This window comes from Mesorhizobium sp. WSM4808 (genome assembly GCF_055811675.1).
In genome coordinates, this window is sequence record NZ_JBVVQX010000021.1 from 1 (window position 1) to 105,246 (window position 105,246).

Annotated in this window: 86 protein-coding genes and 1 pseudogene; 33 read left to right on the forward strand and 54 right to left on the reverse strand. The window is 62.7% G+C overall.

Annotation, left to right across the window (positions count from 1 at the left end; genetic code table 11):
* Positions 1–143 precede the first annotated feature (143 nt).
* Positions 144–1,454 carry an urea ABC transporter substrate-binding protein gene (gene urtA / locus AC0L2U_RS28860; protein WP_027036733.1) on the reverse strand — a complete coding sequence of 437 codons (1,311 nt, stop codon included), beginning with the start codon at positions 1,452–1,454 and terminating at the stop codon, positions 144–146.
* Between the two features lie 309 nt (positions 1,455–1,763).
* Here urtA and AC0L2U_RS28865 point away from each other — a divergent pair, with 309 nt between their 5' ends.
* The gene (locus AC0L2U_RS28865; RefSeq protein ID WP_473603029.1) at positions 1,764–2,177 is read left to right on the forward strand and encodes a hypothetical protein; all 414 of its coding nucleotides are present in this window, start codon (positions 1,764–1,766) and stop codon (positions 2,175–2,177) included.
* A gap of 64 nt (positions 2,178–2,241) precedes the next feature.
* On the opposite strand, the gene AC0L2U_RS28870 is transcribed toward AC0L2U_RS28865, so the two are convergent.
* From AC0L2U_RS28870 to AC0L2U_RS28880, 3 genes are all read right to left on the reverse strand, one after another.
* On the reverse strand, positions 2,242–3,813 hold the full coding sequence (locus AC0L2U_RS28870) for a GMC family oxidoreductase (RefSeq protein WP_127268966.1): 1,572 nt from the start codon (positions 3,811–3,813) through the stop codon (positions 2,242–2,244).
* 46 nt (positions 3,814–3,859) lie between these two features.
* Positions 3,860–4,390, reverse strand: a complete 531-nt coding sequence (locus tag AC0L2U_RS28875) for a gluconate 2-dehydrogenase subunit 3 family protein (RefSeq protein WP_127268967.1) — start codon at positions 4,388–4,390, stop codon at positions 3,860–3,862.
* A gap of 87 nt (positions 4,391–4,477) precedes the next feature.
* Entirely contained in the window at positions 4,478–4,873 is a 396-nt protein-coding gene (locus tag AC0L2U_RS28880) for a VOC family protein (RefSeq protein WP_127321936.1), read from the reverse strand.
* Positions 4,874–5,081: 208 nt separating this feature from the next.
* Here AC0L2U_RS28880 and AC0L2U_RS28885 point away from each other — a divergent pair, with 208 nt between their 5' ends.
* Entirely contained in the window at positions 5,082–5,387 is a 306-nt protein-coding gene (locus AC0L2U_RS28885; protein ID WP_013531854.1) for a ribbon-helix-helix domain-containing protein, read from the forward strand.
* Here AC0L2U_RS28885 and AC0L2U_RS28890 read toward each other — a convergent pair.
* Positions 5,384–6,094, reverse strand: coding sequence for a purine-nucleoside phosphorylase (locus AC0L2U_RS28890; protein WP_128289138.1), 711 nt, complete (start codon positions 6,092–6,094; stop codon positions 5,384–5,386). The genes AC0L2U_RS28885 and AC0L2U_RS28890 overlap by 4 nt on opposite strands.
* A gap of 86 nt (positions 6,095–6,180) precedes the next feature.
* Positions 6,181–8,754 carry a cell cycle histidine kinase CckA gene (cckA, locus tag AC0L2U_RS28895; protein ID WP_473603030.1) on the reverse strand — a complete coding sequence of 858 codons (2,574 nt, stop codon included), beginning with the start codon at positions 8,752–8,754 and terminating at the stop codon, positions 6,181–6,183.
* Positions 8,755–8,977: 223 nt separating this feature from the next.
* Here cckA and AC0L2U_RS28900 point away from each other — a divergent pair, with 223 nt between their 5' ends.
* The gene (locus AC0L2U_RS28900) at positions 8,978–9,721 is read left to right on the forward strand and encodes a flagellar biosynthetic protein FliO (protein WP_127397467.1); all 744 of its coding nucleotides are present in this window, start codon (positions 8,978–8,980) and stop codon (positions 9,719–9,721) included.
* Between the two features lie 204 nt (positions 9,722–9,925).
* On the opposite strand, the gene dksA is transcribed toward AC0L2U_RS28900, so the two are convergent.
* On the reverse strand, positions 9,926–10,342 hold the full coding sequence (gene dksA / locus AC0L2U_RS28905; protein ID WP_013531862.1) for an RNA polymerase-binding protein DksA: 417 nt from the start codon (positions 10,340–10,342) through the stop codon (positions 9,926–9,928).
* 329 nt (positions 10,343–10,671) lie between these two features.
* Here dksA and AC0L2U_RS28910 point away from each other — a divergent pair, with 329 nt between their 5' ends.
* The 4 genes from AC0L2U_RS28910 (at position 10,672) to AC0L2U_RS28925 (ending at position 14,494) form a co-directional block, all read left to right on the forward strand.
* Positions 10,672–11,175, forward strand: a complete 504-nt coding sequence (locus AC0L2U_RS28910; protein ID WP_127810508.1) for a SixA phosphatase family protein — start codon at positions 10,672–10,674, stop codon at positions 11,173–11,175.
* Positions 11,176–11,238: 63 nt separating this feature from the next.
* On the forward strand, positions 11,239–12,717 hold the full coding sequence (locus AC0L2U_RS28915; RefSeq protein ID WP_127810509.1) for a YcjX family GTP-binding protein: 1,479 nt from the start codon (positions 11,239–11,241) through the stop codon (positions 12,715–12,717).
* A complete protein-coding gene (locus AC0L2U_RS28920; protein ID WP_127810510.1) occupies positions 12,714–13,805 on the forward strand; it encodes a YcjF family protein in 1,092 nt (363 codons plus the stop codon). The genes AC0L2U_RS28915 and AC0L2U_RS28920 overlap by 4 nt, the downstream gene beginning before the upstream one ends.
* 134 nt (positions 13,806–13,939) lie before the next feature.
* The gene (locus AC0L2U_RS28925) at positions 13,940–14,494 is read left to right on the forward strand and encodes a hypothetical protein (protein ID WP_127398986.1); all 555 of its coding nucleotides are present in this window, start codon (positions 13,940–13,942) and stop codon (positions 14,492–14,494) included.
* 93 nt (positions 14,495–14,587) lie between these two features.
* Here the strand turns inward: AC0L2U_RS28925 and AC0L2U_RS28930 are convergent, their stop codons facing one another.
* The 3 genes from AC0L2U_RS28930 to AC0L2U_RS28940 all read right to left on the reverse strand — a co-directional run bounded on the left by AC0L2U_RS28930 (position 14,588) and on the right by AC0L2U_RS28940 (position 17,295).
* Entirely contained in the window at positions 14,588–14,854 is a 267-nt protein-coding gene (locus AC0L2U_RS28930) for a hypothetical protein (RefSeq protein WP_127271315.1), read from the reverse strand.
* Between the two features lie 182 nt (positions 14,855–15,036).
* Positions 15,037–16,245, reverse strand: coding sequence for an MFS transporter (locus tag AC0L2U_RS28935; protein ID WP_128289815.1), 1,209 nt, complete (start codon positions 16,243–16,245; stop codon positions 15,037–15,039).
* A 60-nt stretch (positions 16,246–16,305) separates the two neighbouring features.
* Positions 16,306–17,295, reverse strand: coding sequence for an AraC family transcriptional regulator (locus AC0L2U_RS28940; protein ID WP_189367526.1), 990 nt, complete (start codon positions 17,293–17,295; stop codon positions 16,306–16,308).
* A 160-nt stretch (positions 17,296–17,455) separates the two neighbouring features.
* Here AC0L2U_RS28940 and AC0L2U_RS28945 point away from each other — a divergent pair, with 160 nt between their 5' ends.
* Positions 17,456–19,291, forward strand: coding sequence for a monovalent cation:proton antiporter-2 (CPA2) family protein (locus tag AC0L2U_RS28945; RefSeq protein ID WP_127810513.1), 1,836 nt, complete (start codon positions 17,456–17,458; stop codon positions 19,289–19,291).
* 13 nt (positions 19,292–19,304) lie between these two features.
* A complete protein-coding gene (locus AC0L2U_RS28950) occupies positions 19,305–19,850 on the forward strand; it encodes a DUF924 family protein (protein WP_127272684.1) in 546 nt (181 codons plus the stop codon).
* A gap of 154 nt (positions 19,851–20,004) precedes the next feature.
* Here AC0L2U_RS28950 and folK read toward each other — a convergent pair whose 3' ends face one another.
* The 3 genes from folK to folP are packed head-to-tail and all read right to left on the reverse strand — an operon-like array spanning position 20,005 to position 21,715.
* The gene (gene folK / locus AC0L2U_RS28955) at positions 20,005–20,517 is read right to left on the reverse strand and encodes a 2-amino-4-hydroxy-6-hydroxymethyldihydropteridine diphosphokinase (RefSeq protein WP_127272685.1); all 513 of its coding nucleotides are present in this window, start codon (positions 20,515–20,517) and stop codon (positions 20,005–20,007) included.
* On the reverse strand, positions 20,501–20,860 hold the full coding sequence (folB, locus tag AC0L2U_RS28960) for a dihydroneopterin aldolase (RefSeq protein ID WP_023813034.1): 360 nt from the start codon (positions 20,858–20,860) through the stop codon (positions 20,501–20,503). The genes folK and folB overlap by 17 nt, the downstream gene beginning before the upstream one ends.
* A gap of 3 nt (positions 20,861–20,863) precedes the next feature.
* A complete protein-coding gene (folP, locus tag AC0L2U_RS28965; RefSeq protein ID WP_127810514.1) occupies positions 20,864–21,715 on the reverse strand; it encodes a dihydropteroate synthase in 852 nt (283 codons plus the stop codon).
* 124 nt (positions 21,716–21,839) lie between these two features.
* Between folP and AC0L2U_RS28970 the strand changes: the two genes are divergently transcribed.
* Positions 21,840–22,478: a DUF922 domain-containing Zn-dependent protease gene (locus tag AC0L2U_RS28970; RefSeq protein WP_245481734.1), complete on the forward strand. Its 639-nt coding sequence runs from the start codon at positions 21,840–21,842 to the stop codon at positions 22,476–22,478.
* A gap of 204 nt (positions 22,479–22,682) precedes the next feature.
* Positions 22,683–24,164, forward strand: a complete 1,482-nt coding sequence (locus AC0L2U_RS28975; RefSeq protein ID WP_127810515.1) for an MDR family MFS transporter — start codon at positions 22,683–22,685, stop codon at positions 24,162–24,164.
* Between the two features lie 3 nt (positions 24,165–24,167).
* Here AC0L2U_RS28975 and AC0L2U_RS28980 read toward each other — a convergent pair whose 3' ends face one another.
* The 3 genes from AC0L2U_RS28980 to AC0L2U_RS28990 all read right to left on the reverse strand — a co-directional run bounded on the left by AC0L2U_RS28980 (position 24,168) and on the right by AC0L2U_RS28990 (position 26,192).
* On the reverse strand, positions 24,168–25,196 hold the full coding sequence (locus AC0L2U_RS28980; protein ID WP_127269545.1) for an NAD(P)/FAD-dependent oxidoreductase: 1,029 nt from the start codon (positions 25,194–25,196) through the stop codon (positions 24,168–24,170).
* 195 nt (positions 25,197–25,391) lie between these two features.
* A complete protein-coding gene (locus tag AC0L2U_RS28985) occupies positions 25,392–25,712 on the reverse strand; it encodes a 2Fe-2S iron-sulfur cluster-binding protein (protein WP_056582251.1) in 321 nt (106 codons plus the stop codon).
* A 111-nt stretch (positions 25,713–25,823) separates the two neighbouring features.
* Entirely contained in the window at positions 25,824–26,192 is a 369-nt protein-coding gene (locus AC0L2U_RS28990) for an Hpt domain-containing protein (protein ID WP_127269546.1), read from the reverse strand.
* Between the two features lie 272 nt (positions 26,193–26,464).
* On the opposite strand from AC0L2U_RS28990, the gene AC0L2U_RS28995 reads away from it, so the two are divergent.
* Both AC0L2U_RS28995 and AC0L2U_RS29000 read left to right on the forward strand, forming a co-directional pair.
* On the forward strand, positions 26,465–32,776 hold the full coding sequence (locus tag AC0L2U_RS28995; RefSeq protein WP_473603033.1) for a coiled-coil domain-containing protein: 6,312 nt from the start codon (positions 26,465–26,467) through the stop codon (positions 32,774–32,776).
* 176 nt (positions 32,777–32,952) lie between these two features.
* A complete protein-coding gene (locus AC0L2U_RS29000) occupies positions 32,953–33,561 on the forward strand; it encodes a 3'-5' exonuclease (protein WP_473603034.1) in 609 nt (202 codons plus the stop codon).
* 46 nt (positions 33,562–33,607) lie between these two features.
* Here AC0L2U_RS29000 and AC0L2U_RS29005 read toward each other — a convergent pair whose 3' ends face one another.
* The 4 genes from AC0L2U_RS29005 to AC0L2U_RS29020 all read right to left on the reverse strand — a co-directional run bounded on the left by AC0L2U_RS29005 (position 33,608) and on the right by AC0L2U_RS29020 (position 37,694).
* On the reverse strand, positions 33,608–34,216 hold the full coding sequence (locus tag AC0L2U_RS29005; RefSeq protein ID WP_412033483.1) for an ABC-type transport auxiliary lipoprotein family protein: 609 nt from the start codon (positions 34,214–34,216) through the stop codon (positions 33,608–33,610).
* Between the two features lie 79 nt (positions 34,217–34,295).
* A complete protein-coding gene (locus AC0L2U_RS29010; RefSeq protein WP_128363751.1) occupies positions 34,296–35,669 on the reverse strand; it encodes an MlaD family protein in 1,374 nt (457 codons plus the stop codon).
* Positions 35,670–35,683: 14 nt separating this feature from the next.
* The gene (locus AC0L2U_RS29015) at positions 35,684–36,505 is read right to left on the reverse strand and encodes an ABC transporter ATP-binding protein (RefSeq protein ID WP_473603035.1); all 822 of its coding nucleotides are present in this window, start codon (positions 36,503–36,505) and stop codon (positions 35,684–35,686) included.
* A 1-nt stretch (position 36,506) separates the two neighbouring features.
* Positions 36,507–37,694, reverse strand: a complete 1,188-nt coding sequence (locus AC0L2U_RS29020) for an MlaE family ABC transporter permease (RefSeq protein ID WP_023810578.1) — start codon at positions 37,692–37,694, stop codon at positions 36,507–36,509.
* A 76-nt stretch (positions 37,695–37,770) separates the two neighbouring features.
* Here AC0L2U_RS29020 and dgcA point away from each other — a divergent pair, with 76 nt between their 5' ends.
* On the forward strand, positions 37,771–38,754 hold the full coding sequence (gene dgcA, locus AC0L2U_RS29025) for an N-acetyl-D-Glu racemase DgcA (protein WP_127382672.1): 984 nt from the start codon (positions 37,771–37,773) through the stop codon (positions 38,752–38,754).
* Here dgcA and AC0L2U_RS29030 read toward each other — a convergent pair.
* Positions 38,725–39,939 carry an MFS transporter gene (locus AC0L2U_RS29030; protein ID WP_127810521.1) on the reverse strand — a complete coding sequence of 405 codons (1,215 nt, stop codon included), beginning with the start codon at positions 39,937–39,939 and terminating at the stop codon, positions 38,725–38,727. The two genes, dgcA and AC0L2U_RS29030, sit on opposite strands and share 30 nt — an antisense overlap.
* Positions 39,940–40,063: 124 nt before the next feature.
* Complete coding sequence (locus AC0L2U_RS29035; protein ID WP_473603036.1) at positions 40,064–40,879, reverse strand: UDP-2,3-diacylglucosamine diphosphatase; 816 nt, start codon at positions 40,877–40,879, stop codon at positions 40,064–40,066.
* Between the two features lie 119 nt (positions 40,880–40,998).
* On the opposite strand from AC0L2U_RS29035, the gene AC0L2U_RS29040 reads away from it, so the two are divergent.
* The 3 genes from AC0L2U_RS29040 to AC0L2U_RS29050 all read left to right on the forward strand — a co-directional run bounded on the left by AC0L2U_RS29040 (position 40,999) and on the right by AC0L2U_RS29050 (position 45,584).
* Positions 40,999–41,778 (forward strand): SDR family oxidoreductase, encoded by a 780-nt coding sequence (locus tag AC0L2U_RS29040; protein WP_473603037.1) that lies wholly within the window; start codon positions 40,999–41,001, stop codon positions 41,776–41,778.
* 177 nt (positions 41,779–41,955) lie between these two features.
* Complete coding sequence (locus tag AC0L2U_RS29045; RefSeq protein WP_473603038.1) at positions 41,956–44,280, forward strand: NADP-dependent malic enzyme; 2,325 nt, start codon at positions 41,956–41,958, stop codon at positions 44,278–44,280.
* Between the two features lie 89 nt (positions 44,281–44,369).
* On the forward strand, positions 44,370–45,584 hold the full coding sequence (locus AC0L2U_RS29050) for a DUF2865 domain-containing protein (protein ID WP_473603039.1): 1,215 nt from the start codon (positions 44,370–44,372) through the stop codon (positions 45,582–45,584).
* On the opposite strand, the gene gltX is transcribed toward AC0L2U_RS29050, so the two are convergent.
* The 6 genes and pseudogenes from gltX to AC0L2U_RS29080 form a co-directional block, all read right to left on the reverse strand.
* Positions 45,502–46,875: a glutamate--tRNA ligase gene (gene gltX / locus AC0L2U_RS29055; protein WP_128289587.1), complete on the reverse strand. Its 1,374-nt coding sequence runs from the start codon at positions 46,873–46,875 to the stop codon at positions 45,502–45,504. The genes AC0L2U_RS29050 and gltX overlap by 83 nt on opposite strands.
* A gap of 334 nt (positions 46,876–47,209) precedes the next feature.
* Positions 47,210–48,385, reverse strand: a complete 1,176-nt coding sequence (locus AC0L2U_RS29060; protein WP_473603040.1) for a hypothetical protein — start codon at positions 48,383–48,385, stop codon at positions 47,210–47,212.
* Between the two features lie 261 nt (positions 48,386–48,646).
* Positions 48,647–50,451, reverse strand: a pseudogene (locus AC0L2U_RS29065) (ABC transporter ATP-binding protein).
* 378 nt (positions 50,452–50,829) lie between these two features.
* Positions 50,830–51,240, reverse strand: coding sequence for a GNAT family N-acetyltransferase (locus tag AC0L2U_RS29070; protein ID WP_127398669.1), 411 nt, complete (start codon positions 51,238–51,240; stop codon positions 50,830–50,832).
* 39 nt (positions 51,241–51,279) lie between these two features.
* A complete protein-coding gene (locus AC0L2U_RS29075; RefSeq protein ID WP_127321218.1) occupies positions 51,280–52,956 on the reverse strand; it encodes an NAD+ synthase in 1,677 nt (558 codons plus the stop codon).
* A gap of 130 nt (positions 52,957–53,086) precedes the next feature.
* Positions 53,087–53,803 carry a DNA-3-methyladenine glycosylase I gene (locus AC0L2U_RS29080; RefSeq protein ID WP_128289585.1) on the reverse strand — a complete coding sequence of 239 codons (717 nt, stop codon included), beginning with the start codon at positions 53,801–53,803 and terminating at the stop codon, positions 53,087–53,089.
* A gap of 92 nt (positions 53,804–53,895) precedes the next feature.
* On the opposite strand from AC0L2U_RS29080, the gene AC0L2U_RS29085 reads away from it, so the two are divergent.
* Together AC0L2U_RS29085 and AC0L2U_RS29090 are read left to right on the forward strand one after the other, a co-directional pair.
* On the forward strand, positions 53,896–54,459 hold the full coding sequence (locus AC0L2U_RS29085; RefSeq protein WP_127399050.1) for a DUF1003 domain-containing protein: 564 nt from the start codon (positions 53,896–53,898) through the stop codon (positions 54,457–54,459).
* The gene (locus AC0L2U_RS29090) at positions 54,456–55,043 is read left to right on the forward strand and encodes a DedA family protein (protein WP_128289584.1); all 588 of its coding nucleotides are present in this window, start codon (positions 54,456–54,458) and stop codon (positions 55,041–55,043) included. Before AC0L2U_RS29085 ends, AC0L2U_RS29090 begins: the two co-directional genes overlap by 4 nt.
* A gap of 3 nt (positions 55,044–55,046) precedes the next feature.
* Here the strand turns inward: AC0L2U_RS29090 and AC0L2U_RS29095 are convergent, their stop codons facing one another.
* From AC0L2U_RS29095 to AC0L2U_RS29105, 3 genes are all read right to left on the reverse strand, one after another.
* On the reverse strand, positions 55,047–55,634 hold the full coding sequence (locus tag AC0L2U_RS29095; protein ID WP_292704082.1) for a hemerythrin domain-containing protein: 588 nt from the start codon (positions 55,632–55,634) through the stop codon (positions 55,047–55,049).
* A 40-nt stretch (positions 55,635–55,674) separates the two neighbouring features.
* Complete coding sequence (locus AC0L2U_RS29100; RefSeq protein ID WP_023810560.1) at positions 55,675–56,034, reverse strand: diacylglycerol kinase; 360 nt, start codon at positions 56,032–56,034, stop codon at positions 55,675–55,677.
* Positions 56,035–56,115: 81 nt separating this feature from the next.
* Positions 56,116–56,532: a GFA family protein gene (locus AC0L2U_RS29105; RefSeq protein WP_027036778.1), complete on the reverse strand. Its 417-nt coding sequence runs from the start codon at positions 56,530–56,532 to the stop codon at positions 56,116–56,118.
* 408 nt (positions 56,533–56,940) lie between these two features.
* Here AC0L2U_RS29105 and AC0L2U_RS29110 point away from each other — a divergent pair, with 408 nt between their 5' ends.
* The gene (locus AC0L2U_RS29110) at positions 56,941–58,011 is read left to right on the forward strand and encodes a diguanylate cyclase (protein WP_473603041.1); all 1,071 of its coding nucleotides are present in this window, start codon (positions 56,941–56,943) and stop codon (positions 58,009–58,011) included.
* A 104-nt stretch (positions 58,012–58,115) separates the two neighbouring features.
* Here AC0L2U_RS29110 and AC0L2U_RS29115 read toward each other — a convergent pair whose 3' ends face one another.
* The 3 genes from AC0L2U_RS29115 to AC0L2U_RS29125 all read right to left on the reverse strand — a co-directional run bounded on the left by AC0L2U_RS29115 (position 58,116) and on the right by AC0L2U_RS29125 (position 63,483).
* Positions 58,116–59,489 (reverse strand): class II 3-deoxy-7-phosphoheptulonate synthase, encoded by a 1,374-nt coding sequence (locus tag AC0L2U_RS29115; protein ID WP_292682540.1) that lies wholly within the window; start codon positions 59,487–59,489, stop codon positions 58,116–58,118.
* A gap of 136 nt (positions 59,490–59,625) precedes the next feature.
* Positions 59,626–63,123 (reverse strand): transcription-repair coupling factor, encoded by a 3,498-nt coding sequence (gene mfd / locus AC0L2U_RS29120; protein WP_473603042.1) that lies wholly within the window; start codon positions 63,121–63,123, stop codon positions 59,626–59,628.
* Between the two features lie 72 nt (positions 63,124–63,195).
* Positions 63,196–63,483 (reverse strand): succinate dehydrogenase assembly factor 2, encoded by a 288-nt coding sequence (locus tag AC0L2U_RS29125; protein WP_027036782.1) that lies wholly within the window; start codon positions 63,481–63,483, stop codon positions 63,196–63,198.
* A gap of 92 nt (positions 63,484–63,575) precedes the next feature.
* Between AC0L2U_RS29125 and recG the strand changes: the two genes are divergently transcribed.
* Positions 63,576–65,684, forward strand: coding sequence for an ATP-dependent DNA helicase RecG (recG, locus tag AC0L2U_RS29130; RefSeq protein ID WP_292635183.1), 2,109 nt, complete (start codon positions 63,576–63,578; stop codon positions 65,682–65,684).
* Here recG and AC0L2U_RS29135 read toward each other — a convergent pair.
* The 5 genes from AC0L2U_RS29135 to AC0L2U_RS29155 all read right to left on the reverse strand — a co-directional run bounded on the left by AC0L2U_RS29135 (position 65,636) and on the right by AC0L2U_RS29155 (position 71,390).
* Complete coding sequence (locus AC0L2U_RS29135; protein ID WP_027036784.1) at positions 65,636–66,391, reverse strand: DUF502 domain-containing protein; 756 nt, start codon at positions 66,389–66,391, stop codon at positions 65,636–65,638. The two genes, recG and AC0L2U_RS29135, sit on opposite strands and share 49 nt — an antisense overlap.
* A gap of 226 nt (positions 66,392–66,617) precedes the next feature.
* Entirely contained in the window at positions 66,618–68,441 is a 1,824-nt protein-coding gene (gene glmS / locus AC0L2U_RS29140) for a glutamine--fructose-6-phosphate transaminase (isomerizing) (protein ID WP_127810539.1), read from the reverse strand.
* Positions 68,442–68,618: 177 nt separating this feature from the next.
* A complete protein-coding gene (glmU, locus tag AC0L2U_RS29145; RefSeq protein ID WP_473603043.1) occupies positions 68,619–69,977 on the reverse strand; it encodes a bifunctional UDP-N-acetylglucosamine diphosphorylase/glucosamine-1-phosphate N-acetyltransferase GlmU in 1,359 nt (452 codons plus the stop codon).
* A 149-nt stretch (positions 69,978–70,126) separates the two neighbouring features.
* On the reverse strand, positions 70,127–70,564 hold the full coding sequence (locus AC0L2U_RS29150; RefSeq protein ID WP_256748189.1) for a nuclear transport factor 2 family protein: 438 nt from the start codon (positions 70,562–70,564) through the stop codon (positions 70,127–70,129).
* Between the two features lie 79 nt (positions 70,565–70,643).
* Entirely contained in the window at positions 70,644–71,390 is a 747-nt protein-coding gene (locus tag AC0L2U_RS29155; protein ID WP_473603053.1) for a cytochrome c biogenesis CcdA family protein, read from the reverse strand.
* 173 nt (positions 71,391–71,563) lie between these two features.
* Here AC0L2U_RS29155 and AC0L2U_RS29160 point away from each other — a divergent pair, with 173 nt between their 5' ends.
* From AC0L2U_RS29160 to rpmG, 8 genes are all read left to right on the forward strand, one after another.
* Positions 71,564–71,941, forward strand: coding sequence for a COG4315 family predicted lipoprotein (locus AC0L2U_RS29160; RefSeq protein ID WP_128303545.1), 378 nt, complete (start codon positions 71,564–71,566; stop codon positions 71,939–71,941).
* 358 nt (positions 71,942–72,299) lie between these two features.
* On the forward strand, positions 72,300–74,936 hold the full coding sequence (gene topA, locus AC0L2U_RS29165) for a type I DNA topoisomerase (RefSeq protein WP_128288536.1): 2,637 nt from the start codon (positions 72,300–72,302) through the stop codon (positions 74,934–74,936).
* A 6-nt stretch (positions 74,937–74,942) separates the two neighbouring features.
* Positions 74,943–77,261: a ribonuclease R gene (rnr, locus tag AC0L2U_RS29170; RefSeq protein ID WP_473603045.1), complete on the forward strand. Its 2,319-nt coding sequence runs from the start codon at positions 74,943–74,945 to the stop codon at positions 77,259–77,261.
* A gap of 11 nt (positions 77,262–77,272) precedes the next feature.
* A complete protein-coding gene (locus tag AC0L2U_RS29175) occupies positions 77,273–77,707 on the forward strand; it encodes a DUF983 domain-containing protein (RefSeq protein ID WP_174800363.1) in 435 nt (144 codons plus the stop codon).
* An 86-nt stretch (positions 77,708–77,793) separates the two neighbouring features.
* Entirely contained in the window at positions 77,794–78,534 is a 741-nt protein-coding gene (locus tag AC0L2U_RS29180) for an NUDIX hydrolase (protein ID WP_473603046.1), read from the forward strand.
* Positions 78,535–78,623: 89 nt separating this feature from the next.
* Positions 78,624–79,802 carry an MFS transporter gene (locus AC0L2U_RS29185; protein ID WP_023810543.1) on the forward strand — a complete coding sequence of 393 codons (1,179 nt, stop codon included), beginning with the start codon at positions 78,624–78,626 and terminating at the stop codon, positions 79,800–79,802.
* Positions 79,803–79,912: 110 nt separating this feature from the next.
* Entirely contained in the window at positions 79,913–80,371 is a 459-nt protein-coding gene (locus AC0L2U_RS29190; protein WP_473603047.1) for a YqfO family protein, read from the forward strand.
* 153 nt (positions 80,372–80,524) lie between these two features.
* Positions 80,525–80,692, forward strand: a complete 168-nt coding sequence (gene rpmG, locus AC0L2U_RS29195; RefSeq protein ID WP_006201775.1) for a 50S ribosomal protein L33 — start codon at positions 80,525–80,527, stop codon at positions 80,690–80,692.
* Positions 80,693–81,800: 1,108 nt separating this feature from the next.
* On the opposite strand, the gene AC0L2U_RS29200 is transcribed toward rpmG, so the two are convergent.
* The 9 genes from AC0L2U_RS29200 to AC0L2U_RS29240 form a co-directional block, all read right to left on the reverse strand.
* On the reverse strand, positions 81,801–82,868 hold the full coding sequence (locus tag AC0L2U_RS29200; RefSeq protein ID WP_473603048.1) for an ABC transporter ATP-binding protein: 1,068 nt from the start codon (positions 82,866–82,868) through the stop codon (positions 81,801–81,803).
* A gap of 4 nt (positions 82,869–82,872) precedes the next feature.
* The gene (locus AC0L2U_RS29205) at positions 82,873–83,721 is read right to left on the reverse strand and encodes a carbohydrate ABC transporter permease (RefSeq protein WP_127320353.1); all 849 of its coding nucleotides are present in this window, start codon (positions 83,719–83,721) and stop codon (positions 82,873–82,875) included.
* A complete protein-coding gene (locus AC0L2U_RS29210; RefSeq protein ID WP_473603049.1) occupies positions 83,721–84,644 on the reverse strand; it encodes a carbohydrate ABC transporter permease in 924 nt (307 codons plus the stop codon). Before AC0L2U_RS29210 ends, AC0L2U_RS29205 begins: the two co-directional genes overlap by 1 nt.
* 182 nt (positions 84,645–84,826) lie before the next feature.
* A complete protein-coding gene (locus AC0L2U_RS29215) occupies positions 84,827–86,104 on the reverse strand; it encodes an ABC transporter substrate-binding protein (protein ID WP_127270754.1) in 1,278 nt (425 codons plus the stop codon).
* Positions 86,105–86,133: 29 nt separating this feature from the next.
* Positions 86,134–87,321, reverse strand: coding sequence for a PLP-dependent transferase (locus AC0L2U_RS29220; RefSeq protein WP_473603050.1), 1,188 nt, complete (start codon positions 87,319–87,321; stop codon positions 86,134–86,136).
* Complete coding sequence (locus AC0L2U_RS29225) at positions 87,318–88,052, reverse strand: FadR/GntR family transcriptional regulator (protein ID WP_027036801.1); 735 nt, start codon at positions 88,050–88,052, stop codon at positions 87,318–87,320. Before AC0L2U_RS29225 ends, AC0L2U_RS29220 begins: the two co-directional genes overlap by 4 nt.
* Before the next feature lie 139 nt (positions 88,053–88,191).
* The gene (locus AC0L2U_RS29230) at positions 88,192–89,664 is read right to left on the reverse strand and encodes an FAD-dependent monooxygenase (RefSeq protein ID WP_473603051.1); all 1,473 of its coding nucleotides are present in this window, start codon (positions 89,662–89,664) and stop codon (positions 88,192–88,194) included.
* Positions 89,665–90,184: 520 nt separating this feature from the next.
* Positions 90,185–91,558, reverse strand: a complete 1,374-nt coding sequence (locus AC0L2U_RS29235) for a PleD family two-component system response regulator (RefSeq protein WP_023810534.1) — start codon at positions 91,556–91,558, stop codon at positions 90,185–90,187.
* A 33-nt stretch (positions 91,559–91,591) separates the two neighbouring features.
* Positions 91,592–91,963 (reverse strand): response regulator, encoded by a 372-nt coding sequence (locus tag AC0L2U_RS29240; RefSeq protein ID WP_013531932.1) that lies wholly within the window; start codon positions 91,961–91,963, stop codon positions 91,592–91,594.
* Positions 91,964–92,209: 246 nt separating this feature from the next.
* Here AC0L2U_RS29240 and AC0L2U_RS29245 point away from each other — a divergent pair, with 246 nt between their 5' ends.
* Positions 92,210–92,509: a DUF3572 domain-containing protein gene (locus AC0L2U_RS29245; RefSeq protein WP_292139213.1), complete on the forward strand. Its 300-nt coding sequence runs from the start codon at positions 92,210–92,212 to the stop codon at positions 92,507–92,509.
* Entirely contained in the window at positions 92,506–93,159 is a 654-nt protein-coding gene (locus AC0L2U_RS29250) for a hypothetical protein (protein WP_292139211.1), read from the forward strand. Before AC0L2U_RS29245 ends, AC0L2U_RS29250 begins: the two co-directional genes overlap by 4 nt.
* An 18-nt stretch (positions 93,160–93,177) precedes the next feature.
* Here the strand turns inward: AC0L2U_RS29250 and AC0L2U_RS29255 are convergent, their stop codons facing one another.
* Positions 93,178–94,701: a hypothetical protein gene (locus tag AC0L2U_RS29255; protein WP_473603052.1), complete on the reverse strand. Its 1,524-nt coding sequence runs from the start codon at positions 94,699–94,701 to the stop codon at positions 93,178–93,180.
* Between the two features lie 171 nt (positions 94,702–94,872).
* Positions 94,873–95,448 carry a GNAT family N-acetyltransferase gene (locus AC0L2U_RS29260; protein ID WP_127396904.1) on the reverse strand — a complete coding sequence of 192 codons (576 nt, stop codon included), beginning with the start codon at positions 95,446–95,448 and terminating at the stop codon, positions 94,873–94,875.
* A 65-nt stretch (positions 95,449–95,513) separates the two neighbouring features.
* On the opposite strand from AC0L2U_RS29260, the gene AC0L2U_RS29265 reads away from it, so the two are divergent.
* Positions 95,514–96,842, forward strand: a complete 1,329-nt coding sequence (locus tag AC0L2U_RS29265) for a DNA polymerase IV (RefSeq protein WP_127396905.1) — start codon at positions 95,514–95,516, stop codon at positions 96,840–96,842.
* Here the strand turns inward: AC0L2U_RS29265 and AC0L2U_RS29270 are convergent.
* Positions 96,839–97,345: a hypothetical protein gene (locus AC0L2U_RS29270; RefSeq protein ID WP_127396906.1), complete on the reverse strand. Its 507-nt coding sequence runs from the start codon at positions 97,343–97,345 to the stop codon at positions 96,839–96,841. The genes AC0L2U_RS29265 and AC0L2U_RS29270 overlap by 4 nt on opposite strands.
* Before the next feature lie 197 nt (positions 97,346–97,542).
* Here AC0L2U_RS29270 and AC0L2U_RS29275 point away from each other — a divergent pair, with 197 nt between their 5' ends.
* Positions 97,543–98,424, forward strand: coding sequence for a DMT family transporter (locus tag AC0L2U_RS29275; protein WP_127269138.1), 882 nt, complete (start codon positions 97,543–97,545; stop codon positions 98,422–98,424).
* A 10-nt stretch (positions 98,425–98,434) separates the two neighbouring features.
* On the opposite strand, the gene AC0L2U_RS29280 is transcribed toward AC0L2U_RS29275, so the two are convergent.
* The 3 genes from AC0L2U_RS29280 to AC0L2U_RS29290 form a co-directional block, all read right to left on the reverse strand.
* On the reverse strand, positions 98,435–99,238 hold the full coding sequence (locus tag AC0L2U_RS29280; protein ID WP_127270750.1) for a potassium channel family protein: 804 nt from the start codon (positions 99,236–99,238) through the stop codon (positions 98,435–98,437).
* A 67-nt stretch (positions 99,239–99,305) separates the two neighbouring features.
* Positions 99,306–102,833, reverse strand: coding sequence for a DNA polymerase III subunit alpha (gene dnaE, locus AC0L2U_RS29285; RefSeq protein ID WP_128363240.1), 3,528 nt, complete (start codon positions 102,831–102,833; stop codon positions 99,306–99,308).
* Positions 102,834–102,940: 107 nt separating this feature from the next.
* Positions 102,941–104,953: an acetyl-CoA carboxylase biotin carboxylase subunit gene (locus AC0L2U_RS29290; protein WP_127396931.1), complete on the reverse strand. Its 2,013-nt coding sequence runs from the start codon at positions 104,951–104,953 to the stop codon at positions 102,941–102,943.
* Positions 104,954–105,246: the final 293 nt, after the last annotated feature.

Consider the following 105,246-nt stretch of genomic DNA (forward strand, 5'->3'; position numbering starts at 1 on the left):
CCCCCCCCCCCCCCCCCCCCCCCCCCCCCCCCCCCCCCCCCCCCCCCCCCCCCCCCCCCCCCCCCCCCCCCCGCCCGGCGCCCCCCCCCCCCCCCCCCCCCCGCGGTCATGGGCATGAACCTGAAGGTCCAGCCCGGGGAGGATCAGTTCGTGCCCTTGCCGCCGCACTTGCCGGTGGCAACATTGAAGTTGCCGCAGGACAGAGGCGCGCGCCAATCGGAGATCAGATCCTTGGAATCAGGCAGATAGTCGGACCACTCGTCACCCATCACCAGGCCCGGCGTGCGCGACACGGTTTCGAACTGGCCGTCGGCCTGGATTTCGCCGATCAGCACCGGCTTGGTGATGTGGTGGTTCGGCATCATCGTCGAATAGCCGCCGGTCAGGTTCGGCACCGACACGCCGATCATGGCGTCGATGACCTTGTCCGGATCGGTGGTGCCGGCCTTCTCGACCGCCTTCACCCACATGTTGAAGCCGATATAATGGGCTTCCATCGGGTCGTTGGTGGTGCGCTTGTCGTTCTTGATGAACTTGTGCCAGTCGGCGATGAACTTCTTGTTCTCGGGCGTGTCGACGCTCTCGAAATAGTTCCAGGCGGCGAGATGGCCGACCAGCGGCGCGGTGTCGAGACCGGCTAGCTCTTCCTCGCCGACCGAGAAGGCCATGACCGGGATGTCCTCGGCCTTGATGCCCTGGTTGCCGAGTTCCTTGTAGAACGGCACGTTGGCGTCGCCGTTGACGGTCGAGACGACGGCGGTCTTCTTGCCGGCCGAACCGAACTTCTTGATCGCCGAAACTTCGGTCTGCCAGTCGGAGAAGCCGAACGGCGTGTAATTGACCATGATGTCTTCAGCCGCCACGCCCTTGGCCTTCAGATAGGCCTCGAGGATCTTGTTGGTGGTGCGCGGGTAGACGTAGTCGGTGCCTTCCAGCACCCAGCGCTTCACCGAACCACCATCCTCGCTCATCAGATAGTCGACAGCCGGGATGGCCTGCTGGTTCGGCGCCGCACCGGTGTAGAACACGTTGCGCTCGCTTTCCTCGCCCTCATACTGGACGGGGTAGAACAGGATATTGTCGAGTTCCGAGAACACCGGCAGCACCGATTTGCGCGACACCGAGGTCCAGCAGCCGAACACCGCCGCGACCTTGTCCTTGGAGATCAGTTCGCGCGCTTTTTCGGCAAACAGCGGCCAGTTGGAAGCCGGATCGACGACGACCGCCTCGAGCTTCTTGCCGAGCAGACCACCCTTGGCGTTCTGCTCGTCGATGAGCATCAGCATGGCGTCCTTCAGCGTCGTCTCCGAAATCGCCATGGTCCCCGACAGCGAATGGAGAATGCCGACCTTGATCGTATCGTCGGCGGCCTTGACCGGAGCGGACGTCAACAGGCCGGCGGCGACCACACCAGCCGAAAACATTTTTGTTATTGTCGAGAAATTACCCCTCATATTACAGACTCCCAAGCTAGTTGATTGCACCGCAACACTACAAAGCAACCCCCATGCCAACCGCTCTGGCAATCCCGAAAGGGCACAAATAAATCATAGATATCAGCACCTTGGAATATAGGGCTTACAAAACAAAGAGAGGTGGCCAGAAATCGATTGAGGGAATTTTGCGCAGCTTGCGCAGCCTCTGCCTATTTTTCGATCATTTACCAAATCTGCCTAGATTTTGAACTCACCAGTGCCTCAGGCGACCGATGTTGCGGCGCGGTGCAAAAATGGGGCAAGCTCTCTCTTCAAGCGAGCGACGTCATGGTTTCAGGTATCTCACGTATTTTCATCGGCATACTGCTTCTGACGGCAGCAACCGGGGCAGCGCGAGCCGATTTCAGCGACGGCAAGATGCCTGACGGCGCCTATCATTGCGAAGTGTACCTGCTTGGCATGTTCCTCAGCCTCGGCGACATCACCATCAAGGGGAACGTCTACAGCGGCCCCGTCTACACCAGCCTCGGTGTCTTCGGCACCGCGCGGCAGGGCTATAACTACCAAATGGACGCAAACGGCGTGATCTCGTGGCTGGGGCCGCTGGGCGGATATACCGCCGGCGGCAATTCACTGTCGCTGACCCAGGCGACGCTGGACGGCGAAACCGTGCCCTCCTTCGACATCATCATGAAGCAGCCCGACGGCGCCTTCACCGCCTCGACCTGCACCAAGCAGTGAGGCGGCAAGAAAAAGGCACGGAACCTTGCGGGTTCCGCGCCAGCAGTCCGTCGGGAGGATGTGACTAGATCGTCTTGGCCGACATTTGCGCCGCGATGTAGTCGGCCTGGCGGATCGCGAGCGACACGATCGTCAGGGTCGGGTTTTCGGCGGCACCGGTGGTGAACTGGCTACCATCGGACACGAACAGGTTCTTGATGTCGTGCGCCTGGCCGTGCTTGTTGACGACGCCGTCTTCCGCTTTCTCGCTCATCCGGTTGGTGCCGAGATTGTGGGTCGACGGATAGGGCGGCGTCGGGAAGGTGCGGGTGGCGCCGACCGCATCATAGAGTGCCGTAGCCTGCTTGTAGGCGTGGTTACGCATCGCGGTGTCGTTCGGATGGTCGTCGAAATGCACGTCGGCGATCGGCATGCCGTGCGCGTCCTTCTCGTCGGCATGCAGCGCGATGCGGTTCTCCGCGCGCGGCATGTCCTCACCGACGATCCAAAGGCCGGCCATGTGGTCGTAGTGATCGAGTGCTGTGGTGAACGAGCGCCCCCATGCGCCCGGATCAAGAAACGCTGCCATGAACGGCAGGCCGAGCGACAGCGTCTCGAACTCGTAGCCACCAACGAAACCGCGCGATGGATCATGCCGCGCCTCGTCGCGGATGATGCCGGCCATGGTCGTGCCGCGATACATGTGCACCGGTCTGTCGAAGATGGCATAGACCGAGCCGGTGGTGTGACGCATGTAGTTCTTGCCGACCTGACCCGACGAGTTGGCAAGCCCATCGGGGAATTTCCCCGACGCCGAATTGAGCAGCAGCCGCGGGCTCTCGATCGAATTGCCGGCAACCGCGACGATGCGCGCCTTCTGCTCCTGCAGCTTGCCGTCTTTGTCGGCGTAGACAACGCCGGTCACCTTTCCGCTGGCGTCATGGTTGATCTTGATCGCCATGGCGTTCGGCCTGACTTCGAGATGGCCTGTCGCCTCGCCCTTGGGTATCTCGGTGTAGAGCGTCGACCATTTGGCGCCCCATTTGCAGCCCTGGAAGCAGAAGCCGGTTTGCTGGCAGGACATGCGGTCGTCGCGATCGACCGAATTGATGGCCATGTTGCCGGTGTGGCATTCCTTGTAGCCGAGCTTGTCGGCGCCGGCCTTCAACACCTTGAAATTGTTGTTGCCCGGCAGCCGCGGCCAGTCATTGGTGCCGGTGACGCCCATCTTGGCTTCAGCCTTGGCATAGTAGGGCTCCATCTCGGCCAGCGTGATCGGCCAATCGAGCAGGTTGGCGCCTTCCAGTTTGCCGTAGGTCGACAGCCCCTTGAACTCATGCTCCTGGAAGCGCAGCGAAGCTCCCGCCCAATGCGTGGTCGAACCGCCGACCGACTTGACGATCCAGGCCGGCAGGTTGGGAAAGTCCTTGGCCACACGCCAGTCGCCCGACGTGGTGCGCTTGTCCGTCCAGGCGAGCTGGCTGAACGAACCCCACTCGTCATTGATGAAGTCTTCGTATTCGTGGCGCGCGCCGGCTTCCAGGATGACGACGTCGACACCCTTCTGGGCGAGTTCGTTGCCGAGCGTGCCGCCGCCGGCGCCCGAGCCGATGATGACGACCACGCCATCGTTGTTCAGATCAAATGAAGCTGCCATGGTTTCCTCCCATGCTTTCTGTTTGCGGGTTCAAGAACGACGGGGCTCAGAGCCACTCGATGTCGTCGAAACCGCGTGCGATGTAGCCGCCCTTGGAATAGGACTCGCCCTCGTAACCGAAGATCGGCCACACCTCTTTCTGGTTGTAGAGGCTGACCACGAGGCCACCCCGAATGGCCTGGAAGAACGGCGTCGCCTCGATTTGCTTCAGCACGGCGACGCGCTGGTCCTCCCAGCCAAGGCCGCGGTAGCCGCCGTCACCGGACTTCTTGTCGAGGTCGGCGATGCCATCTTCGAGCATAGTCTTGTAGGCGGCGTCCTTGCCGGCCTGTTCGTCGTGGCCTTTCACGGCAATGGCGTAATATTTGTCCGGAACCTGATCGTGCGGATAGATGTCACGCGCCATCTGGATCAGCGTCGCCATGGTTTCGGGCTTGAGTGCCGATGTCTCAAGTCCCCAGGCATGCTCGGGGCTGATGACGGCGCTGCCTGAAATGACGAGCAGCGCGCCAATGCCGCCGCGTTTAAGAAGCTCTCGACGGGACAGCCCAGGCTTCGCGTCATAGATCGTGACCATTTTATTCCTCCCTGCTTGCTATGTGCGCTCTCTTCAGAACGCCGTTGCTGGCGCGCTGCCCCCGTCAGGGGACGGCTGCGATGTCTCCTATTGGAAGCGACCTCCGCGTTGCAGAACCTCGATCTTGTAGCCGTCGGGATCCTCGATGAAGAAAAAGCGGGCGATCAGCGATCCGTCGCGGTTGAACTCGACGATTTTCTTCGGGTTGAGCCCTAGCGCGCCGAGACGGTCATGTTCGCCGTCGAGATCGACGACCGAGACCGCCAGATGGCCGTAGCCGTCGCCGAGCCCGTAAGGCTCCTGCCGATCCTTGTTCACGGTCAGTTCGAGCTCGAACCCTGCCTCGGCATTGCTGAGGTAAATGAGCGTGAATGTCTCGAAATCCAGCCTGTCGGCGACATCGAGCCCGAAGGCGTTTCTGTAGAAATCGACCGATCGGGCTTCGTCGAGAACCCGGATCATACTGTGGATCGCCTTGGCCAAATCAGTCTCCGTTCTGGTGTGGAGGCGATTATGCGCGGCACGGACAAAAGGTGGTGGCAGCCGGTTACCACGCCCGCAGCCGCGAACGGGACGAAAGTCCGATTGCCGGACCGGCAATTTTGCCCGAGAATGCATGTGGGGACAGGTCAAGCAGTATCAAACTGCACGCCCGTCCACCCAAGACCAACAATTATGGGAGGTTTGTCGGATGTGCAGGGTGTTTGCGGGCCAGGATCCCGAAGGCTATCGCCAGATCAACCGCTCGATTCGCATCGACGGTCACTCGACCAGCATCCAGCTCGAAGCGACATTCTGGGCGCTGCTCGACGAGATCGCCGAAAACCAGAACCTGACGACGCCGAAATTCATCTCCAAGCTCTATGACGAAGCCATAGAGATCAACGGCGCCATCCCGAACTTTGCGTCGATGCTGCGCACCACCTGCGCGCTCTATCTGCGCGGCCATCGGCCGGGAATGGATGAGCAGATGGTGCCGAAGCGGGAGGCTGCTTAGCCCGCTTCCACAGCGACAGCGAGCGCCAGACGGCTCATGTCGGTGAAAAGCGCCTGGCGCTCGGAATAGTCGGTCTGTTCGCCGGTCTCGATGTTGTCGACCACGACACACATCGACAGCGCACGCGCTCCGAAATGCTCCGATATGCGATAGAGCGCGCTGGTTTCCATATCCACGGCCAGGGCTCCTTCCGCTTGCGCAACGGCAAAACGGGCGCGCCCTTCCGGGTGATAGAAGATGTCGCTGCACACCGTCAGGCCGGCATGATGGTCGATGCCGAATTCTACCGCCTTGGCCAGCGACGATGCGAGGAGCGCCGGGTCGGGGCCAGCGGGTCCATAAAGGCCGAAAACCTGGCCGCTCTGGGCGCTTTCCGCCTGTGCCGATTGTGAGATGACAAGGCTGCGCAGTTTTGCTTTTGCGGTCAGGCTGCCGCAGGTGCCGGTGCGGATCAACGTCCGGGCGCCATAATGGTCCAGCAATTCGTGCGCATAGATCAGAAACGATGAAACGCCGATGCCCGTCGCCTGAATGCTGACGGGTTTGCCGCCAAACAGCCCGGTGAAGCCAAGCGCGCCGCGGCGGCGATTGATGCAGCGCGGCGCTTCCAGGAACGTTTGCGCCATCCACTCGGCGCGCTGCGGGTCACCCGGCAACAAAACCGTGTCGGCGTAGTCGTCCTTGTCCGCTTCGTTGTGCGGCGTCACCAGTTGCTCCCCTAAGCCTTCCTGCCGTTTCACCCGCAATCATGGCGTTGTCACGGCGTTGTGCAAGGTGGAACATGGGAAAGGCTCTAAGACTCCAGCACGTCCTTGACGATCGTCGCCAGTTGCTTGAGCGAAAACGGCTTGGGCAGAAAGCCGAAATGCGCATCTGCCGGGAGGTTTCTGGCGAATGCGTCCTCGGCGTAGCCGGACACGAAGACGAACTTGATGTCCGGCTGGCGCTTGCGCAATTCACCAAGCAGTGTCGGTCCGTCCATTTCCGGCATGACCACATCGGAAACGACGATATCGACCTTGCCGCCCAGCGCCTCGAACACTTCCAGCGCCTCGACGCCCGACGATGCCTCGTGCACGGTGTAGCCACGCGAGGTCAGCGCCCGCATGCCGCCCATGCGCACGGCATCCTCGTCCTCGACGAGCAGCACCGTGGCCGAGCCCGACAGATCCTTGGCCGGATCGGCGACCTTTGCCGGCGCCGCCGGCGCATCGCCGGGCTCGCCTGCTTTTTTCGCTTCGGCGATGTGACGCGGCAGGAAAATGCGGAAAGTCGAGCCTTTGCCGACCTCGGAATCGCAGAAGATGAAGCCGCCGGTCTGCTTGATGATGCCGTAGACCATCGACAGGCCAAGGCCGGTGCCTTTGCCAACCTCCTTGGTGGTGAAGAAGGGCTCGAAGATCTTCTTCAGCACGTCGGGCGCGATACCGCTGCCGGAGTCCTCGACTTCGACCACGACATAGTCGGCCGGGGTGAGTTCGCGATAGGAAAAGGCCTTGCACTCCTCGGCGGTCACATTGCGCGTGCGCACGGTGAGATCGCCACCCGCCGGCATTGCGTCGCGCGCGTTGACCGCAAGGTTGACCACCACCTGTTCGAACTGCCCGATATCGACCTTGACCGGCCACAGGTCGCGGCCATGGTCGACCTTCAGCTTGATGTCGTTGCCGACCAGCCGGGCCAGCAGCATCCTGAGATCAGCGAGCACGTCGGTCAGGTTGAGCACTTCCGGCCGCAATGTCTGCTTGCGCGAGAAGGCGAGCAGTTGCCGTACCAGCGAAGCCGCCCGGTTGGCATTCTGCTTGATGTTCATGATGTCGGGGAAGGACGGGTCCGACGGACGGTGGTTGGTCAACAAAAGGTCGGACGCCATGATGATGGCGGTCAGCACATTGTTGAAATCATGCGCGATGCCGCCGGCAAGCTGGCCGACCGCCTGCATCTTCTGGCTCTGCGCCATCTGCCCTTCGAGCGCCTTCTGCTCCGTCGTCTCGACGGCGTAGACGATGGCCGACTCCTCGGCGCCCTCGCCGCCGGTGCCGTCGACGACGGCGTTGACGTAGAAGCGGATGTGCCGTTCGTCGTTGCCGGGCAAAAGCGTGTCGATCGGCTCGATGTCGGCCTGCCGCTGCTGCGCTTTCTCGAAGGCAGCCGCAAAGGCCGGCCGGTCGCGTTCGTGGATCACCGTGTCGAGCCGTACGCGACGGTCGACGGCGTCGCGATCGACGACAGACGAAAACAGCGACAGGAACGGCGCATTGGTACGCAGGATGCGCCCATTGTGGTCGACGCCGGCGATCGCCATCGGTGTCGAGTTGAAGAAGCGAGTGAAGCGCACTTCCGAAGCCCGCAAATCGGCAGAGGCATCCTCGCCTTGCGTGCGGTTGAGCACGATCGTGCGTGTCGGCCCGTTCAATCCTTCGCGGCTGGCCGAAACACGGTGCATGAAGCGCACCGGCAGCGCTTCGCCCGTCGTGGTCGTCAGGTCGAGATCTATCACCGCGTTGCGTGTGGTGCCGGGGTCGGCCTTGACCGAGCGGACCAGCGCCATGCCGTCGCCGGCCACGATCTCCGACAGAGACACGGCGCCGGGCGTGAAGCTGGTGAGGTCGATGCCCAGCCATTCGGCGAGCGTGGCGTTGATATAGGTGACGCGGCCCTCCTGGTCAGCCGAAAAGAAGCCGGCCGGCGCGTGGTCGAGGTGATCGATCGCCTTCTGCAGGTCGAGGAAGAAGCGCTCCTGCTCGGCCCGCTCCTGCGAGATGTCGGCAAGCTGCCAGGCCAGCATCGGCAGCCGCTGGCCTGGAACGCTGAAGGCGCGGGCGCGGGCCCGGTACCAGCGGGCGCCAGGCTCGGCACCGGGCCGAATGGACTGTGCGAGCCTAAACTCGCCGTCGCCCGACTGGCCGTCGCGCAGGCCGGACGCCAGGCGATAGATCGTCACCGAGGCTTCGGGGACATCCGAGAGCAATCCCTCGACGGTCTTCAGGTCGGCAGCGGACGATGCTCCGGTCATATCCGCATAGGCGCGATTGGCGTAGACGACGCGGCCCTTGGTGTCGGTGACGAGAAGCCCCTGCGACATCGAATCGACGAAGGATTTCGACAGTTCGTCGCCTGTCGAGCGTGGCGTGACCTGCACGAAGCCGATCGCCGTCGCGAACAGGAAGCCGACGCCGATCATCGCCAGCACGCCGAGCATGCCGAGCAGGAAAGGATCGCCGAGGCGCTCGCGGAAAAGCCCGAAGACGATCGCCGCCCCCGTCAGAACGACAATGAAAATGATAAGCCGGGTGACCGCGCCGGGTCGCGTATTCTGGTCGACGATCGGTACCGGATAGAAATCGCCGCGCGCTTCCTTGGCCATGTGCCCCCTGCTCGTGAATTCCGGTGTTCCGACACCCGCCCCTAGCGGGTTGAATCACATTCTCCTAGTCCGGAAAAGGCCTGGGCGGCAAATGTCGGATAAAAATGATGTCTTCCGGGCTTCGGAGTTTTTCTAGCTGTTCACCGGCGTGAAACGCAACTTGCGGTGGCCCGGTGCAACGGTCTAGTGTCTCGTCACTTCCAAGGGCGATCAGGGGAACCCAATGCAATGGCTCGATAGCGTGGCAGGTCCCGGTTATGCCGCAGCATTGTTGTGGACGTTTGCAGCGCTTGTCCTGCTGGTCATCGTTCTCGTCATCATCAAGCTGGTACGCAACCTGACATTCGGAACCTTCGTCGCCGGTGGCCGGAACCGCAAGACGCGACTGGCCGTCATGGATGCCACCGCCGTCGACAGCCATCGCAGGTTGGTGCTGATACGCCGCGACGACATCGAGCACCTGCTTCTGATCGGCGGGCCGACCGACGTCGTCGTCGAGCGCGATATCCGACTTTCGGCGCTACGCCGGCCGGCATTGACTGGAGACGGTGGCTTGCAGCCGGTCCCGGCCACCGCGGCCCCGGCAGCAACAAGGCCACGTCCGCCGCAACCCGCTCCGCCGCCGGCCAGACAGGCACCCGCTCCACAGCCGGTGAACACGACGCCCGCCCGCCCGCGTCCAACAGCGCCGCCGGCACCTGCACCGAAGCCGGCAACGCAAAGCTATCAGCCGACCAATGTCACGCCGTTGCCGGCCTACGGCTCCGCCAATGCCAACACCGCCCGGCACGCCCCGCCACCACCGCAGCCGGTGCAAGACAGCATCGACGACACGCTGATGAGGGAGCTCGAAGTGTCGCTAGACCAGCCCCGTTCGGGCGGCCCCGTGGGCAAGCCGGCGGCGCCGCAGTCGCTCGACGACGAGATGACCAAGCTTCTCGGCGAACTCTCCAGTCAGAAGAGATGAGCGACCGCCGGGTCGCTATCCCGCGAAACATCGCCGCCGGTCCTCTACCGAACCACCTCGTCCAAGCGCAAAATATCAAGGGTTTGCGGCCTTCGCGCGCCTCAGAGCGGTGGATGCCGCACCAATAGAAATGGCCGGAAAACCGGCCATTTTCAGGATCGAGTTCGTTCGGTATAGCCGGCCGTGCGCCGCCGGCCTTGACCTTCAGTCGTCGCGATAGACTTTTTCGCGGCGCTCATGCCGCTCCTGCGCTTCGATCGACAATGTCGCGATCGGACGCGCATCGAGCCGCTTCAGCGCGATCGGCTCGCCGGTCTCTTCGCAATAGCCGTAAGTGCCTTCGTCGATGCGCTGCAGGGCGGAGTCGATCTTTGCAATGAGCTTGCGCTGACGGTCACGGGCCCTGAGTTCGATGGCACGGTCGGTTTCCGAAGAGGCGCGATCGGCCAGATCGGGGTGGTTGGCGTTTTCTTGCTGCAGGATTTCCAGTGTTTCGCGCGCTTCGCGCAATATGTCATTCTTCCAGGTGACGAGCTTTGAGCGGAAGTAGGATTTCTGCCGCTCGTTCATGAACGGCTCGTCTTCGGAGGGTACGTAATCGGCGGTAACGATGTCGTTCATTCGACTCACCCAAACTGCCCCAAATTTGGCGCCTATATATTCGTCGTCCGACGCCTGCACAAGCGCAATCGGCCGCTGTTTCACGCAATTGTTAAAGTACCCCGCCACGGGTCTTTGCAGCCGCGTACGGTCGCTTTGGTACAAACTCCGCCGAGACACTTTGGATCCGGTGGCACATGCTTTCCGAGATCGGCCGTGATCCCGGGGCGAACGCAAGCGCCTTTGCAGCAAGCAGCATTGGGTGATTCGCTGTGTTTGAAGAGCACGGGCATTGTGCGCAACGCCGTTCTCGTGGCTAATCCCGGGAGGCTTCGGCATTCGGAGGTTGGGTGAGCAGGCTTTATCTGTTGCGACATGCAAAGGCTGGCTGGGCACTGCCCGGTATGCGGGATTTCGATCGCCCGCTCGACGCGTCCGGCCGTTCCGATGCCGAAATGATGGGCGCCGCCATGCGCTCCCGCCTCTATGTTCCGGACCGCACGCTCTGCTCCAATGCCAAACGCGCCAAGGAGACGCTGGAAAGCCTGGCCGGCCAGACCGACACCGGCCGGGTCCTGTTCTTCGACGCGCTCTACAGCGCGGACGCGGCCGGTTACCTCCACCTTATCCGCGACAATGGCGGATCGGGCTCATTGCTGGTCATTGGCCACAACCCGATGATGGAAGACCTCACCATGGCAGTTTCGGGCGACGGCGACGAAACCGCGCGGGCCACGCTGAACCACGGGTTTCCGACCGCGGGCCTGGCGGTCGTCCGCTTCGACGGCGATCTTGCCAGCGCCGCCCAAGGCGCCGGCTATCTCGAAGCGTTCCTGACGCCGGCCGATCTCTGAAGCCATTTCAAAGCCTGGTTGTAGAGCCTATATCGGACGGACCGAAGTCCGAGAGAGCATATTTTGGCATCATCGCTGACCACCTTCACCGACGAGGCGAGGATTGCCCTCGACACGCTGTCAGGCCGCGCCACCGGGCTTTTTTCCCCATCGCTGCGCCTCGGCGTGACCGGATTGTCCCGCGCTGGCAAAACGGTGTTCATATCGGCCCTAGTCCACAATTTGATCCATGGCGGCCGCCTGCCGCTGTTCGAGGCGCAGAAATCTGGGCGCATCGCCCGCGCCTTCCTCGAGCAGCAGCCCGACGACGCGGTGCCGCGTTTCCAGTACGAGGACCACATCGCCGCCCTGGTCAACGATCGTGCCTGGCCCGATTCGACGCGCGCCATTTCGGAACTGCGGCTGACCATCGAATATGAATCGGCTTCCGGCTGGAGCCGCATGTTTTCTTCAGGCAGACTGTCGGTCGATATCGTCGATTATCCCGGCGAATGGCTGCTCGATCTGCCCCTGCTCGGCAAATCCTTCGCCGATTTTTCGCACGAAGCCTTTGAAATGGCCGTTCTGCCGGTGCGCGAGGACCTGTCGCAGGCTTGGCGGGCGCTGTCGGCTGGGATCGATCCGGACGCCGATGCCGACGAGATGACGGCGCGCCGCCTGGCCGAAAGCTTCGCCGCCTATCTGAAGGCCTGCAAGCTCGACGAGCGGGCGCTTTCGACTTTGCCGCCCGGCCGTTTCCTGATGCCGGGCGATCTCGAAGGCTCGCCGGCACTGACTTTCGCGCCCCTGGCCGGGATCGGCGACAGGCGTCCGCGCGCAGGGTCGCTGCACGCCATGATGGACCGGCGCTACGAGGCCTACAAGACCCATGTCGTCAAACCCTTCTTCCGCGAACACATCACCCGCCTCGATCGCCAGATCGTGCTGATCGACGCCATGCAGGCGCTGAACGCCGGCCCCGGCGCCATGGCCGACCTGGAACGCGCGGTAACCGAGATCCTTAGCTGTTTCCGACCCGGCCGGGGCAGTTTCCTCACCGACCTGTTCTCGCGGCGGATCGACCGCATCCTGGTTGCCGCGACCAAAGCCGACCATCTGCATCACGAAAGCCATGACCGCCTGCAGTCGATCGTGCGGCGGCTTGCCGACCGCGCCGTGGCACGGGCGAATTTCACCGGCGCCGACGTCGATGTGGTCGCCATGGCGGCGGTGCGCGCGACGCGCGAAGGCACCGTCAAGCAAGGCCGAGAGACGTTGCCAGTCATTATCGGCACGCCGATCGCCGGCGAGAAGATCAACGCCGAAACCTTCGATGGAAAAACTGAAACAGCCATATTTCCTGGTGATTTACCGGAGAAAATTGATGCGGTTTTTGATCTTTCGGGAGCCGATCACAAGCAGGATGCCGCGGACCCTGCAATCCGCTTCGTCCGTTTCCGTCCCCCAAAGCTAGAACGCACGGCCGAAGGTATCACCCTGTCGCTGCCGCATATCAGGCTCGACCGTGCCTTGCAGTTCCTGATCGGAGATCATCTGGCATGACCGCGCCCCGCAAGCCGGCAGCGTTCCGCATCGAGCCGGAAGCCGAACCAAGGCAAGAGGAGCCGCAGGCGCGCCGTGCCCAGGCCGACATCCAGCGTAAACCCCGCGCGATGAAGACCGATGTCGCGATGGTCATCCCGGCGGAAGTCGATGTCTTCGACGAGCCCGACTTCATTGCCGCGGAGCCGCCGCCGGCCATTGCCCCCAGGAAGCGTTCGCTGCTCGGCAGCATCTTCTTCGGCGCCTTTGGCGTGCTTGTTTCGCTGGCGGTCGGCCTATGGACCGACGAACTCATACGCGACCTCTTCGCGCGCGCCGAATGGCTGGGCTGGCTGGCGGCGGGCATGGCCGCCATTGCCGTGCTGGCGCTTGTGGTTATCCTGATTCGCGAATTCCTGGCGATCGCCCGCCTCGCCGAGGTCGAAAAGCTGCAGAAGCGTGCGCTCGACGCGATCGCCCGCGACGATCCCAAGGCGGCACGATCGGTCGTCGACGAATTGTCGGCCTTTGTCGCGGCCAAACCCGAAACCGCGGCCGGCCGGCGCGCGCTGGCCGAACTGCGCGGCGAAATCATCGACGGCGGCAATCTCGTGCGCCTGGCCGAGGCAGAAATTCTGGGCCCCCTCGATGCCAGGGCGAAGGTGATGATTCTCGAAGCCGCCAAACGCGTTTCGCTGGTGACGGCGGTCAGTCCACGCGCACTCGTCGATGTCGCCTATGTCGTGTTCGAGGCGGGGCGGCTCATTCGCCGTCTCTCGGAACTCTATGGCGGGCGGCCCGGAACGCTGGGTTTCTTCCGCCTGGCGCGCAGCGTGCTGGCGCATCTGGCGGTCACCGGCTCGATCGCCGTCGGTGACAGTTTCGTCCAGCAGATCGTCGGCCACGGCCTGGCCGCGCGCCTTTCGGCCAAGCTTGGCGAGGGCGTCGTCAACGGCATGATGACGGCGCGCATCGGCATCGCCGCGATGGAGACGGCGCGACCCCTGCCCTTCAGCGCCGCCAAGCGTCCCGGATTGGGCGACTTCCTCTCGGCGCTGACATCGTTCGCAACCAGGAAAGACGGTGAAACGACCCGATCCGGCAAGTGAGCCGGCTGGAGTGTCTGGATCTTCGGAATTGTTACCGGACTGCTTTGCGGCGGCCTCGCGGTGACGAAGCATTAACCAATCTTGTTCATGGTCAGACGGGTTCCAAACAGCATCTTTGTTGCCGGGTGTCGTCGATGAAAAGCGTAATTCTATCCAGCGTCCTGCCCCTGGCAACGGTGATTGCGGCAGTCGTCGGCCTTGCCGGAGTGGCCTCTGCGGCGGAGCCGGACAAGCAGTTCTTCCAGGCGGCAGAAGGCAAGTGGATCGGACCCGGCGAAATTGTCGCCGGCAAGTACAAAGGCACCAAGTTCAACTGCAGCTTCACCGGCTCGACGCCCGACGGCAAGGTCGGCATGTCGCTCGACGGCGGCTGCCGGGTTGGCATGTTCACCCAGCAGATGTCGGCCAAGATCGAGCGCAAGGGCCGCGAGGGCTACAAGGGCAGCTTTATGGGTGGCGCGGCCGGTTCCGGCCTCGACATCATCGGCGGCAACGTCGTCGATCCCCGCAAAGTGGTCTTCACCATCAACCGCAACCAGCTCCGCGGCGTCATGCAGGCTCGCATCCCTGACGACAATTCGATGACAGTGACTATTGCCGTGCGCGTCGACGACCAATTGGTGCCGGTGATCGGCATGAGCCTGAAGCGCGTCGACGCAGTCGAAGTCGGCTCCATCGCGCCGAACTGAAAAATCCGAAAAAAAGGCGGCGACCCAACGGTCACCGCCCTCTCCCTTGACCAATCGAATCAGGCGCTTAGGCCTTGATCTCAAATCAGGGCGTTAGCCTTTGATTGTGGCCGTCAGTTCGTCATAGGCCTTGCAGGCGTCGGCCAATGTCGTAGCGCCCTGATACTTGGTTGTCACCGCCTGGACCTTGGCCGTCAGATCAGCCGCTTTGGACGGGTCCTTGGTAATCGCTTCCTGCAGCGCGGTAGCCATGTCCTGCGCCTTCTTGGTCGCGATTTCCGCCGTGCACTCGGGCGCCTTCGAGCAAGCCGAACCGGCAAGCACCGCCAGGCCGACGGCAACAAACAAAAACTTCTTCATGTCAGTCATCTCCTCAAAAAGGGCGCGACTTGATCGTCGATCACCCTCCAATGGCCGAAGCCGAGCGTCCTTAGCCTTCGATTGCGGCAAGATGCAACGTGTTCCCGGCCTCAACTTGTGTATCGCGCCTGCAACATCGGCGGCGGCCCGGATTCAGGCTATTTTATCGGCGGCAGCAAAGTTCAGCTGCGTGGCTGCAGCAGCGCCAAGACGGCGGTCGATGCGGCAAGGACAGCAGTCAGAGTCAAAGGCCCGGTCGCGCCATAGGTGTCCACGACATAGCCGCCGACAACCGCGCCGATGGTGATGGCAATTTGGAAAGAGGTGACCATCAGGCTGCCCGCTGCCTCCAGCGCATCAGGCGCCGCGCGCGACATATTGGTCGGCAGCACCACCGGCGCCATGCCAAAGGCGAAACCCCACAGCGTAACGAAGCCGAAGGCAACGCCGATATGCGAGCCCCAAAGCAGCAAAGTAAGTGCCGCAACCGCCATCAACGCTGCGGTGACTGCGAGGGCCATGTGGATGTTGGTGTCGGCCATGCGGCCGCCGGCAACATTACCGATCACGGCAGCGATGCCAAACCCGAGCAGAGCCAGGGCAATCGGTCCGGTTGTAAGGAGTGTCACCTGTTCGAGGAAGGGACGCACATAGACCGAGCCGGCAAAATGCCCCGTCATCAGCAAAACAATGGCCAGCATGCCGAGTTGGATGCCGCGCCGCCGGGTCAGCCGAAATACATCTGCAAGGCTGTTGCTTGCCGTTGCAGGCAAGGTCGGCAGGCTGAGAAGCTGCAGCAGCATGGCAAGCGCGGCCAGCCCCGCCGTCATGGCCATGGCACTGCGCCACCCAATCCAGTCACTGATCAGCGCGCCCATCGACGGTGCGGCAATGGTGGCAAGCGAGACGCCGAGGGTGACGATCGCCATGCCCCGACCTGTCGCATTGGCGCCAACCAGCCTCGCCACGACGGCGACCGAAAGTGCCCAGAAAGCGCTGAGAGCGATGCCCAGCCCGGCCCGGCCCAACAGCAACAGCCAGAAATCGGTCGCCAGCGCCGCCAGGATATTGGAACCGACCGCGAGGGCGCTGAGACCAACCAGCACCGCCTTGCGATTCAAGCGGCCGATGAGAACATTGCTCAACATGGCCGTCACAGCGCCGACGGAAGCGGTGGCGGTGACGACCTGGCCGGCCGTCCCCTCGCTGATGCCGAGATCGCGTGCCATTGGCGTCAGCAGACCTGCGGGCAGGAATTCGGCCGACACCAGGGCAAAGCTGGTGGCCGCCAATGAAATGACCGCGAACCAGGTGGCTGCGCTCCATGCGGCTGGTGCATCGGCATCAAGGCCAATCGCGGCGTCTTCAAGCTGTAATGTTGTGTCAGTCACGGAAAGATCTCCAAAGTTTGGAGGTCTTAAATAGGCGAGTCCGCTCGGATGATATGTATCTTAGAATCCGAAATTCATATCCATTCGTCCGGGAATTGTGCGGCGCACAACGCCCGGCGAGACATTGGTGATACGCTTGAACGCGCGCGCGAAGGATGCCTCGGAATCATATCCCAAACGGGTAGCGACTTCGGCAACCGACAAGCCGTTTTGGCCCAGCAATTCGCGGGCAAGCTGCATGCGCAGGCGGGCGAGATAGTGTGCGGCACCCTCTCCCAATACCGCACTGAAACGTTCGGCGAAAATCGAACGCGATTGGCCTGCCACGCCGGCCAGGCTTCCCAGCGTCCAGTTGTGGCCGGGGTCGCGGTGCATGGCCGCCAAAGCGCGGCCTATATGGGGGTCGCGGATGGCTGCGAGCCAACCGGTGGTCGAGGCTCCGTTGCAATTGACCCAGCAGCGTATGAGCCGGGCCGTCAGCAAGTCGGCCATACGCGACAGAATCGTGGCGCTGCCCATCTGCGGTTGCGAGGCCTCCACCGTCATGGCCGCCAGCAAAGGACCGACGACCGGGTCATTGCCGGCCACGTCGCAACCCTTGATGACAGGCGGCATCAACGTGATCAATGGGTTGAGCGCATAGGAATCCAAGGCCATGGAGCCGCAGAAAAGGGTGCTCGTCGCGCCCGTTCCTTGCCGTACCACTTCGCAGACGTTGCCCCCCAACTTGATCACCTTGCAACCTTCGAGCGAGTCCCCTGCAACGTCCGGCGCGCTCGCCAGCCGATGGGCGATGCCTTGTGGCAACAGCACCAGATCGCCATCGCGTAACTCCTGCCAGCCTTGCGATTCAGTATGAATCCAACACGGGCCCTGGCCGACAAAGTGAAACCGAAGCAGCTGTTGTTGCGGAAAGTCTATGCTCCATGGGTGCCGGAGCTCGCAGCGGCCATAGTTGACACCACTCAAGCGAAAGTCTTGCAGAACTTCGCTGAGCGCATCCATCGGGATATGTGGCGTCGAAGACGGCCGGGACGAATAGTCAGGCATATACCTGATATAGATGCCGAACGTCCGGCAGGCAAGCGGGGACCGTTGTTCCACAAAGTAAATCGTTGCAGCGGCACCCTACCCCTCCCGGCAGATTTCTCGCCTTGCCTCCCACTCCAACTGCATGCAAGGAGTTCTGCTACACACAGGGACAAGAGGCATGGCGGCGGAAGCATCGGGCAGTGATCTGGTTCAGGTGGTGGCACTGCTTGCTGCCGGCGTCGTTGCCGTTCCGATCTTCAAGCGCATGGGCCTTGGCTCGATCCTCGGCTATCTGGCCGCCGGCGTGGTGATCGGTCCGTTCGGCCTCGGCGTCTTTTCCGAATCGGAAGCCATTCTTCATGTCGCCGAGCTCGGTGTGGTGATGTTCCTGTTCATCATTGGGCTGGAAATGCAGCCGTCGCGGCTGTGGGGCCTGCGCCGTGAGATCTTTGGCCTCGGTGCGCTGCAGGTCGGCGTCTGCGCGCTGCTGTTGACCGGTGTCGGCATGGCCGGAGGGTTTCCGATCGCGCAATCCTTCGTCGCCGGCGCCGGCTTCGTGCTGACCTCGACGGCGATCGTCATGCAGCTTCTGGAGGAACGCGGCGAGATCGCTGCACCGAAAGGACAGCGCATCGTATCGGTGCTGCTGCTCGAGGACCTTGCCATCGTGCCGCTGCTGGCGCTGATCGCGTTCCTGGCGCCCGGCGGTGCCGACACCAGCCTGATGGAGCGGCTGACCGAAATCGGCATCGGCCTTGCCGCAATCGTCGGCCTGGTGGTGGCCGGCCGTTATCTGCTCAACCCGTTCTTCCGCATCCTGGCGGATGCCCGTGCCCGTGAAGTGATGACGGCGGCGGCACTTCTGGTCGTCCTTGGGTCCGCCCTCGCCATGCAGCTCAGCGGCCTGTCGATGGCGATGGGTGCCTTCCTGGCCGGCGTGCTCTTGTCCGAATCAACCTTCCGCCACCAACTCGAAGCCGACATCGAACCCTTCCGCGGCATCCTGCTTGGCCTGTTCTTTCTCGCGGTAGGCATGTCGCTCGACCTGCATGTGGTCGCGGCGAACTGGCGGCTGATCGCCATCTATGTCGTCGCCTACATGGTGATGAAGGCATTCGGTATCTACATCGTCGCCCGCATCCTGAAATCAGGCCACCGCGAAGCCCTGGAGCGCGCGGTCTTCATGGCACAAGGCGGCGAATTCGCCTTTGTCCTTTACTCGGCGGCCGCGGCGGTCGGCATCATCGACGGCCAGGCCAACGCGACGCTGACGGCGATCGTCATCATCTCCATGGTACTGACGCCGCTGGCCATCATCGCCTTGCGCTATCTGACGCCGCGTGACGAGCAGTCGCTCGACGGGGTCGATGTCGCCGATGGCCTGACCGGCAGCGTGCTGGTCATTGGTTTCGGCCGCTTCGGCCAGATCGCGAGCCAGCCGCTGCTGCTGCGCGGCATCGACGTCTCGATCATCGACAATGACGTCGAAATGATCCAGGCGGCGGCCGATTTCGGCTTCAAGGTCTATTATGGCGACGGCACGCGACTGGACATCCTGCATGCCGCCGGCGCCGGCCGTGCGCGCGCCGTGCTGATCTGCGTCGACAAGGCCGATGTGGCTGTTCGCATCGCGGAGCTCATCAAGGCTGAGTTTCCTTTGCTCACCGTGCTGGCCCGCGCTTTCGATCGTGGTACCGCGCTGCAGCTCATTCGCGCCGGCGTCGACTACCAGCTGCGCGAAACCTTCGAATCCGCACTTGTTTTCGGCGGCTCGGCCCTGGAATCGCTGGGCGTCGATCCCGAAGACGTGGCTGAAACGATCGAAGACGTCAGGCGCCGCGACACCGATCGCTTCGAAACCCAGCTTGCCGAAGGCATTCGCGCCGGACAGCGCTTCCTGAGAGGCAATATCGGTACGCCGATTCCGACACCGCTCTCCACGCCGCGCCGGCCTGGTCAGGCACTCAATGAAGAAACCGCGGGTGTGCTGCACAAGTCCGAACCCGCCGATTGAGCAAGGAATTAGCATGGAATTGGACAGCAGGGCCCTGTCGGTCACCAAATTCTGGCGCGATGCCGGCGAGGATGCCTGGTTCGAGAAGAACGAGGCATTCGATGCCGAGTTCCGCGACCGCTTTCTCGGCCTGCACTACGCCGCCGCGCGGCGTGAATGCGACGACTGGCTGGAACATGCCGAAGGCGCGCTGGCGCTGATGATCCTGCTCGACCAGTTTCCGCGGAACTGTTTTCGCGGCACCGGCCATATGTACGCGACCGATCCGCTCGCCAGATATTTCGCGGAGAGGGCGATCGCGGCTGGTCATGACCTGGCACTCGAGGAAGAACTCCGCGTTTTCCTCTACCTGCCTTACGAGCATTCGGAACTGCTGGCCGACCAGGACATTTCGGTCGAACTGACGCAGGCCTGGGCCGAGCCATACCTGAAGTACGCTGTCGAACACCGCGATATCATTCAGAATTTCGGCCGTTTTCCGCACCGAAACAAGATGCTTGGCCGCGAAACCACCCCGCAGGAGCAGACGTTCCTGGATGGCGGCGGTTTCTCCGGTTAAAGACCCCGCTCCAAGGTGTGTTGAGATTCAGGTCAGGCCGAGTCGAAAACGGTGGGTTCCGAGAACCGGAGCGGAGCGTACATTTGGGTACGTGAGCACCGGAAGCGCAGGAACTCGCCGTTTGCAGGCCGGCATCACCTGAATATCAACGCACCTAGGCCAACCACCAATCCCGGCCGGAGGACAATCGCTCGATGCCTGAAGTATCGACGGCGACCAGGCGGTCGGTGATGCTGCGACCGCTGACAACCAGGCCGGGCGCGATCTCGGCCAGCGGCGCCAGCACGAAGGCGCGCTCCAGCATGCGCGGATGCGGCACCTCCAGTCCGGTCTCGTGGATGACGCGGTCGCCGAACACCAGAATGTCGATATCGATCAGCCGCGGCCCCCAGCGCTCCTCCCGGACACGCTTCAGCTTGCGCTCCGCATCGAGGCAGAGGTCGAGCAAGGCACGCGGTGCAAGCACGGTGGAAATTTCGGCGGCCGCATTGAGAAAATCCGGCTGATCGAGCTTGCCCCATGGCGGCGTGCGATAAAGCGAGGAGACGCCGGTGACGCGCGTATCCGCGTCGGCATCCAGCATGCGCAGCGCCGCGCCCATGGATTTCGCCGGATCGCCAAGATTGCCGCCAAGGCTGAGATAAACGGTACTATTCGGGCCAGACAACGGTCACCTCGACATAATCGAGCACGCCGGGCACCGGTGCGTTCGGCTTGCGCACCGTGATCTCGGCTTTCTTTATCTGCGGAAAACGCGCCGTCAGCGCACGGGCCACTTCGAGCGCCAGCGACTCGATCAGAAAACGGCGCTGCCCGGTGATGATCTTCTCAATGACGGTGAATGCAATGCCGTAGTGGACTGTATCCTCGATCGAATCCTCGGCAAGTGCGCGGCCTGGATCGACGGTGAGAACAGCATCGACATAGAAGCGCTGGCCGAGCCTTTCCTCCTCGTCCAGCACGCCGTGCCGGGCAAAGAAAGCGCAGTTCTTCATGCGGATGACATACATCGCTCAGTTTCTCGCCTGGTCCGTCCGACGCGCCAGCATAGCATCCGCGAGCGCCAAAGCGTCCACGTTGAATGCGACATCGTGGACGCGAAACAGATCGGCGCCCTGGAGCCTCAATATAACGCTGGTCGCCGCTGTTCCGACCCCTCTGTCGGCGGCATCACGGCCGGTGACCGTGCCGATGAAGCGTTTTCGCGACGTACCGGCCATCAGCGGCAGGCCGAGGGCATGCAATTCCGAAAAGCGTGCCATCAGGTCGAGATTTTCCTCCGCCGTCTCCTTGGCGAATCCGAAACCGGGATCGAGCACGATACGATCGTCGGCGATGCCGTTCTGGCGGGCGATTTCCAGCGACCTTCGCAGGAACGTCAGTTGATCGGCAATCGCATCCGGCAGCTTCTGGCGATCCCGCCCAGTATGCATGATGACAAGCCCCGCGCCGGTGTCGGCGGCGACACGCGCAATCTCGGGCTCGCGCTGCAAACCCCAGACATCGTTGACGATATGCGCGCCGCCGGCTACCGCCAGCCGCGCCGTGTCGGCACGATAGGTGTCGACCGAAATCAGCACCTCGCTCACGCCCGCCAGCGCTTCGATCACCGGCAGGATGCGCTCCTGTTCCTGGCTGGCCGATACCGCGGCAGCACCTGGGCGCGTCGATTCTCCGCCGACATCGACAACCAGTGCCCCTTCCCCGATCATGCGGCGCGCCTGGGCCAGCGCCTTTTCAGGGGCGTCGAACTGGCCGCCGTCGGAAAAGCTATCGGGCGTGACATTGAGGATGCCGACGACCACGGCCTTGCCGCCAAGGTCGAGATGGCGTCCATGCGCCAACTGCCATCGCCGGGCCGTCATTGCTCATCGACCATGGAGTTCATCAATCATGTGTGATCCCTGGCGGATCAATTTCATTGCGCCGGCAACGGCCGTAAAGCAAGGTGATCGAAGAGGCAACATGATGAAGCGAGCCATGCTTGGCATGAAAAGACGGTCCCTGGGCGTGAAACGATCCTTGGCTTGCGCGCTGCTGCTCGCCATGACCCCGCTTCCGGCGGCGACCGCCAATCTCGTCAAGACGTACAGCTATTTCGCCATCGGCGGCAGCACCCTCGACGATATCGAGGCACAACTCTCCAAACGCGGGCCGGAGGTGAAAAGTACCGGCAACCGGCACCCGGGCGCCACGCAAATGGCCTTCACCACCCGTGTCAGCTATGCGCAGACGCCGAATTCCTGCCGGATCGCCGACGCGGCGGTGACCGTCAAAGTGAAGGTGATCCTTCCCGAGTGGCGGCGCCCGCGCAAGGCCGATGCCGATGTCAGGCTGTTCTGGGATACGCTGTCCGCCGACATCAAGCGCCATGAGGAGCGCCATGTCGAAATCGCCAAGAACCATGGCGGCGAACTCGAAGAGGCCTTGAAGGCCACCTACCCGCAAAAGAACTGCGACGCCGCCAAGGCCAAGGCGGCAGCCATCACCGCGGCTGTTCTGGCCAGGCACGACCGCGCCCAGCTTCAGTTCGACCGCGTCGAAAGCGTCAATTTCGAAAGCCGCATCTTGCGGCTGCTGCGCTACCGCATGGAGCGCATCGGGAATGGCCGACTGCCGCCGGCCTGAACGCACCCGAACTGAAAGCCAAAATCGCCGAAGGTAGTGCCAGATTCGAAAAACTTTCGAGCCCCTGTCGAAACCGGCCTATATGGGACGAAATATGTCAGGCTCGCCAGACGCGAGCTTAAAACACCAATGCGATCCAAACGGTCAAGAAACCGGAACGGCTGAACAGGGCCGGTCAAATCGCAAGCTTATGGATGAACGATCATGGACCAGGCTGTCGATAACAAAACGATGGCGGAAACCGGCACGCCGATAACAGATAGCGAAAAGAACGCCATTATTGGCGGCGTGCTGTTGTCGATGCTGTTGGCGGCACTCGACCAGACCATTGTTGCGCCAGCCATGCCGACCATTGGGCATGCGCTCGGAAACGCACACTATCTGCCATGGATCGTCACCGGTTATCTCCTGACCGCTACCGCCGTGGCCCCGCTCTACGGCAAGATTTCCGACGTCTACGGCCGCCGGCCGACTGTCTATGCCGCGATCCTGATCTTTTTGGCGGGATCGCTGGTCAGTGCGATGGCTCCCAACATGTTTGTGCTGGTTGTCGGGCGGGCTATCCAGGGCGCAGGTGGCGGCGGCTTGTTCGCTTTGACGCAGACCGTCGTCGGCGATCTCGTTCCGCCGCGCGAGCGGGCACGCTATGCCGCCTGGTTCTCCGGAACATGGGCTGTCGCCAGCGTTGCCGGTCCGTTGCTCGGCGGCACTTTCGCCGAGCACCTGCACTGGTCACTGATCTTCTGGATCAACATTCCGCTTGGTGTTCTTGCGATGGCGATCATCAACAAGCCGCTCAAGAAACTGCCGGTTGCCGCAAAGCGCCATCGCATCGACGGCCTGGGCGCGTTGCTTCTGATCGTTGCCACGGCGCTGCTGCTGCTCGCATTGAACTGGGGCGGCAGCGCCTATCCCTGGATTTCGCTTGAAGTCATCGGCGTTCTCTGCGGTTCGGCGATTTTCTGGGGCGCTTTTGCCTTGCGGCTTATGCGAGCCGCCGAGCCGCTCATCTCACTCGAAGTGCTTGGCAATCCAATCGTTCTGGCGGGCACGCTTTCGATGTTCCTGCTTCAGGCCGCAAGCGTCGGCATGGCTGTGTACCTGCCCGTCTATCTTCAGGCGGTGCTCGGCCTGTCGGCCGCAGAGTCGGGCATCGCGATGCTCGGGCTTCTGCTGGGGACCGTCGGCGGCGCGGCATTCAGCGGGCGTGTGATACCGCATTTCTCCCACTACAAGCGCATCGCGATGGTGGGCGTCGTCTTCAGCATGCTGTGCCTCTGCCTGCTGGCCGTCGTCGCAGGATATGCAACGCTGCTGGAGGTAGAGGTCTTGACGATCTGCATCGGGTTTGGAACCGGAACGACGTTTCCGGTCACCACCGTGTCGGTCCAGAACGCCGTCGATCGCGTGCATCTCGGCGTCGCGACGGGCGTGCTGACATTCCTGCGTTCGCTTGGCAGTGCGCTTGGTGTCGCGATGCTCGGCGCGGTCGCTCTGGGCTACGGCTTGCCACTTGCCGGTGAAGGCGTGCGGATCGTGGGCCATAGCGCGACGGTCGAGCCGTTCGTGATGATCTTTGCCGTCGCCGCCGTTACATTGCTGCTGGGGCTGATCACGCTGACGCTGATGCCCGAAAAGGAGCTTCGCGGTTACGCCGACAATGCGGCGCCCATCCTCGCCGAGTAAGCTTCAGCCGGAGACGCCGAGCTTCTTCTGCAGGCTGGTCGATGAGGTCGTGTACTGGAAAACGATGCGCTCGCCGGGGCTGATGATGCGCTTGGCGGCCTGCGCCATCAGCGCCACTTCGTGGAAGCCAGACAGGATCAGCTTCAGCTTGCCCGGATACCAGTTGATGTCGCCGACCGCGAAGATACCGGGCACCGATGTCTGGAACTTCTCGGTATCGACCGGAATAAGGTTCTCGTGAAGGTTGAGACCCCACTCCGCGATCGGTCCGAGCTTCATGGTCAGGCCGAAGAACGGCAGCATGCGCGTGCAAGGCACCTCGACATCGCCGTCAGGTCCCTTGATGGTGGCCGATGACAGTTGGCCGTCGGCACCGGTCAATCCGGTCACCTGCCCGACCTGGAACTCCAGCTGCCTCATCTCCTGCATGGCATACATCTTGTTGACGCTGTCGGGGGCGGCACGGAACTCGGGCCGCCGGTGCACAAGCGTCACGCTCTTTGCCACCGGCTGCAGGTTCAGCGTCCAGTCGAGTGCCGAGTCGCCGCCGCCGACAATAACGAGGTCATGGCCGCGAAAATCCTCCATCCGGCGCACCGAATAGAAGACGCTCTTGCCTTCATAGGGCTCTATGCCGGGGATCGGCGGACGCTTGGGCTGGAAGGAGCCGCCGCCGGCGGCAATCACCACCACCTTGGCCTCGAACACCTCGTTTTCGTCGGTGGTGACGCGAAAACTGCCGTCCTCCAGTTTTTCCAGGCTGGAAACCATTCGGTTGTAGCTGAAATCAGGCTTGAACGGCGCGATCTGCTCGAGCAATTTGTCGACCAGCCCCTGCGCCGAGATCGAAGGCCAGCCTGGAATGTCGTAGATCGGCTTTTCCGGATAGAGCTCCGCGCACTGGCCGCCCGGCCGATCGAGAATGTCGATCAGGTGGCATTTCATGTCGAACAGGCCGAGCTCGAACACGGCAAACAGGCCAACCGGTCCTGCCCCGACAATAAGCACGTCTGTCCTGATAATGTCGGTCATGCCTGTGCCTCGCTGCGCATGACCCCGAAAATCGGATCGATTTTCGGAAAGGATCATGCGCAAATAAAAGTGCTACAGCGTCCTTTGCGCGTCCAAGAGGACGCGCGGCGCTGTAGTGAAACAGCAGGACACTGCATGACCATCGCTCCGCTGCCAAGCCGCAGCGGGAAAAATCAGTTGGCAAAGATACTGCGCTTATCCCTGACGGGCAGGCACCCGCACAATGAGACCGTCGAGCGCGTCTCGCACCTTGATCTGGCACGACAGCCGTGAGTTAGGCTGGACGTCGTAAGCGAAGTCCAGCATGTCCTCTTCCATCGCTTCCGGCTCGCCGACTTCAGCCGTCCAGGCTTCGTCGACATAGACGTGACAGGTGGCACAGGCGCAGGCGCCGCCGCATTCGGCTTCGATCCCGGGCACGGCGTTGCGGATCGCGTTCTCCATGACCGTAGAGCCGTTCTCGGCGTCCATGTCGAAATGCGTGCCGTCATGGGCAATGAAAGTCAGCTTGGTCATTTGTCACCTGAAGGGAGTTCCAGCCGAGATAATCACTCCGGCTGACAAGTCAACTGCCGCATGAAAGCGCCGCCCGATGACGTTTTTCCGCAAATCGGGTTCAGCGCGGATTCAGCGGTTGATGGCGGCGATGAAATCGCGCACTTCGTCGATCAGCATGCCAAGCCGTTTGAGCGTCTGGCCGTCTTCCGGCCGGTGCTCGATCTCGGTGGCGCAATCGGCGATGGCAAAGGCGCCGACGCCCCGTGCCGAACCCTTCAATCCATGGGCGAGCAGAAGCCGATCCTTGATGTCGGCGTCGACTATTCTGTCGCGCACGGACAGCGCCTGCTGTACAAACAGCGCCAGCACCTCTTGCTCAAGGCTGCGGTCACCCATCGTCTGGCGGGCAAGGTGTGCCAAATCGACCGGCCGTGACCGCCTTGGTCCGGATACGTCGCCCCCGGGCATTGAGAAGGCAATGCCGCTTTCGCCACGCATGAACTCGAACTCCGTTTCTTCGATTCGCCCAAAAACCTAGGCGAATCCAATGGACAACGGGTTAATGAATGGCCGGGAAAAATGTTGCCAAAGCGGCGCCCAAATCACAGTTCCGTTAACCTTATATTTAAAGTTTTACGTATCCCGCGGAATGCATGTTTTCTTTACCCCCCTGTGTCATTACGATACGAGGGGTCCATTTTCAGCCTCCTGCGCGGGGCAAGACAAACAGAATTATAAGCCCGCGGCAGCTAGTACAGGGTAGCGAAGGCATGGCAAAGAAACCAACGACGACGAGAACTCTCGACAGCGACGTGGCCAGGGAACTGGAAAAGGCGCTCGATCTCGACCTCAGCAACGAGATGGGCAACGGCGACCTCGACATCGCGGCTTCGATGGAGGATCTGGAAGCTCAGATATCCCAGGCGGCCGACGAGTTGGCGCGCGAGGGACGCAATCATAAGCCGGAACAAAACCCGGAGCCCGTAGTCAATCAGAACCACGCCGCGAAACCCGCGCCCAAGGCAAAGCCTGCCGAATTGCGCCCCGTGGAACCGCGCAATGGCGCCCAGCCCGCTGGTTTCGCACCGGCCAATGACGATCGCCAGAAGGACTATAAGACGCTCCTGCACAGCCTCAACAGGCGTGCCTCGAACACCATTTACTGGGTCGTCGCCTTCGTTTCGCTCGCCTGGTTCGCTGGCGCCGGCGGTTTGGCCAATCTGCTTTTCGGACCGAGCATCTGGAGAATCCGTACGCTCGACCAGTTCCTTGCCCGTCCGGAGCTGATCGGCCTTGCGGTCGCGGCCATCGTGCCCGTCATCCTGTTCTGGGCCTTCGCCGCCATGATTCGCCGCGCCCAGGAAATGCGCATCGCCGCACAGTCGATGACCGAAGTGGCCTTCCGCCTGACTGAGCCGGAAAACCTTGCCCAGGATCGCGTCATGATGATCGGCCAGGCCGTTCGTCGCGAGGTCGCGGCCATGGGCGAAGGCATCGAACGCACGCTTGCCCGCGCGGTCGAACTGGAAACGCTGGTCCACAGCGAAGTCAACCAGATCGAACGCTCCTATTCCGAGAATGAATCCCGCATCCGCTCGCTGGTCGACGGGCTCGGCAGCGAGCGCGAAGCCGTCGTCACCCATGCCGAGCGCGTCCGCGCTTCGATCACCGGCGCGCACGAGACGCTGAAGGACGAGATCGGCGCCGCCTCCGACATCATACGCGACTCGATCCTCAATGCGTCGACCAAATTGTCGATGACGATCACCAATTCCGGCGACACGCTGATCGATCGCATCAACGAAAGCTCGATGTCGATCTTCGATTCCGTCGAAGGCCGGCTCGATTCGATCACCGACCGTCTGTCGACCTCGGGCGAGGCCTTCGCCAGCCTTCTCGACACCCGCATTGCCAAGCTGACGGACACCACTGACGGCCTGACACGGTCGTTGACCGATCTGCTCGACGATCGCACCACCGGCATGGTGTCGCTGCTTGGCGGCGCCGCACGCACCCTCAATTCCGAATTCGAGGCCAGCCTCAACGGCATCGAGCGGACGCTCGCCGAACGCGGCCAGGCACTGATCAGCGAGTTCCAGACGCGCGCCGAGGCGCTGGACACCGGAACGCAGAAGCTCAATGCGGCACTCGAGGCCCGCGCCCGCCAGATCAACGAAACGCTGGTCGAGCGCGCCCGCGAAATCGCGCACACCTTCGCCGAGAGCAAGGACACGCTGTCGGCGATGATCGATCAGGGCAAGACCCAGATCGGCGCCGACATGGCCGACATCGTCACCTCGACCTCCTCCATGCTCGAAGCCCGCGCCAGCGACTTCGCCGGGCGCATGGAGGCCGCCCGCCATGTCGTGTCGCGTTCGTTCGACAGCGACATCCAGCGGCTCGCCGACGCCCGCGTCGGCATCGAGGAAGCCGTCGAGAACCACAGCAGGAAACTGTCCGAAAGCCGCGAGCGCATGGCCGCGGCCATGGAGGCCGACCTGGCGAAGTTCGCCGAGGGCCGCGCCGGCATCGATGCGGCGGTAACCAACCAGGTGCAGAAGCTGGCCGAAGGCCGCAGCCTGATCTCGCGCGCTCTCGAAGAGGACCTGCGCAAGGTCAATGAATCGCGGGCGGCCATCGATGCATCGCTCGGCAGCCATCTCGAAAGGCTGGAAGAAGGCCGCAACAGGCTCTCCACTGCCTTGAACGAAGACTCCGGAAAACTGGTGCAAGCCCGTACGATTATTGATGAAATGGTCGCGGGCCATGTCGGTAAGCTCGCCGAGGGCCGCAACATTCTGTCACGCGCCCTGGAGGCCGACCTCGGCAAATTGTCCGACAGCCGCGCCAGCATCGACGGTCTGGTCGCCGGTCAGGTCGAGAAGATCGCCGAGGGCCGCGCCGTGCTCGCCAAGGCGTTGGAAAACGACATCGTCGGCATCAAGAGCCTCATCGAAACCCATTCCGCCAAACTGGCGGAGGACCGCACGCAGCTTTCTCATTCGCTCGACAGCGATCTGTCCGGAATACGCGGCCTGATCGAAAGCCACTCGGGACGGCTGGCCGAGGACCGCGGCCTGCTGTCGCAGACGCTTGAGGCCGACCTTGCCAAGCTGGCTGAAAGCCGTTCGAGCATCGACGGCCTCGTCGCCGGCCAGGTCGAGAAGCTGGCGGAAGGCCGCGACATTCTCAAGCGCGCCCTGGAATCCGATCTGAACACGATCAAGGGCGTCATATCGAGCCAGTCGGAAAAGCTGGCTGAGGATCGCGGTCAGCTTTCCCGGGTCCTGGAAGCCGATCTGCAGAATGTGAACAGCGTCATCGCCGATCACATGAACAAGCTCGTCCAAGACCGCTCCGCCCTGTCGAGGGCCCTTGAAGATGACCTCGCCAAGCTGGCCGACAGCCGTTCCAGTATCGACGGCCTGGTTGCGGGTCAGGTCGAGAAGTTGTCCGAGGGCCGAGATATCCTGCGGCGTGCTCTGGAATCCGACCTCAATGCGATCAAGGGCACCATTGCCGACCAGTCGCAGAAACTGGTCGATGACCGGGCACAGTTCGCCCGGGCGCTCGAGGCTGATCTCGAAAGCGTCAACGGCTTGGTCAACAGCCATTCCGAAAGGCTCGTGCAGGACCGTTCGACGCTGTCGAAAGCGCTTGAAGCCGACCTCGAAAACGTCGGCGGCCTCGTCAACAGCCACGCGGAAAGGCTTGTCCAGGAGCGCTCGACCCTGTCGAAGGCGCTTGAGGACGATCTCGGCAAGCTGGCCGAGAGCCGCTCCAGCATCGATGGCCTGGTCGCCGGCCAGGTCGAGAAGCTCGCCGAGGGCCGCGATGTTCTCAAGCGCGCGCTGGAAGCCGACCTCGCCAAGCTGGCCGAAAGCCGCTCCAGCATCGATGGCCTGGTCGCCGGCCAGGTGGAGAAACTGGCCGAGGGTCGCGACATTCTCAAACGCGCCCTCGAAGCTGACCTGCAGAAGCTCACCGAAAGCCGCGGCGATATCGACAACATCATCGCCGGGCATGTCGGCAAGCTCGCCGAAGGCCGCAATATGCTGAACCTCGCGCTGGAAGACGATCTCGGCAAGCTGGCCGAGACCCGCAAGGATGTCGACCGCTCACTGTCGGGCCATATCGACCAGATCGCCGCCAGAAGCTCGGACATCTCTGCCGCTATCGCAGGCGATGTCGAGAAGATCGAGCAGGCATTCAGCCGCCAGACCGGCATCATCGAGGAGCGTGCCGGCACCATGGAGCGTGCGCTCTCCACAGGCGTGGACAACGTCCGCGCCGTGCTCGAGAAGAGCGCCGTGTTTGTCGCCGGCGCCCTGCGCGAAAAGGTGCTGGAAGTCACCAGCACCCTGCACGAGCAGGCCGGTGCCGCTTTCAGCGACGCCGACCGCAAGATCGCCGAGCGCGCCGAGCAGACGTCCGCCGCCCTGCTGGCGCGGGCCGAAGATATCGCCCGCACCTTCGAGGATGCAGACCGTCGCCTCCACGCCCGTGCGGAAGATACGTCCAACGCCTTGCTTGCCCGTGCCGACGATACATCCAGTTCGCTGCTGGCCCGCGCGCATGAAACCGCTGATCAGCTGGCCGCTCGCGCAAGCGAGATCGCCGGCACCTTCGACGCGGCGGATCAGAAGCTGGCCGCCCGTGCCCAGGAAGCCGCCGATCAGCTGACTGCCCGGGCCCAGGACACCGCGGATCATCTGGCCGCCCGTGCAAGCGAGATTGCCGGCACGTTCGATGCGGCCGACCAGAAGCTGGTTGCCCGCGCTATCGAGACCGCCCAGTCGCTGGCCGCGCGTGCCGGCGACATCCTGCGCAACTTCGAAGGCGCCGACCAGCGGCTCGGCATGCGCATCGGCGAATCGGCCGAAGCGCTTGCCGCACGCGCGTCGGACCTTGGCCGCATTTTCGATGCCGCCGACCAGCAACTCGTCTCGCGCATCGCCGAAGGTTCGGAAGCGCTGTCGAGCCGTGCCTCGGAAATCGGCCGTATCTTCGACGAGGCAGATCAGCGTCTGGTGTCGCGCATCGCCAGCAGCACCTCCACGATCGGCGAGCATGCCGAGACAATCGTCGGTGCCTTTGCCGATACCGAGCAACGGGTTGCCGAACGCGCAAGGCGGACCGGCCAGGAAATGGCCGTGCATGCCCGCGAAATCGAGCAGGCGCTTGCCGGTGCGGACGAGCGTTTCGCGTCGAGTGCCGCGGCCGCGGCAGCCCGTGTCGAAGAGCAGGTCTCAGGCGTCGAGAACCGCCTCGCCTTCACAGCCGAGACGATGGGCCAGAAGCTCAACGAACAGGTGTCGAATGCCGAGGCGCAACTCGTCTCGCGCGCCAATGTGATCGCCGAGACCTTCACCGCGGTTGGCCAGCATATCGGCCAAAGCACCAACGATGCCGCCAAGACGATCGGCGCCAACACCCGCGAACTCAACACCATGCTCGCCGCACGTTCGGCCGAAATGTCGAAGATCCTCGACGAAACCGCACGGCCCCTGGTCGAGCGCTTCGCCCAGGGCGGCTCGGACCTGCAAAAGAGCATGGAAGAGGTCACCGAACGCGCCACCGAGAAGCTGCGCAGCGAGAATGCCGCGCTTGTCGACGCTCTCGCCAGCCGCACCGCCGAAACCTTGTCGGCGGTCGAAGGCGCCCGCTCGTCGCTGTCCGACAGCGTCGCTGATCTCATCGGCCGCATGACCAAGTCCAGCTCGCAGCTCGGTCAGTTGATCGACCAGGCCGCGGTCAATCTCGGCCAGGTCGATGAACGCCTGAGCGGCAGCACGCAAAGCTTCGCCGCCACCACCGAGAAGGCGGCGCAGACCTTTGCCAGCTCGGCACGCCTGGTCGACTCGAACACGACGAGGCTGACGGAACTGTCGTCGTCCACCTTGCGCGAGGTGGCGTCGATCGCCACCAAGTTCGACGAACACAGCCGTCTGCTGTCCAGCGCTTCGGACCTGCTGAGCTCGGCCCAGAGCAATCTCGAGCACACGCTCGAGAGGCAATCGTCGCTCGAAGACCTCGCCGTCGGTCTGGTCAAGAAGTCGGAAGATCTCGAAAGGGTCATGCGCTCGTTCGAAAATCTCGTCGGCCAGACGCTGCAGAACGCCGAAGGCAAGACGATGGAATCGGCCGACAAGATCCGCAACGCCATCACCGACGTCGTCGATTCGGCAACCAAGCGCTTTGCCGATGCGACCGAGGAGATGCGGCGCACCGCGGGCTCGATCAAGAGCGAACTCGACCTGACCCGGGCCGAGCTCAAGAAGGGCGTCATCGAAATGCCCGAAGAGGCAAAGGAATCGACCTCGGCCATCCGCCGCGCCGTTTCCGAGCAGATCAACGCCCTGAAGGAGCTTTCGGACATCGTGGCCAAGTCCGGCCGCGGCGGCGGTGACGGATCAGAACCACGCAATCTGCGCCCGGCGCCGCAAGCGCCGGCCGCACGTGCTGCCGAGCCGCCGCGCCGGGCACCGGCACCGCAGCCGGACCTGCGCACGCCTCAGGCGCCCTTGGGCGGCCCTGCATTGCGCGGCACGCTCGACCTTGAGCGTCCTGCCGAGGCGGCACCGCGTCCGCGCGGCGATGCCAGCGCCCGCACGCCTCAGGGCGGATGGGTGCGCGATCTGCTGACCGCGGCATCGAACGACGAGGACCTCAGGTCGGCAGCCCCTACGGCCCCCGCGGAAGCGCCGCGCGCTACCCCTGCCCAGCGCTCGCCCCTGCATGTCGTGGAATCGCTGAACTCGCTCTCCGTCGATATCGCGCGGGCCATCGACCACGATGCTTCGATCGAGCTGTGGAACCGCTACCGGCGTGGCGAACGTGACGTGTTCACAAGGCGGCTCTACACGCTGAAGGGCCAGCAGACGTTCGACGAGATCCGTCGCAAGTATCAGGCCGAGGCCGAGTTCCGCGCCGCTGTCGACCGCTACTGCGACGATTTCGAGAAGCTGCTCAAGGATGTCTCGCGAAATGACCGCGACAACATCATGGCGCAGACCTACCTGACCTCGGACACCGGCAAGGTCTACACCATGCTGGCCCACGCCAGCGGCCGCCTGCACTAAGACAGGAATTGAACAGGCGGGGCCATGGTCCCGCCTGTGCCTGCTCTAATCTCCGGCACGCGCTGAACCTGCCCGCAACAGGTCTTGCGAGACTATCGATGCCTTCGGAATCCGCCCTAAGTCGATTCCTAAAATCCACCGACAGCACCGCTGCCTGACGCTCGAAGGGTGTGATCGTGAAGACGGCAATCATATTCGACTGCGAGTTCCTTTGCCTGGAGGGCTCGCAACGCAGATTCTGGTGCGCAGCCCACGATCCCGACCCGGTGATCGCACAGATCGGCGCGGTCAGGCTTGGACTTGAAGGCGACTTCCCTCTGCTCGGCACACACAAGGCCTATATCAGACCGGTCGACCGGTTTGGTCAGAGATACACCCTCGACCCGTTCTTCACCAAACTGACCGGGATTACAGAGGAAGATCTGGAGACCGAAGGGGTGGCGCTAGAGAATGCCCTCGCCGACATCGATCGTTTTTCCGGAGGGTCGCGATTCTGGTCCTGGGGCAAGGACGAATTGAACATGATCGCCATCAGCTGCTATGTCGCGGGCATTCAGCCTCCGATCCCGGCCACCCGGTTTGACAATGCCGTCAAGCTGCTGACCGCGGCGGGAATGCCGATCGAGGATCTGGCGAGAACGCCGAGCAACAAGCTTGCGGATTACCACGGCGTCGAGCACCCGCCATTGCAGGAGCACGACGCGCTCGATGACGCGCTGTCCGTGACCTATACCCTGCAGCACCTGATGAAGACCGGAAAGCTCCGCCCGACCGCTTGTAGGTAGAGAAGCTTGATGGGATGAAGCCTGGTGGGATTCCGGCGCCCCGCGCTCAGATCACCGAATCCGTCCAGCGCACGATCTGCCCGGCGGCGTCGCCGAACGCCTTGTCGAGCGCGGTGACATAAGCAGGATTGCCGCTGCCCGAGACGGGTGCGGCTGCGGTGAAGCTCTTGGAAGCACGGACCTCGCCGTTGCGATCGTTCAGGATCCGCACGAACAGATCGACCTCGGCATGTTCGCCGCCGTCGACACGCACTTCGAACGAGCGGATCTCGACGATCACCTGGTAATCGATCGCCAGGCCTTCGCCCGGCTTGCCTACACCGGCAAAGCTGCCCGAGCGCTGGAAGGTCTCGGCCAGCCGCGCCTGCACGATCAGCGGCAGCCGGTCGGCCCATTGCGCGCCCTTGAGATACTGGATCGAGCGATCCGACGGCTTGATGACGATGTTCTGGCTGTCCAGCGCCTTGAGCGCCGAGGGCTGCGCGATCAGGATCTGCTTGCGGCTATGGCCATGCGCGTCGACCGAAGGCGCCGACAGCTCAAACGTATCGAGCGGCGCAGGCTTGCCGCCCAACGCCGCGCAGCCGGCCAGCGTCAAGGCAAGCAGTGCCGCAGCCGATGTCAACCCGCCCGTTTTCACCCACACAGACTTCACGCGCGATCCCCGTTGTCCCCGGATCGTAAGATCGACCCGCTTTCGCGGCTCATGTTTCTGGGGCGCGCCGTCGCCGAAGTCAACGCCGCGCCCTGCCATCGAATTGCCGAACCTCGCCGTCGCCACCCGAAAGGATGCGCTGCGGATTGCGGCTGAGATCGGTCACCGCCTCCTCGATGCGGCTGATCGAACGGCGGCTGTCCTGCACCAAAGCCTCGACGTTCGAAAGTCCCTGTCCCGAGAAGCGCGCCAGATTGTCGGTGATGACGCCAAGGCGGGCATTCAGCGTGTCGGCAACCTGCTTGAACGACTTCAGCGTCGCCCTGGCATCCGCCATCACGCCGTCGGCCTGCCCCGACCCGAGCAAGGTATCGACCCTGGCAAGAATGCCATCGACGCGCACCGAGGCATCGTTGAGCCGTTGCGCGAGCTGCTTTGCGTCCTTGATCGTCTGGTCGATGTCGTCGGCCCGGTTGGCGAACTTGTGGGTCACCTCCGCGATGTCGGCGGCGGCCTTGTCGGCGCTCTCGCTGGCCTTTTGGATGTTGGCGAGCGCCGAGCGCACTTGTGCGGGATCGATACCGTCGAGCACGTTGTCGACCTTGGCCAGCGTGCCTTGCGTCTGCTTGGCGAAATCGTTGACCGACCCCACGGCCGTATCGACGTTCTTGATTACGCCGTCGAGCTGCTTCGACGTCTCCTTGAGGTTACCGGTTACCGCGTCGACATTGGCGACGATGCTCTTGATCTTGTCCTTGTCGACGGCGTTGAGAAGGCCTTCGGCTGCTTTCAGCGTGCCGTCGAGTTTGCCGGAAACGCCTTTAAGCTCATCCGCCAGCGTGCTGGCGGCGGACAGGAACTTGTCGATGCCATCCGAATTCTTGGCCAGCGCATCGGAGAAGGTCTGAACATTCTGGACGGTCTGCGTCAGCGGTCCGCGAACGTCCCTGGTGAAGCCTTCGAGCTCGGTCAGCACCTTGTCGGCGCGGGTGAAGATATTCTGCGCCGTCTGCAAGAGGTTGGTCACCGCCGACGGGTTGGCGACGATCTCGGCGACCTTACCTTCCTTTTCCGCCTGGTCGAGGAGTTTCACTTCCTTTGGGTCGGCGCCCTTGAGTTCGATGTTGGCCTGCCCGGTCAGGCCGGCAAGCCCGATATCGGCTTGCGTCGATTTGGTGATCGGCGTCATGCGGTCGATCTCGGTATCGGCGATGGCAACCGTCGGATTGTCGACGTCGATATAGACGCGCTTGACGTCGCCGACCTTGACGCCGTTGAACAGCACGAAACTGCCGCGGCCAAGCCCGGACGCAGAGCCCGGAATGCGCACGCGAAGCAACGTCGTCTCGCCCTTGTCGCCGATGGCCGCCGTCCAGTAGACGAAGGCAAACGCCGCCAGGATCGCGGCCAGCGTGAAGATGCCGACAATGACGTAGTTGGCTCTGGTTTCCATTGTCCCACTTATGGCTATGCGCGCGCCGCAAGATCAAGTTGCCGGGCGCGTTTTCCGCGGAAATAGGACTTTACCCACGGTTCCTCGCTCTTCAGCATGTCGTCGATGGTGCCTTCGACCAGCACTTTCTTCTTGCCGAGCACGGCCACCCGGTCGCAAGCGGTGAACAGCGTGTCGAGATCGTGCGTCACCATGTAGACGGTCAGATCCATCGTATCGCGCAGTTTGACCACCAGCTCGTCGAACTCCGCCGCGCTGATCGGATCGAGGCCCGATGTCGGCTCGTCGAGGAAGACGATGTCGGGATCGAGCGCGAGTGCCCGGGCCAGCGCGGCGCGCTTGATCATGCCGCCGGACAGTTCGGACGGGAATTTCTGCGCCGCATCGGGCGGCAGCCCAACCAGCTCGATCTTGAGCATCGCCAGTTCGTCCATCAGCTTTCGCGGAAGGTCGAGATATTCGCGCATCGGCACCTGGACGTTTTCCAGCACTGTCAGCGCCGAGAACAGCGCGCCGTGCTGGAACAGCACGCCAAGCCGCATGTCGATGCGCAGACGCTCGGCATCATCAGCTTTCTCGATATCGACGCCGAACAGCTTGATCCTACCCGACTGCTTGCGCGTCAGGCCGAGAATGGTGCGCAGCAGAACGGATTTACCCGCACCCGAGGCGCCGACAAATCCAAGGATTTCGCCGCGCCTTATGTCGAGCGACAGTTTGTCGAGGATAAGCTTGTCGGCAAAGGACACGCTGATGTCGTGCGCGGAAAGCACTATGTCGCCCTCGCCCGCCTCATCAGCCAATGCGCCTGCCCTTTTCCTGTTTCGCAGCTTCATCTCAGAACTCGATCGCTGCGTAGAACATGGCGAAAAGTCCGTCGAGGATGATGACGACGAAGATCGACTTCACAACCGAAGCGGTAACATGCTGGCCGAGCGATTCGGCGCTGCCGCCGACCTTCATGCCTTCGACCGAGGCAATCGTGCCGATGATCATGGCCATGAACGGCGCCTTGATCAGGCCGGCAAAGATGGTGCTGAGATCGATGGCGACGCGCAACCGGTCGATGAAGGCGGCGGGCGGGATGTCGGAATAGAGCCAGGCAGCCAGTATGCCGCCGCCGAGTGCGGCGAAATTGGCGATGATGGTCAGGCACGGCAAGGCGATGACCAGCGCCACGAGCCGCGGAAAGACCAGGACGCCGATCGGGTTGAGCCCGATGACCTTCAGCGCGTCGACCTCCTCGCGCATCTTCATCGAGCCGATCTCGGCGGTGATCGCGCTGCCGGAGCGGCCGGCGATCATGATCGCCGTCATCAGCACGCCGAGTTCGCGGAGGATCAGCACGCCGACCAGGTCGACGACGAAGATATCGGCGCCGAAATAGCTGAGCTGATAGGCGCCTTGCTGGGCAACGATGGCGCCGACGATCGCCGACATCAGCACCACCACCGGAATGGCGCCGACGCCCATGCGGTCGATCTGGTTGAAAATCGCCGCCGGGTTGACGGCATGGCCACGGCCGAGCTTCATCTGCGCGCCACGGATGGTGGCGCCGAGGATGTTCATCGAGGCGAGAAAATCGTCGCGCATCTCGTAGACGCGGCGCCCGACTGCCTCGAGAGCGCGAATGACGATGTTGGGCGGCCGCGCCGGGCCGGATTCGGGTTCGCGCCGCACGGCCTCGCCGACAGCTTCGAGCAGGATCGAAGCGATCTCGCTCTGGCCTTGCATCTGGATCTCGACGCCCTTCTTCTCGAAGGCGCTGACCAGCCGGTCGATCAGCCAGGCGCCGGCGGTGTCCATCTTCTCGATCTTGGAAACATCGAGCGCCAAGGTTTTGAAGCCGCTTCGCTTTTCGATCTTGCGCATGTCGGCGTCGATGAGCGCGACGGTCCTTGTGGTCCAGATTCCGGAGAAAGCGCAGCCAAGAACGCCATCCTCCTCGCCGATCGCCACGCGCGGTTCGTGGTCAGCCTCCCCTGCGGTCGTGCCGCTTGCGTCGCGCTTGCCGATGGTCAACATGGCGTCCTGTTTAGCCTGACGGGTCTGACCTGTCGATTTGCCGACAACGCTTGTCGCACAGCAGGAGCAGAAAAATATGGCGCGTGTCATTTCGGTCGAGGCCGAGCGTTTTCCCATCGCCGGAACCTTCACCATTTCGCGAGGTTCCAAGACCGAAGCCGAGGTGATCTCCTGCACGATCGGCGAGGGCGGCCACCTCGGCCGTGGCGAATGCGTCCCCTACAAGCGCTATGGCGAGACCATGGAGGGCGTGCGCGACGCGATCGAGGCCATGCGCGGCCGGATCGCCGGTGGCATCAGCCGGACCGCCTTGCTCGATGCCATGCCGGCCGGAGCCGCCCGCAACGCCATAGACTGCGCTCTCTGGGACCTGGAGGCAAAGCTCAGCGGAACCTCGGTAGCAGTCGCGATAGGTGCTCTTCCCTTGCAGGCGCTCGAAACCGCCTACACGCTGTCGCTGGGCGAGCCGGAGGCGATGGCGGCGCAGGCTCGCGCCAATGCGGCGCGGCCGCTGCTCAAGGTCAAGATCGGCGGCGACAACGACATCGCCCGCATCCGCGCGGTCAGGCAGGCAGCGCCAGACAGCCGCATCATCCTCGACGCCAATGAGGGCTGGAGCGACGACAACATCGTTGCGAACCTCGCCTTTGCCGCCGAACAAGGCATCGCGCTGATCGAGCAGCCGCTGCCGGCCGGTCATGACGAAATCCTGCGCCATATCGCCCATCCCGTGCCGATCTGCGCCGATGAAAGCGTGCACGAGGCTGAGAATCTCGAAGCGCTTGTCGGTCTCTACGATGCCGTCAACATCAAGCTCGACAAGTCGGGGGGCCTGACTGCGGCACTGGTGCTGCGCGATCGCGCCCGCGAACTCGGTTTCGGCGTGATGGTCGGCTGCATGGTCGGCACGTCATTGGCGATGGCGCCAGCGGTGCTGCTTGCCCAGCATGCCGATTTCGTCGACCTCGACGGTCCGCTGCTGCTTGCCCGCGACCGGGTACCGGGCCTTGTCTACCAGGGATCGATGGTGTCACCGCCCGATGTGGCGCTGTGGGGCTGAGCGCGCTGCAAGGCCGATCAGCACGAGGCCGATCAAGGCGATCGGGATCATGGCAAAGAAGCCGTCCACGCCGAGATGGTCGTAGAGCGGGCCGGACGCCAGCGTCACCACCGCCATGAAGAAGCCGTTGGAGAAATAGGCAATGCCTTGCGCGGCACCTGTCCGCTCCTCGGAGACGGTTTCGCCGATCATCTTCTGCAGGCCGATCAGCCCAAGCGCCACCGAGACCGAGTGCAGCGACTGGACACCGAAGAAACCGGGAATGCCGAGGCCGAGCGGCCAGACCAGCGGAAAGGCGATCCAGCGCACGATGGAGCCGATCCCCGCCATCACCATGATCGACACGACGGAGAACCGGTCAAAAAAGCGGGTGAACATCATGAACATGCAGACTTCCGACACCACGCCCCAGGCCCATAAGAGACCGACAACCGAATCGCTGAGGCCGATCGATTTCCAGTAGATGGAGACGAAACCGTAGAGGAATGCGTGGCTGGCGGTTATGACGCCGACGCCGACGGAAAAATACAGGAAATACGGGTTGAGAAGCTTCGGCGCCGAATGCTGGATGTCGGTGGCCGACAGCGGTGAGGCGCGCCGCGGACGGCCTAGACGCGGCGCCAGCAGGCCAGCGGCAAGGGCCGCGGCAAACGCCGCCAGAATGATAACCGGAACGGCCTGCGAGCCGGTTGCCGACAGAATGAAGCCGCCGGCGACATTGGCGCAGAGATAGGAGATCGAGCCCCACTTGCGCATGCTTGTGTAGTTCGAACCGAAGCGGCGGACACCCGAAAGCGCCAGCGAGTCGGCGATCGGCGAATGCGGCGTCCAGACAATGGTCAGCGCCAGTGAGACCGCCAGCACCATCGCATAGGTCGGTGGCAGGAAATAGCCTGCCGACAGGAGCAGTGATGCAGCCATCAGCGCGACATAGACATCGGCGCGGTCCCTGGCACGGTCGGCCAACGCGGTCAGTAACGGCGTCGTCACCACGCGCAGGAACATCGGCGCCGCCAGAATGACGGCGATCTGCTCGGCGTGAAAACCCTTGGCCTGCAGCCACAGTGGAAAATAAGGCAAATGGGTTCCGAGCGGCACGTACAGCGTCGCGAAGATCAGGCTCATGCGCAGTTCGAAATGGCGCGGCTTGACGAGTTGTTCGGGCGAGAGCTGCGGCAGGGCCATGAATCGATCCAATCGCGCTGTATTCGACCGGACGGCAACGCGTATCGATCCCTTAACATGGACGAAAACCGGACGAAACCGGTTGGACTAATTGATCGATTCCGAAGCCTGAAAAGACTTCGGACTATGCCGCCTGCCCTACCCGGCCCTCGATGAGCAACGGGACAAAGGGCTCGTCCGGCGCTTCTGGCAGCACCTGCGCCCAGGTCAGGATTTCCATGCGGCCGTCAAAATGCTCGACCACGGCCGTGCAGCTTTCCACCCAGTCGCCGGTGTTGATGTACTGGACATCGCCAAAATTCTCGATGGCGGCATGATGGATGTGGCCGCAGATGACGCCGTCGACATGCGAGCGGCGCGCCTCGTCCGCAAGCATGGTCTGGAACGAGCCGATGAAGTTCACCGCCTTCTTGACGTTGTGCTTGGCCCAGGACGAAAACGACCAATACGGCAGGCCGAGAAGTTGCCGCAGCCGCGTCACCACCCGATTGACCAGCATGGCCGCGTCATAGGCATGGTCGCCGAGATAGGCCAGCCAGCGCGCATTGTGGACCACGGTGTCGAACTGGTCGCCATGGATGACGAGCAGGCGCTTGCCGTCGGCAGTCTCGTGGATGGCGCGGTCGGCGACAACGATGCCGCCGAAATGCACGCCCTGGAACTGGCGGGCGAATTCATCATGGTTGCCGGCGATGTAGGTGATGTTGGCGCCCTTGCGCGCCTTGCGCAGCAGTTTCTGCACGACGTCGTTGTGGCTTTGCGGCCAATGCCAGCTCCGCCGCAGCCGCCAACCGTCGACGATGTCACCAACCAGATAGATGATATCGGCATCGTGATATCGAAGGAAATCGATCAGGAATTCGGCCTTGGCCGCCTTCGAGCCCAGATGGACGTCGGAGATGAACATGCTGCGGAAAGTGCGGGGCTCTTGGCCGGACATCGCGATTTCACCCTTGCTTTCGCGCAGGCTATGACCCGATTCATGCAACAACCGTATGACGGTTGCGATTGGTCCAGCCGAAGGACTAGCTTGCCGGCCAAATCACAGGAGAAATCGTCATGGATCTCAGTATCCGCGGAAAGAAGGCCATCGTCTGCGCTTCGAGCAAGGGACTTGGGCGCGGTTGCGCCATGGCGCTGGCGGAAGCCGGCTGCGATGTCGTGGTCAACGGGCGCAATGCCGAGCTGGTGGCGAAAACCGCCGCGGAGTTGCGCGAGCGATATGGCGTCACGGTGACGGAAGTCGTTGGCGACGTTTCGAAGCCGGAGGTGCAGAAGGCGCTGCTCGCGGCTTGCCCCGAGCCGGACATCCTCGTCAACAACAATGGCGGCCCGCCGCTTCGCGATTTCCGCACGCTCGATCGCGAAAAGATCCTCGAAGGCGTCACCCAGAACATGGTGACGCCGATCGAGCTGGTCCAGGCTGTCCTTGACGGCATGGCGGCGCGCGGCTTCGGCCGCATCGTCAACATCACATCGCTGTCGGTCTATGTGCCCATTCCCGGCCTCGACCTGTCGTCCGGCGCGCGCGCCGGCCTGACCTCGTTTCTTGCCGGCGTGGCCAGAACGGTGATCGACCGCAACGTGACCATCAACAGTCTTTTGCCGGGCAAGCTCGACACCGACCGGCTGCGCGGCCCGCATGAAGCCGGCAGCGTAGAAAGCCCTGAGGCCGCGGCCGCGCGCAAGACCCGCATCAGCGCCGACGTTCCGGCCAAGCGGCTCGGCACGCCGGAAGAATTCGGCCAGATCTGCGCCTTCCTGTGCTCGGTCCATGCCGGCTATCTGACCGGGCAGAACATACCGGTCGATGGTGGTCTCTACGTCAGCGCCTTTTGATCAACTTGTCCGTGAAACTGTAGGAGCCGTCCGTTAGAGAATCGGCATAAGCATTTGATCATTAGCGACTTTCTACGCGCCGCCGGGTAAAGCTGCCGGCGCGTCAATTAGCGTCGCGAAAAACCACGGCTGCATGCTAAAAGGGAATCTCCAGCCAGATTTCGAGGGAGCGGCCGCATGGAAGGCGAGAGCAAAAAGACGGCACGTTCGGACCTCGACGAAGCCGCCCTCTACTTCCACAAGCACCCAAGGCCGGGAAAGCTCGAGATCCAGGCGACCAAGCCGCTTGGCAACCAGCGCGACCTCGCGCTCGCCTATTCGCCTGGTGTCGCCGCCCCTTGCCTGGAAATCCGCGACGATCCGGCGACCGCCGCCGACTACACCGCACGCGCCAATCTGGTTGGTGTCGTCACCAACGGGTCGGCGGTGCTCGGCCTCGGCAATATCGGCCCGCTGGCCTCCAAACCGGTCATGGAAGGCAAGGCCGTCCTGTTCAAGAAGTTCGCCGGCATCGATGTCTTCGACATAGAGATCGACGCGCCGGGTATCGAGCGCATGGTCGAGACGATCTCGGCGCTCGAGCCGACCTTCGGCGGCATCAACCTCGAGGACATCAAGGCGCCGGAATGCTTCGAGGTCGAGGAACAGCTGAAGGCGCGCATGAAGATACCGGTGTTCCACGACGACCAGCATGGCACCGCCATCATCGTCGCTGCCGCCGTGCTCAACGGGCTGGAATTCGCCGGCAAGACAATATCGGACATCAAGATCGTCACCTCCGGCGCCGGGGCTGCCGCCCTTGCCTGCCTCAACCTGCTGGTCTCGCTCGGTGCCAAGGTCGAAAACATCTGGGTCACCGACCGTTTCGGCGTTGCCTACAAGGGCCGCACCGATGAGATGGATCGCTGGAAAGACCCCTATGTAAAGGACACCGAGGCGCGCACGCTGGCCGACGTCATATCGGGCGCCGACGTCTTCCTCGGCCTGTCGGCGGCAGGCGTGCTGAAGCCGGAACTGCTCCAGCACATGGCGCCGAAGCCGCTGATCCTGGCGCTGGCCAACCCCAATCCGGAGATCATGCCGGAAATAGCGCGTGCAGCTCGTCCGGATGCGATGATCTGCACCGGCCGTTCCGATTTTCCCAATCAGGTCAACAACGTACTGTGTTTTCCTTACATCTTTCGTGGTGCGCTCGACTGCGGCGCCAGCGCCATCAACGAGGAGATGAAGATGGCGGCGGTGCGAGCAATCGCAGCGCTCGCACGCGAGGAACCTTCGGACGTCGCTGCCCGCGCCTATTCCGGCGAGACGCCGATCTTCGGCCCTGAATTCCTGATCCCTTCGCCCTTCGATCCGCGGCTGATCCTGCGCATAGCGCCCGCGGTCGCCAAGGCGGCCTGCGACACCGGTGTCGCGACGCGGCCGATCACCGATTTCGCCGCCTATATCGACAAGCTGAACCGCTTCGTCTTCCGCTCCGGCCTGGTGATGAAGCCGGTGTTCTCCTCCGCCAAGGCATCGAGCGCCAAGCGCGTCATCTATGCCGACGGCGAGGATGAGCGCGTGCTGCGCGCTGCCCAGGTGGTGCTCGAAGAAGGCATCGCCGAGCCGATCCTGATCGGCCGGCCGCACGTCATCGAGGTGCGCCTGAAGCGCTACGGCTTGCGTATCAAGCCCGGTGTCGATTTCGGCCTGATCAACCCGGAAGACGATCCGCGCTACCGCCATTATGTCGACCTTTTGATCGAACTCGCCGGCCGGCGCGGCGTCACGACGGAAGCCGCGCGCACCATGGTGCGCACCGACAACACGGTGATCGCAGCACTTGCGCTGAAACGCGGCGATGCCGATGCAATGGTTTGCGGCCTCGAAGGGCGCTTCGAGCGGCATCTGCGCAACGTCACCTTGATCATCGGCCCGCGCACCGGCGTCAAGGATCGCGACCTGTCGACGCTCTCGATGCTGATCTCGCAGCGCGGCATCATCTTCCTGACCGACACGCATGTCTCCGTCGACCCGACGGCGGAAGAAATCGCTGAGATGACGGTGCTGGCGGCGGAAGAAATCCAGCGCTTCGGCATCGAGCCGAAGGCAGCGCTGCTCTCGCATTCGGATTTCGGCTCGCGCGATTCGCCCAGTGCCCTGAAGATGCGGCAAGCGGCGGCGATCCTGGCGCGCATTGCCCCAGAGCTGGAATGCGATGGCGAGATGCACGCCGATTCCGCTCTGTCGGAGCATCTGCGCCAGCGCGTCTATCCGCATTCACGGCTGAAGGGCGAAGCCAATCTGCTGGTGTTCCCCAACCTCGATTCGGCCAACATCACGCTGACGGCGCTCAGAACCATGATGGATGCGCTGCACGTCGGGCCGATCCTGCTCGGCACGGACATGCCGGCGCATATATTGACGCCGTCGGTCACCTCGCGCGGCGTCGTCAACATGACGGCGCTTGCCGTCGTGGAAGCCGCCCACAAGGCACAGGCGGTCGTCAATCTGGGCTGAACACGGATTTCGCGGTAAACTGCAGTTAACCGCGAACACGGTAGCCTTGCGGGGCTAACAGTCGGATTTGGCAGGCGGAGTTTGGGCGGATGGCAAGCGGAGGGTGGAAGCAGGCGCATGCTGCCGTGCTGCTTGGCCTCCTGTTGTCCGCAACCTGGGGGGTGGCCGAGCCACAGGCCGCCTCGTGGGTCTGCCGCCAGCTGGAAGCCGATCTTGCCGCGTCCTCGCGCGGCGGCGGTGGCGATCCGGCGCTGATCCGGAAATACGATTCCGCAATTGCCAGGCAGCATGAGCAGATTTCGAAAGCCCGCGGCCAAGCGAGCCGGGCCGGGTGCGGCTTTTCGCTGTTTGGCCGCAACCTCAATCAATGCGCCGGGCTAAACGCCACCATCGATCGCATGAATGCCAATCTCGACGCCTTGCAGAACAAGCGCGAGCGGCTGGCCGGCGGCGGCTCGCGCCGCGACCGCGGACGCATCCTGGCGGCGCTTGACGCCAATGGCTGCCGCGACGACGCCGTTGCGCCTCGGCGGGCGCCTTTGCAGGAAGCCAACCGCGAGGGCGGCAGCGCAAACCTGTTCGATCAGCTTTTTGGCGGCAACAGCCAGCAGCTCGATATGCTTGATGAGCCCAACCAGCCCGACGATCCCGGCGAGGAGCGCAATGTCCGCCGTGTGCTCAACCAGCCCGGCATACCCGATTTTCCGAGCGTCGGCGGTGAGTTCCACACTTCCTGTGTGCGCACCTGCGACGGCTACTTCTTCCCGATGTCGAACTCAGCCTCGGCAGGCGATTTCGAACGTGACCAGAAGAATTGCGAATCGAGCTGCCCCGGCACCGAGATGCAGGTTTTCTATTCGCGCGGCATGGACGACGATTCGGCCTCGATGACGTCATCCGTCACCGGCCGACCCTACAGCGAATTGCCGACCGCCTATCTCTACAAGCAGCCCGATATGTCGCGGCCGCCGGCTTGCGGCTGCAACGCCGCCGCGCAGGGTTTTCAGATCATCGCCGGCAACCCGCCGAATCCGGAACAGTTGCAACCCGAGACGGACTCCGCACCGTTCATTCCGGTGCCGATCTCCAAACCGGATCCAGGTGCCGATCCCGAAACGCTGGCCAATCAGGAAGGCGGGCTCGACCGCGAGGCGATCAAGCGGGTTTCCGCCAAGCCGGTGACGTCGCCGGTGTCCGCGCTGCCGCCGGAACAGCGCAAGGTCAGGGTCGTCGGGCCAACGTTCCTTCCCGACCCATCAGCGGCAATAGATCTGCAAGCTCCGGCCCCGAAGGCAGTCCGGTAAGGGCTGCTCTGAGCGGCATGAACAACGCCTTGCCCTTGCGGCCGGTCGCTTCCCTGATCTTGCCCGTCCAGTCCTTCCAGATCGTCGCGCTCCAAGGTTCCTCCGGCAGCAGATCGAAGGCCTGTCGAAGGAAATCGCGATCGTCATCGGAAAATTCCGGCTTCTCCTGCGGTCCGTCGCGCAGGATACGCCACCAGTTGACCGCATCGGCCAGCCTGTCGAGATTGCCGCGCACCGCCAGCCAGAACGGTTCGGCCTGCTCGCCAGAGACGCCGAGCACGATCAGACGGTCTTGTGCCTCGGCGAACGGCATGTGGTGCAGCAGCGACCGGTTGAGCACGAACAGCTCGTCCGGATCGAACTTGGCGGCGGATTTCGATGTCGCCGCCGGATCGAAGCGTTCGGCGAGTTCGCCCATCGTCGGCACCGCCGCGACATTCTCCGAAGTGCCTACCAGGACGGCCAATGATGCGACGGCCATCGGCTCGATGCCGTCCTCGCGCAGGCTTTCAATCGAGAGCGCGCCGGTGCGCTTCGACAAGCCCTCGCCCGATGCGGTGGTCAGGAGATTATGGTGGCCGAACACTGGCGGCTCGGCAGCCAGCGCCTGGAACAGGGCGATCTGCACGCCGGTGTTGGTGACGTGGTCGTCGCCGCGGATGACATGGCTGACGCCCATCTCGATGTCGTCGACGACAGAAGGCAGTGTGTAGAGATAAGTGCCGTCCTCGCGCACCAGGACCGGATCGGAAAGCGAAGCCAGATCGACGGTTTCCTCGCCGCGCACCAGGTCGTTCCAGTGGATTTCGGTGCGTTCCGGCTGTTGTGGATCGCCTGAGAAATTGGGGAGGAGAAAACGCCAGTGCGGCTGGCGGCCATCGGCCTGGTACTCGGCGATCTGCTCGTGCGTCAGCGTCAGCGCCTCCCGGCCATAGACCGGCGGCAGGCCGCGCGTGCGGCGCACCTTGCGCCTGAGATCGAGTTCCTCCGGCGTTTCATAGCAGGCATAGAGAACGCCTGCCGTCTTCAGCCTCTCGACCGCCGCGTCATAGACTTCGAAGCGCCGCGACTGGTACTCGGTGGCGTCGGGAAAAATGCCCAACCAATGCAGGTCGTAGAGGATGGCGTCGGAAAACTCCTGCTTCGAGCGCGCAATGTCGGTGTCGTCGAAGCGCTGGATGAATCGGCCCTTGTTGTTCATGGCAAACAGCCAGTTGAACAGCGCCGTGCGCGCATTGCCGATATGAATGCGGCCGGTCGGCGACGGGGCGAAACGAACGGTAACTGTCATGAACGGGGCGTACCGGATGCTTTTGTGGTTGACAAGATGCGCCCCCGCGCTGGCCGGCAGACATAGAACATGGCGGCTGGAATGAAAAGACCGGACGGTGGACGCCTCCGACTGCGCCCAGGCCGGCGGTGCCCATTTTGTGCCGGCAGCTTTTCACGATAGGAATTTTTTCTTGACTCGGTGCCCTCAGCTATGGTACATATTTGGCTATGGTGCTGATTTGCGCCAGCGACCCGCCGCACAGGCGGGTTTTTCGTTTGATGCTCCGTCAGCCAACGCGTCGGCGAAGGCTCCGAAGGAACCCATTAACCCAAGTTGTAGCGCTTGAAGGCGATCAGCGGCCGAAATCATCGGAACTGAGGCGGGTCCAGCGGTCGCCCACCAATCCACCGATAAAGATGTCGCCGGAGCGGACCGCTTCCGTGACCTCGGCGATCCGCGAGCGGACCATTGTTCCACCGGCATAGCGGAAGAAGACATTCTTGTAGCCAAAGAGTTGAGGTATGAATTTGGTCTGCGTCTGTCCGGTGATGCCCACGCAGCCCATCTCCCATGCGGCGGCGACAAGCGCATCCAGCGTCGCGCCCCAGTGCAATCCGGATGCCTGGATCTGCAACAGGTTCGCCACGCCGCCGGCTTGACCATAGAAGGCATAACAACCGAGCATGTTGCCCGTTTCGTCGTAGGTCCCACCGAAATGAAGGGGGCCGTCGGCCCGCTTCTCGGCCGCCAGCGCAAGCAGCCGTGCAAGTTCCCCATCCTTCCAACTCGGCCGAAGAGCGTAACCAGACAGGAGGGTCGGCAGCTTCTCGGCAAATTGAACGGCATCGATCGGCTCACGATGGGTGCGATGCGACGATGAATGGAGGACCGGCGGCTCGAACCTTTTCTTCGCGAGAGCATCGAATGCTCTTGCGCATGGATCGAGTACAAGGCGAGGCAGGCCAGGCCATTTACGGTGCAGTGCGGAGGCGGCCATCGCCGCCGGCCGGAAAACATATGTCCATCCCAGACAATGCACAGGAAGGAGTTGGTACTTCATCGGGCGCGCGAAGGCCAAGGATGTCCGGTTGGCCGAATCGGTCAGCTGCAGATCGAATTCGCCTTGATGCAAGGCACGCAGCAATTGGGGTCCGGCCGAGCCGTCATCGGCGCCGGGGTCGGCCATGAGCGGCCCGATGATCGCCGCATTCAATGGCGCTTCATTGAGCTCGTAGCGGGCTTTCAGAACGCCGAGGAATCCACCCAGACGACCCTGCCGGTTGATCTGGACAAGAGCGTTGCTTTCACCGGAGTGGCCGGCAGGGTCGAGATAAATCTCTCTCATATACGCGGCCGTCTCGGCGATCGCGCGATCGAGGAGGTGACGGCGCCGTCGGCGAAACTTCGTCAGGAAGAGTGCGGCGACGCGCTCGAGATCTTCGGCAGCCAGCGGCCGAACCGAGCCATGCTGAGATTCCAGCACTGACGGCGCAGCCAACTTCTCCTCGGCATTTGCAGAAAGATGCATCGTGAAGAACGTCCGTGGGTTGCCCTCCATCGGATATATATCAACCAATGGTAGAAACAACGTATCTCGGTCAGTATGATGAACAGAGGTCTCAAGACTTACTATCCGGACAGGGCTTCACAGGCAAATCAAGTCGGCCAGCATCACTGCGCTGATCGGCGGGTTGGCCGCGGCCTTGCGATCGCATGCCCTGCTCCAGCCCGCTGGGCTGACCGTGCCGGACAGAGGCGGCCTCCGGCCGAAGCTGGAGGCCGCCTCAATTCAGCTCACAAGTCCCTTGGTCAGTTCCAATGCCTGGCGCTCGAACAGGCGGCGGTAGATGCCGCCTTTCAGCCGGATCAGTTCATCATGCGAGCCTTCCTCGACGATGTTGCCGCGATCGAAGACCAGCAGCCGGTCCAGCGCCCTCACCGTCGAAAGCCGGTGCGCGATGACCAGCGTCGTGCGGCCGACCATCAGCCGCTCCATCGCCTGCTGGATCAGCACCTCCGATTCCGAATCGAGGCTCGATGTCGCCTCGTCGAGGATCAGGATGCGCGCATCGGCAAGGAAGGCGCGTGCGATCGCCACGCGCTGACGCTCGCCGCCCGACAGTTTCACGCCGCGTTCGCCGACCAGCGTACCATAGCCCTTCGGCAGGTTGGTGATGAAGTCATGCGCGCTCGCCAGCTTCGCGGCATGCTCGATCTCATCTTGCGTCGCACTCGGCCTGGCATAGGCGATGTTTTCGGCCAGCGACCGGTGGAACAGGATGGGCTCCTGCTGAACGATGGCGATCTGCCCGCGTAGCGAGGCTTGCGCCACCTGCGAGATGTCCTGGCCGTCGACCAGTATTTTCCCCGCATTCACATCATAGAGCCGCTGGATAAGCTTGACGAAGGTCGTCTTGCCCGACCCCGAATGGCCGACCAGCCCGACGCGCTCACCCGGCGCGATATCGACCGAAAAGTCGCGGTAAAGCGCCGATCGGTGATGGCCATAGTGAAAGGTGACGTTGTCAAAGCTGATCCGTCCTTCGGTGATCCGGATCGGCTTGGCACCGGGCCGGTCCTCGATGCCGAGCGGTTCGGACTGGAAATCGACCAGCTCTTCCATATCGTTGATGGAGCGCTGCAGATTGCGGATATGCGTGCCGATATCCCTGAGATAGCCCTGCAGCACGAAGAGCGAGGTCAGCACGAAGGCAACGTCGCCGGCGCTCGCCTGCCCCCACGACCACAGCATCAGCGCCAGGCCGATCACCGTGGCGCGCATGACCAGCAGCAGCACCCCTTGCGTGGTGCCGTTGATGGTGCCGCGCACCCAGGTGCGCCGTGTGCGCGCACGCCATTTGGCGACGACCTTGGCCAGTCGGCGTTCTTCGCGCTCCTCGGCGCCAAGCCCTTGACCACGGCGTTGCAGCTGACCGCGTCGGCCAGCGAGCCGCCGAGGCGGGTATCCCAGGTGTTGGCGAGCCTTGCCGCCGGCGCGACATAGCCAAGTGACAGCAGCGCCGTCACCGTGATGAACAGCACCGAACCGGCAGCAACGACCGCCCCCATCAACGGCCAGAACCAGCCAAGCAGCAATGTCGAGCCGACCAGCATGACGATTGACGGCAGCAGCGCGATGAGGATGGTGTCGTTGAGCAGGTCGAGAGCCCACATGCCGCGCGTCACCTTGCGCACCGTCGAGCCGGCAAAGCTGTTGGCATGCCAGTCGGTGGAAAAGCGCTGGACGCGATGGAAAGCATCGGCGGCGATGTCGGCCATCATCTTCAACGTCAGCTCGACGATTCCCATGAACGCCAGGTTGCGCAACACGACGCCGGCCAGCGCCAGCGCCATCAACATCGAGAACGCCGTCATCGCGGCATTCCAGGCAATGGCGTCAGCGCCGGCGCTGCTGGCGACGGCGTCGACCAGCCGGCCGGAGTAGAGCGGCGTCAGCACATCGGCCAGCGTCGACAGCAGGAAGCTGCCCATGATGAGCGAGAGCCGCCAGGGCTGACGCCGCCAATGAGTGAGCGTGAAGCCAAGAACGCTGCGAAAGGCGCTCGCGCGCAAATCGATCTTGAAACGAGCCATGATGTCATTCGGGCACAAACGAGCCCGATCCCAGTAGGTCGAAAATTGAAGAAGCCGCGCAAGGAGCCAATGAGTGCCCGGAAGCGGAGTGGCATATTTGGCGTATCGCCCAAATCGGGCGGCGATCGGCATCGGCATAAGCCTGTGCTCGGTCCGGCATCGGCACGAAGGGGAAACCTTCGCGGAGCGCCGGATGAGACCTAGGCTTCGCGGCCTCGCATTACCATGTGAAATACTGCCATTCGGACCTCCCGCAAGACAATTGCGGAGGTGTCCTTATAGAGACGCTCCGATGTATCGCCAAGACGAGTTCACGCCAAAAGTGTATCTGGTCCAACCACTGCGATTATTTTGCAACAACGGAGCAAGCCGCGCGCCTCATTCAGGAATGCGATCCAAGCGCATGTAGCGGCCATCGGTCGATGGCTTGAACCCAAGCTTCTCATAGACGCCGTGTGCGTCGCTGGTCGACAGGCTCCAGTGGAAAACAGTCCTGACTTCAGGATGATCGATAAGGGCCTGGACGAGCCGGCTGCCTATGCCTTGCCCGCGATGCCCGGGCCAGATGATGATGTCGGCGAGATAGGCGAACACCGTGCGGTCGGTGATCGCGCGGCCGAAGCCGACTTGCCTGCCATCGACATAAGCGCCGACGCAAAGCGAATTGGCAAAGGCGCGGCGATGGACTTCGTCAGTGCGTCCGGCGCCCCAATAGCTTGCCATCAACAGGCCCGATGTCGCGCGGAAATCGATCCGTGACATGTCGAAGCTGATCTCACAATCGGGCATGGCTGTCTCCGACCGCACCGCCGCGCGCGCTTTCGGTACCTAGCTGCGATCCCTGAACCGGTTGGTGATGGGATAGCGGCGGTCGCGGCCAAAATTCTTTTTGGTGATCTTCACGCCCGGCGCCGCCTGCCGCCGCTTGTATTCTGCGATGTAGAGCAGGTGCTCGATGCGCGTCACCGTCGCCCGGTCATGGCCGCGCGCGACGATGTCGTCGACACCCATCTCATTTTCCACCAGGCATTCGAGGATGTCGTCCAGCACCGGATAGGGGGGCAGCGAATCCTGGTCGGTCTGGTTCTCGCGCAATTCCGCCGATGGCGCCTTGTCGATGATGTTTTTCGGGATCACCTCGCCCGAGGGCCCGAGCGCGCCCGGCGGCACGTGGCTGTTGCGCCAGCGCGACAGCGCGTAGACCTGCATCTTGTAAAGGTCCTTGATCGGATTGAAGCCGCCATTCATGTCGCCATAGAGGGTTGCGTAGCCGACCGACATCTCGCTCTTGTTGCCCGTGGTGACGACCATCGAGCCGAACTTGTTGGAGATCGCCATCAGGATGGTGCCGCGCGCCCGGCTCTGCAAATTCTCCTCGGTGATGCCTTCCTTGGTGCCTTCGAACATCTGCGTCAGCGCGTGCAGAAACCCTTCGACCGGCTCGAAGATCGGCACGATGTCGTAGCGGCAGCCGAGCGCCCGGGCGCAATCCTCGGCATCCTTCAGCGAGTCCTTCGAGGTGTAGCGATAGGGCATCATGACGGCGCGCAGGCGTTCCTCGCCGAGCGCATCGACGGCGAGCGCCGCGCAGATCGCCGAATCGATGCCGCCGGACAGACCAAGCACCACATTCTTGAAGCCGTTCTTGTTGACGTAGTCGCGCAGGCCCAACATGCAGGCGCGATAGTCGGCCTCCTCCCGGTCCGGGATTTTCGACATCGGCCCTTCCGAGCAGATCCAGTGATCCCCTTGTCTCTTCCAGGTGGTGATGTCGACCGCTTCCTCGAACTGGCTCATCTGGAAGGCAAGCGTCTTGTCGGCGCCAATGGCAAACGACGCGCCGTCGAAGATCAACTCGTCCTGCCCGCCAAGCTGGTTGGCATAGATCATCGGCAGCCCGCATTCGATGACCTGGCGGATGACGACCTGGTGGCGGACATCGATCTTGGCGCGATAATAGGGCGAGCCGTTCGGCACCAGCAGGATTTCCGCCCCGCTTTCGGCCAGCGACTCGCAGATATCGACGTCGCCCCAGATGTCCTCGCAGATCGGAACTCCGATGCGCACGCCGCGGAAATTGACCGGCCCCTGGATCTCGGGTCCAGCCTGGAAGACGCGCTTCTCGTCGAACTCGCCGTAGTTCGGCAGATCGAGCTTGTAGCGTTCGGCGATGATCTTGCCGCCATCGGCGAAGACGATCGAATTGTGCGTGCCGCTCTTGCGCTTCAACGGCGTGCCGATGATGACGCCGGGACCGCCATCCGCGGTGTCGGCGGCAAAGTCCTGTGCCGCCTTTTCGCAGGCTTTCAAAAAGGCCGGCTTCAGCACCAGATCCTCCGGCGGGTAGCCGGCGAGGAAAAGCTCGGTATAGAGCACGAGATCGGCGCCTTGGCGTGCGGCATCCGCCCTCGCCTCGCGGGCCTTGGCGAGATTGCCTGATATGTCGCCGACAGTCGGATTGAGCTGGGCGACGGCGATGCGCAGGATGTCGAGCTTCTTGGTCATGCCTGCTGACTTAGCGCGGCAAAATTGCCCGGGCAATGGCGTTCGTTTGGACCAATTCGGACCGAATGACGTAGGTCAATCGTGTACGGACCGATCGACCTACTTCAATCGTGGCGAGACGAGCCGGGTCTCAGTCGTCGCCCATATATTCGCGCAACGCTTGCGGCGAATGATTCTCGCCGATCGACATCGCCAGGATGCGTGAAATATGCCGGCGCGGCAGATGCGTCTCCGCTGCCCATTGGTTGATTTGCCTCTGGATCTTTTCCAGGTCCTTCTTCGAAGTCGGGCTTTCGGCGATGTCGAGGCCGGCGTCGCGCAACGCCGCGGCCATATCGCCCGAGATGACGAACGCATCCCAACCCAGCCAGCGCAGGAAATACTGGCCCGTATTGCCGCCCAACCGGCTGCCATGCTTGCCGAGCCAGGCCATCAGCCCGACCTGGTCGTCCGCCGGCCAGTTTGCAAGGAATTGGCCGAAGCCGCCATATTCCTTCGACACGCGCTCGACGAAGGCGGCGTTGTCGCGCACGGATCTGATCTTCTGCGGGTTGCGCACGATGCGCTGGTCGGCCGTCAGATCGTGCCAGAAATCATCGGGCTGGAACAACAGCCGCTTCGGCTCGAAGCGCAGAAACGCCTCCTCGAAGCCCGGCCATTTCTGCTCGATGACGCGCCAGACGAAACCGGCGGCGAAGACGCGTTCGGCCATAACAGAGAGAATGCGGTCATCGGCGATGTCAGCCACGGCGGCATTGTCAGGCGCCGGACCCAGCAGCGACGTCAGTTCCTCTTCGCCGCCCTTGCGTTTTGCGGCGCGTGCGCGAATTTTCTTGAAATCGGCCATTGGTCCCTCGGCAACTGGAATCAATCTACCACTTCCCGTGTGAGCCGGCAGCCTCTACCTCTTACGGCAAGCCAAAGACCCTGGAGATGGCCATGAACAAGACGATCGACGACCTGGCGAACCGCTGGCTCAAGCGGCGGCCGGACGGCCTCAGCCATCTCGAAAGCCGGGTGCTGCAATCGACGCTCGAACGCACCACCATCTCGCGCGACACCAACAAGGCCGTCGCCTTCCACCAGACCTTCGGCGACCGGCTCGCCGACACGATCGCCCGCATCGGTGGGTCATGGTCCTTCATCCTGACCTTCATCGCCTTTCTGATCCTGTGGACATCAGCCAATGTCTGGCTGCTGTCGCGTGACGCCTTCGATCCCTACCCCTTCATCTTCCTCAATCTCGTTCTGTCGATGGTCGCCGCCTTGCAGGCGCCGGTGATCATGATGGCGCAGAACCGCCAGACCGAACGCGACCGCATCGACGCCGCCCACGATTACGAGGTCAACCTGAAAGCCGAGATCGAGATCATGGCGCTGCATGAAAAGCTGGATGAACTGCGCCACGGCCAGATCCTCGGTATACGCGACGAGATCGTGCAACTGACCGAAATGATCAAGCGGATCGACGAAAGGCTGTCTTCGCAGCAGTCGGCTTCATGACCGACGCGATCCATCATTTCATCGAACAATACGGGCTGCTCGCGGTCTTTATCGGCTGTGTCGCGGAGGGCGAAAGTGCCGCCATTCTTGGCGGTTTCTTCGCCCACCAGCAGGTCTTCGTCCTGTGGCACGCGGTTCTTGCGGCCGCGCTCGGCGCCTTCGTCGGCGATATTTTCTTCTTCATCCTCGGACGAAGCTTCGCCGACCATCCCTATGTCGTCAGATTGCGCAAACGGCCCGGCTTCCGCCGCGCCTTTCGGCTGCTCAACACCCATCCCGACATTTTCGTGCTGTCCAACCGCTATATCTACGGCATGCGCCTCGTCGGCGGCATTGCAGCCGGGCTTTCCAACATCGCCGCGCCGCGCTTCGTCATCCTCAACGCGCTTTCATCGGCGGTCTGGGCGGTACTGTTCGGCACGATCGGTTATGCCTTTGGACTTGGCGCCGAGCACGTCATCGGCCAGGCGTTGATGCATAACGAACGGTTGCTGATCGGGCTTGGCATCGGCTTGACCGTGGCCGTTCTGGCATGGCTCGTCGCCCGTCACATCGCCAGCAAGGAACGCGCCAGGGAGGGCTGATCGTCAATCCACGCCGAGCGCCTGATCCCCCCGATCGAGGATAAGCGGGATGATCAGGTCTTCCTCGTCGGCAAGATGCCTTGTCAGCATGGCGATCAGCCGGCTGTTTTCGTCGGCATAGGCGTCGGCGGCGAAGCGCTGTCTGTCTTCGCTCTCCTGAAGCGTCTTGATGAACGCATTGGCCGCCTCGGCATTACGCTCCAGCCCTTCATGGATGGTGTGATGGTCGGCATCGAGAATCTCGAAGCCGTGCTTCAAACGGGGCTCGGCCTTGGCGAAGACCGGAAAATATTGATAATCCTCGACGTTGTGGTGACCGTCGAGGTTGCCTAGAAAATGATTGAGGCGGGGCGCGAACCAGCGCGCGAAATCAGGCGCCGTCAGCCGTCCCTCACGGTAGTCGCCGATGCCGTTGGCCAGCATGCCGCCAAGTTCGCGGAACATGTCGTGCCGCTGCAGCCACATATTGGCGATGCCGTGGATGTTGGCATGGTCCTGCCAGTTTTCACGGGGATATTTCTCGGCCAGCCAGCGCAGATCATCCGGCAGGCCCACGCGTTCGAGACGCAGAAAATTGGCGGCCCTGGCCATGACAGTCTCCTTTGGTGACTGGCATATAGGCATCGAAAGGCTAGATCGGTAGCCCGGTGATCCGCTCGATAATGGCGATGCCCCAGACGCCGGCGACGATGAGCACCGAAATCAGCACCGCCAGCGAACCGCAATCCTTGGCCAACTGGATATCGACATTGAACTCGCGGCTGAAAGCGTCGCATGCCGCCTCGATGCCGGTGTTCAGCACTTCGACCATGATCAGGAGCAGCACCGCGCCGATCAGCAAGGCATAACCGCGCCACGAGATCGAAACGAACCAGCCGAGCGGCAAGGCAAGCGCCAGCAGCATCAGCTCCTGCTGGAAAGCCTTCTCGCTGGTGGCCAGCTTGCGAAACGCCCGCACCGAATTGAAATAAGCATCTATCAGCCGCTGCATGCCAAACCCCTTTGCGAATCACCGGCACGGGATAATGCAATGGCTGGCCAGATCAATGGAATAAGGTGACTTGTCCAAGATTCATTCAGCAACCGGTATGGACGGTGTCGACTTTTCAAACTGTGGCAGCCCGTCGTCGATCGAATAATAGTCGCCCTTATCACCGACGAAGATATGGCATTCCCCCTCAAGACCTGTCGGCTTGTCGAACGATCCCGCCATGACCGAAACGTAGTCCTGGTCTCGCGGCTTCCAGAACAGCACCGATCCGCATGCCTTGCAGAACCCACGCCTGGCGAAGGTAGAGGCTTCGTACCAGGTGATACTTTCCGTGCCCTCGATCACGATGTCGGCGTTGGCAACATTGGTCGCGGCATAGAAATGTCCGCTCTGCTTGCGGCATTGCGAGCAATGGCAATAGACGACGCCACGCAGCGCCCCGTTCGTTCTGAAGCGGACGGCTCCGCACAGACACGATCCCTGGTGACCATCACTCACGTCGATCCTCCTTGAAGAAAAGTGCCGGGCATGGCTTAGGATTCCAGCTTTGCCGCGCAAGCACGCAAGCAAATGCGACATGTGCTGGCGTGGAGAATCCGAAATTCGGTTTCATTTTCAAGAGTGCGATGTGCGAATCGCGAATTCAAGCCGCCGCACCGGCGTTGTTTCCAACTGTTGGACGCACGGACCAAGGCTTTTACAGCCCGCAGACAGAGAAAACCCGCTGAACCTCTGTCAGTTAAGGAAACTTTAGCGACAGCGCATTTATGGTCACCTCCAAGCGAAGGCCGTGGGTGGGGACGCATCCTTTCGCAAGTTGTTCCGAAGCGTCGGTCGCATTCCCCAGGGGCCCGGCGACAAAGGGAATCCGCGAATTCCGCGGAACATCCGAGGGGAAGAACCAAGATGCAGCCGGCAGTTCTCCCGACCGAGCGAAGCACCGACATCGCAGCCACCGCTGTTGCCACAATGCGCCAGCTGGGTGTGCTCGGCTTGCCGCGCAACTACGAGATCTTCTACGAGGCCCTGAGCGGCACCAATCGCGAACTCAGCCTCGCCGTCGTTTCGCTGAGCGGCCGGCCGACACAGGATGAACTGGATCAGATCGGACGCACTTTCTTTGCCCACAACCATGGCCCTGGTATCGTCGAGCATGCCAGGGACGTCATTGCCAGGGAGCTCGAGGAGGTCGCTTCGCTGCTGCGGAGCGAGCGCAGCCACATCGAGAAATACGGCAGGATCCTCGATGAGACATCGAGCGGCCTCAGCGGCCGCAGCCTTCTCTCTCAGGATCTCCTGCAGAAGATCGCCAACGCCATGGCGGTTGCCACCAATTCGACGATCGACCACGGCCGGCAGGTGGCCTCGACGCTCAGCGACAAGACGGCCGAACTCGAGAGCGTCAAGTCGAAGCTTGAGGAGTACAAGCGGCTGGCCGACACCGATCCGTTGACGCATATCTGGAATCGGCGCGCCTTCGACAAGGAGATCACCAGGATCTACAACAGCAACAGGGGTATCCTGTTCAACGCCCTGGTTCTTGTCGACATCGACCGCTTCAAGGATATCAACGACCGCTATGGCCACCCGGTCGGCGACAAGATCATCCAGAGCATCGCCGATATTTTCCAGACCAGCATTCGCGGCGACATGTTCGTCGCCCGCACCGGCGGCGAGGAGTTCGCGCTGATCATCGAGGGCGCCAGCGAGGACGCCACCTATGACGTCGCAGAGCGTATTCGCGCCCTGATCGAGCAGACGCCGTTCACCAGCAGCCAGACCGGCACGAATTATGGCACCGTCACCGTCTCGATGGGCATCTGCATGGCGTCCGAAGCCGAAGGACCCGAAGATCTCTACACCAAGGCCGACCGTGCGCTCTATCGCTCCAAGGTCAGCGGCCGCAACCGGGTCACCAAGCACTCGACGATGGCAGGCCGGGCCGGCAAGAGCTGGCTGCTCTACAAGAAGGACTGACAGTCCCTGCCGGCTGGTGCCGGGAACACTGGACTAGCGCAGACATAAAAGGCGCCCGATTTCTCGGACGCCCTTTCACGGATCTTATTCGGACTGCGCGAAAATCAGCCGTTGACCGCCTGCTTGTGCTGCACCGGGTGGCTCTTCTTCAAAAGATCCGAGACCAGGAAGGCCAGTTCGATCGCCTGGTCGGCGTTAAGGCGCGGATCGCAATGGGTGTGGTAGCGGTCCTGCAATTCCTCGGCGGTGATGGCGCGCGCGCCACCGGTGCATTCGGTGACGTTCTTGCCGGTCATTTCGACATGGATGCCGCCCGGATGCGTGCCTTCGGCGCGGTGCACCTCGAAGAAGGTCTGGACCTCCTTGAGAATGCGGTCGAACGGCCGCGTCTTGTAGCCGGCGGCCTCGATCGTGTTGCCGTGCATCGGGTCCGACGACCACACCACGGAGCGGCCTTCCTTCTGCACCGCGCGCACCAGCTTCGGTAGATGATCGGCGACCTTGTCGGAACCGAAGCGGGCGATCAGCGTCAGCCGGCCGGGCTCATTGTCCGGATTGAGCAGGTCGATCAGCTCCAGCAAGCCGTCCGGCGTCAGCGACGGGCCGCATTTCAGCCCCAGCGGGTTCTTGATCCCACGGCAATACTCGACATGGGCATGATCGGGCTGGCGGGTGCGGTCGCCGATCCAGATCATGTGGCCTGACGTGGCGTACCAGTCGCCGGAGGTCGAATCGACGCGCGTCAGTGCCTCCTCGTAGCCGAGCAGCAGCGCCTCATGGCTGGTGTAGAAATCCGTCTCGCGCAGCGCGTAGTTGGTTTCCGAAGTGATGCCGACGGCCTTCATGAAGTCCATCGTCTCGGTGATGCGGTTGGCGAGAGACTCATATTTTTCGCCCTGCGGGCTGTCGGAGACGAAGCCGAGCATCCAGCGGTGCACATTCTCCAGGCTGGCATAGCCGCCTTGCGCGAAGGCGCGCAGAAGGTTGAGCGTCGCCGCCGACTGGCGGTACGCCATCTCCTGGCGGGCGGGATCCGGAATGCGCGACTTCGGGTCGAATTCGATGCCGTTGATGATGTCGCCGCGATAGCTGGGCAGCGTCACCTCGCCCTTGGTCTCGTTGTCGGACGAACGCGGCTTGGCGAACTGGCCGGCAACGCGGCCAACCTTCACCACCGGCTGCGCGCCGGCGAAGGTGAGCACCACGGACATCTGCAGGAAGACGCGGAAGAAATCGCGGATGTTGTCCGCGCCATGCTCGGCGAAGCTCTCGGCGCAATCGCCGCCCTGGAGAAGGAATGCGTCACCGGCGGCTACAGAAGCGAGCTGCTTCTTCAGCTTGCGCGCCTCACCGGCAAAAACCAGCGGCGGAAAGGTTGCGAGCTGGGCCTCCGTGTTCTTCAGCGCGGCAAGGTCCGGATAGGCAGGAACCTGCTTGATCGGCTTTGCTCTCCACGAATTCGGCGACCATTTCGTCATCGCTGCACCCAACGCTCTTTCCGGCAAGCACCCTCGCCTGCCATTTCCCGCCCCTATATGGGATGGCGGCTCCATACACGAAGCCGATTTCCTATTCTAGACCGGAATTCAAGCGCTGGCGAATGGCCTGGGCCGGCTATGCCGCCTTCTCCACCAGCCGCGCCAACTGCGTCATGACGACCGCCGAGCCCGCCAATCGCTTCTCGGGGGTTGGCCAATCGCGCACGAAGACGACGCTGTGGTCCGGCCGGATCTTGGCCAGCGAGCCCTGCTCGCCGATGAACCGGACGAGCCCGACCGGGTTGGAGAATTCGCGCTTGCGGAAATGGATGACGACGCCCTTCGGCCCGGCGTCGAGCTTCTCGACATTGGCCTTGCGGCAGAGCGCCTTGATGAAGACGATCTTGAGCAGATGCTTGACTTCGTCCGGCAGCGGGCCGAAGCGGTCGATCAGCTCGGCGCCGAAAGCGTCGATTTCTTCGGTGTTTTCGAGATCGCCAAGCCTGCGGTAGAGCGCCAGCCGGAGCTGCAAATCCGGAACATAGCTTTCCGGGATCATCACCGCCGTGCCGACGGCAATCTGCGGCGACCAGCCGCCATCCTGCACTTCGCCGGAATCCTTCACCTCGCCGACGGCCTCTTCCAGCATCTGCTGGTAGAGCTCGAAGCCGACCTCCTTGATGTGGCCGGACTGCTCTTCGCCAAGAAGATTGCCGGCGCCACGGATGTCGAGGTCGTGGCTGGCCAGTTGGAAGCCGGCCCCCAGCGTATCCAGCGATTGCAGCACCTTCAGCCGGCGCTCGGCGGTGTCGGTGAGCTTGCGGTTGGCCGGCAGCGTGAACAACGCATAGGCGCGCACCTTCGAGCGGCCGACGCGACCGCGTAACTGGTAAAGCTGCGACAGGCCGAACATGTCGGCGCGATGGATGATCAGCGTGTTGGCGGTCGGGATGTCGAGACCGGATTCGACGATGGTCGTCGACAGCAGCACGTCGTACTGGCCGTCATAGAAGGCATTCATGATATCGTCGAGTTCGCCCGGCGGCATCTGGCCATGTGCCACCGCTACCTTCAACTCCGGCACGGATTCCTTCAGGAAATCATGGATTTCCGAGAGATCGCTGATGCGCGGCACCACATAGAAGGAATGGCCGCCGCGATATCGCTCGCGCAGCAGCGTCTCGCGGATGACCAGCGGATCGAACGGCGAGATGAAGGTGCGCACCGCCATTCGGTCGACCGGCGGCGTGGCGATCAGCGACAGCTCGCGCACCCCGGTCAACGCCAGTTGCAGCGTGCGCGGGATCGGTGTCGCCGAGAGCGTCAGCACGTGCACGTCGGTCTTCAAATCCTTCAGCCGCTCCTTGTGCTTGACGCCAAAGTGCTGCTCCTCGTCGATGATCAGCAGGCCAAGGTTCTTGAACGAGATCGCGGAACCAAGCAGCGCGTGCGTGCCGATGACGATGTCGACCTGGCCCTCGGCGATGCCTTTCTTGGTCTCGGCCAGTTCCTTGGCGCCGACCAGCCGCGACGCCTGGCCGACACGGATCGGCAGGCCGGAGAAACGCTGCGAAAAGGTCTTGAAATGCTGGCGCGACAACAATGTCGTCGGCACCACAACTGCCACCTGAAAGCCTTCCATCGCCGCGATGAAGGCGGCGCGCAGCGCCACTTCGGTCTTGCCGAAGCCGACATCGCCGCAAATCAGCCGGTCCATCGGCTTGCCGGCAGCAAGATCGTCGCGCACCGAATCGATGGCCGTCTGCTGGTCGTCGGTCTCCTCATAGGGGAAGCGGGCCGCGAACTCGCCATAGAGGCCTTCTGCCGGCACCAGTGGCGGTGCGGAGCGCATCTGCCGTTCGGCGGCGATGCGGATCAGCTGCCCGGCCATGTCGAGCAGGCGCTTCTTCAGTCGCGCCTTGCGCGACTGCCAGGCGCCGCCGCCAAGCTTGTCCAGCGTCGCCTCGGCCGTGTCGGAACCGTAGCGCGACAGGAGTTCGATGTTTTCCACCGGCAGGAACAGCCGGTCGTCGCCGGCATAGTGGATTTCCAGGCAGTCATGCGGTGCGCCGACCGCTTCGATGGTGCGCAGGCCGATGAAACGGCCAATGCCGTGGTCGGCATGGACAACGATGTCGCCGGCCGACAGCGCCGAGGCCTCGGCGATGAAATCCGACGGACGCTTCTTGCGTTTCGAGCGCCGGATCAGCCGGTCGCCCAAAATGTCCTGTTCGGCGACGACGACCAGTTTTTCGGTCTCGAAGCCGGATTCGAGCGGCAGTACGGCCAGGGCCGCCTGCCCCGGTTCGAGCTTTTCGGCTTCCGCCAGCGTCGCCACCTGCTTGAGATTGCCGAGATGGTGTTCGGCAAGGATCTGGCCAAGCCGGTCGAGCGAGCCTTCGGTCCAGCCGGCAATGACAATGCGGCGGCGCGCCGCGCGCTCATCGGCGATGTGTTTGACGACGACATCGAACACATTGGCGTTCGGATCGGCGCGCTCCTCGACGAAGCTGCGGCCGTGGCGTGAGCCGGCGTGATAGACCTTCTTGGCGCCAACTTCGGGCGCGTCGAATGGCGTGAAGTCGATCGCTTCACGCGACCCGAGCGAGGCAATCAGGTTTTCCGGGGAGAGATAGAGCAGGTCCGGTGCGACCGGCTTGTAGGGCACGGCGTCCTTCAAGGCACCGTCCGCCTGCTTCTTGCGCGCCTCGTAATGGTCGAGGATCAGCGTGTGGCGTTCGGCCAACGCCTCATGCGCCAGATGGTCGAAGATGACAGGCGTGTCAGGCAGATAGTCGAACACCGTCTCCAGCCGCTCATAGAAAAACGGCAGCCAGTGTTCCATTCCGGCAAACCGCCTGCCTTCGCTGACTGCTGCATAGAGCCCGTCATCGCGCTGTGGAGCGCCAAAGGCTTCGATATAGGAGCGGCGGAAACGGCTGATGGTTTCGGGCGTCAGCGCCACTTCGCTCATCGCCTGCAGCGCCATCGACTTGCGCTGGCCGGTGGTGCGCTGCGTGGCGGCGTCGAACACACGGATCGATTCCAGCGTGTCGCCGAAGAAGTCGAGCCTGAGCGCTTCGGTCCACCCAGGCGCGAACAGGTCGAGAATGCCGCCGCGCACTGCGAACTCACCGATGCCGCGCACTGTCGGCACGCGCTCAAAACCGGACGTTTCCAGCCGCGACACCAGTACATTCATGTTGATCTGGTTGCCGGGTCTGGCATGAAAGGTCTGTGCCTCGACGAGATCCGCCGGCGGAATGCGTTGCAGCAGCGCATTGGCGGTGGTGAGGATGACGGCGCGGTGCGGCTTCTTCGCCAGCGCGATCATGGCCGTCAGCGCATCGAGGCGCTTGGCGGCAGCATCCGAACCGGGCGAAACGCGGTCGTAAGGCAGACAATCCCACGCCGGTAGTTCCAGCACCGGCAGGCCGGGGGCAGCGAAAGACAGCGCCTCAACGATCGCCGGCAGGCGCTGACCGTCGCGCGCGACGAACAGAACCGGCTTGTCCGGCGCGATCTCAAGTGCCGCCTGCACCAGCGCAAAGGCTTCGTAGCCATCGGCGACGCCGTCGACGATGAACTGGCCGGCGCGGTCTTTCGGCAGACCGATGGTGGGAATGAGGCTCATGAAATCACGGTCTTGTTTTATCGCAATTCCGAACGGAAAACCGCTTCGTGCTTTTCCTGGAATTGCTTGTGTTCAGAATGTCAGAGAATGGCGGAAAGCCAGGATCTTTTGCAGGACGGCACAATCGATATCGGCCGGCACCGGGCGTTCGCCGGTGACCATGGGCAGGAATTCGGTATCGGGAATGTCGAGGAGCCTCTCATATTGGTCGATTTCCTCAGCCGTCAAGGCGCCGATCTCAGCGTCGGCGAAAGTGCCGAGGATCAGGTCCATCTCGCGCATGCCGCGATGCCAGGAGCGAAACAGAAGCTTGCGGCGGCGGACGTCGAGCCCCTCGCTTGATCTCGTCGTTCCGGTCATCGTGCCGCATCCTTGCTTGCTGCGGCGCATATAGCGTGGATAGAAGGGGCTGTCAGCCTTGCGCTGCCGCCATCGCAACATAAGCTGACATCATGCGCCCGACCATCCTCGATCCCTTGTTTGTACCGATCACGTCGCTTGCAGGCGTCGGACCGAAAGTCGGCGCGCTGATCGAGAAGGTTGTCCCGGCCGATCTGGGTGACCGCCCCGCCCGCGCGGGCGACCTTCTGTTCGTGCTGCCGCACACCGTCATCGACCGGCGCAGCCGGCCGGGCATCGCAGGATCCGCGGAAGGCCAGATCGTGACGCTGGAGGTGCGCATCGACCGCCACCAGCCGCCGCCGCGCGGCAACAGGTCGGTGCCTTACCGCGTCTTCGCCCATGACGACACCGGCGAGATCGCGCTGACCTTCTTCCATGCTCACGCTTCCTATCTCGAAAAGGCGATGCCCGAGGGCGAGCATGTCGTGGTCTCGGGCCGCATGGAATGGTTCAATGGCCGCCCCAGCATGGTCCACCCCGACCATATTGCGCTGGCCAGCGAGGCGGAAAACCTGCCGCTGGTCGAACCGGTCTATCCCCTGACAGCCGGGCTCTCGGGCAAGGTGCTGCGCCGGGCGATCGGCCAGGCGCTGGCGCGTGTGCCTGAGTTTCCCGAATGGCAGGACGGCGCCTTTATGCGCCGGCACACCTTTGCGGCCTTTGCCGATGCGCTCGCCCGCATCCACAATCCCGCCGACCCGATCGACGTCTCCATCGACGGCGCCGCCTGGCGGCGGCTCGCCTATGACGAGTTGCTGGCGGGCCAGGTCTCGCTGGCGCTGGTGCGGGCAAAAGTCCGCAGGCTGTCCGGGCGTCCCCTGGTCGGCGACGGCCGCATCGTTGAAAAACTGAGGGCCGCACTGCCCTACTCGCTGACATCGAGCCAGGAGTTCGCGCTGGCCGAAATCAATGCCGACCTCGCTGATCCCGAGCGCATGCTGCGGCTTCTGCAGGGCGATGTCGGCTCCGGCAAGACGGTCGTAGCGCTGTTGGCCATGGCACGCGCCGTCGAGGCCGGCGGCCAGGCAGCCTTGATGGCACCGACCGAAATCCTGGCGCGCCAGCATCTGGCGACCATCACGCCGCTTGCCGCCAAGGTCGGGCTGCGCATTGCCATCCTCACCGGCCGCGAAAAGGGCCGCGAACGCGCGGATACGCTGGCCGGCCTGGCAAGCGGTGAGATCGACATCGTGGTCGGCACCCACGCGCTGTTCCAGGAGACGGTCATGTTCCACGACCTGGTCTTCGCCGTGATCGACGAGCAGCACCGTTTCGGCGTCCATCAGCGGCTTGCCATCACCGCCAAGGGCGACGCGCCGGACATGCTGGTGATGACGGCCACTCCCATCCCCCGCACGCTGGTGCTGACCGCTTTCGGCGACATGGACGTGTCGAAACTGACGGAAAAACCGGCCGGCCGCCAGCCGATCCGTACCGTTACGCTGCCGCTCGAGCGGCTCGACGAACTGGTCGACCGCATGGTGGACGCCGTCGCCGCAGGCCAGAAGATCTACTGGATCTGTCCGCTGGTCGAGGAATCCGAAGAAATCAAGCTGATGTCGGCCGAGGACCGCTTCGCCTCGCTGAAACCATTGTTCGGCGACCGTATCGGGCTCGTTCACGGCCGCATGAAGGGTGCCGAGAAGGACGAGGCGATGCGTGCCTTCAAGCAGGGCGAGACACGCATCCTGATCGCCACCACCGTCATCGAGGTCGGCGTCGACGTGCCGGACGCCACCGTCATGGTCATCGAGCACGCCGAGCGCTTCGGCCTGGCCCAGCTGCACCAACTGCGCGGCCGGGTCGGGCGTGGCGACAAGCCCTCCTCCTGCGTGCTGCTCTACAAGGACCCGCCTGGCGAGACCGCAAAACGCCGGCTGTCGGTGATGCGCGAGACCGAGGACGGGTTCCTGATCGCCGAAGAAGACCTGAAGCTGCGCGGCGAAGGCGAATTGCTGGGCACCCGCCAGTCTGGCACGCCGGGTTTCCAGGTTGCGCGCATCGAGGCGCATGCCGACCTTCTGGAGGCCGCCCGCGACGATGCCAGGCTGATCCTGTCGCGCGACCCGGAGCTGCAATCGCAGCGTGGCGAGGCGTTGCGCCTGCTGCTTTATTTGTTCGGCCGCGACGAGGCCGTGCGGCTCCTGCGCGCCGGCTGAGCCAGGGCGGCAACCGACGGGTTGGCGAGCATCCCTTCGATCGGCTCGCCATTCACGACAACCATTTGCTTGACCTCGGGCGCCACCAGCCCGGCCGACACAATCAGCTTGGCGCCGTCCTCAATCGTCATGTCGAGCAGCACGATGTCCGACTTCGGCACATACATCAGGAATCCGGTGGTCGGGTTTGGCGTGCACGGCATGAATACGGCAATCAGCGGATCGCCTTCCTGGTCGAGCTTCTGGTTGATCTCGGTTTCCTTCTCGCTGGCGACGAACACCAGCGACCACACACCCTTGCGCGGATATTCGACCAGTCCGACTTGGCGGAACATGTCGCCCTTGTTCGACAGCACGGTCTCGAAAATCTGTTTCAGCGAGCCATAGATACCGCGCACCAACGGCATGCGGCCAAGCAGGCGCTCGCCGAAATTGACGATGGCGCGGCCGACGATGTTGGCCGTCAGGAAGCCGATCAGCGTGATCAGGATGAGCGCCACGATCAGCCCGAACCCCGGCACAGGAAACGACAAATAGGTGTCAGGGCTGTAGCGGGCCGGAATATAGGGTTTCACCCAGGAATCGACCCAACCGATGAATGACCAGGCGATGTAGGCGGTGATCGCCAGCGGCGCGCAGACGATGAAGCCCGTGAGGAAATAGTTCCTCAGCCGGGTCACGCCGGAAGTCTTGGGAGCGTCGGACATGATTCACCGGAGGTGCTATTTCGACGCGACATTAGTGAACCGCCGTCCAGTTTGGAACTGCGAAGTCTTTAAAGAGCCGATTATGCCGCCACTTCCAACGGAGCAATCCAAACGGAAGCAGCATACGTTCACGATTAGCCGAAAACATCCTTCCTTTCGTCATCCACGGGCGGAGCAAGGAGCGAAGCGACGCGGCGCAGACCCGAGGATGACGAAAGGATGAGAGCTATTCCACCGTCACCGATTTCGCCAGATTGCGCGGCTGGTCGACGTCGGTGCCCATGAAGACGGCGGTAAAATAGGCCAGCATCTGGATCGGCAGCGCGTAGATGATCGGCGAGATGATTTCCGGCACGTCCGGCAGGATGATCGTCTCCATCGTCTTGACGCTCGTCAGCGCCGCACCCTTGCTGTCGGTGATCAGGATGATCTTGCCGCCGCGCGCCGCCACTTCCTGCATGTTCGAAACGGTCTTTTCGAAAATGTGGTCGTGCGGCGCAATGACGATGACCGGCATGTTCTCGTCGATCAGCGCGATCGGTCCATGCTTCAGCTCGCCGGCCGCATAGCCCTCGGCGTGGATATAGGAGATTTCCTTGAGTTTCAGCGCGCCTTCCATGGCCAGCGGAAAGTTGGTGTCGCGGCCGAGATAGAGCACGTCCTTGTAGCGTGAGAGTTCACGCGCGATCCGTTCGATCTGCTCTTCAAGCTTGAGCACCTGATTGGCATAGCGCGGCGCTTCCGAAAGCGCGCGCACCAGGGTCTTCTCTTGTTCTTTCGAGATTGTCCCGCGCGCCACGCCGGCCCGCACAGCAAGCGATGCCAGCACCGAAAGCTGGCAGGTGAACGCCTTGGTCGAGGCAACGCCGATCTCCGGCCCGGCGAGCGTCGGCAGCACGACATCGGATTCGCGCGCCATGGTCGATTCGCGCACATTGACGATCGCGCCGATCTTCATGCCGGCCTTGCGGCAATAACGCAGCGAGGCCAGCGTGTCGGCAGTCTCACCGGACTGCGAAATGAAGAACGCCGCGTCGTTCTTCGACAATGGCATTTCGCGGTAACGGAATTCGGAGGCGACATCGATGTCGACGGGCAGGCGCGCGTAGCGCTCGAACCAGTATTTGCCGATCAGGCCGGCAAGATAGGCGGTACCGCAGGCCGAAATCGCCAGCCGGTCGATTTTGGCGAAATCGAAAGGCAGGTCGAGCGGCTTGGAGACGCCGCCGACAAAATCCAGATAATTCGCCAAGGTATGCGAGATCACTTCGGGCTGCTCATGGATCTCTTTCTCCATGAAATGGCGCCGGTTACCCTTGTCGACCATGAAGCTGGTCGAAAGCGACTGCTGGCGCTTGCGGTCGACCTTTGTGCCGTCGATGTCGAAGATGGCAACGCCGTCGCGGCGCACCACCGCCCAGTCGCCATCTTCGAGATAGGTGATCGAATTGGTGAACGGTGCGAGCGCGATGGCGTCGGAGCCCAAAAACATCTCGCCATCGCCATGGCCGACAGCCAAAGGCGGACCATTGCGCGCGCCGACGATCAGGTCCTCGTCGCCCTTGAACATGATGGCCAGCGCGAAAGCGCCTTCCAGCCGCTTCAGCGCCTGGTGCGCGGCCTCGACCGGCTTCAGCCCTCTGGCGAGTTCGCGCGCCACCAGATGGGCGACGACCTCGGTGTCGGTCTGCGAGGAGAAAGAATAGCCATCGCGGATCAGTTCTTCGCGCAATTCGGCGAAATTCTCGATGATGCCGTTATGGACGATGGCGACACCGTCGGAAAAATGCGGATGCGCATTGGTCTCGTTGGGCACGCCGTGTGTCGCCCAGCGTGTGTGACCGATGCCGATCGTACCGTCGAGCGGCTCGTCCTTGAGCCGGCGCTCGAGGTTGATCAGCTTGCCTTCGGCGCGGCGGCGAGCAAGCTGGCCGTGCTCGATGGTGGCGACGCCGGCCGAGTCATAGCCGCGATATTCCAACCGCTTCAGCGCATCGACGATGAGCGGCGCAACCTGCGAGTGGCCGACGATTCCAACGATACCGCACATGCAGACAGCCCCCGATTCCCCGTGGAAAACCAGCGCTATTTAGGGATGGCCGGCCTGCCGCGAAAGTCACATTGCATTTCGTCCCGTGTAACGGAACGCTCATTCTTGTCGATGCACCATGACAGACCGCTCTTGCAATCCGGTTACTGCAATCGTTCGGTTTTTTGCGGGCTGGTCTTACTTTTTCTTCGCAGCCGCGGCCGAAGCAAAGCGTTCGCGCAATTCCTTGCCCTTGCCCGGGATCGTCTTCTGGCGAGCACGGCCGAAGGCCAGCGCATCGTCGGGCACGCTTTCGGTGATCACGCTGCCCGAGGCGATGTAGCCGCCCTTGCCGATGGTGACAGGTGCCACCAGCGACGAATTGGAGCCTACAAAAGCGCCCTCGCCGATGTCCGTGAAGAATTTCGAATAGCCGTCATAATTGCAGGTGATGGTGCCGGCGCCGATATTGGCTCCCGCGCCGACGCGGGCATCGCCGATATAGGTCAGATGGTTGACCTTGGCGCCCTCTTCGATAACCGCCTGCTTGACCTCGCAGAAATTGCCGACCTTGGCCTTGTCCCGGAGATCAGCACCCGGCCGCAGTCGCGCGTATGGCCCGACATCGCAATTGGACGCAATGGTGGCGCCTTCGATGTGGCTGAACGCATGTATCTTGGCGCCCGTCGCAATCTTCACACCCGGACCGAACCAGACATTGGGCTCGACGATCGTGTCAGTGCCGATCTCGGTGTCGTGCGAGAAATACACGGTCTCCGGCGCGATCAGCGTCACGCCCGACAGCATCGCTTCATGCCGCCGGCGCGCCTGCCATATGCCCTCGGCTTGCGCAAGTTCGGCGCGGTTGTTGATACCGAGTGCGCTTTCGAAGCTGGCTTCGGTGGCGACGACATCGAGGCCTCGCGCACTGGCGATCTCGACAATGTCGGTGAGATAACATTCGCCTTTGGCATTCTTATTGCCAACCTGATCGAGCAGCGTCAGCACGTGGGCGCCGGCCACCGCCATCATGCCGGCATTGCAGAAGCCGATCTTTCTTTCCTCCTCGGAACAGTCCTTCTCCTCGCGGATGGCCACCAATTTGCCGTCCTTCTCGATCAGCCTGCCATAGCCGGTCGGGCTGGGCGGGCGAAAGCCGATCACGACGACGGCGGCGCCCTCGGCCAGCTTCAGCCGCGCCACGGTCAGCGCATCGGCGTCGATCAGCGGCGTGTCGCCAAACATCACCAGGACGTCGTCATAACCCTTTGATATCGCATCGCGTGCGGCCAGCACGGCGTGCGCGGTGCCAAGGCGCTTCTCCTGCACGAAAGTCTCGGCCTTCGGCGCGAACTTTGCCGCAGCCTTGCGCATCTCGTCGGCGCCATGGCCGATCACCAGCGCCTGGCTGCCGGCGCCGGCGGCTTCGGCTGCCTTCACCACATGGGCGACCATCGGCAGGCCGGCGATCTGGTGCAGCACCTTCGGCAGCACGCTCTTCATGCGCGTGCCTTCGCCGGCGGCGAGAATGACGGACAGGCAGGATCTCTGGCTCATGGAAGGGACAACCATATGAAAAGGGTTGGGAATCAAAGCATGCTAGCAGTGGCGCCTTGCTTCACCAATGCGGTTAAATTTCGGTGAGATGGCGGAGCAGCTGACTCTTAATCAGCGGGTCTTAAAACGGAATTCGGCAGTCAGCACACCTACAACAGGCCGTGTTTCCTGAATTCCGCCTGCTCGTCACCTGATATCCAGCCAAACACCTTCAGCTTGCCGTCACGCTTTTCGACGAGATAGTTGACCGCAAAGTCGATGGTCACGGGACTCCCATCCTTGCGTTCATAGTCACCGGCCCAGCTTACCTCAGCCACGCAATGGTCCTGGTCGACAGGTGTCACAGAGACCTCCTTGCAGGTCATCCTCTTGCTGCCGAGGGCACGATAGGCCTCAAAGCCCTTTGTCATGATGGCCTTCAACTGCTCGCCATTCTCGCCAACCATGACCGCTGCCGGCGTCACCGAGACAAAACCGGCCGAATACATGTCCGCGACGTCGTTGAGATCGACGGTGTCGGCGATCGCGTCATTGTAGATTTTCTCATAGACCTTGAAGAATTTTCGCACATCCGCCTTGGCTACCATTCTCGCCTCCCGGCTCGAAAAAGTGTTGATCAACGGTACTGCAAATGCGGGCTGCCGTGCATCGTTCCGCCGACGCGACCTACCCCAGCCGCCCCAGCACCGGGAAATTTTCCAGCAGCCAGTAAGACACCGTCTGCACGCCGCCGGTGAGGAAAAACACGCCGGCGACCACCAGCAGCGCGCCGATCGCTTTTTCGACGCGGCCGAGATGGACGCGGAATTTGCCAAGGAAGCGCATGAAGGCGCCGGAAAACAGGGCGGCGGTCAGGAACGGGATACCCAGCCCGAGCGAATAGGCGGCGAGCAGCAGCGCGCCCTCGCCCACCGTCTCGCGGCCGCCGGCCAGCGTCAGGATCGGACCGAGCACCGGGCCGATGCAGGGCGTCCAGCCGAAGGCGAAGGCCAGCCCCATGACATAGGCCGCGACCGCACTTGCCGGCTTGCCCTGCGACTGGAAGCGCGCCTCGCGTGAAAGCAGCGGAATGCGCAGGATGCCGAGGAAATTCAGGCCCATGAGGATGATCAGCACACCGGCGCCCATCGCCAGCGGCTCCTGCCAGATACGCAGCAGCCGGCCGATGGTCGAGGCCCCGGCGCCAAGCGCGACAAAGACGGTCGAGAAGCCGAGCACGAAGGCGATCGAGGAATAAAGCAGCGCGCCGCGCGCGCCTTCCCTCGCCGTAGTTCCCGCATTGCCACGGAAATCGTCGACCGACACGCCGGCCATATAGCAGAGATAGGGCGGCACCAGCGGCAGCACGCAAGGCGACAGGAACGAGATGGCTCCCGCCCCGACCGCGCTGACATAGCCGATGTCCAATGCCATTTCCAGGAACTCCAATGCCGTGCCGCTGATATAGCGACGCGCAGCCTTGTCCACCAATCACCATTGTGTTGGCAAGATCATGCTTGCCGGGGAAGAAACGGCAGCCCCTGGGCGTTGACACAGCGAGGCCGCGATTTCCCGCGCGTCTCCAGATATCAGTCAGGGAGATTTCCATGAAAACCATAACCGCAGGACTGGCAGCGCTTTTGCTCAGCACCGCCGCATCCTTCGCCGCCGACGCGTGGAAGGAAGCCGAGGTCAATGGCACCAAGATCTACACCGACGCCAATGGCATGACGCTCTACACCTATGACAAGGACGAGAAGGGCAAGACCAATTGCTACGACAAATGCGCCACCAACTGGCCGCCACTGAAAGCCGAAGCCGGCGCCAAGGCGGACGACGAATGGACCGTTGTCGACCGCACCGACGGCACCAAGATGTGGGCCTATGACGGCAAGCCGGTCTACACCTTCATCAAGGACAAGAAGCCAGGCGATGTGACCGGCGACGGCGTCGGCGAGGTCTGGCACATCGTCAAGGCCGACTAAGCACGCCAATCCCGCTGCTGGCGGGACAAGGGTTGGTCGCCGGGCATCTCCATGCACCCGGCGGCCGGCATCGAACAGGCCCATATAAATGTAGCCCTTCCGGTTTGGGCAGCATTCAACGACTCGGCGGAAAAATGAATCGGGTCGTTTCCGCTCACTCGGGGACCACCATCTCCCTTTCCCAAATTCTGTGATTTTCTCCATACACTCTAAGAGTGTATTGCCGCGGGCCGGCCCGCAATTTGGGCGCTTCCCCTTGACCGGATGCAAAAGCGCGGCCATGTGAGCGACAAATAGAACGAGATTTCGTCGCGCGCAGCGGAATTCTTCTGCCGCACCACAGCTGATATGAGACCTCATGGACGTCGTCGTCGTCGAATCGCCGGCCAAGGCGAAGACAATCAACAAATATCTCGGCAAGAACTACAAGGTTCTGGCCTCGTTCGGCCATATCAGGGATTTGCCGGCCAAGGACGGCTCGGTGCGTCCGGATGAGGATTTCGCCATGTCCTGGGCGGTCGACACGGCCTCGGGCAAGCGGCTTGCCGACATCGCCAAGGCGGTCAAGGATGCCGATGGCCTGATCCTCGCCACCGACCCGGATCGCGAAGGTGAAGCCATCTCCTGGCATGTGCTGGAGGTGCTGAAGCAGAAGCGCGCGCTGAAGGACAAGCCGGTCAGCCGCGTCGTCTTCAACGCCATCACCAAATCGTCGGTGCTGGAGGCGATGGCCAATCCGCGCCAGATCGATGCGCCGCTGGTCGATGCCTATCTCGCCCGCCGCGCGCTCGATTATCTCGTCGGCTTCACGCTGTCGCCGGTGCTGTGGCGCAAGCTGCCGGGCGCCCGCTCGGCAGGCCGCGTCCAGTCGGTTGCGCTGCGCCTGGTCTGCGACCGCGAATCCGAGATCGAGCGCTTCATCCGCGAGGAATACTGGCAGATCGCCGCCCTGCTGGGTACGCCGCGCAACGAGAATTTCGAAGCGCGGCTGACCGCCTTCGATCGCAAGAAGCTGCAAAAGCTCGACATTTCCAACAAGGCGCAGGCCGACGACATCAAGTCGATGCTCGAAGGCGCGACCTTCAAGGCGGTGTCGGTCGAAGCCAAGCCGACCAAGCGCAATCCCGGCCCGCCCTTCACCACTTCGACGCTGCAGCAGGCCGCCTCATCGGGCCTGGGCTTCTCGGCCAGCCGCACCATGCAGGTGGCGCAACGTCTCTATGAAGGCATGGAGATCGGCGGCGAGACCACAGGTCTCATCACCTATATGCGAACCGACGGCGTGCAGATGGCACCCGAGGCGATCGACGCCGCACGCGACGCCATTGCCAAGGAATTCGGTCCGAAATACCTGCCGGAAAAGCCGCGCCAATATACCGCCAAGGCCAAGAATGCCCAGGAAGCGCACGAAGCGATCCGCCCGACGGATTTCATGCGCACCCCGGCATCGGTCAGGCAATATCTCGATTCCGACCAGATGCGGCTCTATGAGCTGATCTGGAAGCGCGCCATCGCCAGCCAGATGCAGCCAGCCGAGATCGAGCGCACCACCGCCGAGATCGAAGCGGTCAACGGATCGCGCACCGCAGAGCTGCGTGCCATCGGTTCGGTCGTTCGGTTCGACGGTTTCATCGCCGCCTACACCGACCAGAAGGACGACGATGCGGAAGACGAGGAAAACCGCCGCCTGCCTGAAATCCGCGCCGGCGAGCAGCTAGCCCGCCAGGCGATCAATGCCACCCAGCACACCACCGAGCCGCCGCCGCGCTATTCCGAAGCTTCGCTGATCAAGAAGCTGGAAGAACTCGGCATCGGCCGGCCTTCTACCTATACGGCGATCCTGAAGACGCTCGAGGACCGTGACTACGTCACCATCGACAAGCGCCGGCTGGTGCCGCAGGCCAAGGGCCGGCTGCTGTCGGCCTTTCTTGAAAGCTTCTTCAAGCGTTATGTCGAATACGACTTCACCGCGTCCCTCGAGGAAAAGCTCGACGAGATTTCCGACGGCAAGCTCGCCTGGAAGGACGTGCTGCGCGATTTCTGGAAGGATTTTTCCGGCGCCGTCGCCGACATCAAGGAACTGCGCGTCACCGACGTGCTCGACGCGCTCAATGAAGAACTGGCGCCGCTGGTGTTCCCGACGCGGGAGGACGGCTCCAATCCGCGCATCTGCCCGAAATGCGGCACCGGCAATCTGTCGCTGAAGCTTGGCAAGTTCGGCGCCTTTGTCGGCTGCTCCAACTATCCCGATTGCTCCTTCACCCGCCAGCTCGGCGATGCCGCCAATCCCAATGGCGAGAATGGCGGCGGCGAGGACGGCACCAAGGTGATCGGCAAGGACCCTTACACGTCAGAGGAAATCACGCTGCGCAGCGGTCGCTTCGGCCCCTATCTGCAGCGTGGCGACGGCAAGGAGGCCAAGCGTTCCAGCCTGCCCAAGGGCTGGACGGCCGAGTCGATCGACCACGAAAAGGCGCTGGCGCTGCTGTCGCTGCCGCGCGATGTCGGCCAGCATCCGGAAACCGCCAAGATGATCTCAGCCGGGCTTGGCCGCTACGGCCCGTTCGTGCTGCATGACGGCACCTATGCCAATCTCGAAAGCATCGAGGACGTGTTCTCGATCGGCCTCAACCGCGCCGTATCGGTGATCGCCGAGAAGCAGCTGAAGGGCAAGGGCGGCCGCAATGGCGGTACTGCCGCGGCGCTGAAGGAGCTTGGCGACCATCCGGATGGCGGCGGCAAGATCGTCGTGCGCGACGGCAAATACGGGCCTTACGTGAATTTCGGCAAGGTCAATGCTACGCTGCCCAAGGGCAAGGATCCGCAGTCGGTGACGATCGAGGATGCGCTGGCATTGATTGCCGAGAAAGAGGCCAAGGGCGGCGGCGGCAAGAAGCCGTTCCGAAAGGCAGCCGCGGCCAAGGCCCCGGCGACCAAGAAAGTGGCAGCCAAGAAGCCGGCTGCGAAGAAGCCGGCCGCGAAGAAAAAAGGATAGGACAGCGTGGCGCGCAAGATCACCGGCAGAACCCACGGCGATCCGCGCACCGCCGACACCAGAGCCAAGGTCAAGGACGACTACCGGCCCTCGCGTGACGAAATCCTGCGCTACATCGCCGAAAATCCCGATCGCGCCGGCAAACGCGACATCGCCAAGGCGTTCGCACTGCGCGGCGACGACCGCATCTGGCTGAAGGATATTTTGCGCGACTTGCAGGACGAAGGCGTCCTCACCAAGGAGCGCAAGGGGCTGGCTCGCGTCGGTGCCCTGCCCCATGTCACGGTCCTCGATATTTTCGACCGCGATGCCGATGGCGTGCTCTTGGCGCGCCCAACCGAACACACAGCCAATGGACCGCCGCCCATCGTTTCCATCCGCCTGTCGCGCAGTGGCAGTGGACCGGCGCCCGGCATTGGCGACCGCGTGCTGGCCAAGACCTTTCCGGCCGACGACACGAACGTCGCCCTGGGCGGCCCCGCCTACACCGGGCGGGTGGTGAAGATTTTCGAAAAACGTACCGATGCCGTGCTCGGTGTCTTTCGCATCTTGCAGGACGGCACCTTCCGCATCGAGCCGGTGGAACGGCGCCAGCCCGAACTGATCGTCGACAAGGAATTCCAGAACGGCGCCAAGAACGGTGACCTGGTCGAGGTCGAGCCGGCGCGGGCTTCCCGCTATGGGCTGCCGAGGGCCAAGGTGCTCAACGTGCTGGGCTCTCTGACCAGCGAAAAGGCGGTCTCGATGATCGCCATCCACGCGCACGACATTCCGCATATCTTCCCGGCCGACGTCATCGCAGAATCCGAAGCGGTCAAGCCGGCGACGCTGGATCACCGCGAGGATTGGCGCGACCTGCCGCTGATCACCATCGATCCGGCCGACGCCAAGGACCATGACGACGCCGTCTTCGCCACGCCGGATCTCGACGAGAAGAACCCCGGCGGCGTGGTTGCCACTGTCGCAATCGCCGACGTCGCCGCCTATGTGCGCTACGGCACGGCGCTCGACCGCGAAGCATTGAAGCGCGGCAATTCGGTCTATTTCCCGGATCGCGTCGTGCCGATGCTGCCCGAGCGCATCTCCAACGATCTCTGCTCGCTGCGCGAGGGCCAGGACCGTCCGGCGCTCGCCGTGCGCATGGTTTTTTCAGCCGAGGGCCGCAAGCTCAGGCACTCCTTCCATCGCGTCATGATGAAGTCGGCGGCAAAGCTCGCCTACCAACAGGCTCAGGCGGCAATCGACGGCGCGCCGGACGACAAGACAGGTCCGATCCTCAAAACCGTGCTGAAGCCACTGTGGGACGCCTATGCGATCCTCAAGCGCGGCCGCGACGGCCGCCAGCCGCTCGAACTCGACCTGCCGGAGCGCAAGATCGTGCTCAAGGCGGACGGCACCGTCGATCGCGTCATCGTGCCGGACCGGCTCGATGCCCATAAGCTCATCGAAGAATTCATGATCCAGGCCAATGTCGCGGCGGCCGAAACGCTCGAGGCGAAGAAACAGGAACTGGTCTATCGCGTTCATGACGCGCCATCACTGGCCAAACAGGAATCGCTGCGCGAGTTCCTGCAGACATTGGGCCTGTCACTCGCGCGCGGCGCGCAGATGCAGCCAAGCCAGTTCAACGGCATTTTGGAGCGCGTGCGCGGCGCCGACAATGAAGGCCTGGTCAACGAAGTGGTTCTGCGCTCGCAGAGCCAAGCCGAATACTCGCCAAAGAACATCGGCCATTTCGGTCTCAACCTCCGCCGCTACGCGCATTTCACCTCGCCGATCCGCCGCTATGCCGATTTGATCGTGCATCGCGGACTTATTGCCGCACTCGGATTGGGTCCGGGCGGGCTGACGCAGGACGAAGCGGCACGGCTCGAAGATGTCGCCGTGCTGATCTCCGGCACGGAACGCCGCGCAATGGCGGCCGAGCGGGACACGGTCGACCGTCTGATCGCCGCCTATCTCGCCGAACGCGTCGACGACCGGTTCGATGCCCGCATCTCCGGCGTCACCAAGTCAGGACTATTTGTCCAATTGCCGCAGTACGGCGCGGATGGTTTCATCCCGGTGTCAACATTGAACGGCGATTACTATATATACGACGAAACGGCCCGCTCCCTGTTCGGAGAACGCTCGGGCAAAGGCTATCAGCTCGCGGACCGCGTCGAGGTCCGTCTCATCGAGGTGGCGCCGATGGCCGGGGCGATGCGCTTCGAGATGTTGACCGACCCGAAGCCTCTGCCGGGCTCCAAGCGGTCGTTTCACAAGGCCAAGGGCCGCGCTCGCGCGTCGCAATCGCGACCGGGTTCGCGCGGCAGGAGACGATGATGACAACAGCCATGGAAGAACAGGTTTTCGGCGGAGAACATCACTCAGGCCGGACCGCGCGCCCGCTGTGGACGGCGATGAAGCGCGGCCTGCTCGGCCGCTGCCCGCATTGCGGCGAAGGCAAGCTGTTTCGCGCTTTCACCAAGACCGTCGACACATGCAGTGTCTGCGGCGAGGAATTGCATCACCACCGGGCCGACGACCTGCCCGCCTATCTGGTCATCGTCATCGTCGGCCATGTCGTGCTGGGCGCCTTCATGGGCGTTGAGGCCACGTCGACGCTGTCCACATGGCAGCACATCGCCATCTGGGTTCCGCTGACCATCCTTTTGTCGGTTGCGTTGCTGCAGCCGATCAAGGGTGCCGTCATCGGACTGCAATGGGCCTTCTATATGCACGGCTTCGGCGGCGAGCACGACGTGATCGAGCCGCATCCCGGAGCCTAGGCCGCAGCCAAGAATGCTGCCTGGCGCAACATACCGACCGTGAAAGGCCACTTTCGCTTGCCAGAAGTTTCCGCTAGGTCCTGCGCATGGACGGTATGACCAAGGCGGAAGTCGACAGGATCGAGCGGAGCATGATCGCTCATAGCGACCGGCCAATTCGCCCGCGCGACGCGGCAACCCTCATCCTGCTCGACCGCAAGGACGATGACGTGCTGGTTCTGATGGGTCGCCGTCATGCCGGCCACGCCTTCATGCCGGGCAAGTTCGTCTTTCCCGGCGGCCGCACCGATCCGGCCGACAGCCGCATACCGGTCGTCGCCGCATTGCACCCGGAGCAGGAAGCCAGGCTGATCGCCGGACCGGGCCGCACAAGCGCCGCACGAGCCCGCGCCATCGCCCTGTCCGCCATCCGCGAAACCTATGAGGAAGCCGGGCTGCTGATCGGCCGCAAGGGTGCTTTCGCAACCTCCAGGTCCGATTGGCAGGGCTTTGCCGAACACGGCGTGCAACCCTCTCTCGACATGCTGCGCTTCGTTGCGCGCGCCATCACGCCGCCCAACCGCGTGCGCCGCTTCGACACCCGCTTTTTCAGCGCCTGGCGTGACGACGTCGCCGTCGAACTGCCCGGTGGCAGTCCCACCAACGAGCTCGAAGAGCTGGTCTGGCTGCCGCTCGCCAAGGCCAGGGAAGCCGACATACCCGACATCACCCGAATGATCCTGGACGAGCTGGAAAAGCGCCTCGCCCATGATCCACTGTTGCGTCCAGGCCGACCCGTGCCCTTCTACCGGCTTGTCCGCAGACGCTTCACCCGCGAACTTCTCTAGAGCAATTCCAGGAAAAGTGTGACGCGGTTTTCCCGGGAAAAGCGCTCAGCACTTTCCTTAGATCAAACAGGCAGAGTATTCAGCATCCCATGACGGTCGATACCCAACCACAGGGCGACGAACGCGTACACTGGCTGCCGATGGTGGCGGCGATCTCGTCGATCAGCGTCGTCGGCATCGCCATCGGCCTCGGCATGCCGCTGCTCAGCGTCATCCTTGAAACGCGCGGCCATTCGGCTTCGATGATCGGCCTCAACACCGCCGTTGCCGGCCTCGCCTCGATCGCCGGTGCGCCGCTGGCGACCCCACTCGCCATGCGGTTCGGCGTTGCCTGGACTATGATCGCCATGATCGCCGCCGGCGCGCTGGCCTTTGTCGGCTTTCATTTCGCACCCGATTTCTGGATGTGGTTTCCGCTGCGCATCGTGCTGCACATTGCGCTGACGGTGCTGTTCATCCTGTCCGAATTCTGGATCAGCACCTCGGCGCCGCCGCACCGGCGCGGCCTTGTGCTGGGCATTTACGCCACTGTCCTGTCACTCGGCTTTGCCGCCGGACCGTGGCTGTTCGCCCATCTCGGCAGTTCCGGCTTCAGGCCGTTCGGCGTCATCATCGCCTTGGTGACGCTGGCGGCGATACCCGTGCTGGCAGCACGCAACGAGAGCCCCTCGATCGCCTCGGATGGCGAAACCAGCAATTTCCTGCGCTACATCTGGCTGGTGCCGTCGGCGACCGCAGCCGTGCTGGTGTTCGGCGCGGTGGAAACCGGCGGCTTTGCGCTCTTCCCGATCTATGGCAGCCGCATCGGCTATTCCGAGGCCGATGCGGCCCTTCTGCTGACCATGATCGGCCTCGGCAATGTGTTGTTGCAGATCCCGATCGGCATGATCAGCGATCGCGTCAGCGATCGCCGCTACCTGCTGATTGCCTGCGCCACGGTCGGTCTTATCGGCACCGTCTTCATGCCCTTCTTCGCCCAGAATTGGCATTTGATGGCCGCGCTTCTGTTCGTCTGGGGCGGCGTCGTCGCTGCCATGTACACGATCGGCCTTGCCCATCTCGGCTCGCAGCTTTCCGGCCATGAACTGGCGTCGGCCAACGCCGCCTTCGTGCTGTGCTACGGTGTCGGCATGGTGCTCGGCCCGCAGGCGATCGGCATCGGCATGGATGCGTTCGGCCCGTCCGGCTTCGGCTGGTCGCTCGGCCTGTTCTTCGCCGCCTATATCGCTTTGGTCGCCGTCAGGTTGGTTCGCAAGATCCTGCTGTAGCGCAACTGCCGCCAGCCCTGCATTTGGCGCGCACGGTGGCAGGCTGCTGACAGAACCGTGTCAGGAGCACAGGGCTAAAAGAGTGTCCCAAAACACTTGAGGACACTTCCATGATCGACAGCGGCTTTGAAACCACATCGCTACGAATGACACTGCTTCTGCTCGTGACCTTCCAGGCTCCGGCCGCCGACGTCGACCGCATCATGGATGCTGTGGTGGCGATTGCGCCGCTGGCCATGGGCAAATATGACCGCAATGCCTATCAGTCGGCGCACGGCATCGAACGCTACAGGCCGCTTGACGGTGCGGCCGCCGGTGCCGAAACCGAATTGCGGCGGCGGCCCGGCACGGTCGAGGTTTCCTTCGAACTGCCGGACGATCAGGTGCTGGCCGCCCGCGTCGTCGAGGCGATTTTCCAGGCCCATTCCTACCAGGAACCGGTGATCCGCATTCAGCCGATTCTCGCCAGCCGTTCCAAGGGACTGGACGACCGCGCCAATCCGAATCGCTGGTGGAACACGACCGGAGACTGGAAGAAGGTTGCTGCACCGGCGACGGAAACCGCATGATTTCTGTTCACCAGCAGGCTCAGGCGGGTCGCACTAGGCTTGCCGGGCTTGACTTTCCGGGCGCGTTCTTTATGTGTCGCGCCAAGTTTCCCGCGTCCGGGTGTTTCCCCGTGCTCCAGCGGCCAAAACCCCACGAACAAACGGACTGATATCATGGCCAAAGCCGCAAACATCAAGATCAAGCTTCTGTCGACCGCCGACACCGGTTTCTTCTACGTGACCAGCAAGAACAGCCGCACCAAGACCGACAAGCTGTCGTTCCGCAAGTACGACCCGGTCGCCAAGAAGCACGTCGAATTCAAGGAAACCAAGATCAAGTAATCTGGGTTTCACGCTGCAATGCCGAAACGCCGCCCAATGGGCGGCGTTTTTCGTTTGTAACCAGTTGCTTTCGTTGCATCCGAGCAGAGACTCCAGCCAAAGGATTGACCCTTCGTCACGGTTGCGGCACCCTTGGCCGTGGGTTGGGTGTCATGAACAAGGCGCCTATGGATGTCGAAGAAGTTGAAAGCTGCAATCATTGCAGCCCTTGTCGCTCTGGCTGCTGGCTTTGCCGTCAGCAACGGGCTGATAAGCCAGCAGACGGCCGATGAGATCAAGGCCAGGACTGACCAGGTTCTGAGTGAGGAAGAGGCCGCACCGCCTGCACCTCAGCCTGACAGTCCCGCCGCGCCTTCCACGGAACCCCCACCGCAGGCTCCGACCCCTCCCGCCGCCGTACCCCCGCAAGGATCACAACAGGGTCAATGAAGGAGCCCCGCCGGTATTGGCTCCTCTCGTGCGATCGTGCCGCCTTGAGTGTATCGTTTTAATACAATCGGCGATTGGTAGACTTGCACCACGGATAGGCAGTTAGTTTCAGCGTCAGGCAAAAAGGGGGGAAATGCCTCGCACTGGGAGAAAACGATGTCCGTACAAAAAGGCGACTTTCGAACCAACAGAGCCGACTACGTGATTGCCGCAATGCATGGCGGAGTGACCGCCGAAGACAGCGTCCGGGACGAGAACCTGGCAAGAAGAAAGAAGTCCCTGTGGCTGAAGGAGCGGCGATCGGCCAAGTCGGCCGAAAACCCGTTGGACAGCTCGCCGCTGTCCAAAAGAAGCCCTCGCGGTTAGCGGTCTACATTCTCATTCCGCGATCACACCATATCCGCACACAACCCACTCGCCCATATTTGCAGGCGCCGCCGTCGGTGTTGACTAACTCCGACGGCGGCCCAATTCGTGGCGAAACGACCTCCGTTCTTTTGAGAAGACGGCGGGACTAAGGTCTTGCGCTGTAGACGCAAAGGTCCGAGTGGTCCTGTTAGGTTCCGGAAATGTCTGTTGGACGTTCCGCTATTTTATCCAATTGAAATGTAGCGTTACCTGTATTTCCCGCCCGACATCGGCGCCTCATACGGCTGCCCGCCGCCCGGCTGAGTCCCCCTCAGCCGATGCGATCACCGCTTTTCGGATCGAACAGATGCAATTGGTCTGGTTCGACAACCAACCTCACCTCGTCGCCTGGCTTCACGCCGGCACGGCCCATGGCAAAGACGCAAAGCTGCTGGCTGGCCAGCTTGACGTAGAACTGCGTCGAAAGCCCGAGCGGCTCGACCACCCCCACCTCGCCCTTCAACGCGCCGTCATCCGCCAACTTGATATGCTCGGGCCGCAGACCGACGGTGATGGCGTCACCGTCCGTCAGCGGCAGGCCTTCCGGCAGGCGCAGCGCCTGGCCATCGGTCAGTACAGCCTCCGGGGTACCACCCTTGCGAACAATCGCCGGCAGGAAATTCATGCCGGGGGAACCGATGAAACCGGCGACGAACATGTTGGCCGGCCGATCATAGAGATCGAGCGGTGCGCCGACCTGCTGGATCAACCCGTCATGCATGACGACGATCCGGTCGGCCATGGTCATCGCCTCGATCTGGTCATGCGTGACATAAACCGATGTCGTCTTCAGCTGCTGGTGCAGCGCCTTGATCTCGGCGCGCATATGGACGCGCAGCTTGGCGTCGAGGTTCGACAGCGGCTCGTCGAACAGGAAAACCTTGGGATCGCGCACGATGGCACGCCCCATGGCGACGCGCTGGCGCTGGCCGCCGGACAGTTGCCGCGGCAGGCGCTGCAGGAACGTGTCGAGCCCGAGCCGCCTGGCGGCGCCGTCCACCCTGGCGTCGATCGTCGTTTTCTCCGCCTTCTTCAGGAGCAGGCTGAAACCCATGTTCTTCGACACGTCCATATGCGGATAGAGCGCGTAGGACTGGAACACCATGGCGATGTCGCGGTCCTTGGGTGCCACGTCGTTGACCAGCCGCTCGCCGATGCGGATCTCGCCACCGGAAGCCTCCTCCAGCCCGGCGATCATGCGCAAAAGCGTGGACTTGCCGCAACCTGACGGCCCAACCAGGACGACGAACTCGCCATCGGCGATTTGAAGGTCGACCGCGTGCAGGACACGGACGGCGCCATAGTCCTTGCGGACCTTTTCGAGCGTAACAGAGGCCATCGATCTATCCTTTGACGGCGCCGGCGGTCAGGCCGGTGACGAGATAGCGTTGCAGGAAGGCGAAGAAGATGCAGACCGGGATCAGCGCCAGGATGGATGCCGCCATCATCTGTCCCCAGTCGACGGCGAACTTGCCGATAAAGGTGAGCAGGCCGACGGCAAAGGTCTTCTGGTCGTCGCTGGAAATCAGCATCAGCGCGAACAGAAGCTCGCTCCAGGCGGCGGTGAAGACGAAGCCGAGCGTCGCGCCCATGCCGGGCAGCGTCAGCGGCACGATCACCTTGCGCATGGCCTGCGCGCGGGTGCAGCCGTCGATCATCGCGGCCTCTTCCAAATCCTTGGGGATGCCGTCGAAGAACGACTGCATCAGGAAGGTGGCAAAGGCCGTGTTGAAGGCGGTGTAGATGATGATCAGCCCGGTCAGGCTGTTGATCAGGCCGATCTGCCCCATCACGCGGTAGATCGGCGGAATGACCATCACCAGCGGAAAAGTCTGGGTGAGCAGCAACATCAGCGCCAAGGCTGCCTTGCCGCGAAAGGTGAAGCGCGACATGGCATAGCCGGCGAGCGTGGCGATGATCGTCACCAGTGCCGCCGTCGAGACCGAGACGATGACGCTGTTGAGGAAATAGCGCGGGAAATCGGTCGTCTCGAGCACGGTGACGAAGTTCTGCAGCGTCATGTGCGATGGCCAGAAGGTGATGCCTTCGGAATAGAGCAGCCGCTCCGGCGTGACCGAGATCTTCAGCGTCCAGTAGATCGGGAACAGGGCAAAGATCACATAGGCAGCAATTGCCGCGTAGAGGCCGATGCCGCCGAAGAAGCGCTGCGAGGCTGTGCGTCCTGCGATCATCAGACGTGCCTCACCAGCGTGCGACGGATGCCGATCAGGGCGATCGCATAGGCGATGAGCAGGATCAGCAACAGCACCGCCACCGCCGAGGCATAGCCCTTGTCCAGCGATTTGAAGGCGCTGACATAGATGTAGACCGGCACCGTGTTGGTCGAGCCGGCCGGCCCGCCCTCCGTCATGACGAAGATCAGGTCGGCGAAGGTGGCGATCCAGATGGTGCGCAACATCACGGTGATGGCGATGGTCGGCGCCAGAAACGGCAGCGTCACCTTGGTGAAGCGCTGCCAGGGCGAGGCTCCATCGATAGCCGCTGCCTCATGCAGTTCCGATGGAATGGATTTCAGTGCCGCCAGGAGTGTGATGGCGAAGAACGGAATGCCGAACCAGATATTGGCGACGATCGGTCCCCACATGGCGGTAGAGGGATCGGACAGCACATTGGTCGGCTCGGCTTTCAGCCCCAACGCAAACAGCCAGTGCGGCAGCGGGCCGATGATCGGATTGAACAGCCAGGCCCAGGTCAGGCCTGACAGGAAGGACGGCACCGCCCAAGGCAGGAAGACCAGGGCTTGTACTGCCTTGCGGCCGCGAAACGGCTTGTCGAGCAGGAGCGCCAGGCCAAGGCCGAGGAAGAACTGGAAGAAAAGGCTGGCGACGGTCCACCACAACGTGTTGACCAGCGCCTGCCCCAGTACCTGATCCGACAGCATCGCCTGGTACTGCCCGAGCCCGACATATTCGGACTTGAACGCTGAGAACTTGCGGAAGGAGTAGCTGATGCCGATGACCAGCGGCACCAAAAGCACCACGACCAGCAGGATGATCGCCGGGCTGAGATAGAGCCATGGCTCGATGGCGGCGTGGGATAGCCGCTTGCGACGCGGCTTGCCGGCGGATCGTATTTCGGACACGGCGGAGGTCATTGGCTGAGGATCGGCTCCCTGGAGCGGCGTCTGGAACAGCGTCCTTCTCCCCGTTCACGGGGAGAAGATGCCGGCAGGCAGATGAGGAGCAGCGCGAACCAATCGAGGCATAGCGCCGCCCCTCATCCGACCTATCGGGCCACCTTCTCCCCGTAGAACGGGGAGAAGGAAAAAAGAGGCGCTTACTTCTTGTTCTTCGCCAGCCAGTCCTGCTGTTCCTTGGTCAGGAAGGCAGCCCATTGGTCGGCGACGTCCTTGGCCGTCTTCTGGCCAAGCAGCACTTCCTGAAAATTCTTGATCGCCACCTGGTCGACGAAATTGCCGAGGTTCTCCAGATGCGTCGGCGGGGTGACCATTTCATATTTGGAGCTGTCGCTGAGCTCCGTGAACCAGCCCTTGAACTGCTCCGTCTTGAAATGGGGATCCTGGTCCGCACCGTTGTGGATCGGGACGACGCCGACTTCCTTGGCCCATTCCAGATTGTCCTTCGGCGACAGAAGCGTCGCCATCAGCTTCCAGGCGTCGTCCTTGTGCTGCGAGTTGGCAAACATCGCCCAGCCGGCATAGCCCAGCGTCGGATAGGATTTGCCGCTCGGCCCGACCGGCAAAGGCGCCACGGCGAAATCGTCCGCGCTCATCTTGTCGGCGATGCCGAGCAGCGCGTCCGGATCCTGGTTGAGCATGGCACAGGTGCCGGAATAGAAGCCGGTGACCGTTTCGTTGAAACCCCAGCTCACCGCATCCTTCGGCGCCAATCCGTCCTTGTACATGTCGGCCAGCATCTGCAGGCCCTTGACCGAGCCTTCTTCGTTGATCGTCGAAGTGCCGTCCTCGTTGAAGTAGCCGCCCTTGCCGGCAGCAATGTTCATGAACATGTGCATGCCGTTGAAGGCGCCCGGCCCGCCGCGCAGGCAGTAGCCGTACTTCCCCGGGAGCGCGGAAATCTTCTTGGAATCGGCGATGAAATCGTCGAGCGTCGCCGGCGGTCCGTCGAGGCCGGCCTCCTTGAACAGCTTCTTGTTCCAGAACAGCGCGTTCACATAGTAGCCGTAGGGGATCATGAACTGGGTGTTGTTGACGGTCGAGCCGAACTGCTTGGCGCGGTCGCCGAGCGTCTTGGCATCATCCCATTTGGCCATATAGGGGCCGAGATCCTCGAGCTGGGCATTGTTGGCATAGAGGCCCATCCAGCGTTCCGGCATTTCGACGATGTCAGGCGTATCGCCGGCCTGCACCATGGTCAGAAATTTCTCGAACGCCTGGCCCCAGGGCAGCGAGATAAGCTCGACCTTGATGCCCGGATTGGCTGTTTCGAATTCGGCGATCTGCTTCTTCAGGAATTCGGTGCGCGGCGGGCTGGTGATGACTTCGACCATTTTCAGGGTCGAGTCGGCCACGGCATTTCCGGCGGAAATCGCCAGCCCCGCAACGGTGGCCAGCATGACGGTCAGTTTTTTCATGTTCAAGACTCCCATTTTGAACCCGCTTGTTATTTTCTGGCTTTTTCGAAGGCCTGGGCGACGTCAGCCCACAGGTCTTCGACACTCTCCAATCCGACATTGAAGCGGATGGTTCGGGGGCTGACGCCGAAGCGCGCCATCGAATTCAGGCCCGGCGTCTGCTCCAGCGACGCCTTGGCCGGTACGACCAGGCTTTCATGCCCGCCCCAGCTGACGCCGATGCGGAAATATTTCAGCGCGTCGACGAAGACGGGAATGTCGATCTCGTCCGTCACCTCGAAGGAGAACAGACCGGCATAGCCGGCCAGCGTCGCCTTGCCCGGATGGTTCGAATAGACGGGATGGTTGACGCGCTCGACATTGGCATGCGCCTTCAGCCGTTCGGCGATGGTCAGGCCGCTCTTCATGTGGTGCGGCAGGCGCAGCGGCAGCGTGCGCAGGCCGCGCAGCAACAGCCACGCCTCGAATGGCGACAGCTTGCCGCCGAGATAGGAATAGGTCTGCTCGTTGATGTGCTTGATATGAGCAGCCGAACCCGCCACCACGCCCGCGACGGTGTCGCTGTGGCCGCCAAGGTATTTCGAGGCCGAATGCAGCACCAGATCGACGCCATGCGTGATCGGCTTCTGGAACACCGGCGTCGCCCAGGAATTGTCGATCGTGGTGACGATGCCCTGTTCCTTGGCCAACCGTGTCAGATGCGCGATGTCCTGCAACTCGAACATCATCGAGGTCGGGCTTTCCAGATAAAGTAGCTTGGCGCCGGGAAGTGCCGCCGCGACCGCATCCGGGTCGGAGCCGTCGACATAATCGACCTTGATGTTGAGCCGCGGCAACAACCGCTCGAACAGCCGGTAGGCATCGCCATAGCAATTGCGCACCGCCACGATGCGCTCGCCTGCCCCAACGAACGCAAGCACCGTGGCGCTGATCGCCGCCATGCCACTGGAAAAGCCGCGCGCTGCTTCTGCGCCTTCGAGCGCGGCGACACGCGCCTCGAACTCCATCACCGTCGGATTGTCGCCACGCGAGTAGATCGGCTGCTTTCGTTTGCCGGCAAAGGTATCGGCCATCTCGGCATAGTTGGCGAAGGTGAACAGCGAGGTCTGATAGATCGGCGGCACCACCGCACCGCCGGTAAACGGTTCGTCATGCGCCAAAAGTGTTGCCGCCTCCAAGAGATAGTCGTGATCGAAACCGGATGGATGCTCGTTCATGTCTGGCTCGAAAGTTTGAGTTTGGCCGCACCGCGCTTGAGATCGTCCTCGACGGTGGCGATCAGCTTGAGCGCTTCGGCGCGGGCGCCCTGCGGGTCACGGGCTGCGATGCATTCGTAGATGGTGCGGTGATAGGGAAAGCTGGCATGGCCGAAATCGCGAACGCCGAGCGGATGCTCCCAGAAGCGGTGGAACAATTCGTACATGGCGGCGATGATCTGCTCGAACAGCGGATTACCCGAGGCCCGGTAGATCGCCTGGTGGAACTCCCAATCCTCTTCCGACGACATGCCGTCGCGCGTGCGGAACGCCTGCTCCATGATGTCGAGCTTGCGTGCAATTTCGGCGATGTCGGCCTGGCTGGCGCGTTCGGCGCAAAGGGCTGCGGCCTCCGCCTCCAGCGCGCGGCGGATCTCCATCGTCTGCATCAGGCTGGTGAAATCATTGCCGCCCGCCAGCGTCAGCGGCATGTGCAGCATATCGTGTGAAACAGCCGCCTTGAGATAGGTGCCGCTGCCCTGCCGGCGCTCGACGAGGCCGAGCCCTTCCCAGCGTGTCAGTGCCTCGCGCACGGTGTTGCGGCTGACCTTCAGCCGCTCGGCCAGAATGCGTTCGGTTGGAAGCCGCTCGCCCGGCTGCAAGGCCTCGGCGCGAACAAAGCCCACCAACGCCTTCAGCACGGCGTCGTCGCGCGCCGTGGTCTGAATGGGGGGCAGGCTGTTCTGGTCCACATTTCCTCCAAGTGGTCCAATGGTCCAACCAATTTCTGCACAGAAGGAAGCTCCTGTCAACCAACTGTCAGGAGCACTGTCGGAGGGAGGGACGCGATACTCTCAAGGCGATCGCGCGGTCGCGCTGCGATCGTGTCTGCTAACCTGCGGTGGCAGGCGGCCCGAACCAGGTGGTCAGCGCGTCCACCAGGCCCTGTTGGGTTCCCGCCCCGGCCCAAGCCACATAACCATCGGGCCGGATCAAGACCGCGTCGGGCGAAACGACCGTCCCGAGAGCCGGGAGGTCCCAGATACCGGCGTAACCGGCGTCGATCTGCCGGACCCGATCAGCCCAGGACGCGATGTCCAGCCTGCCGGGCTCACCGAGGTTGAGCAGCACGGGCCGCGCGTCGTGCAGCAAGGTGAAGACCCGCAACCGTCCGCCGGCGGTGGTCAGATCGAGATCGGGCATTCGCCGCCCAAGCAGTGGATGCCCCTCGCCAAGGTCGTAATGAACACCCAGACCAGACACCTCCGCGGCGATTTTCTTGCGGGGTTCATCCATGCCGAGCAACTCGGCAACGGTATCGGCCAAGGCCTTGCTGCGGTCATCCGTGCGGCGAAGCGCAACCTGCGCCATCGTGTTGCGCAACACGCGGGCGGCGACCGGATGACGCTCGGCGTGATAGCTGTCGAGCAGGCTTTGCGGCGATGTCCCCTTGATGATTTGGGCCAGCTTCCATCCAAGGTTCACCGCATCCTGCACGCCGATGTTGAGGCCCTGTCCGCCCATCGGCGGATGGATGTGCGCGGCATCACCCGCCAGCAGCACACGCCTGTCGCGATATGCGGTGGCCTGGCGCGTCATGTCGGTGAAGCGGGAGAGCCAGGTCGGGCTGTGGACCCCGAAGTCGGTGCCGTAGACGGCAGTCAGCGCCTCGCTGAGCTCGCGCAGGGTCGGTTCGCCGCGCGCCTCCAGGCATGGCTCCGTCAGCACGACGCCAACCTTCCTGCCGTCCTCGATCTTACCCAGGGCATGAATTCCGGAGGCGTTGCTGCGGAAGCCCCATGCCGGTTCTTCCGACATTTCGACCTCGGCAATCATCCAGCTCATCGTCGGATCCCATCCGGCAAACTCGATACCGGTCGCCTTGCGAATGGTGCTGCGGCCTCCGTCGCACCCGACCAGATATGCGGCCCTCAGGCGGTGACCGGTGGACAGTTCGACATCGACGCCGCTGTCGTCCTGGGTAAACCCCGCAACCTCGTGTTCACGATAGATCGGCACCTTCAACTCGCCGACCCAGTCGGCCAGGATGCGCTCGATGTGGTTTTGCCGCAGTGCCAGCAGATAATTGTGGCGCGTGGGAAAATCGCTGATGCCTAACCGGATCATGTGGAAGCCCACGGACGGCGATATCTGTCCCTGTGAAAGAAACCGATCCACAATTCCGCGCTGGTCGAGCACCTCAAGAGTGCGCGCATGCAGGCCGCCTGCGCGCAATCCTGCCAGTTTCTGATCCGGTCGCCTTTCGAAAATGGCAACGTCCACGCCTGCCAGCGCCAGTTCGCCTGCCAGCATCAATCCCGTCGGACCACCCCCGGCGATCACAACCGCATGATCTGAAATCATTATCGTAACTCCCGTTTTCCGCACCCTGGCTTGGGTCGCGGTTTTACGGGAGGAGCCGGGTCTTGCCGCAAGCCCCTTGTGCGCCATATCTATGAAATGGAAGGGGTGCTCTTCCCCTCATCGTTGGCTGCTCTCACAGCGAAGCTGTGTTGGAACGGCTACAACGGGTGTTCCGATTCACATGCAAAAACGCAGATTCTCCGTGCTTTAGCACGGAGTTCTGATGTTCTTTTGGAGAGAAGGGGGCCGGTCGGCGTTTGGCAGCGGTACGAGGAGGCCACTATGTGCCAGCGCCGGCCGGCCGACCCCACGGACCCAGGAGATGCGGCGGACCTGAGCATCATGGGGTATTCCCAGGATCGGAGCCGGTTTTCTATCCTCGTGCCGGCTTCGTCTTGGCCTGCACAGTTGCGCAAGAGCTTATGAAAATCAACAGTTTCTTAACCAAGGCTCGCGAATCGCTTGGATTAAGGTAAACGGGTAACCCTGTCGGGTTGACAGGATAATCGGGGCTGGATCGCTACGCCGCCTTGGCGACGACGCGATTTCGGCCGCCGCTTTTGGCTTCGTAGAGCGCGAGATCGGCACGCTTCATCAGCGCCGCCACCGTGTCCACGCCCTTCAGCACCGACGACACGCCGACGCTGACCGTGACTTCGATCGCCTTGCCGTCCTGCCCGATGGCGAAAGCCGCCTGGGCGATTTCGGCGCGAATGCGCTCGGCTACCTTCTCGGCCACCGCGCCCTCGGTGTCCGGCATCACCACCACGAACTCCTCGCCGCCAAAGCGGCAGGCAAGGTCGATACCCCTGACATTCTTGCGCAGCCGTCGTGCGAATTCCCGCAGAACCTCGTCGCCGCCGTCATGACCGTGCGCATCGTTGATCGCCTTGAAGCGGTCGAGGTCGGTGATCATCACCGACAGCGGCCGGCGCCGCGCCACGGCGCGATCGAACAGCGTCTGCAGGTGGCTGTCCAGATAGCGGCGGTTGTGCAGCCCGGTCAGTCCATCGGTCACCGCCATTTCGATGGTCTGGGTGACGCTGGCGCGCAGCTGGTCGTTGTAACGCTTGCGGCGCACCTGGGTGCGCAGCCGCGCCGTCAACTCCTGCTGGTCGATCGGCCGCATCAGATAATCATTGATGCCGAGTTCGAGGCCGCGGATGATGCGTTCCTCCTCGCCCTCCTCCGCCAACAGGATGATCGGCACGAAACGGGTGCGATCGAGCGAGCGCAACTGCGAACAGAGCCTCAGCGGATCGAAATCGGCGAACGCGGTCGAGATCATCACGCATTCATAGGACGTCTCGGCGGCCTGGAAGAAACCGGCATGCGGATCATGTGTGACGTCGAGATCGGCCCGGTCGCGCAGCATCTTCTGGATGCGCTCGACGGATGATTTGCGTTCGTCGATCAAAAGCACCTTGGGCGTCGTGTCCTCGGATGCGAAATTGCGGCTGAGCAACTCCTCGATGCCGATGTTGCGCGTCGTCGAGGCGCGCAGCCGCAACTCGTCGGTCAGCGACTTCAGGCGAACCAGGCTCTTGACGCGCGTCATAAGCTGCAGGTCGTTGACCGGCTTGGTCAGGAAGTCGTCGGCACCGGCCTCGAGCCCGCGGACGCGGTCGGAGACCTGATCGAGCGCGGTGATCATCACCACCGGAATGTGCGATGTCGCCGGATCGCTCTTCAGCCGCCGACAGACCTCGAAGCCGTCCATGTCCGGCATCATCACGTCGAGCAGCACGACATCGACCTTGCCGTTCTCACAGGTCTCGATCGCATCCGGCCCGTTGGTGGCGGTCAGCACTTCGAAATATTCGGCCAGCAGCCGCACTTCCAGCAGCCGCACATTGGCAGGGATATCGTCGACGACGAGGATCCGCGCAGTCATTTCACAAGGCTCCGGCTCGGCTGAAGGGGCACATCACGCATCGCCCAGATAGGATTTGATGGTTTCGATGAAACGCGGCACCGAGATCGGCTTAGAAATATAAGCCTCGCAGCCGCCCTGGCGGATACGTTCCTCGTCGCCCTTCATGGCGAAGGCGGTCACCGCAATGACCGGGATGACGTGCAGTTCGTCGTCTTCCTTCAGCCATTTGGTCACTTCAAGCCCCGACACTTCAGGCAATTGGATATCCATCAGGATCAGATCCGGCCGGTGCTGGCGCGCCAAATCGAGCGCTTCCAGACCGTTTCGGGTGCGCACGGTCTCGTAACCGCTTGCCTCGATGAGGTCGCGAAAGAGCTTCATATTGAGCTCATTGTCCTCGACGATCATAACCTTCTTCGGCATCGATTTCCCGTCCCGGCTGCCCTTCCGCTTCGAAGGCAACCGTCATGCGCCCATGTCTGAACGCATCAAACCCTGCTTCACTTTACGGCAATATGATTGACGAAACGGAAATCCGCGGCTGGAAAACAGCGCGAATTCCACCTCGTCCCCTGCGCGTCCAAAGGGCGCGCCACGCTCTAATGGCTTGCCGCAAGCAACTCTTGCCATTACTGCGGGAGAGACTCATTCCACACACCGAAGGTAGTGATGGCAAACGCAGCGTCAATGCGCGAAGAAGCGGAATCGATTGCCGTGAAGGCCCTGGGCTTCGTCGCCTCCGATCCGGAGCTTCTGGCGCGCTTTCTGGCAATCACCGGCATAGAGGTCCATTCGATCCGCAAAGCCGCCAGCGAGCCGGGTTTTCTGGCCGGTGTCCTGCAATTCATCCTCGCCCACGAGCCGACTCTGATGCGCTTTGCCGAGGAAACCGGCACCCCGCCGGCGGCTGTCGGCAAAGCCTTGCGGTCGCTGCCGCTGGGCGACGACAACCACGAGCATTCCATATGAGCGATGATCCGGAAACCGCGCGCCAGATTGAAGAACTGGCAGCCGACGACCGCCCCTTGCTTGTCCTCGATGTCGACGATGTCGTGCTCGAATTCATCCGACCGTTTCCGAATTTCCTCAAGGCGCGCGGCTATGGCCTGACGCTGGCCTCCTTCCGGCTGACCGGCAACATCGCAGAGACCGCCAGCGGCCGCCTGGTCGAACAGCCCGAAGTCACGGCACTGCTGGCCGATTTCTTTGACGCGCAAGCCGATTGGCAAAACATTACTGACGGCGCGTCAGAAGCCCTGGCAGGGCTTGGCGATCGCGCGGAAATCATCTTGCTGACGGCCATGCCGCACAAACACCGTGCCGTGCGTCGCGTCCATCTCGACGCGCTTGGGCTGAGCTACCCGCTTCTGACTACTGAAATGGCCAAAGGACCGGCAGTGGCCAAGCTTCGCGGCAAGGCCGGCCGACCGGTGGTCTTCGTCGACGATCAGCCGCACAATCTGGCGTCGGTACGGGAATCGGTCGCCGACGCCGAACTGTTCCACCTGATGGCCGACAATTCGCTGCGCGCATTCCTGCCGCCGGTGACGGACGATGTGGTCGTCGTCCAGGACTGGCACGAGGCAGCGCCCAAGATCGCAAGCGCGCTGGGGCTCTGAACTCCAAGCTTCAGGGGTTCAGTTCGCCCCTGCGCCGCCGCTGTCCTCTCCGCTGTCATCGGCGCCGTCACCATCATCCATGCTGTCGTCCACGGCCGGATCGGCGGGCTTCAGCATGACGCCATTGACGGTGACCGAGCCATCGGCCTTGGCATTGACAATCCATTCCAGCCGGCCATCGGGCAGCGTCTTGCCAAAGCCCTTCGCCATGAGAGCGACTGGCACGTATTGGCCAACCTCCGGTTCCGACTTTGCCGCTTCCTGCAGGCCTTCGACAAGCTTGTCGAAGCCGGCGACATCGACGGTTACGCTTCCTTCGGGCTTTTCGCCTGGGAATGTCATCTCGCCTTCCAGCGCGATCTCCGTGTCCTTGTTCTTCACGGTGCTGTGGCCAAGCACGACCTTCGGCATCTTGGCCAAGAAGTCGACTTTAAGCTGCTCGCCGAATTCGGCCGACAGAGGGGGATTCTTATTGAGATCAAAGGCTTCGATCGCCTTCTTCGCCATGCTGTCGAGATCGATATTGGCGCCGCCAAAGTTCAAATCGACATCGGTGGGCAACAACCCCACGCTCCAGCTCGGCAGAAGCTGGGTCGGCACGCTCAGCCCCGATGCCTTGATGCCGTACGTGATCGTGCCGTTCTGGGCCACGCCATCGGTGCCGAACACGGTGCTGAGCTGGGTGGCGCCGAAATTGCCGACCGGGCTTTCCACCGCAAAATCCTTGAAACCGTAGGTCCCGTCGATACGCTGCCAAAGCGGCAAGGCGGCGAGCAGAAGCGATTTGAGCTGCGCCTGGTTGGCCTTCAGCGTCGCCTCGTCCTCGTTGGCCACCGCAAATGCCAGGAGATCGAGCAATGGCTTGGTCCGCACGCCCTTGCCGCTGGCTTCGACCGACAGTTCCGGCGACCTGACGGTGACCGGGAATTTCAACCCGCTCTCCGGATCGTCGAAATTGATCGCTTCGACAAAGCTCGACACCTTTTGCGAGGTTGTGAAATCGACGCCCCCGGCCGCCGACTTGGTCGCGGCAACGGTCGCGACGCCGGCGCCCGTGCTGGCTTCCATGCGCTGCTTGGCATCCTTCGATGCCATCGTCACGCCGGCCATCGAGCTGGTGCCGCTGGTAAAGGCCGCCAGATTTGGATCGTAGACGCCCGAACCCTTGCCGTCCTTGATCGAAAACTGAGTGCTTTGCAGCCCCTCGGGTCCATTGAACTCGAAGGAGGCGGTTTGGGAGAAATCCATGGAGACATCCCAGGACCCGTCGCTGCGCGGCTTGACCATCAGGGCATAGGGCGCGAAGTCGAACTTCAGCAGTTTCTGGTCCGGAAACGATGCGGCAAGTGCCTTGAAATCGAACAGGATCCTGTAGGCGCCACCTTCAAGCGAAACCTTCAAAATGCCTTTGTCGATGGCCTGCTTGCCGACATAGCGGGACAAGTCGTCGGACAATTGCTTCGCACCCTGACTGTCGACGGTCTGACCGAACGCAGGCGCGCTCAACGCAAGGAGGAAAACGAATGGCAGGGCACGGTTCACGCGAATTCTCCGTTTGACCTAATGCATGTCGCCCAAAGTGGGTCCTGGTTTGGGAGAACGACATGCATAAACAAAACCCCAAAGCGCATGCGCTTTAGAAGGTACGTCCGTCTGGTATGAAAATACTGCTGCAACCGCAAGGTGAGATCAACAAGCCACGAGCGGACCTCATCAAAGCACCAGCCGCATCAGCGGGCGGCCGGCCTTGCGTTCCACCAGCCGCTCGAAACCCGCCTTCTCGAAGATCCGCGACGAGCCGACGAACAGGCCGATCGAGCGCGAATCGCGAGACAGGTCCATCGGGCACGCCTCGAGCAGCCGGGCTCCATTCTGGCGGGCGAAATCGATGCCGCCTTCGACGAGGCGATGCGTGATGCCCCTGCCGCGCGCCTTGGCGCGGATGAAGAAGCAGGAGATCGCCCAGACGCCCGGATCCGCGGCGTCGGCAGGATCGACCGGTGCCGAGCCCCTGCCCTGATTGTTCCATTCGGGTACGTCGGCGCGCGGTCCGATCTGCATCCAGCCGACCGCCTGGCCATCCTCGAATGCCAGCAGTCCGGGCGGCGGGCCGGCCTCGATACGCGCCTTGATGTGGTCCTTGTTGCGTTCCCGGCTGCTCTCGCGGCGCATCGCCGGCGCCAGCCGGAAATGCGTGCACCAGCAGCCGTAGCAGGCGCCTTGCTTGCCGAAGAGGTCCTCGAATTCAGCCCAAAGCTCGGGTGCAAGCGGCGCTATGGTCGTGCTCATGCGTTCTCCCCAGGCCAGCCTTGTCGCTGGCCTTGCACTGTCGTACCATTGCTTCTGTTCTCTTTATGTTCGCAGCGATGGCGGCCCCTGTCAACAATCCCGATCACGGCTTTTGCCGCGACTGCCTGACGTTTCAGCGCAGCCAGGCGCGCCGCTGCGAGCGCTGCGGTAGTCCTCGGCTTGTGCGTCATCCAGAGCTTTACCGGCTGCATCTGGCCCATATCGATTGCGACGCCTTCTATGCGGCGATCGAAAAGCGCGACAATCCGGCGCTCAAGGACAAGCCGCTGATCATCGGCGGCGGCAAGCGCGGCGTCGTCTCCACCGCATGCTATATCGCCCGCATCCAAGGCGTGCGCTCGGCCATGCCGATGTTCAAGGCGCTCGAAGCCTGCCCGGAGGCGGTGGTCATCAGCCCCAACATGGAAAAATACGTGCGCGTCGGCCGCGAAGTGCGCGCCATGATGCAAGCGCTGACACCGCTGGTCGAGCCGCTGTCGATCGACGAGGCGTTTCTCGACCTCGCCGGCACCGAACGGCTGCACGGCCTGCCGCCCGCTGTGGTGCTGGCGCGCTTCGCGCAGGCCGTCGAGAAGGAGATCGGCATCACCGTTTCGGCCGGCCTGTCCTATTGCAAGTTCCTCGCCAAGATTGCGTCTGACTTTCGCAAGCCGCGCGGTTTCTCGGTCATCGGCGAGGCCGAGGCAGTCGGCTTCCTCTCGGCGCAGCCGGTGACCATGATCTGGGGTGTCGGAAAGGCATTCAACGCCACGCTGGAGCGTGACGGCATCCGCACCATCGGCCAGTTGCAGCAGATGGATCGCGGCGACCTGATGCGCCGCTACGGCACGATGGGCGACCGGCTCTACCACCTTTCGCGCGGCGAGGACGTCCGCCGCGTCGATCCCGACCAGGATGCCAAGAGCGTATCGGCCGAAACCACCTTCGACACCGATATCGCGTCGCTGGAGGAACTGGTCGCGGTTCTCAGGGGCCTTTCGGAAAAGGTCTCGGCACGGCTGAAAAAGTCAGGCATTGCCGGGCGCACCGTGGTGCTGAAGCTGAAGACCCAGGATTTCAAGCTGCGCACGCGCAATCGCCAGCTCGGCGATCCGACCCGGCTCGCCGACCGCATCTTTCAGACCGGGGTGGAGCTTCTGCGCAAGGAAACCGACGGCACGAAGTATCGGCTGCTTGGCATCGGCGTCAGCGACCTCTCGGACGACGACAAGGCCGACCCGCCCGATCTGGTCGACATCCAATCGCGCAAGCGCGCCATGGCCGAAGGCGCCATCGACGCCCTGCGCGACAAGTTCGGCCGCAAGGCGGTGGAAACCGGCTACACATTCGGCAAGGGCCGCCACACCCATCCGCCGGAGCCGCTCGAGGATTAGGTGCGCTGCAGATCAATCCTGCTCGTCACCACGCTCTTGCCGGTTTTCGGGTCGGTGTCGATGACGGTCAGCCGCATGCCCTTCTCGCCGCGTTTCTCGACCTTCATCTGCGCCCTTCGGTCGCCATTGACCTCCTTGGCCCAGCGAATGCCCAGGTTGATCGCGTTGCCCGAACGGCTGCCGTTAAGCTGCGCCGGTCCCGTGCGAGAGCCGACATAGGTGCCGCTGTATTTGGCACCGCTGGCCTTCAGGTCCGCGCTGATGGCGCGCGTGACCACGACAAGTCCCCGGCAATTGCCGTCGAGCGACAGGGAGGTCGATGTCGCGTTCGAGCTGAACGTGCAGGACACGTTCACGGTCGGCGCATCGGTGGTGACCTTGACGATACCCTTGCCGGCGAAATTGCCCTTGAACGCCTGGAGAAATTGGGCCTCGTCGGCATGTGCCGCGCCTGCCGCAACCAATAAGCCGCCGGCAAGCGCGAATTGCGCGAAGGATCTCATTGAAGCTCTCCTTGTCGATCTTGAAAAAGGCGGGACGGTCCGCGAGCACGGCTGACCACCGGAACTCAACGCCACTTGCCGTTTCAGGTTCCGCCCGCCACACGACTGTTTTACAACATCCAGCCAGTCGCGACTGGCCCAGAAGAATGCCTTGTGTAGCGATTGCGGCAGAAGCCCTCGCCTGCGACACAGCGCGAATGGCACCCACCCCCTCGATCCCCAAGGCCGCGTTCTGGATGGCACTGTCGATCGCTTCCTTCCTTGGGATGACGGTCGCCGGCCGAGCCACGACAGCGGAGCTCAACGTCTTCCAGGTGCTTGAGTTGCGCTCTGTGATCGGCTTCTTCATTCTTCTGCCGCTGGTGATGATGAGTGGCGGTTTTCGAGCCATGCGCACGCAGCGCCCCATTGCCCATATCGCCCGCAACGTCATCCATTACACGGGCCAGGCGGCCTGGCTCTACGCCCTCACTTTGATCCCGCTGGCGGTGCTGATCTCGATCGAATTCACCACGCCGATCTGGACAGCTATCCTGGCGGTGATTTTTCTGGGTGAAAGGCTGAACCGGCCCAAGCTGGCAGCGATCGGGCTGGGGCTGATCGGCGTGGTGATCATCGTGCGCCCCGGTGTCGGCTCGGTCGACCCTGGACATCTCGTCGTGCTGGGTGCCGCGGCCTGCTTCGGCATCTCGGTGGTCACGATCAAATCGCTGACCCGGACTGACAGCGTCGTGCGCATCATCTGCTGGATGCTGATTATCCAGTCGATGGTCGGTCTCATCCCGGCGCTCTATACGTGGCGCAATCCGCCACTGGAGCTATGGCCGTGGATCGTGCTGATCGCTTTCACCGGCATGTCGTCGCATTTCTGTATGGCCCGCGCGCTTGGCTATGCCGATGCGACCATCGTCTCGCCGATGGATTTTCTGCGCGTGCCGCTATCGGCGCTGATTGGCTGGCTGCTCTATAGCGAGCAGATCGATGCTTTCACCGCCGGCGGCGCGCTGCTGATCCTGATGGGCAATCTGCTCAATCTTCAGCGCAGGGCTATAAAGCCGGCCGAAGTGGCGGCGTCGTAGTACCCGGCCGTCAGTTCCCTTCGTCGGGTATGTTGAGAAGATGACCGCAGGCTTTGCAATGCACGGCGTCCGGCTCGTGCCGCCGCAAGCCGCACTGCGGACAGGGAAACAAAACCTTGGCTGGCCGGAAGATCGCCTGAGCCAGTCTGACAAACAGCGATATGCCGATGATCATGGTGACGATTGCGGTCAGCTTGCCGGCTATGCCCGGCAGCACGATGTCGCCGAAGCCGGTCGTCGTCACCGTGGCGACGGTGAAATAAAGCGCGTCGACATAGTTTTCCAGACCGGCGCCAGTGCGGAAGAAGAACGTGTAGACGAAGCCGGTGATGACGAACAGGAAGGTCAAAAGGTTGATGACCGCGTGGCTGGCCTCGCGCCACGGCCTCAGGCCGCGCATCTCCAGATGCCGCCAGAGCGAACCGCTGCGCGACAGCGACCACAGCCGCAGGATGCGCAGGAAGGCGAGATTGGCGAACGCCGTCGGCATCAGCAGCGTCAAAAGGATGAAGACATCGACCCACGACGTCGGCTGCTTCATCAGCCGCAGCATGTTTTTGGAGGCAAGCAGCCGGGCGACCAGATCCGCGGCGACAAGCGCGGCCGCCGAATAGTCGAGCCAGAGGAAGGACGGCTTGTCCTGAAGAACCGGCGTCGCGATGAAGAAGGCGATGATGGCGAGGTCGATGACGACGGCCACCAGTTGGAACCGGAAAGCGGCCGGCGTGCGCCCATGATAGAGCCTGCGCAGCCTGTCACGCAGCCGCGCCAAGGCTGAAACCGCCTGCGACCCGTTCCTCTGCGCCGGCTTCATACTGACTGCGCTGGCGTTCGCGGCAGCGACCGCCCGGCTGACCGCCGCGCGCGAGAAAGAGCGGGGGTCACACCAGCTCCACTTCGACCACACCCGGCACCGCGCGCATCGCCGAAGCGATCTGTGGCGAAATCCGGTAGCGGTTCGGCAACTCGATTTCGATTTCCCCCTCGCCCTCTTCCTTGATCAGCACGAAGCTGACCTGGCCTTCGCCCCTGACGGTCAGTTGGCCGGCCAGCGTGTTGATCGGCGAGGCGTTGCGCACGAAGATGCGAAGTGCCTTCTGGATACGGCTTGCCTCGTCCTCCAGCGACTGCACTGAGTTGATGCGCAGATTGACGCCTTCCGGCCTGTCCTCGGCGGCAACGGTGATGACCACGGAGCGGCCGGCCTCGAGCAGATCTCGATATTGCGCCAGTCCTTCGGAAAACAGCACGGCTTCGTACTGGCCGGATGTGTCGGAAAAGGCGATAACGCCCATCTTGTTGCCGGTGCGCGTCTTGCGCTCCTGCTTGGACGTCACCGTGCCGGCCAGACGGCCGGCGGCGGCACCGCGTTTGACGGCCGCCGAAAACTCGGCCCAGGTCTGAACCCGCATCTTCTGCAGGGCTGCCTTGTACTCGTCGAGCGGGTGCGCCGAGAGATAGAAGCCGACCACCTGGAATTCACGGTGCAGCCGGTCGGCGGCGAGCCATGGCTCTGTCGCCGGCAGATTGAGTGCCTGCGACTGAGCGCCGAGCGAAGCGCCGAAGATGTCGTGCTGGCCGGAAACCGCGTTCTGCTGCGCCAGCGACGCCAGTCCCATCATGCGTTCCACGCCCGACATCATCGATGCGCGGTCATGGCCGAAGCAATCGAGCGCGCCGGCCATGATCAGGCTTTCGAAGACGCGCTTGCCGACGATCTTGGGATCGACCCGCTCGCAGAAATCGGCGAGGTTCTTGAACGGCTTTTCGCCACGCTGGGCAACGATGTGCTCGACCGCCGCATCGCCGACGCCCTTGAGCGCTGCCAGCGAATAGTAGATGCGGTTCTCACCGACCTCGAAGGGGCGAAAGCTCGACATCACCGAAGGCGCCAGAACCTCGATGCCAAGGCGCAGCGCGTCCTGGCGGAAATCGGCCAGCTTGTCGGTGTTGCCCATGTCGAGCGTCATCGACGCTGCCAGGAACTCGACCGGATAATGCGCCTTGAGATAGGCGGTCTGGTACGAAACCACCGCATAGGCGGCGGCGTGCGATTTGTTGAAACCATAGTCGGCGAACTTGGCCAGCAGGTCGAAAATGAAATCGGCTTGCGGCTTGCCGACGCCACGCTCGACCGCGCCGGAGACGAAGCGCTCACGCTGCTTGTCCATCTCGGCGCGGATCTTCTTGCCCATGGCGCGGCGCAGCAGATCGGCTTCGCCGAGCGAGTAGCCGGACAGCTCCTGCGCGATCTGCATCACCTGTTCCTGGTAGACGATGACGCCTTGCGTCTCCTTCACCAGATGGTCGATCTTGGGATGGATCGACGCCATCTCCTCCTCGCCATGCTTTCTGGCGTTGTAGGTCGGAATGTTCTCCATCGGACCGGGGCGGTAGAGCGCGACCAGCGCGATGATGTCCTCGATGCAGTCGGGCCGCATGCCGATCAGCGCCTTGCGCATGCCGGCGCTTTCCACCTGGAACACGCCGACCACTTCGCCGCGCGACAGCATGGCGTAGGTCTCGGGATCGTCGAGCGGGATCGTTGCCAGGTCGATCTCGATGCCGCGCCGGCGGATCAGCTTGACCGCCGTCTCCAGCACGGTCAGCGTCTTCAGGCCGAGGAAGTCGAACTTCACCAGCCCGGCCTGCTCAACATATTTCATGTTGAACTGGGTGACGGGCATGTCCGAGCGCGGATCGCGGTACATCGGCACCAGTTCCGACAGCGGCCGGTCGCCGATGACGATGCCGGCGGCGTGCGTCGAGGCGTGGCGGTAAAGGCCCTCCAGCTTCTGCGCCATGTCGAGCAGCGTCTGGACGATCGGCTCCCTCTCGGCCTCTTCGGCAAAACGCGGCTCGTTGGCGATGGCGTCGGCGAGCTTGACCGGATTGGCCGGGTTCTGCGGCACCATCTTGGAGAGCTTGTCGACCTGGCCATACGGCATCTGCAGCACGCGGCCGACGTCGCGAAGCACGGCGCGGGCCTGCAACGTACCAAAGGTGATGATCTGGCCGACCTGGTCGCGGCCGTATTTCTGCTGGACGTAGCGGATGACCTCTTCACGCCGATCCTGGCAGAAGTCGATGTCGAAGTCGGGCATCGACACGCGGTCGGGATTGAGGAAGCGCTCGAACAGAAGCGAGAAGCGCAACGGATCGATATCGGTGATGGTCGTCGAATAGGCGACCAGCGAGCCTGCGCCCGAACCGCGGCCAGGCCCGACCGGGATGCCTTGCGCCTTGGCCCATTTGATGAAGTCGGCAACGATCAGGAAGTAGCCGGGAAACTTCATCTTGGTGATGATGCCAAGCTCGAAATTCAACCGCTCGCGGTATTGCTCGACCGTATAGCCTGATGTCGGGCCATGCATGGCGAGGCGCGCGTCGAGCCCCTCATGCGCCTGGCGGGCCAGTTCGTCGGCTTCCGCCTGCACCGCGACGTCATTGTCGGCGACATCGCCGCCGGTGAAGCGCGGCAGGATCGGATTGCGGTTTTTGGGATAATAGGAGCAGCGCAGCGCGATCTCGACAGTGTTGTCGATCGCCTCTGGCAGATCGGCAAAGAGCCTGGCCATATCGGCCTGGCTGCGCAGGAAATTGTCCGGCGACAGCCGGCGACGATTATCGGCGGCCACGACCGATCCTTCGGCGATGGCGATCAGCGCGTCATGTGCGTCATAGTCGTCGCGAGAGGAAAAGAACGCCTCGTTGGTGGCGACCAGGGGCAATTCATGCGCATAGGCCAGATCGATCGAGGATTTCTCGATTACGCGATCATAACCGGAAACCCGGTCCAGTTCGACATAGAGGCGATCGCCGAACATTGCCTTCAGGGTCAAAAGCCGTGCCTCGGCCAGATCGCGGCGATCTTCCTTGATGGCGGTGCCGATCGGTCCGCGCGGCCCACCGCTGAGGCAGATCAACCCGTCACAAAAGCCTTCCATCATTTCCGTGGTCAGGTGCACGGCTTCGCCCGGCGGCGTTTCGAGGTAGACGCGGCTGACCAGCCTGACCAGGTTGGAATAGCCGGCCTCGGTCGCGGCAAGCAGGACGACCGGCCGCATATCGGGACCCTGCCGCCTGCGGTCGCGCTGGCCATCGCTGTTTTCGCCGGAAAAGGCGAGCGCCGTTTGACAGCCGATAATCGGCTGAATGCCGTCCTTCACCGCCTTCTGCGCGAATTCCAGGGCGCCGAACAGGTTGTTGGTGTCGGTGACGGCGATGGCCGGGGCTTCGTCCTTGACCGCATGAGCGACCACCTTGCCGATCTGCAAGGCGCCTTCCAGCAGCGAATAGGCCGAATGCACGCGCAGATGGACGAAGGGCCGCGCCGGGGCCTCCGGCCGCGCCGCAGCAATCGCTGCTTCGCGCTTCAGGGGATCGCGGGGAAGTTTTTCGTCGGCCATGGTGCTGCGTGAAGGTCCTTGAGTCGATGGAGATGTATTGTCCGGGACCGCGCGATGCCAGTCCAGCACAAACCACTGCTGATCACAGGCTGCCTGCCCGGCTAGCCCTAAGCAAACTCCATGATCACCGCGTCGACAGCCAGGCTGTCGCCCGGTTTGGCGTTGAGTTTGGAGACGACAAGGTCGCGTTCAGCACGCAGCACGTTTTCCATCTTCATCGCTTCGACCACCGCCAAGGTCTCGCCGGCCTTGACCTCCTGGCCTTCGGCAACGGCAATCGACACGACAAGGCCAGGCATCGGGCAAAGCAGCAGGTTCGACGTGTCCGGCGCTACCTTTTCGGGCATCAGCCTTTCCAACTCGGCGGTGCGCGGCAGCATGGCGCGCGCGGTCACCGACATGCCCTTCCAGGCAATGCGAAAGCCATTGGCAACCGGCCTGACCTGAGCCGTAACCTTGCGCTTGCCGACCGTGCCGCGCCAGACCAGGTCGCCCGGCCGCCAGTCTGATGCAACGGTCAACGCCCTGCCGCCCTCGATCGACAGATCGATTTCCATCGGAATGGAAATCATGCCCTCGATAATCGAGGCCGACAGATAGTCATCGCCGATCTTCACCACCCAGTCGCGCTTCAGCGCTCCCGAATGCGGCGCCAGGCGCCCGCCCAGCCGGTCAAGCCGATCACGCCGCAGCAATTCCACCGCGGTCGCGATCGAGGCCAGAACGGCCTTCTCGTCATCGTTCGGCACGACCGGCGTGAAGCCGTCGGGATATTCCTCGGATATGAAAGCGGTCGATATCCGCCCTTCCCGCCAACGCGGATGCTGCATCAACGCAGCCAGGAACGGAATGTTGTGCTCGATACCGTCGACGACGAAGCTGTCGAGCGCTTCCGACATGGCATCGATGGCTTCCAGACGCGTCGGCGCCCAGGTGCACAGCTTGGCGAGCATCGGATCGTAGAACATCGAGATTTCGGAGCCTTCGGTGACGCCGGTGTCGTTGCGGATGACGACATCGCCGAATTGTCCTTCCTCAGGCGGCCGGTAGCGCGTCAGCCGGCCGATCGAAGGCAGGAAATTGCGGTAAGGGTCTTCGGCGTAGAGCCGGCTTTCCACCGCCCAGCCGTTCAGTTTGACGTCGCTTTGCTTCAGGCCAAGCTTCTCGCCGGCGGCGACGCGGATCATCTGCTCGACCAGATCGATGCCGGTGACGAGCTCCGTCACCGGATGCTCGACCTGCAACCGTGTATTCATTTCAAGGAAATAGAAGTTTTTCTCGCTGTCGACGATGAATTCCACGGTGCCGGCGCTTTGATAATCGACGGCCCTGGCCAGCGCCACCGACTGCTCGCCCATGGCCTTGCGTGTCGCGGCGTCCAGGAATGGCGATGGCGCCTCTTCGGCGACCTTCTGGTTGCGTCGCTGGATCGAGCATTCGCGCTCGCCGAGATAGAGCGCGTTGCCATGCGCGTCGGCCAGCACCTGGATTTCGATGTGGCGCGGATCGACGACGAATCTCTCGATGAAGACACGATCGTCGCCGAACGAACTCTTGGCTTCCGAGCGCGCGCGGTCGAAGCCGTCGCGCACTTCGGCCTCGCTCCAGGCGATGCGCATGCCCTTGCCGCCGCCGCCGGCCGAAGCCTTGATCATCACGGGATAGCCGATCTCGCCGGCGATCTTTTCGGCATGGTCGGCATTCTCGATGACGCCGAGCCAGCCGGGCACGGTGGAAACCTTGGCGGCGTTGGCGAACTTCTTCGATTCGATCTTGTCGCCCATCGCCTTTATGGCCTTGGGCTTCGGGCCGATGAAAATGATGCCTTCCGCTTCCAGCGCTTCGCAGAAGGCCGCCCGCTCGGACAGGAATCCGTAGCCGGGATGCACGGCCTGGGCTCCCGTTTCCTTGCAGGCGGCGATGATCTTTTCCGGGACGAGATAGCTCAGCGCGGCTGGCGAAGGCCCGATATGCACCGCCTCGTCGGCCATCTCGACATGCACGGCATCGCGATCGGCATCGGAATAGACGGCAACCGTGGCGATGCCCATCTTGCGCGCCGTTTTGATGACGCGGCAGGCAATTTCGCCGCGATTGGCGATCAGGATCTTGGTGAACATGCGAAATGTCATCCCCTCGGGTCGGCCGTTCCTTTTATGGCCTGTGCTTGCAGGGTCAAGCCGACCATGCAATTCACTGCCTTTCAATCGACTTGCGATTCCAATTCATCGCTGTGGCCCAGTCGGGGAGCCAGCTGCCAGTTGATCGTGTCGGCAAAACCTGAAACCTTGGAAAAAAATCGCATTGGAGGACGCCTGATGAAAACCCGCGCCGCTGTCGCTGTCGCCGCCGGAAAGCCGCTGGAGATCATGGAGGTCGACCTCGACGGCCCACGTGAGGGCGAGGTTCTGGT

Coding starts and splice junctions, on each gene's coding strand:
- urtA (WP_027036733.1), bottom strand. CDS start 1,454: ATGAGGGGTAATTTCTCGACAATAACAAAAATGTTTTCGGCTGGTGTG.
- AC0L2U_RS28865 (WP_473603029.1), top strand. CDS start 1,764: ATGGTTTCAGGTATCTCACGTATTTTCATCGGCATACTGCTTCTGACG.
- AC0L2U_RS28870 (WP_127268966.1), bottom strand. CDS start 3,813: ATGGCAGCTTCATTTGATCTGAACAACGATGGCGTGGTCGTCATCATC.
- AC0L2U_RS28875 (WP_127268967.1), bottom strand. CDS start 4,390: ATGGTCACGATCTATGACGCGAAGCCTGGGCTGTCCCGTCGAGAGCTT.
- AC0L2U_RS28885 (WP_013531854.1), top strand. CDS start 5,082: ATGTGCAGGGTGTTTGCGGGCCAGGATCCCGAAGGCTATCGCCAGATC.
- cckA (WP_473603030.1), bottom strand. CDS start 8,754: ATGGCCAAGGAAGCGCGCGGCGATTTCTATCCGGTACCGATCGTCGAC.
- AC0L2U_RS28900 (WP_127397467.1), top strand. CDS start 8,978: ATGCAATGGCTCGATAGCGTGGCAGGTCCCGGTTATGCCGCAGCATTG.
- dksA (WP_013531862.1), bottom strand. CDS start 10,342: ATGAACGACATCGTTACCGCCGATTACGTACCCTCCGAAGACGAGCCG.
- AC0L2U_RS28920 (WP_127810510.1), top strand. CDS start 12,714: ATGACCGCGCCCCGCAAGCCGGCAGCGTTCCGCATCGAGCCGGAAGCC.
- AC0L2U_RS28925 (WP_127398986.1), top strand. CDS start 13,940: ATGAAAAGCGTAATTCTATCCAGCGTCCTGCCCCTGGCAACGGTGATT.
- AC0L2U_RS28930 (WP_127271315.1), bottom strand. CDS start 14,854: ATGAAGAAGTTTTTGTTTGTTGCCGTCGGCCTGGCGGTGCTTGCCGGT.
- AC0L2U_RS28940 (WP_189367526.1), bottom strand. CDS start 17,295: ATGCCTGACTATTCGTCCCGGCCGTCTTCGACGCCACATATCCCGATG.
- AC0L2U_RS28945 (WP_127810513.1), top strand. CDS start 17,456: ATGGCGGCGGAAGCATCGGGCAGTGATCTGGTTCAGGTGGTGGCACTG.
- AC0L2U_RS28950 (WP_127272684.1), top strand. CDS start 19,305: ATGGAATTGGACAGCAGGGCCCTGTCGGTCACCAAATTCTGGCGCGAT.
- folB (WP_023813034.1), bottom strand. CDS start 20,860: ATGTATGTCATCCGCATGAAGAACTGCGCTTTCTTTGCCCGGCACGGC.
- folP (WP_127810514.1), bottom strand. CDS start 21,715: ATGACGGCCCGGCGATGGCAGTTGGCGCATGGACGCCATCTCGACCTT.
- AC0L2U_RS28970 (WP_245481734.1), top strand. CDS start 21,840: ATGAAAAGACGGTCCCTGGGCGTGAAACGATCCTTGGCTTGCGCGCTG.
- AC0L2U_RS28975 (WP_127810515.1), top strand. CDS start 22,683: ATGGACCAGGCTGTCGATAACAAAACGATGGCGGAAACCGGCACGCCG.
- AC0L2U_RS28980 (WP_127269545.1), bottom strand. CDS start 25,196: ATGACCGACATTATCAGGACAGACGTGCTTATTGTCGGGGCAGGACCG.
- AC0L2U_RS28985 (WP_056582251.1), bottom strand. CDS start 25,712: ATGACCAAGCTGACTTTCATTGCCCATGACGGCACGCATTTCGACATG.
- AC0L2U_RS28990 (WP_127269546.1), bottom strand. CDS start 26,192: ATGCGTGGCGAAAGCGGCATTGCCTTCTCAATGCCCGGGGGCGACGTA.
- AC0L2U_RS28995 (WP_473603033.1), top strand. CDS start 26,465: ATGGCAAAGAAACCAACGACGACGAGAACTCTCGACAGCGACGTGGCC.
- AC0L2U_RS29010 (WP_128363751.1), bottom strand. CDS start 35,669: ATGGAAACCAGAGCCAACTACGTCATTGTCGGCATCTTCACGCTGGCC.
- AC0L2U_RS29015 (WP_473603035.1), bottom strand. CDS start 36,505: ATGAAGCTGCGAAACAGGAAAAGGGCAGGCGCATTGGCTGATGAGGCG.
- AC0L2U_RS29020 (WP_023810578.1), bottom strand. CDS start 37,694: ATGTTGACCATCGGCAAGCGCGACGCAAGCGGCACGACCGCAGGGGAG.
- dgcA (WP_127382672.1), top strand. CDS start 37,771: ATGGCGCGTGTCATTTCGGTCGAGGCCGAGCGTTTTCCCATCGCCGGA.
- AC0L2U_RS29030 (WP_127810521.1), bottom strand. CDS start 39,939: ATGGCCCTGCCGCAGCTCTCGCCCGAACAACTCGTCAAGCCGCGCCAT.
- AC0L2U_RS29035 (WP_473603036.1), bottom strand. CDS start 40,879: ATGTCCGGCCAAGAGCCCCGCACTTTCCGCAGCATGTTCATCTCCGAC.
- AC0L2U_RS29040 (WP_473603037.1), top strand. CDS start 40,999: ATGGATCTCAGTATCCGCGGAAAGAAGGCCATCGTCTGCGCTTCGAGC.
- AC0L2U_RS29045 (WP_473603038.1), top strand. CDS start 41,956: ATGGAAGGCGAGAGCAAAAAGACGGCACGTTCGGACCTCGACGAAGCC.
- AC0L2U_RS29050 (WP_473603039.1), top strand. CDS start 44,370: ATGGCAAGCGGAGGGTGGAAGCAGGCGCATGCTGCCGTGCTGCTTGGC.
- gltX (WP_128289587.1), bottom strand. CDS start 46,875: ATGACAGTTACCGTTCGTTTCGCCCCGTCGCCGACCGGCCGCATTCAT.
- AC0L2U_RS29060 (WP_473603040.1), bottom strand. CDS start 48,385: ATGCATCTTTCTGCAAATGCCGAGGAGAAGTTGGCTGCGCCGTCAGTG.
- AC0L2U_RS29070 (WP_127398669.1), bottom strand. CDS start 51,240: ATGCCCGATTGTGAGATCAGCTTCGACATGTCACGGATCGATTTCCGC.
- AC0L2U_RS29075 (WP_127321218.1), bottom strand. CDS start 52,956: ATGACCAAGAAGCTCGACATCCTGCGCATCGCCGTCGCCCAGCTCAAT.
- AC0L2U_RS29080 (WP_128289585.1), bottom strand. CDS start 53,803: ATGGCCGATTTCAAGAAAATTCGCGCACGCGCCGCAAAACGCAAGGGC.
- AC0L2U_RS29085 (WP_127399050.1), top strand. CDS start 53,896: ATGAACAAGACGATCGACGACCTGGCGAACCGCTGGCTCAAGCGGCGG.
- AC0L2U_RS29090 (WP_128289584.1), top strand. CDS start 54,456: ATGACCGACGCGATCCATCATTTCATCGAACAATACGGGCTGCTCGCG.
- AC0L2U_RS29095 (WP_292704082.1), bottom strand. CDS start 55,634: ATGGCCAGGGCCGCCAATTTTCTGCGTCTCGAACGCGTGGGCCTGCCG.
- AC0L2U_RS29100 (WP_023810560.1), bottom strand. CDS start 56,034: ATGCAGCGGCTGATAGATGCTTATTTCAATTCGGTGCGGGCGTTTCGC.
- AC0L2U_RS29110 (WP_473603041.1), top strand. CDS start 56,941: ATGCAGCCGGCAGTTCTCCCGACCGAGCGAAGCACCGACATCGCAGCC.
- AC0L2U_RS29115 (WP_292682540.1), bottom strand. CDS start 59,489: ATGACGAAATGGTCGCCGAATTCGTGGAGAGCAAAGCCGATCAAGCAG.
- mfd (WP_473603042.1), bottom strand. CDS start 63,123: ATGAGCCTCATTCCCACCATCGGTCTGCCGAAAGACCGCGCCGGCCAG.
- AC0L2U_RS29125 (WP_027036782.1), bottom strand. CDS start 63,483: ATGACCGGAACGACGAGATCAAGCGAGGGGCTCGACGTCCGCCGCCGC.
- recG (WP_292635183.1), top strand. CDS start 63,576: ATGCGCCCGACCATCCTCGATCCCTTGTTTGTACCGATCACGTCGCTT.
- AC0L2U_RS29135 (WP_027036784.1), bottom strand. CDS start 66,391: ATGTCCGACGCTCCCAAGACTTCCGGCGTGACCCGGCTGAGGAACTAT.
- glmS (WP_127810539.1), bottom strand. CDS start 68,441: ATGTGCGGTATCGTTGGAATCGTCGGCCACTCGCAGGTTGCGCCGCTC.
- glmU (WP_473603043.1), bottom strand. CDS start 69,977: ATGAGCCAGAGATCCTGCCTGTCCGTCATTCTCGCCGCCGGCGAAGGC.
- AC0L2U_RS29150 (WP_256748189.1), bottom strand. CDS start 70,564: ATGGTAGCCAAGGCGGATGTGCGAAAATTCTTCAAGGTCTATGAGAAA.
- AC0L2U_RS29155 (WP_473603053.1), bottom strand. CDS start 71,390: ATGGCATTGGACATCGGCTATGTCAGCGCGGTCGGGGCGGGAGCCATC.
- AC0L2U_RS29160 (WP_128303545.1), top strand. CDS start 71,564: ATGAAAACCATAACCGCAGGACTGGCAGCGCTTTTGCTCAGCACCGCC.
- topA (WP_128288536.1), top strand. CDS start 72,300: ATGGACGTCGTCGTCGTCGAATCGCCGGCCAAGGCGAAGACAATCAAC.
- AC0L2U_RS29175 (WP_174800363.1), top strand. CDS start 77,273: ATGGAAGAACAGGTTTTCGGCGGAGAACATCACTCAGGCCGGACCGCG.
- AC0L2U_RS29180 (WP_473603046.1), top strand. CDS start 77,794: ATGGACGGTATGACCAAGGCGGAAGTCGACAGGATCGAGCGGAGCATG.
- AC0L2U_RS29185 (WP_023810543.1), top strand. CDS start 78,624: ATGACGGTCGATACCCAACCACAGGGCGACGAACGCGTACACTGGCTG.
- AC0L2U_RS29190 (WP_473603047.1), top strand. CDS start 79,913: ATGATCGACAGCGGCTTTGAAACCACATCGCTACGAATGACACTGCTT.
- rpmG (WP_006201775.1), top strand. CDS start 80,525: ATGGCCAAAGCCGCAAACATCAAGATCAAGCTTCTGTCGACCGCCGAC.
- AC0L2U_RS29200 (WP_473603048.1), bottom strand. CDS start 82,868: ATGGCCTCTGTTACGCTCGAAAAGGTCCGCAAGGACTATGGCGCCGTC.
- AC0L2U_RS29205 (WP_127320353.1), bottom strand. CDS start 83,721: ATGATCGCAGGACGCACAGCCTCGCAGCGCTTCTTCGGCGGCATCGGC.
- AC0L2U_RS29210 (WP_473603049.1), bottom strand. CDS start 84,644: ATGACCTCCGCCGTGTCCGAAATACGATCCGCCGGCAAGCCGCGTCGC.
- AC0L2U_RS29215 (WP_127270754.1), bottom strand. CDS start 86,104: ATGAAAAAACTGACCGTCATGCTGGCCACCGTTGCGGGGCTGGCGATT.
- AC0L2U_RS29220 (WP_473603050.1), bottom strand. CDS start 87,321: ATGAACGAGCATCCATCCGGTTTCGATCACGACTATCTCTTGGAGGCG.
- AC0L2U_RS29230 (WP_473603051.1), bottom strand. CDS start 89,664: ATGATTTCAGATCATGCGGTTGTGATCGCCGGGGGTGGTCCGACGGGA.
- AC0L2U_RS29235 (WP_023810534.1), bottom strand. CDS start 91,558: ATGACTGCGCGGATCCTCGTCGTCGACGATATCCCTGCCAATGTGCGG.
- AC0L2U_RS29240 (WP_013531932.1), bottom strand. CDS start 91,963: ATGCCGAAGAAGGTTATGATCGTCGAGGACAATGAGCTCAATATGAAG.
- AC0L2U_RS29245 (WP_292139213.1), top strand. CDS start 92,210: ATGGCAAACGCAGCGTCAATGCGCGAAGAAGCGGAATCGATTGCCGTG.
- AC0L2U_RS29250 (WP_292139211.1), top strand. CDS start 92,506: ATGAGCGATGATCCGGAAACCGCGCGCCAGATTGAAGAACTGGCAGCC.
- AC0L2U_RS29260 (WP_127396904.1), bottom strand. CDS start 95,448: ATGAGCACGACCATAGCGCCGCTTGCACCCGAGCTTTGGGCTGAATTC.
- AC0L2U_RS29265 (WP_127396905.1), top strand. CDS start 95,514: ATGTTCGCAGCGATGGCGGCCCCTGTCAACAATCCCGATCACGGCTTT.
- AC0L2U_RS29270 (WP_127396906.1), bottom strand. CDS start 97,345: ATGAGATCCTTCGCGCAATTCGCGCTTGCCGGCGGCTTATTGGTTGCG.
- AC0L2U_RS29275 (WP_127269138.1), top strand. CDS start 97,543: ATGGCACCCACCCCCTCGATCCCCAAGGCCGCGTTCTGGATGGCACTG.
- AC0L2U_RS29280 (WP_127270750.1), bottom strand. CDS start 99,238: ATGAAGCCGGCGCAGAGGAACGGGTCGCAGGCGGTTTCAGCCTTGGCG.
- dnaE (WP_128363240.1), bottom strand. CDS start 102,833: ATGGCCGACGAAAAACTTCCCCGCGATCCCCTGAAGCGCGAAGCAGCG.
- AC0L2U_RS29290 (WP_127396931.1), bottom strand. CDS start 104,953: ATGTTCACCAAGATCCTGATCGCCAATCGCGGCGAAATTGCCTGCCGC.